This is a genomic window from Sediminihabitans luteus, assembly GCF_002797595.1.
GTDB classification, from domain to species: Bacteria; Actinomycetota; Actinomycetes; order Actinomycetales; family Cellulomonadaceae; genus Paraoerskovia; species Paraoerskovia lutea.
In genome coordinates this window covers 170,295-284,383 of record NZ_PGFE01000002.1, presented here as the reverse complement: position 1 = coordinate 284,383, position 114,089 = coordinate 170,295, and the positions used below count along the sequence as shown (strand labels likewise).

The following is a 114,089-nucleotide window of genomic DNA, read 5'->3' as shown; positions in this document are numbered from 1 at the left end:
GCACGTCGAGCTGGGCGCGCAGCTCGGCGACGGGGTCGAGCTCGGCCGGGACGTCGCGCGGGACGTCGATGTCGAACAGCGCGTCCGGGGCGGGGGTCGCCGGGACGGCGTCGGGCAGCAGGGGCTCGAGCGCGTCCCACGGCCCGGGCTCCTGCGCCGCCCACGCGCTGCGGGCCGTCCAGGCGCTCGCCCGCAGGATGCGTCGCGCCAGGCGCAGGTCGTGGCAGCGCTCGACGCGTACGCCCGCCGCGAGTAGGCGTGGGTACCAGCGGGTCGTGTCGTGCCACACCCAGCGCGGTCGATCGGCCTCCAGGTCGCGGACGACGGCCGCGAGCCTCGCGTCCTGGTCGCCGGGACCCCCGCCGGGGGCCACGAGCACGTCCGGACCTGCCGCGGTGCCGTCGTCCGACAGCAGGACGACGCGCAGCGTGCCCGGGGGCGGGGTCTGCGGGTCGGTGGCCGGGTTGGCAGCGGCGGGGGTGACAGGGGTGAAGGAAGGAACGGCGGGGGTGACAGCGGCGAGGACGGCGAGCACGCCCCAGTCTCCCCCGCCCCACTGACACGGGGCCGGCGCGCCCCGGAGGGCGCGACGCTCAGTGCTGCGTGTACGAGGACAGGAAGTTCCCCAGCCTCTCGATCGCGGTCGTGAGGTCCGACGCCCACGGCAGGGTCACGATGCGCAGGTGGTCCGGGTCGGGCCAGTTGAACCCCGTGCCCTGCGTGAGCAGGATCTTCTCCTGCAGCAGCAGGTCGAGGACGAGCTGCTCGTCGTCCTTGATCGGGTACACCTCGGGGTCCAGCTTCGGGAAGATGTACAGCGCGGCCTTGGGGGTCACGGCCGAGACGCCCGGGATCTTCGCGAGCGCGTCGACCGCGGCGTCGCGCTGCGCGAGCAGCCGGCCGCCGGGCAGGATCAGCTCGTTGATCGACTGGTAGCCGCCGAGCGCGACCTGGATCGCGCTCTGCGCGGGCACGTTGGGGCACAACCGCATCGACGCGAGCAGGTTGAGGCCCTCGACGTAGCTCTGCGCGTGCGCGGTCGGGCCGGTCATGACCATCCAGCCGGCCCGGTACCCGCAGACCCGGTACGCCTTCGACAGGCCCGAGAACGTGAGCGTCAGGACGTCGGCGGCGACCGCCGCCGTCGAGGTGTGCTGCGCGCCGTCGTACAGGATGCGGTCGTAGATCTCGTCCGACATCAGGATCAGGCCGTGCTCGCGCGCGAGCGCCGCGATCTTGCGCAGGTGCTCGGGCGAGTACACCGCGCCCGTCGGGTTGTTCGGGTTGATCACGACGATCGCCTTGGTGCGGTCCGTGATCTTCGAGGCGATGTCCTCGATGTCAGGGTTCCAGCCGTCCGACTCGTCGCACATGTAGTGCACCGGCTCGCCGCCCGCGAGCTTCGTGACCGCCGTCCACAGCGGGTAGTCGGGCGTCGGGACGAGCACCTCGTCGCCGTTGTTCAGCAACGCCTGGAGCGAGAGCTGGATGAGCTCGGAGACCCCGTTGCCGAGCCACACGCGGTCGACGTCGAGGTCCGGGAACCCCGGGCGGTCCTCGTACGCGCTGACGACGGCGCGGCGCGCCGACAGGATGCCCTTGGAGTCCGAGTAGCCCTGCGACGTGGGCAGCGCCGCGATCATGTCCTGCAGGATCGTGTCGGGCGCGTCGAAGCCGAACGGCTGCGGGTTGCCGATGTTGAGCTTGAGGATCTTGTGGCCGTCGCGCTCGAGCTGGGCTGCGCGCGCCGCGACGGGGCCGCGGATGTCGTAGAGGACGCCGCGGAGCTTTGCTGACTGTTCGACGGGTTGGATCATCGACGTATCGTCGCACGGACCCGAGGTGCGCCGCGGCGCACGCGAACGGCGGTGTCGCCCCGCGCGAGCGACTGACATCCTTGGTCGTGCACCTCACCGTGCGACGCACGCCCGCCCCGGTCGTCGACCCCGCCCGCACAAGGAGTCCGTCATGCCGCTCGTCACCGTCCAAGGCCACGCCGTGCGCCACGTCCCTGCGGAACGAGGCACCGTCCACGTCCGGATCAAGGCCACGGCGGACGACACCCGCAGCCCGCGGGAGCGCGCGGACAGCGCCTTCGGTGCCGTCGCGTCGCTCGCCGCGTCCGCGGTCGCCGACGGTGCGGCGACCTGGTGGGGTGCCGACGGCGTCGTCACCTGGTCGGCCACGCAGTGGCACAAGCCCAGCGCGCACGTCGACGGGGTCTACCTCGACCGTCACCACGCAGCCGCGTCGATCGACGTGAAGTTCTCGGACGTCCCGCGCCTGCACGCGTTCGTCCTCGACGTGCACCAGGTGCCCGACGCGCGCGTCCATCGGGTCGAGTGGACCCTCACGGAGGCCACACGTCGCGACGCGCTCCGGGCGACGCGCACAGGTGCGGCGCTCGACGCACGATCCCGGGCCGAGGCGTACGCCGGAGCCCTCGGGCTCTCGGAGGTCGCGATCGTCCACCTGTACGACGAGGGCCTGCGTCCAGGACTCGCGCGCGGTGCCGCCGAGACAGGCGTCGGCGCCCGCAACGGCGTCGGCTCAGGAGGTGACACGGGTGACCTCGCGCTCCACCCCGACCAGATCAGCGTCACCACCGTGGTCACGGCCGACTTCGAGGTGCGGTGACGAGGTTCCGGTCTCCGCGCCCCGGGGCGGCCGACGACTCCCGGAGGCGGTGATGGTGGGCCCGGAGGGACTCGAACCCCCGACATCCACGGTGTAAGCGTGGCGCTCTAACCAGCTGAGCTACAGGCCCTGGCAGCGCGCCATGCTACCGGGTCGCGCGCGGGTGCGGACGCGCCGTCCGCGACGCGTCACAGCGTCGCGAGCGCCTCGCGGTACCCGTCGAGGTCGCGGGCCACCCCGGGTTCGGTGACGACGGACCAGCGCACCACGCCGTCCGACAGCAGGAAGCTGCCGCGGCCGGCACGCCCGCGCGTGGCGTCGAACACGCCGAAGGAGCGCGCGGCGTCGCCGTGCGGCCAGAAGTCCGAGAGCAGCTCGAAGTCGAAGCCCTGCTGCTCCGCCCACGCGCGCAGCGAGAAGACGGGGTCGCACGAGACCCCGAGCAGCGTCACGCCCGCGGCCTCGAAGTCCTCGAGGTTGTCCCGCAGCTCGCACAGCTCGCCCGTGCAGATGCCCGAGAAGGCGAACGGGAAGAAGACGACCATCACGGGTCCCTCGACGTCCGCGAGGCGCACGGGGGTGCCGTGCGTGTCGGGGAGCGTGAGGTCCGGGGCGGGGTCGCCGACGGTCAGGGGTTCGTCGGGGGCGTCAGCGCCCACGCCGCGTCCCGAGCTTGGTCGCGTTCCACTCCGGGGCGATCGAGAACGTGCTCATGGCGTGCAGGCCGGCCGTCGTCGAGGCCTCCTGGACCTCGCCGTGCGGCACGTGGCCGCCGCGGCCGGGCTTGAGCGTGAGGATCCAGATGGCGCCGCCGTCGTCGAGCACGGTCTGCACGTCGACGAGCATGTCGGTGAGGTCGCCGTCCTCCTCGCGCCACCACACGATCACACCGTCGGTGACGTCGCCGTAGTCCTCGTCGACGAGCTCCCCGCCGACGACCTCCTCGATCGCGGCGCGCAGGGCGTCGTCGACGTCGTCGGCCCAGCCGAACTCCTGGATGACCTGCCCCGTCGTGAACCCGAGCCTGCTCGCGTCGCGCGGGTCACCGTCCGTTGCCACAGTGTGCCTCGTCCTCTCCTCGTCCTGGGAGCCCGCGAGACCGCGGTTCCCTTGAGTCGCAAAGGTAGCCCACGGCCCCGTCCGCTGCCTCACCTGACCGGTGTGTCACACAGATCACGCCCTCTTGACCAAGGTTTGGTGTGACTTCCACGTCCGATCGGAACAGAATGGGGAAACCACTGTCGTCATGGTCGACGCGCGGGATCGCCCCGGTGCCCGGTCGTGCACGGTGGTATCCGAGGCGAGCACCGTGGGACACACCGCGTCCTGCACCGTTCCGAACGAGACAAGAGGGTTACTGGTGGCTTCATTCGACGAGACCGGACCGCTGATCAACGGTCTGCTCAGCCAGGTTCCGGACATCGACCCGTCCGAGACGAGCGAGTGGGTCGAGTCGCTCGACGGCCTGATCGACGACCGTGGCGGGCCCCGCGCGCGCTACGTCCTCCTCAACCTGCTCAAGCGTGCCCGGGAGCGCAACGTCGCGATCCCGACGTCCGTCAACACCCCGTACGTCAACACCATCGGCGTGCACGAGGAGCCGTACTTCCCCGGCGACGAGGTGCTCGAGCGCCGCTACCGCAGCTGGAACCGCTGGAACGCCGCCGTCATGGTGACGCGTGCGCAGCGCCCCGGGATCGGGGTCGGCGGGCACATCTCGTCGTACGCGTCGGTCGCGACGCTCTACGAGGTGGGCCTCAACCACTTCTTCCGCGGCAAGGACCACCCGGGTGGCGGCGACCAGGTCTACTTCCAGGGCCACGCCTCCCCCGGCGTGTACTCGCGCGCGTTCCTCGAGGGCCGGCTCAGCGCCGAGCAGCTCGACGGGTTCCGCCAGGAGAAGTCGCACGCCGGCGGCGGCCTGCCGTCGTACCCGCACCCGCGGCTCATGCAGGACTTCTGGGAGTTCCCGACGGTCTCGATGGGCCTGGGCCCCGCGTCCGCGATCTACCAGGCGTGGACCAACAAGTACCTGCACAACCGCGGGATCAAGGACACGAGCCAGCAGAACGTGTGGGCGTTCCTCGGCGACGGCGAGATGGACGAGCCCGAGTCGCGCGGCATGCTCCAGCTCGCGGCGCAGCAGGGCCTGGACAACCTGAACTTCGTCGTCAACTGCAACCTGCAGCGCCTCGACGGCCCCGTGCGCGGCAACGGCAAGATCATCCAGGAGCTCGAGGCGTTCTTCCGCGGCGCGGGCTGGAACGTCATCAAGGTCATCTGGGGCCGCGAGTGGGACACCCTGCTCAACGCCGACAAGGACCGCGCGCTCGTCAACCTGATGAACACGACCCCGGACGGCGACTACCAGACGTACCGGGCCGAGAACGGCGCGTTCATCCGCGAGCACTTCTTCGGTCGCGACCCGCGCACCAAGCAACTCGTCGAGAACATGACCGACGACGACATCTGGAACCTCAAGCGCGGCGGCCACGACTACCGCAAGCTCTACGCGGCGTACGCGGCGGCGACGGCCCACACGGGCCAGCCGACCGTGATCCTGGCGCACACGGTCAAGGGCTACGGCCTCGGGTCGACGTTCGCGGGCCGCAACTCGACGCACCAGATGAAGAAGGTCGGGCTCGAGGACCTCAAGAAGCTCCGCGACTCGCTGCGCATCCCGATCACGGACGCCGAGCTCGAGGCCAACCCGTACGAGCCGCCGTACTACCACCCGGGCATGGACGCGCCCGAGATCAGGTACATGCTCGACCGCCGTCGTCAGCTCGGCGGGTTCGTGCCCGAGCGTCGCTCCGCGCCGAACCAGGTCGCGCTGCCGCCCGCCTCGACGTACGACGTGCTCAAGAAGGGCTCGGGCAAGCAGGAGATCGCCACGACGATGGCGTTCGTCCGGCTGCTCAAGGACCTGATCCGCGACAAGGAGTTCGGCAAGCGCGTCGTGCCGATCATCCCGGACGAGGCCCGCACGTTCGGCCTGGACTCGATCTTCCCGAGCGCGAAGATCTTCAACACCCAGGGCCAGAACTACCTCGCCGTGGACCGTGAGCTCATGCTGAGCTACAAGGAGTCCGAGGCCGGGCAGATCCTGCACACCGGGATCAACGAGGCCGGCTCCGCGGCGGCGTTCCAGGCCGTCGGCACGTCCTACGCCACGCACGGCGAGGTCATGGTGCCGTTCTACATCTTCTACTCGATGTTCGGCTTCCAGCGCACGGGCGACCAGTTCTGGGCCGCGGGCGACCAGCTCACGCGCGGGTTCATCATGGGCGCGACCGCGGGCCGCACGACGCTCACGGGCGAGGGCCTGCAGCACGCCGACGGCCACTCGCCGCTCATCGCCGGCACCAACACCGCGATCGTCCAGTACGACCCGGCCTACGGCTACGAGATCCGGCACATCGTGCGCGACGGCATCGAGCGCATGTACGGCGAGGGCACGGACGGCCGCGACGCGCAGGGCCGCGAGCAGGACGTCATGTACTACCTCACGGTGTACAACGAGCCCATGGTCCAGCCGGCCGAGCCGGAGGACGTCGACGTCGAGGGCATCCTGCGCGGCATCCACCGCGTCTCGGTGTCGGACGTCGAGGGTCCCAAGGCCCAGATCCTGGCCTCGGGCGTGGGTGTCCCGTGGGCGCTCGAGGCGCAGGAGCTCCTCGCGCAGGACTGGGGCGTCTCGGCCGACGTGTGGTCGGTCACGAGCTGGAACGAGCTGCGCCGCGACGGCCTCGCCGCCGAGCGCCAGGCGTTCCTGCACCCCGAGGCCGAGCCGCGCGTGCCGTACCTGACGGCCAAGCTGCAGGGCGCCGAGGGTCCGTTCGTCGCGACGAGCGACTACGACCACCTCGTGCCCGACCAGGTGCGCCAGTGGGTCCCGGGCGACTACGCGGTGCTCGGCGCCGACGGTTTCGGGTTCTCGGACACGCGTGCGGCGGCCCGTCGGTTCTTCAACATCGACGGCCCCTCGACCGCGGTGCGCGTGCTCCAGCAGCTCGTCAAGCAGGGCAAGGTCGACGCGGCCGTCCCGGCGCAGGCGATCGAGAAGTACCGTCTGCACGACGTCAACGCCGGCACGTCGGGCAACGCGGGCGGCGACAGCTGACCCGCGCCTGACGCCGGACGCACGACGGCCCCGCACCCACCAGGGTGCGGGGCCGTCGTCGTCCCGGCTGAAGCTCAGGTGGTGAAGAGCTCAGGCGGTGCAGGGCTCAGGCGGTACCGGGCTCAGGCGGTACCGGGCCTCAGGCGTGCGGTCCGGTCTGCGCGCCGGCCCGCGCGATCGCCTGCTCGAGCTCGGCGCGGATCGGCGCGACCTCGCCCTGGTCGGGGTACAGGTCCAGCGAGCCGAGGTGGTGCTTGGCGTCGAACGGCCGGTCGGCCTCGAGCGCGGCGAGCACGATCTGCCGGCCTGCCTCGGGCACGTGCTCGCGCGCGCGCCAGTGCCCGACCCCGAGCCCGAGCGCCTCGACGGGCTGCCCCGCGTCGCGCAGCACGGCGATCGCGGCGACGAGCGCGCGGCCGGTCGGCTCCCGCTCGGCGGCGGTGGTCAGACGGCGAAGCGCGCCCTCGGGGTCGTCGTGCAGCGAGAGCCGGCCGAGCTCGACGAGCGGGTACCACCCGCGCGGGTTGCCGGCGAGCTCCTCCGCGAGCGACCAGACGGCGAGCTCGGCGGCCCGCTCCTTCTCCTGCTCGTCGACGGGCGCGGCGAGCGGGTCGTCGGACGAGTGGCTCTCGGCCGCGCGCCGGCGCACGATCTCGGCGAGCGCCCCGAAGGCCTCGGCGTTGTTCGGGTCGTCCACGAGCATGGCCCGCAGGGAGTCCTCGTGCACGGTGTCCCCTCTCCGCTCGCCCGTCGTCGGACGGCGGGATCCCACCGTCGACGCCGTCGAGGTGCGTCGTATGAGCTGTCTCAACCGGGGCATCAGGGCCATGCCTGCCACCCTATCCGGGGTGTCCAGGATGGGGTCGGCACCCCGCGCCCGCACGTCGGGGACGCACTGCGCTGCCCGTCGTCCGCCACCGCGGAGTTGTGGACTCCCCACAACCGCGCCCCGGTATGCTCACGCTGTGACGACCACGGGCATCGGCGAGAACCTGCAACGCGTGCGCGACGGCAACGGCATGCTGACGGCGGCCGCGCTGCGCCGCCTCGACGAGGACCTCGCCTGGTACCGGGCGCTGCCCGCGGAGGACCGCTCCTGGATCGGGCTGGTCGCGCAGTCCGGCATCTCGGCGTTCACGTCCTGGTACGCCGACCCGGCGCGCCCGCCGCACGGGGTCAACGAGATCTTCGCGACCGCGCCGTCCGAGCTCACGCGCTCGATCTCGCTGCAGCACACGCTCCAGCTCGTGCGGATCGTGGTCGAGGTCGTCGAGGAGTACAGCGACCGCCTCGCGGCGCCCGGCAACGAGCGCGACCTGCGCGAGGCCGTGCTGCGGTACTCGCGCGAGGTCGCGTTCTCGGCCGCCGAGGTCTACGCGCGCGCCGCCGAGGTGCGTGGCGCGTGGGACGCCCGGCTCGAGGCGCTCGTGGTCGACGCGCTGATCCGCGGCGACGGCGACCACTCGCTGCGCTCGCGCGTCTCGGCGCTCGGCTGGGGCGGGCGCGGGCACACCCTGGTCATGGTCGGCACCACGGAGACGCCGCTCGACGAGCTGCGCACGGCCGAGCTGCGCCGCGCGACGCGCCGCGCGGCGGGCGACGCGCTCGTGGGCATCCACGGCGACCGCGTCGTGCTCGTGCTGGGCGGCGAGGGCGACCTGCAGGCCGCCGCGGCGAGCCTGCTGCCCCGGTTCGGGCCCGGCCCGGTCGTGATCGGCCCGACGGTCGCGGGCCTCGACGAGGCCGCCCGCTCGGCGCAGGCCGCGCTCGCGGGGCTCGCCGCCGCCCCCGCCTGGCCGCAGGCGCCGCGCCCCGTGCTCGCCGACGACCTCCTGCCCGAGCGCGTGCTCACGGGCGACACGACCGCGCGCCGCACGCTCGTCGCGCAGGCCTACCGCCCGCTCGAGGAGTCGACCGGCTCGATCCTCGAGACGCTCTCGGCGTACCTCGGCACGGGGCGCTCGCTCGAGGCGGCCGCACGCACCCTCTACGTGCACCCGAACACGGTGCGCTACCGCCTGCGCAAGGTCTCGGAGATCACCGGGTGGGACCCGCTCGACGCGCGCGAGTCGTTCGTGCTGCAGGTCGCGCTCGCGCTCGGCCAGCTCGCGCACACGCGCTGACGTCGCCGGGCCGCTTGTAGGGTCCGGACAAACGCCCTGCGCAACCTTGGTGGGCGTCGTGACGTCTCAGGATCGGCGCGACGGGGCAGAGTGGACACGTGCTCGCCGTCGTCTGCCCTGGACAGGGCTCCCAGTCCCCCGCCATGTTCGCCCCCTGGCTCGAGCTGCCGGGCGTCCCGGACCAGCTCGCCCGGCTGTCGCAGGCCGCGGAGATCGACCTCGTGGCCCACGGCACGACGTCGGACGCCGACACGATCCGTGACACCGCGGTCGCGCAGCCGCTGCTCGTCGCGGCGTCGCTCGTCGCCGCCGCGCAGCTGTTCGGCGACCGCCCCGCCGCCGACGTGGTCGACGTGACCGCGGGCCACTCGGTCGGCGAGCTCGCCGCCGCCTCGGTCGCGGGCGTGTTCGACGACGCGGGCGCGGTCGCGCTCGTCTCGCACCGGGCCCGCGCGATGGCGCAGGCCGCCGCGGCCGCCGAGTCCGGCATGGCGGCCGTCGTCGGGGGCGACCCCGCCGAGGTGCTCGCCGCGATCGAGGCCGCCGGCCTGTGGCCCGCCAACGTCAACGGCGGCGGCCAGGTCGTCGCCGCCGGCGCGCACGACGGCCTCGCACGTCTCGCCGAGGACCCGCCCGCCCGCGCCCGCGTGATCCCGCTGCAGGTCGCCGGCGCGTTCCACACGCCGTTCATGGACTCCGCGCGCGACGCGTTCACCCCCGTCGCGACCGGCTGGGCCGCGACCGACCCGAGCGTGACCCTGCTGTCGAACGCGGACGGCGCGTCGTACGCCACGATCGCGGGCGACGCCTCGCCCCACGGGCGCGGTGCCGACGTCCTCGCGCGCCTCGCCGCGCAGGTCGTCGCGCCCGTGCGCTGGGACCTGTGCCAGGAGACGCTGCTCGAGCTCGGTGTCACCGGCCTCGTCGAGCTCGCCCCCGGCGGCGTGCTGACCGGGCTCGCGCGCCGCACGCTCAAGGGCGTCGAGACCGTCGCGATCAAGACCCCGGACGACCTCGAGGCCGCGCGCGACCTCGTCGCCCGGCACTCCGGCGTCCGACCGGAGGCCGACGCGTGACCCGCGCGACCATCACCCAGGCCCAGCCCACCCGGTACTCGCGGATCCTCGCGGTCGGCGGGGTGCGCGGCGAGCAGGTCGTGACCAACGACGACGTCGCCGGGCCGATCGACTCGTCCGACGAGTGGATCCGCCAGCGCACCGGCATCGTCACGCGCCGCCGCGCGGGCGACGACGTCGACGTGCTCGACCTCGCCGAGGGCGCCGCGCGCATCGTGCTCGAGCGTGCCGGTCTGACCGGTGCGGACGTCGACACCGTGATCGTCGCGACCTCGACGCACCAGCACCAGACGCCGTCCGCCGCCGCGATCGTCGCCGACCGGGTCGGGGCCAACCCCGCCGCCGCGTACGACGTGTCGGCCGCGTGCGCCGGGTACACGTACGCGATCGCCCAGGCCGACGCGCTCGTGCGCTCGGGCGCCGCGCAGCACGTGCTCGTGATCGGCGCCGAGAAGATGAGCGGGTTCGTCGACCCGACCGACCGCACCATCTCGTTCCTGCTGGGCGACGGCGCGGGCGCGGCCCTCGTCGGCCCGTCCGACACCCCGGGCATCGGCCCGACCGTGTGGGGCTCCGACGGCTCCAAGCACACCGCGATCCGCCAGACCCACGCCTGGGACGCCATCAAGGACGACCCGAGCCTCGGCTACCCCACGCTGCGGCAGGACGGCCCCACGGTCTTCAAGTGGGCCAGCTTCCAGATGGCGCCCGTCGCCGCCAAGGCGCTCGCCGAGGCCGGCGTGAGCGCCGACCAGATCCAGGCGTTCGTCCCGCACCAGGCCAACATGCGGATCATCGACCAGATGATCAAGCAGCTCGGGCTGCCCGAGACCGTCGCGATCGGCCGTGACATCGCCGACACCGGCAACACCTCGGCCGCCTCGATCCCGCTCGCGATGGACCGCCTCGTCGCCGAGGGCCAGGTCGCCAGCGGCGACCTCGCGCTGCAGATCGGCTTCGGGGCGGGCCTCGTGTTCGCAGCGCAGGTCGTGGTGATCCCCTAGCCGCACGACCCGGGCGGCGCGTCCCGACGTTCCGCTCCCCCGCACGACCCCGTACTGTTCCATCCGACCGACCGAAACGCACCGGACCCCCCGGCGCACACCCCGAAGGAGAACCCCATGGCTGCCACCGAGCAGGAAGTCCTCGCCGGCCTCGCCGAGATCGTGTCCGAGGAGACCGGTCTGCCGACCGACGCCGTCCTCCTCGAGAAGTCCTTCACCGACGACCTCGACATCGACTCGCTGTCGATGATGACGATCGTCACGCACTGCGAGGACAAGTTCGACGTCCGCATCCCCGACGAGGACGTCAAGAACCTCACCACGGTCGGCGACGCCGTCAGCTACATCACCAAGGCCCAGGCCTGACCCAGCCGGGCTCGCCCGCACGGTCGGGGCCCGCGTTCGCCCGCGGGCCCCGGCCGACCCCCCACACCTTCCGCACGACCCCTCAGGAGCCGTCATGAGCACCGTCCGCGACGTCGTCGTCACCGGCCTCGGAGCCACCACCCCGCTCGGCGGGGACGTGGACTCGACCTGGGCCGCCGCGCTCGCCGGCGAGTCCGGCGCCCGCACGCTCGAGAACGACTGGGCCGAGAAGTACGGCATCCCCGTGACGTTCGCGGCGCAGATCAAGGTCGCTCCCGACCAGGTGCTCCCCCGGCCCGAGATCAAGCGCATGGACCCCTCCGCGCAGTACGCGATCATCGCGACGCGCGAGGCCTGGGCCGACGCGGGCAGCCCCGAGGTCGACCCCGAGCGCCTCGGCGCGGTCGTGTCGTCCGGCATCGGCGGCATCTGGACCACGCTCGACGCCTGGGACACCCTCCAGGAGCGCGGCGCGCGCCGCGTGCTGCCCATGACCGTCCCCATGCTCATGCCGAACTCGCCGACCGCCTACGTCGAGCTCGAGATCGGCGCGCAGGCCGGCGCCCACGCGCTCGTCTCCGCGTGCGCCTCGGGCGCCGAGGCCATCGGCTACGGCATCGAGATGATCCGCTCGGGCCGTGCCGACGTCGTCGTCGCCGGCGGCACCGAGGCCGCGCTGCACCCCATGCCGCTGGCCGCGTTCGCCGCCTCGCGCACGCTCTCGCTGCGCAACGACGACCCGCAGGGCGCCTCGCGCCCCTACGACTCCGACCGTGACGGGTTCGTGCTCGGCGAGGGCTCGGGCATCGTCGTGCTCGAGAGCGCCGAGCACGCCGCCGCCCGCGGCGCGCGCGTGTACGCCCGCCTGGCGGGCGTGGGCCTGAGCTCCGACGCCTACCACATCACCTCCCCGGACCCCGACGGCCGCGGGCAGATCGCCGCGATGCGCCGGGCCGTCGAGAACGCCGGGATCGGCTACCAGGACGTCGTGCACCTCAACGCGCACGCGACCTCGACCAAGGTCGGCGACCTCACCGAGACGCGCTCGGTGCGCACCCTGCTCGGGAGCGACGCCGACCACGTCGCGCTCTCCGCGACCAAGTCCATGACCGGCCACCTGCTCGGCGGCGCCGGCGCCCTCGAGACCATCTTCACGATCAAGGCGCTCGCGGACCGCAAGGCCCCGCCGACGATCAACGTCGCGAACCCCGACCCGGAGCTCGACCTCGACCTCGTGCGCGACGTGCCCCGCGACCTGCCCGCGGGCGACGTCGCGGCGATCAACAACTCGTTCGGGTTCGGCGGCCACAACGTCGCGCTCGTGGCGACGTCCGTCTGACCCTACCGGCGCACGGCCCGCCGGCCGTGCGCCGGTACGACGAAGCCCGGCGACCGATCACGGTCGCCGGGCTTCGTCGTACCCAGGGAGGTCGCGGGCGCTCAGCCCACGCGGTGCAGCCAGCGCACCGGGGCACCCGCCCCGGCGTAGCGGAACGGCTCGAGCTCGTCGTCCCACGACTTGCCGAGGGCGAGGTGCAGCGCCTCGCGCATGGCCCGCGGGTCGTGCGCGTGCTCGAGCGCCGCCCGCACCCTGTCCTCGGGCACGACGACGTTGCCGTGCACGTCGGTCACGGCGTGGAAGATCCCGAGCTCGGGCGTGTGCGACCAGCGGGCGCCGTCGGCGCCGTGGCTGGCCTCCTCGGTCACCTCGTAGCGCAGGTGGTCCCAGCCGCGCAGGGCGGACGCGAGGCGCGCGCCGGTGCCCTGGGCGCCCTGCCACGAGTGCTCGGCACGGAAGTGTCCGGGCGCGGCAGGCTGCTCCGTCCAGTCGAGCGTGACTCGTGCGCCCAGCACGTTGCCGGCCGCCCACTCCATGTGGGGGCACAGCGCGCGGGGCGCAGAGTGCACGAAAAGTACACCGCGGGTGATCGCAGCAGACATGGTCGTCCTCCCTAGGGTCGAGGTCCGTCTTCCCCAACGTCCTCAGGTCCTGCGGGAGAGCGCCACCGGCCGCTGACCGTACGGTGTGCTCCTGACATGCTGACACGAGCCACCGACATCCCGCACGGCGAACCGTCAGGTCGGACGTCGCGCGGCCGCCTGCGGCAGCTCACGGCGGGTCCCGGCGATGCGGTGGAGGGCGGCTCGGCCCGGTGGGTCAGAGCTGCGAGCGCAGCTCGCGCATGGCCTTTTTGCGCACCGACTTCTCGAGCCGGTCGAGGTAGAGCATGCCGTCGAGGTGGTCGGTCTCGTGCTGCAGGCAGCGCGCCATGAGCTCGGTGCCCTCGACCACGACCTTCCTGCCGTCCAGGTCGGTTCCCTCGACGCGCGCGTACCAGGCGCGGTGCGTGGGGTACCACAGGCCCGGCACGGAGAGGCAGCCCTCCTCGCCGTCCTGGTACTCGTCCTCCGAGAGGTCGACGATGCGCGGATTGAGCACGTACCCGATCTCGTCGTCGATGTTCCAGGAGAACGCGCGCAGGTTCACGCCGATCTGGTTCGCCGCGAGGCCGGCACGGCCGTCGTGGTCGACCGTCTCGAGGAGGTCGTCGACCAGGGAGCGCACGCGGTCGTCGATCACGGTGATCTCTTCGCACGGGGTTCGCAGCACGGGGTCGGGGATCGTCCGGATCTCTCGCATCGCCATGCGCGTATTGTTCCACGACCCGCCGGGCCCCGGGGCGCTGCGTGCACACCCCGGGGACCCGGAGGCGTCACATGCGGGCGAAGCGCGCGCGGGCGAACGAGTAGACGCCGTAGGCGGCGATGCCCACGCCGGTCGCGATGAGCAGGAACTGCCCGAACGGCTGCTCGCCGATCGTGCGCAGCGCGTCGTCGAGACCGCCCGCCTTCTCGGGGTCGGCCGTCACGGCCGCGGCGACGAACAGGCCGCCGAGCACGCCGAGCGCGATGCCCTTGGCGATGTAGCCGACCTGCCCGAGTCGCACGACGGCGGTGCCGACGTGGCGACCGCCCGTGCCCCGCAGGTCCTCGAGGAACTTCTTGCGCCAGCCCTTGACGACGTGGAACACGCCCACGCCCACGATCACGAGGCCGACCACGCCGATCGCGACACGGCCCGCGGTGCTGCCCATGAGGTCGGCCGTGAGGCTCTCCTGCTTCGAGCCACCGCCGCTCGTGCTGCCGCCCGAGGCGTACCGGAACGCGGTCCACGCGAGGAACCCGTACAGCACGGCCTTCGAGATCGCCTTGACCCGGTCCATGGTGCGGTCCTTGGGGTCGGCGGAGCGGCCGCCCGCGATCGCCTCGGTGACCTGCCACACCGCGAGCGCGACGAAGCCGACCACGGCGGCCCACAGCGCCGCGACGCCGCCCGGCGTGCTCGCGATCTCCTGGAACGCCCCGCTCTGGTCCGCGTTCTTGCCGCTCGATCCCATCGCCACCTTGATCGCGATCCACCCGACGAGCAGGTGGACGAGGCCCGAGGCGACGTAGCCCACCCGGGCGAGCGTCGTCAGGGCCTTGCTGTCGTTCGCGCTGCGTGCCGCGCTGCTGGGGGTCGTGCTGGAGCCGGTGGGCACCCTGACATCACTCCTTCGTCCGGTCGGCGTCTCCGACCTGATCCGGAAGTGTGGCAGGGGCGTGCGGGACTGGCATCCTGTGCGGGTGACGTCACACCCCGGGCCGTTCCACGGCCTCCTCGCCTACCCGGTCACGCCCCTGGCCGCGGACGGCGCCCCCGACCTTCGCGCCCTGGCCGACCTCGTCGCGGGCGCGCTGGACGCCGGGGCGGACGCCGTGACCGTGCTCGCGTCATCGGGCGCGGGGACGTCGTTCGACCGGTCCGAGCGGGACCTGGTCGTGCGCGCCGCGGTCGCGGCCGCCGCGTCGGCCCCCGTGCACGTCGCGGTGAGCGCGCCGACGACGCGCGACGTCGTGCGGTTCGGCCGCGACGCGGTCGACGCCGGCGCGGCGGGCCTCCTGATCGCGCCCTTCGCGTACGGGCCGCTGGTGGACGACGAGGTCGAGGCGCACGTGCGGGCGCTGTGCGACGCCACGGCCGCGCCCGTGTGCTTCTACAACAAGCCGCTGCAGACCGGCTACGACCTGACGCCCGAGTTCTTCGCCCGTCTGGTGCGCGAGACCACGGTGCACGCGGTCAAGGACCCGGCGACGCTCCCAGCCCGGCCCCGGGGCAGGGCCGCGGCACTGCGGGCCGCGCTGGCGTCGTCCGACGTCACGGCGTCCGTGGGTCTGAGCATGGACGTCGCCCTGCTCGACGACGCCGAGGCGGCCGATGCGTGGCACACGGGGCTGGCCGCGCTCGCCCCCGTCGAGTACGTCGCGGTCCGGCGGGACCGGGTCGACGGGACCGAGCACGCCGTGGAGGCGCGCCGATGGCTCCTGGCGGTCGCGACCGCGCTCACCGCGATGCGGCCGCTCGGCGGCCTGCACGCCCTCGCGGAGCTGCTGGGCACGCCCGCGGGCGCCCCCCGCGGGCCCGCGCTCGCCGCGACCCGTGCACAGGTCGACGTGCTGCGCGACCTCGTCGCGCAGCGCCCGACCTGAGGCCCAGGCACCCGCTCGGCCGCGGGAGGGGCCCTCAGGACGCCTCGGTGGGCAGGTCCGTCGGGCGCGCGCTCGCGCGCAGCGTGTCCATCACCGCGTGCTCGACGAGCACGGGGACGAAGTCGCGGACGGTCGCGTCCCCGTGGCGGCCCAGCTCGGCCCGCACCTGCTCCCGTACGTCCTGCGGCGACACGTCGGGGAACCGCGCGTGCACCCGCGCGACGACGTCCTCGATCTCCTGCGACTCGTGCTCGGCGTCCATGCCCCGATGATGCGGCACGACGGGTGACGTCACCACACCCGGCAGGTGAACACTCGCCCCGACCGGGACACGGCCCGACGGCCAGGCCGCACCTGCGCCTCCCCTAGGCTGCTCCCCATGACCCGCACGCGCGCTCTCGTCCTCCTGGCCCTGCCCGTCTGCCTCGCGCTCGGTGGGTGCGCCTCCGAGACGCCCGCGGAGGACGGCGGCGCGACCCCGGCACCTCCGGTCGGCGACGTGTACGACGACGTACGGGCGGCGCTCGACTGCGACGACCGCATCCCGATCGACGAGCCGATCGACGGCGTCCTCGACGGGGAGATCTGCATGCCGGAGGGACTGCGGCCCGTCAACGTCTACCAGCTCACCGACGACTCGGACGCGACGCTCGACGCGGCACAGTCCGTTCTCGCCGAGGGTCTCGACCCCGACGACGCCGCGGCGCGCTCGATCGACCTCCCGGACGGCGTCCTGGTGATCCCGCAGGACACCCTGCAGCTCGACGACGTGCGCGCGCTGCTCGCAGGGATCTCGTAGGGCAGGTGGGGCTTGAACCCACGACCGACGGATTATGAGTCCGCTGCTCTGACCGGCTGAGCTACTGCCCCTCGGGCGCCGAGCATACCTGCGTCACCGCCTGCGCAGCGCCATGCGCCGCGCACGCTCTGCGACCTGCGCCCGCAGCGTCGCGAGGTCGTCGAGGAACTCGTCGGCGTGCTGCACGAGCATCATGAGCCGGCCCTCGTCGCGCTCGACCCACTCGACCTCGCGCTCGAGCGTGTACCGGTTCTCGACGACGAACAGCGAGCGTTCGACCCCCGTGACGTGCATCTGCCACTGGAGCTGGTCCCAGTAGCGGCCGCGTGCCGCCCGTAGCGGGAGCACCGACGTCTTGATCTCCGCGACCGCGTCCGGTCCGATCCCGTCGGGCGTCGCGAGGTGCGCCTCGTCGTGGCCGTGGCACAGGAACGCGTTGGGGGCGATGCCGAACTCCGCCTCGACCCACGCGGCGATCACGGGCTCGCGCTCGCGGCCGTGCGCGTAGCCCCAGAACTCCGGGTCCGACGACCCGAAGACCTTCTTCTCGAGCAGGCCCTGACGCTGCGCGCTCGGGACGCCGTCGCGGCGCACGATCTTCGAGCAGTCCGTCGCCGTGACGCCCGCCCGCCGCGCCTCGAGCCAGGCCGGGCGGTCGTGCGAGCCCAGCGGGGCGCCGTCCGCTCCCGTGCGGAACCGGACGGGGCGTGCCGCGACCCGCGCGGGCCCCACCTCGGTCGCTGTCACCCCGCGAGGATAGCCGCGACGTCCGACGACGGCGGGGACGTCCCGCGCTACGGTGACCGCATGTCGATCTTCCGCCGCGCCGCGCTGCCCGACGACGTCCGCCGCGTGGTGCCTCCGGGCGACCGGGCCCTGGCGGCCGCCGCGCTCGACGGGGGCGGCTGGGTCGTCGCGACGCGCGAGCTCCTGTGCGTCGTCCACGACGCGGCCGACCCCGCGGTGCGCCGCGCGTGGTCGGACGTCGACCGGGCGGGCTTCGACCCCCGCGAGGCCGAGCTCACGGTCGAGTGGGTCGACGGCGCGCCGCCACTGACGCTGCGGCTCGCGTCGCCCGTGAGCTCGCGCGTGCCGCAGGTGCTGCGCGAACGGGTGCAGTCGTCCGTCGTGCTCGCCGAGGTGCTGACGCTCGCGCACGGGCGTCGCGTCAAGGTCGCGGTGCGGCGCGGGCGGGGCGGCACGCTGTTCTCCCAGGTCCAGGCCGACCCGGGCGTCGACCTGGACGACCCCGAGGTCCTGGCACGCGTCGACGCGGCCGAGGCGAGGGTGCGCAGCGCGTCCGGACTACCCCGCTGAACCTGATAGAGTTTCCTCCGGTTCGACGCCCACCGGGAACGGTGCCGTGTCGAGTCGTACGGTCCCGCGTAGCTCAGTTGGCAGAGCATCCGACTGTTAATCGGACGGTCGTTGGTTCGAGTCCAACCGCGGGAGCCGCGACAGCCCCGGAACCCCTGGTTCCGGGGCTGTTCTCGTTCCCGGGCGCCCGCCGCGCCCCTAGGATGGGCGGCGTCCCACCCCTCGCCCAGAACGGAACACCGTGATCGACTTCGACAGCACCGCGTTCGTCCGCCTCTCGGAGTGGAAGCTCGACTCCGCCGAGAAGGCGCTCCAGGACGTCCTGATCGACGGCGAGGTCATCGAGCTCGCGTTCAACAGCCAGCGCGACTCGGTCACGTTCACCGACAAGCGCATCGTCGCGCTCAACGTGCAGGGCATGACCGGCACCAAGAAGGCGTACACCTCGCTCCCCTACGCCAAGGTCCAGGCCTTCGCGGTCGAGACGAACGGCACGACCGACCTCGACGCCGAGCTCGTGCTGTGGTTCAGCCACCTGGGCCGTGTCGCGTTCCAGTTCTCGCGCGGCGTGGACATCCACCAGATCAGCGCGCTCATCGCGACGCACGCGCTCTGACCCGCGCACCGGGCGCCGCGCCGGTCAGAACCCCTCGCCGCCCGCGAGGTCGGTCGAGAACCGGCGCGCGCGCCCTTCGCCCAGCACCGACGGCGGCACCGCGCGCGAGCGCACGGGACGCCCGAGGGTCCGGGCGATCGCGGCGTCGAGGCCGGCACGGTCCGCGGAGCCCCCGGCGTCCATGACGACGTCGAGCGCGATCGCGCCGTCCGCGCCCTGGTGCAGCTGCCACGCCGCCGCACCGTAGGACTGCAGGATCTGGGTCGCGTCCACCGCCGCGACCCAGGTCCCGTCCTCACGGGCGTAGCGCACCGCGGCGCGCCCCTCCAGGTCGTGCAGCTCGACGCGCGTCGACCCGTCGACCACCCGCACGACGCGGCGCGCCCGGTCCCCCGTCCGGTAGCGCAGCAGCGGCAGGTACGGGTTCTCGTCGGTCGTGACGACCACCTCGCCGAGGGTCCCGTCGGGGACCGGCCGCCCCGCGTCGTCGAGCACCTCGACCCACACGTGCCCCGGGACGACGACGAACGGACCGTCGTCGGTCCGGGCGGCGACCGAACCGGTCTCGGTGAGCCCGTACAGGTCGACGACGGGCACGCCCCAGGTCCGCTCGACGCGCGCGCGCGCCGCCGGTGTCAGGTGCGCGGCGCCGCTGACCACGGCCACCGGGTGCAGGTCGAGGTCGAGGTCCGCGAGCGCCAGCAGCGCGAGCGGGGTGCTGCTCAGCACCTGGGGGTCGAGCTCGGACAGGTACGTCGCCCGGTCGTCGGGCGAGTCCCAGCCGCTCGGGTCCAGGTTGACGCGGGCCATGGACGGCGCCGGCTGCCCGAGGGCGCGGCGCAGGCCCGTCATCGCCGACGCGTACGTGTAGGCGTGCCGCTGGTCGAGCAGGTTGACCAGGCCGAGCCGTCCGTCGACCGGCGCCCAGCTCACGCCCGCCCGCTCGACGAGGTGCTGCACGAGACGCAGGTCCTGGACGAGGAACACCGGGTGCAGCGGCAGCGTGATCGCCGCACCCGTGCTGCCCGAGCTCGTCCCCTCGAGCACACGGTCGAGCGGCACGTCGACCGGGACGAACGACGCAAGGTCGGTGCGCAGGTCGTCACGCGTCACCGGCACGAGGTCCTGCAGGGCGACGACGTCACCACGGCGCGCGGCCGGGGTGCGCCGGTACCGCGGGACGACGGCGTGCGCACGGGCCACGAGCGCCGTGACCCAGTCCGGCAGCGCGTGCGCCGGTGACGCCTCCTCGTCACGGAGCCGGGCGTCGTACGCGTCCAGCGTCGGGAGGTCGTCGGCCACGAGGCGGTCCCCGGTCGCGTGGCGCCAGCGCGGCGCGGCGCGGTGGCGGCGCACGTCGTCGAGCGCACCGGCCCCCGCGGCGTCGAGCAACGGCCAGCGCTCGGCGTCGTCGAGGGCGATCGAGGCTCCCGGGACGTACTCCGCGAGGGCGGGGTCGAGCCCGAGGGCCGGGTCGAGCACCGGGTCGGGTGAGGGCACCGCGTCGGGTGAGGGCCCGGAGGACGGGCCGGTCGGGACGTCGTCCACCGCGTCGCTCATGGTTCTCCGGTCAGGTCGTCAGTGGTTGGTGTACCGCGCAGCGGCCTCGCGCGCGCGCTGCTCGGCGAGCCGGGCGGCGAGCTCCTCGGCCCGTCGCAGCTCGACGGCGATCTCGCCCGCGAGCCGCGCCCGCTCGGCGGTGCTCACGGCGAGCCAGCGGTCCGCGGACTCGGCGGCGGTCTCACCCTCACCACGCAGACCGAGCACCACGAGGAACGCGCGCGCCACCTCCTCGCGGCCGTCCGGGTCCTGGACCCAGTCGTGCGGGCGTCGTGCCATCGCCGGCCCGGTCAGCATGGCCTCGACCGCGGTGACCACGGGGTCGTCCCCGAGGCGGCCCGGCAGCGCGGCGCGCACCACGACGCTGTCCCGCACCACGGGGGCGGTGACGAGCCAGGCCGCGACGAGGGCCGCGACCCGGGCGACCGGGGGTGCCTGCGGGCCGCACAGCACGTCGACCTGCGAGATCACCCGAGCGTTCCATCGGGGAGGCTGCCCGTCGGCGAGCTCGACGAGGTCGGCGAGCGCGGCCGGGGCGTGCACGCGCGGGTCGAGCAGGTCGACGGGGGTGGCGGCGAGCCGTCGCACGAGGTCGGGGACCGCGGGCCCTTCGACCGGATGCCGGCCGGATGCGGTGTTCACAGGGATCCTCTCGGTCGCGCGCCCCACAGGCGCCGGGCGAAGCTGGACGAGAAGCGCACGAGGTCGGCGTCGGTGATCACGGGGTAGACGTCGTACCCGGGGAGCATCCAGTCGATCTCCGACAGCACGCTCGCACCCGGGTACACCTGCAGCACGAGGCTCCCCCCGCCGTCCGCGGCCGCGAGCGCCCGGGCCGCGACCGAGGTCGACGCGGGGGCGACGAGGACCGGACGGTTCCAGGGGCCGCCGGTCACGTCGTCCGCCATGGACGTGACGCCGTCGTCCGAGATCACCGCGACGTGGCACGGCCCGCGCCGGGTCGGCGGGGCGCCGGTCACGGCGTCCCCCAGGTGCGTGCGGGCGAGCAGCGGCAGCGGGAACGACGTCGAGCCGCCGAAGTGCGCGACGATCGCGTCGAGCACGCGGTTCGCGTCGCGCGTGAACCCGTCGGTGCCGGCGATCTGGTCGGGGCCGCTCCACGTGGTCGCCTGCACGCGTGCGCCGGCGCGCAGCGCGGAGAGCGCGAGCACGGCACCGGCGAGGGCGATGGGTGCGCGCCGGCGCACGGGGTCGGGCATCGACCCGGAGGAGTCGAGGTACAGGTCGAGGTCGACGGGCTGCCGGGCGGTCTCGTCGCCCGGCTGCTCGTCCCAGGTGCGCCGCACCGTGGTCATGCCCGGCACGACGACGGGCGAACGCGCGACCGAGGCGCCCCAGTCGACGTCGGCGAGCTCGTCGCCCACGTCCCAGGTCTCGTGCGCGCCGAGCAGGGGTTCGGTGACCGTGGACGCCGGGCGGTCGGGGAACGGCACGAGGTGACGCGCCGCGTGCTCCTGGTACCAGGTGCGGGCCGCCTCCGCCTCGGTGGTCGCGAGGCCGAGCGCCCGCAGGACGGCGTGCAGGTCGGCGGGCTCGAGCGTGTTGCCGTCGACGTCGGACGCCGACCGGGTCGGGAACGTCCCGTCGTCGGGATCCCCGTCGTCGGACGCCGGGTCGTCGGGCGTCTCGGCCTGCGTGGCGTCGACCCCGACGACCCTCGCGTCGTCCGCGGGGTGCACCGCGGGCGCACCGAGTCCCGTCTCGGTCGCGACGCCGCGCGGCACCGACCCCTCGGGCTCGTGCTGTCGGCACACGAGTCCGCTCCCCAGCCGCAGCGCGGTCCCGGCCTTCTCGTCGCGGTCGAGCGCGGGCAGCAGCGGGGCGACGAGGAGGGCGAACCCCGCCGCTCCGCCCACGGGGTCGTCCGCGTAGCTGCGCACCAGCCGCGCGCACAGCAGCGCCTCGCTCTCGGGCACGTCGACGTCGGGGGCCGTGAGCACGCCGGGACCTGTGCCCCACAGGATCTCGTCGGTTCGCATCACGAGCTGCCAGAGTCCCTCGCGCGGGCGGGGCAGCGCGTGCCACAGCCCGACCATGTCGAGCCCCGCCCGGCGCTGCAGGCGGTCGTTGATCAGCATGTCGGACCAGAGGTTCGACACGAGAGCGACCATCCCGTCGACCTCGGCGGCCTCCTGGAGCCCCACGCGGACGCGGGCCGCGATGCGTGCGGACTGCCGCAGGTCGCCCGGCGAGCACAGGTGGTGGCCGACCTCGTGCGCGAGCACCTCGACGGGATGGTCGTCCACCCCGAGCCGCACGACCTCCGCGAGGTCGATGTGGACCTCGACGTCGGCGGTCGAGAACCAGGCGAACGACCGTTGGCGCTGCGGCGCCTCGTGCAGCACGGGCGCGTGCAGGCGCGTGTACGGGCCCCACGCGGCGAGCGCGCGCGGCCATGCCTCGGCCCACGCCTCGGCGAGCGCGGTCTCGCTCATTCGGGCTGCCGCCAGAGTCCCACGTGGTGGCTGCGCGTCGAGCTGGTGAGCGTGAGGAGCGCCCCCGAGCGCAGGGTGACCCGCGAGCTGCTGCTCGCACCGGCGTCCCGGACGTCGAACGGCGTCGGGGCGCCCCGCCCCGGGCCGTCCTGGTCCCGGACGACCGCCGACCCGTGCACGTCGGCGGCGACCCGCCACCACGACTCGTCGGGGACGTCGGTCCAGACCCACCAGGCGACCGCGGGCAGGTCGTCGTCGGGCGCGGCCACGACGGGAAGGGCGAGCCACGGACCGCCGGCGCCGCGGAACCCCCCGGGACGCGCGATCTCGCCGCGGTCCCGTGCCCCGGGCCAGAGCCACGGGTCGGCCGCGTTGACCGCGACGACGTGCGCGACGTCCGCGGTCCGGTCGAGCGAGAGCGCGGCCCGCGCGACCCGCGGGTCGAGCCGGACCGCGGCCTCGAGCGCGGCGCGCCGGTAGCGCACGAGCCCGCTGCGCCACGCCGCGACGAGCGCGACGGTCCGCACCGTCGCGAGGTCCCACCGCACGGCCTCGACCCGCGCGGCGTCCACGAGGCGGCGCGACCACGCGGCCGCGTCGCCCTGGCGGCCGACGGCGCCCACGGCGTCGACGAGCGCCGCGACCGTCGTCGGGGCGGCGTCGAGCCAGGCCGGGACGAAGCGGAGCACGTCGAGCACGACCCACCGCTCGAGCGAGGTCGCCGACCAGCGCCGGGCCGCGACGAGGCGTGCGACCGCCTGGACCGCCGCGTCGCACGTCGCGGCGAAGGCCTCGACCCCGAGCGTGTCGGCGAGCGGGTCGAGCGCCGCGGGCAGCTCGCGCATCGCGACCGCGAGCGCCGCCGGGTCGGCCCCGCGCGAGCGTGCGCCCGCGAGGACCTCGTTCTGCCGCTCGCGCGTCGCTCGCACGTGCGCGGCGAACGCGCTCACCGGCCGCTCCAGCGCAGCCACGCGAGGTAGTTCGTGTACCGCTGGTGGGCGTACTTGAGCGCGAGCGCGTCCTCGTAGACGTTGCCGTGCAGCTTGGCGCCCGTGAGCGAGTCGAGCAGCGTCTCGACGCGCGCGACGCGCGCGAGCACGTCCGCCTCGGTGAGCTGGTCGAGCCCGGCGCCGAGCTCGGCGAGGACCTCGCCCACCGGGTCGTCCCGGTCGAGGTCGGCGCGGTCGTACTGCGCGCACGCGGTGTCGAACAGGTCGCGCAGCCACGAGACGCGGTCGGTGCGCAGCGGCTCGCGCTCGGGGTCGCCGAACGGCGCCGAGGCGAGGTCCGGCGTGATCTTGTCGTGCAGCACGAACGGCAGGACGGCGCGCAGGTCGTCGAGCTGGACCTCGCGGTTGCCCCGGAAGTACGCCATCGCCTTGGCGTACGCGATGAGCGACTGGAGGGCACGCACGGACAGCCCGTTGAGCGTCTGCGCGCCGATCTCGCCGAGCGCGTCGCGTCCGGTGTCGGTCGCGGCGACCAGGTGCGGGTCGACGCCCGCGACCCGGGCGGTGTCCTTCGTGCGGTACTCGAACTGCCGACCGGCGTTCTCGAGCACCTCGAGCTGGCTCGCGAAGAACTCGAGCCGACGGCGCACGGGGGCCGGGATCGCGACCTGCAGGACCTCGCGGTGCAGGCGCTCGTGCTCGGCGTCGTCGAACACGATCTCGGGCGGCACGTTCTCCTCGGGGCGCAGGCGCTGCTCGGCGCGCGCGACGAGGTCGCCGAAGAACCGGTTGTTGAACGGCAGCGCGTGCACGACGACGTCGATGCGGTCCCGCAGCGCGTCCACGACCTGGTAGGTGCCGCCGCCCGCGTCGTCGTTGGCCGTGAGGTACCACGCGGCGTCCCCGGTCTCGTAGACCTGGTCGTAGCTCTCGACGTACCCGTCCGCCAGGAGCGTGAGCAGCGCGGACTGCGTGCGCGTCGGGATCCGGTTGTACTCGTCGACGATCTTGACGCGCATCGAGAGCCACGAGCGCCACGCGACCTCGACGTCCGCGAGGGAGTCCGCCTCGACGAGGTCCTTGGGCAGCGGGGTGCCGAAGAGGTCGGACACGCTCAGCTGCGGGTGCCCGTGCTGCATGGCGCGCCGCACGTCGCGCACCGGGTACCCGGCGAGCACGCCCATGAGGATCGCCGAGGCCGTCTTGCCCCGCCCGGGGCCGCCGATCATGAGGCAGCGCCCCCGCACCGCGAAGGTCAGCAGCGGCAGCAGCACGAAGCTCGCGTACGACTGGTCGCTCGGCAGGGTGAGCCGCGCGCGCGAGTCGCCCATGCGGTAGACGTCGGCCGGCGCCCCCGCGCGGTCGAACTCGACGTCGTAGAACGGGCTGATGATCGCGTGGTTCACGACCCAGAAGTACGCCTGCCGCAGCTTCTCGTCGAGCGCCGCCCCGGCGGCGTCCGCGGACGCCGCGCCGGCCGACGGCCCGGTCCCGGTCGGGAAGAGGTCGGCGACGTCGAGGTCGAGCGGGTCGCGCCGCCGCGCCTCGACGGGCCGGGTCGGCGCGGACGAGACGTGCTCGAACTCTCCGGGTGCGTTCATGCCTGCGACCCTATGGCCTGCACCCAGTGCTCCGCACCGGCCTGCGGCAGCGGGTCCGCGAGGGGGCGGGGGTGCGCCACGAGCGGCTCGACGAGCGCGAGCGCGGCGGCGAGCCGTTCGGTGCGCGACCCGTGCAGCTCGACCCACGGGACGCCGCGCGCTGCGAGCACCTCGCGGAACCGCTCCTGCATCGCGTGGCGCACGTGCTCGCCGTCGCGCAGGCCGTCCTGGACGAACGGGATCTCGTCGCCCGTGAGCAGGTACAGGTCGGGTGTGCGCCCGGCCGCGAGCGCCTCGACGCCCGGCGAGCGCCGACCCACGTACCGCTCGTGCCACAGGGTCGTGGCGAGCACGTCGGTGTCGCACACGACGAGCGGGAGCGGGGTCCGGCGGGCGGCGTCGTCCTCGCGGCGTGCCTGCTCGCGCGCGACGAGGTCGAACTCGGCGGTGTGCCAGGGAGCGGCGAGCCCGCCGGGGCGGATCTCGGACCACTCGCGACCGAACTCGAGCACGGGCTCGATCCCGTACCGCGCCGCGAGGTCGGCGGCCAGCGTCGTCGTGCCCGTCGACTCGGCCCCCAGCACCACGACGCGCCGGGCGTACCAGGCGCGCACGGCACCGGGCAGCGCCCACCAGTGGGCGACCGGGTCGGCGCGCACCGCGGTCCCGGACACGGGCACCGTGCTGCGGTCCGGGTCGACGCGGGCCCACGTCGCGTCGAAGCGCCGGGCGAGCTCGGTCCCGTACGCGTCCGACGTGAAGACCGCGTCGACCGGGCCGTGCGCGGGGTCGAGCAGGGCGCGCATGACCGCCACGTGCGCGTCCCACGCGGCGGGGTCGGCGTAGTCGACGGGCGCGTCGTCAGGGCCGTGCACGACGTGCGCGTCGGGCAGCTCGTCGCGCACCCACGCGGCGCGGACGTCGCCCGGCACGGACTCGGCGGACGACGTGAGCACCTCGACGGTCACGCGCTCGCACCGCGCGAGCGCGGCCCGCACGAGCTGCGCGTGGCCCGCGTGGAACGGGTAGAGCTTGCCGATCACGAGGCCGTGCGCGAACTCCTTCACGACGCCCCCGCGAGGGCGGGCTTGCCGCGCCCCACGGAGGGGGCGAGCTCGCGGCGCCACGTGACCAGCCCGTGCACGCACAGACCGATGAACCCGACGTACAGCACCGCGGTGAGCCACAGCCCCTGCGACGCGAACAGCGCGACGAGCGCGACGTCGGTCGCGATCCAGACCCACCAGCTGCCCAGCCACTTGCGGTTGAGCATCATCTGCGCGACCAGGCTCGAGGCCGTGGTCGCGGCGTCGGCCACGGGCACCGCGGAGTCGGTCCACGTCGTGAGCACCGCCCACAGCGCGACCGCGAGCAGCGCGAACGACACCAGCGCGACCGGCCACCCCCAGCGGGGCGTGCGGCTCACGGTCAGCGCCCCGCCGTCCGGCCCGCCGCGCACCCACCAGAACCAGCCGAGCGCCCCGAGCGCGAGGTACACGACCTGCAGCCCGGCGTTGGCGTAGATGCCGCGGTCGAAGAACAGCACGACGTACACGAGGTTGTTGGCGATGCCGAGGGGGAACGTCCAGACGTTCTGCCGCACCGCGAGCCACACGCACAGCGCCCCGGTGACGAACCCGATGATCTCCTCGATGGTCACGGCGACACTCTAGGGGGTCCGGGCGGGGCGCCGGTCGGGCTGCTCAGGCGGTCTCGCGCAGCTCGCGGCGCTCGCGCTCGATCGCGAGCAGGTCGGCGAACGCCTGCTGGTAGCCGTCCGGGTCGGCCGACGGGTCCATGCGCTGCAGGCGGCTACGGGCGTCCGCCACGCGGCGGGTCAGGCCCAGGTCCACGAGCCGGCGCACGACGTCGCGCACGTAGTTCGCGAGCGCGTCCGGCCGGTCCTCGGGCATCGGGGCGACCGCGAGCTCGTTGACGACCGGGACGGCGCGCGGCTCGGCGTGGTCGACGACGAGACCGACCCACTGCTTCTCGGGCGCGGCCTGCGCCGCACCGAGACCGCCCGCGGCCCGGATCGCGTCGTGCACCACGCGCCAGGCGGGGGTCGCGAACGCGTCGGTCTCGAGCGCGTCGAACGTGGGTGCGTCCACGGCGTTCGGGTACTGCAGCGCCACGAGCAGCGCCTGCCGCTCGAGCCGCACCGCCGGGTCGCGCGGGTCGGGAGCGGGCAGGGGCGGCAGGGGTGCGGGCGCGCCGTCGGCCCCGCCTTCCGAAGGGCCACCTGCAGGGCCGCCGGCCGGTCCGCCGTCCGACCCGGCACCGCTACCGCCACCGGAACCGCGGGCGTCCACGGCCCGACGGTCGGGCAGGTCGACGGGGCCCGCGAGCCGCGGCGCGTTCTGCACCGCACGGCGCACCGCGCCCTCGTCCATGCCGATCCACCCCGAGAGCATGCGCGCGTACTCGGGCTTGAGCGCCGAGTCGCGGATCCCGGCGACGATCGGCGCGGCCTCGCGCAGCGCCGCGACGCGCCCCTCGGCGGTGTTCAGGTCGTGCTTGTCGAGGGTCGTGCGGATCACGAACTCGAACAGCGGCGTGCGACCGTCCACGAGCGCGCGCACGCCCTCGGGGCCGCGCGCCATCCGCAGCTCGCACGGGTCCATGCCGCTCGGCTCGACCGCGACGAACGTCTGCGCGTAGAACCGCTGGTCCTCGCCGAACGCGCGCACGGCGGCCTTCTGCCCGGCCGCGTCGCCGTCGAACGTGAAGATCACCTCGCCGCCCATCGACGTGCCCGAGCGCAGCTGCAGGCCGCTCGCGGCCGACGTGTCACCCAGCAGGCGGCGCACGATCTTCGCGTGGTCGCTGCCGAACGCGGTGCCGCACGTCGCGACCGCGGTCGTGACCCCCGACAGGTGCGCGGCCATGACGTCGGTGTACCCCTCGACGACCACGACACGCTTGTGCTTGGCGATCTCCCGCTTGGCGAGGTCGATCCCGTACAGCACGTGGGACTTCTTGTAGAGGGTGGTCTCGGGGGTGTTCAGGTACTTGGGCCCCTGGTCCTCCTCGTAGAGCCGGCGCGCGCCGAACCCGACGATCTCGCCCGTCACGTCGCGGATCGGCCACACGAGGCGGCCGCGGAACCGGTCGTAGACGCCGCGCTGGCCCTGGCTCATGAGCCCCGACGCGATCAGCTCGGCCTGCGTGAACCCGCGGCCCTGCAGGTGCCGCTGCAGGCTGTCCCACCCCTGGGGCGCGTACCCGACCCCGAACGTCTCGGCGTCGGCGCGCTCGAAGCTGCGCTCGGCGAGGAACGCGCGCGCGGCACCGGCGCCGGGGCCCAGGAGCTGGTCGGAGAAGTACTCGGCCGCCACGCGGTGCGCCTCGATCAGGCGCTGGCGCCGGCCCGGCTCCTCGGTGCGCCGCTGACCGCCGCCCTCCTCGTACCGCAGCTGGACGCCGACCTTGTCGGCCAGGTACTCGACCGCGTCCGTGAAGGTGAGCCCGTCGATCTTCTGCACGAACGAGATGACGTCGCCGCCCTCGCCGCACCCGAAGCAGTGCCAGCGGCCCACCTGGGGCCGCACGTGGAACGACGGCGAGCGCTCGTCGTGGAAGGGGCACAGGCCCTTCATCGAGCCGACCCCGGCGGACTTGAGCGTCACGTGCGCCGAGACGATCTCGTCGATCCGTGCACGGTCGCGGACGGCGTCGACGTCCTCGCGCTTGATCAGTCCGGCCACGGGGCGAGTCTAGGCGCTCAGCGCGACCCGACGCCCGGGCCCGTGGACGGCGCCGCGGCGTCCGTCCCGGGCCGTGGGCCGACGAGCCTGCGGTGCAGCGCGATCGCGCTCAGGTCGGTCAGCGCCGCAACCTGGTCGACGACGACGCGCATGCGGGCCGCGTCGTCGTCCGCGGCGGCCCAGTCGGCCGCGAACGACCCCTCGAGCGCCGCGGGCGCCTGCTCGCACAGCACCTCGACGAGCTCGCGCACGATGGTGCGCTGGCGCTGGTAGATCGGCTCCTGCTCGCGCGGCGCCATGACGTACGCGACCGCGATGCCCTTGAGCGCGAGGATCTCGGCGTCGGTCTCGTCGGGCACCACGAGGCGCGCGCCGTACCGCGTGAGCGGGCCGTCGCCGTGCTCGGCGCGCGTCGCGTCGTGCGCCGCGCCGCTGAACCGGCCGATGAGCTGGCTCGTGGCGTCCTTGAGCCGCGCCAGGGCGCGCCGCGAGCCGTCGAAGCCGACCACGAGGTCGCCCGTGGCCCGCAGGCGCAGCAGCGCCGCGTCGAGCGCCGCGGCGTCGTGCTTGCGCCCGTACCAGGCGTGCACCGCGGCGGCGATGCGCGCGCGCTCTTCGGCGACGTCGAGCAGGCTCAGGTCGATCCGGCCGCCGACCACGGCGTCCTCGACGTCGTGCACCGAGTACGAGATGTCGTCGGCGAGGTCCATGACCTGCGCCTCCATGCACTTGACGCCCTCGGGGGCGCCCTCGCGCAGCCACGCGAAGACCGGCTGGTCGTCGGCGTAGACCCCGAACTTGTGGGTCGGCCCGCCGTCGGTGCGCACGGGGCCCTGCCCGCGCGCCCACGGGTACTTGACGCTCGCGTCGAGCGAGGCCCGCGTGAGGTTGAGCCCCGCGGGCGTGCCCTCGGTCGTGAACACCTTGGGCTCGAGGCGCGTGAGCAGGCGCAGCGTCTGGGCGTTGCCCTCGAACCCGCCGACGTCGACCGCGACGTCAGCGAGCGCCCGTTCGCCGTTGTGCCCGAACGGCGGGTGCCCGAGGTCGTGCGCGAGGCACGCGGTGTCGACGACGTCGGGGTCGCAGCCCAGCCCCTTGCCGATCTCGCGGCCGACCTGCGCGACCTCGAGGGTGTGCGTGAGCCGGGTGCGCACGAAGTCGTCGCTGCCCGGGCCGAGCACCTGCGTCTTGGCCCCGAGGCGGCGCAGCGCGGACGAGTGGACGATGCGCGCGCGGTCGCGCTCGAAGGGCGTGCGGGCCTTGCTCTTGGGGGGTTCGGCCGACCAGCGCTGCTGGTCGGCGTCGCTGTACCCGCCGCGCGGGGGCGTGCTGGCCGTGGTCACGGCACCCACCCTAGAGGAGCGGGTGCGCCCCCTCCTTCGCTCGACGCCGCACGGGACCGGCTACCGTGTGACGTCGAACTTCTCGCGCGGCGTCCGGGAGCCCGAACGGAACGCCGCGAGGCCTCGCTCGAAGTCCATGGACGACGCGACGTACAGCACCGACCGGTCGTGCGCCACGAAGATCGTGCCGCCTCCGCGGACGGCGTGGACCACGCAGACGCCGAGACCGTCGGGAAGGACCCTGACGGTCAGGTTCGTGTCGTCGGTGAGTCGGCTGAAGAGCGCTCGCCCGTAGGCCTCGAGCCTCACGTGCGGGTCGGGGACCTGCTCCGCAGGCGCGACGGACGCCTGCAGGCCCCGGTAGACGCCCGTGCGCAGCTCGACCTCCCACGGGCCGACCTGCGGCATGCCGAGCGCGTGGGCGACGGCGATCTCGGCCTCGACGTCGTACGGCACGCGCACGACCTGGACCGAGAACGGCCCGCGGTCGGGCGAGTCGGCGACGCCCTCGAGCACGACGTAGGAGGGCACGGGCTCGTCGAGCGGGTTGCCGACGCTGCCGACGTTGATCAGGGTGCGCCCGCGCGAGGTCCGCACGAACGCGTCGTGCACGTCCCCGTAGACGACGACGTCGGGCGTCGGCCCGTCACCCGTGAGCTCGGTCGTGGCGAACATGCCGTCGAAGCCCTCGCGCACGTCCCGGAAGAAGAGCTTGCTGTACACGCTGCGCGCGGAGGCGTGCAGGAGCCGCACGCGCCGACCGCTCAGGAGCAGGTCGTGGCTCAGCGGGAGCGACCGCACCCACACACGCTGGTCGGGCCGCAGGTCGGCGAGCCACCAGGCGAACTCGGGCGACGGGTCCTGCATCACGGGCAGGAAGTCCTCCCAGTTCCCGCGCACGCAGACCTCGCACACCTCCTGGAGACGGTCGACGACCGCGCTCCCCCGCGGCCCCTTGCCGATCGCGTCCCCGAGACCGAGGACCCGGGTGATGCCGCGCGACGCGATGTCGTCGAGCACCGCCTCGAGCGCGGTCAGGTTGCCGTGGACGTCCGAGATCAGCGCGAGCCGGTCGAGGGTCATGACCACGCATCCTTCCTTAGACTCACAGGCATGACCTCCACGGACCACGCCCCGGACACGGACCCGAGCACGACCGAGCTGCGCGCGACGACGCTCGTGCACGCCGCGTCGTCCGACCCCCGCTGGTGGCGCGACGCGGTGATCTACCAGGTGTACCCCCGGTCGTTCGCCGACGCGGACGGCGACGGCATGGGTGACCTGCCGGGGATCACCGCGCGCCTGGACCACCTCGTGGACCTCGGGGTCGACGCGGTGTGGCTCTCCCCGTTCTACCGCTCGCCGCAGAAGGACGCCGGGTACGACGTCGCCGACTACCGCGACGTCGACCCGCTGTTCGGCACGCTCGAGGACGCCGACGCGCTGCTCGCCCGCGCGCACGCGCTCGGGCTGCGCGTGATCGTCGACCTCGTGCCCAACCACACCTCCGACCAGCACGCCTGGTTCCGGGCGGCGCTCGCCGCCGCGCCCGGCAGCCCCGAGCGCGCACGCTACGTGTTCCGCGACGGCAAGGGTGCGACCGGGTCGGTGCCACCCAACAACTGGCAGTCGATCTTCGGGGGTCCCGCCTGGACGCGCCTGCCCGCGTCGGACGACGACGGCCCGCTCGGCCCGCCCTGGTACCTGCACCTGTTCGACTCCTCGCAGCCCGACCTCGACTGGTCGAACCCGCAGGTGCGCAGCGAGTTCGAGGACGTGCTGCGGTTCTGGCTCGACCGGGGCGTCGACGGGTTCCGGGTCGACGTCGCGCACGGTCTCGTCAAGGCCGAGGGCCTGCCCGACTGGGCGGGCAAGGTCTCGATGGTCGAGGGCACGCACCACGACGCCCGCACGGGCACCGCACCCGCGCTGCCCGCCGCGGACGTCCCGCCCGGCACCGACACCTCGGTCAACGGCCCCATGTTCGACCAGGACGGCGTGCACGAGATCTACCGCGACTGGCGCCGCGTCCTCGACGCGTACGCCGGCGACCGCTGCCTCGTCGCCGAGGCCTGGGTCGAGCCGATGGAGCGCCTCGCGCGCTACGTGCGCCCCGACGAGATGCACCAGGCCTTCAACTTCGCGTTCCTGCTCGCCCCGTGGGAGGCCCCCGCGCTGCGCGACGTCGTCGTCGAGTCGCTCGAGACGTCGGACGGCGTGGGCGCCCCCACGACCTGGGTGCTGTCCAACCACGACGTGGTGCGGCACGCGTCGCGCATGGGGTTCGCCGACCCGGCCGACGCCCCCGAGGGCACGGCCGGGATCCGTCCCGACGGCGTGCAGCCCGACCCGGTGCTCGGCCTGCGCCGCGCCCGCGCCGCGACCCTGCTGCTGCTCGGCCTGCCGGGCAGCGCGTACCTCTACCAGGGCGAGGAGCTCGGCCTGCCGGACTTCACGAACATGCCCGACGACGCGCGCCAGGACCCGTCGTTCCACCGCACGGGCGGCGCGGACATCGGCCGCGACGGCTGCCGCGTACCGCTCCCCTGGGTCGCCGACGCACCCGGCTTCGGGTTCGGGCCGAGCGCCGCGACGTGGCTACCCCAGCCCGAGGTCTACGGCACGCTCGCGGCCGACGCGCAGACCGGCGTCCGCGGGTCGACCCTCGAGACGTACCGGGCTGCGCTCGCCGCACGGCGGGAGCACGGGCTCGGGCACGGCGACCTCGCGTGGGTCGACGCGTGGGCCTGCTGGCCCGACGTCGTGGCGTACCGCAACGGGGACGTCGTGGTGCTGACCAACCTCGGCGCCGAGCCCGTCCTGCTGCCGCGCGGCGCGCACGTGCTCGTCGAGTCGGGGCCGACCGTCGCGGACCGGTCGAGCCGCCCGCAGGTGCGGGTGCCGACCGACACGACGGTGTGGTTCCAGGCCTGACGGTGTGGTTCCGGGCCTGACGGTGTGGTTCCGGGCCTGAGGGAGGCTCAGCCGCCCGAGACGCTCAGCTCGGCCTCGCGCAGCGACTCCGCGAACTCGGCGTCGAGCTCGCGCGAGTCGAGCCACCCGTAGGGCAGGTGCGGCTTCTTGGGCGAACCCGCACGCCCGCGCGGACCCTCCGCGTCGTGCCCCGGGTACGGCGCGTCGTGGTCGAGACCGTCGAGCAGCGTGCGCAGCTCGTCGAGCGAGGACACCATCGCGAGCGCGCGCCGCGCGTCACCGCCCACCGCGTAACCCTTGAGGTACCAGGCCATGTGCTTGCGCAGGTCACGGCACCCCTTCGACTCGTCCTCGAAGTACTCGACCATGAGCTCGCCGTGCCGGTAGATCGTCTCGGCGACGTACGCCAGCCCGGGCGTCACCCGGTCCGCGCGCCCTTCGAACGCGGCCTGCAGGTCGGCGAAGAGCCACGGCCTGCCCTGGCAGCCGCGCCCGACGACGACGCCGTCGCAGCCGGTCTCGGTGACCATGCGCACCGCGTCCTCTGCCGACCAGATGTCGCCGTTGCCGAGCACCGGGACGTGCTTGACGGTCTCCTTCAGGCGCGCGATCGACGACCAGTCGGCCGTGCCGCTGTAGTAGTCGGCGGCGGTGCGCGCGTGCAGCGCGACCGCGGCCACCCCGGCGTCCTGCGCGATGAGACCTGCCTCGAGGTACGTCAGGTGGTCGTCGTCGATGCCCTTGCGCATCTTGATCGTCACGGGGACGTCGTACGGCCGGGCCGCGTCGACCGCGGCCTTGACGATCGACGTGAACAGGTCCCGCTTCCAGGGCAGGACGGCGCCCCCGCCCTTGCGCGTGACCTTGGGCACCGGGCAGCCGAAGTTCAGGTCGACGTGGTCGGCGAGGTCCTCGCTCGCGAGGATCTTGACCGCCGCGCCGACGGTCGCCGGGTCCACCCCGTACACCTGCGCCGAGCGGGGCGACTCGTCCTCGTCGAACGAGACGATCCGCAGCGACTCGGTGTTGCGCTCCACGAGCGCGCGCGACGTGACCATCTCGGCGACGAACATGCCGCCGCCGTGCTCGCGGCACAGGCTCCGGAACGCGCGGTTCGTCACGCCGGCCATGGGGGCGAGCTCGACGGGCGTGTCGATCGTGTACTGGCCGATCTGCAGCGGGGGAAGGAGGCTCACGCCCCCATTCTCCCACCCGCGCCGTGGTGGGTCAGAGCCAGCCGTGCTCCTGCGCGATCCGGACCGCCTCGGCCCGCGTGCGCGCGTTCGTCTTGCCGATCGCGGCCGACAGGTAGTTGCGCACCGTGCCCTCCGACAGGAACGTCGCGGCCGCGATGTCCGCGACCGTCCCGCCCGTCGACGCCTCGAGCAGCACCGAGCGCTCGCGGTCCGTCAACGGGCTCGTGCCGACCGCCAGGGACTCGACCGCGAGCTCGGGGTCGACGACCCGCAGGCCCGCGTGCACGCGGCGCACCGCGTCCGCGAGCTGCTCGGCCGGGGTGTCCTTGACCACGAACCCGCTCGCCCCGGCGTCGAGGGCCCGCCGCAGGTAGCCGGGGCGGCCGAACGTCGTGACGATGAGCGCACGGCACGTCGGCACCTCGGCGCGCAGCGCCGCCGCCGCCTCGATGCCGTCCATGCCCGGCATCTCGACGTCGAGCAGCGCCACGTCGCATCGATTCGCGCGGGCGGCGGCCACGACCGCGCTGCCGCTCGCCGCCTGCGCGACGACCTCGAGATCGGGTTCGAGGTCGAGCAGCGCGGCGAGCGCACCGCGCACGAGGCCCTGATCGTCAGCGATCAGGAGCCGGATGGGATCGGTCACGAGGAGCCTTCCAGGAGCACCGGTTCGGTGCGACGGTCATCGGTGGGAGAGGTCTGGCGGGACGTTCCGCGGGTCTTCGACGTCGGGCGCGGGCCGGGGCGCCCCAGGTGCTGGCACGGGTCGAGCGTGACCGCGAGACGGAAACCACCGAGCGGGCTGCGCCCGGTCACGACGGTCGCCCCCGCCGCGCGCGCACGCTCCGAGAGCCCGAGGAGCCCCGATCCCTTCCCGCCGGCCCAGCCGCGGCCGTCGTCCTCGACGACCACGCCGTCCCGGGCGAGGGTCACGCGCACGCGTGAGGCGTGCGCGTGCCGGAGCACGTTCGTGGTGCCCTCGCGCACGACCCACGCGAACAGCTCGCGGTGCTCGTCGGGCACGATGTCGATCGCCCCCGGCAGGTCGGCCTCGACGCCCGCGGAGTCGAGCACGGCCCGGCAGTTCGCGAGCTCCGCCCCGAGGGTGACGTGCCGGGCGTGCGCGATCATGCCGCGCACGTCGGAGAGCGCGGTGCGCGCGAGGGACTGGATCTCGGCGACCTCGGCGGCGCCGCGCTCCGGGTCGGCGCGGAGCATGCGCGTCGCGAGGTCCGCCTTGACCGCGATCACGGTCAGCGAGTGCCCGAGCACGTCGTGCATGTCGCGGGCGAGCCGCTCGCGCTCGTGCGTCGCGGCGAGCGTCGCGACCTCGTCCTGCGCGTCCGCGAGCTGACGGTTCGCCTCGACGAGCCCCATGAACGCGTAGACCGCGGCACTCGTGAAGACGATGATCATGACGATGTTGCCCGCCGAGTCCCAGCCGACGACGAGCGGGACCACGACGGTCACGGTCGCGCTCACGCCCGCGACGACGAGCGCGAGCGGGGACCGGAAGAGGAAGATCGCGCACACGTTGAGGAACACCAGCCCCTCGAACGCGTGCTCCTGCGCACGGATCGAGGTCAGCGCGACGCACAGCGCGAACAGCACGAGGAACACCCACGCGGCCCGCGGGTCGACGTCGTACGTGCGCGTGCCGTAGAGGCACGCGACGTAACCCACGACGGTCAGCGCGACCGCGACGAGACCCACGGTGCGGCCGACGCCCGGCGGCGAGGCCCACACCACGAGCCACGGCTCGAGCATGAACCCGATCCAGATGGCCCCGAGGGTCGGGCCGAGGATGCCGAGCGACTGACGACGCCGTGCGCGCGGGGCGGTCACCCCCGCACGGGACCTGCGACGGGTGATCATCGGCTCACGCGCCGGGCTCTCGACGTTCACGGGCCATACGGTACGGCGCCGACGGCTCCCGGCGCCGCGTCGTCCTCATGCGGGGACGGCGGCGTACAACCGCGTGACCGCGGCGGGCTCGCTCGGGTGCTGGACGATGACGATGTCGCGGGCACGGGCGAAGGCCGCGAGGTAGCGCGCGACCACGTCGGGTCGCTCGGTGTGCCCCGTCAGGCGCGTCCCGCAGAGCTCGACCTCGAGCACCGGGTACTGCTCGACGAGGTTGACCGCGGCACGCTCGGCCGCGCGCTCGGTCTCGAGCACGCCCGAGACCTCCCAGACGGCGCGGTCGCACGCCGTGCGGCTCTCACGTCGCGCGACGTGCGGGGCGTAGTAGTCGAACGTGGGCGTCGCCATGGATAGATCCTGGGGCCGGGCGGCCCCTGAGCCACCCGTGCAACGTCACGCGGGGGCCATGACATCCGTCATGACCCCCGCGCCGGCCGTTCCGATCAGGGCGCGTAGGAGTCGCAGCCCCATCCATCGCCGTCCGCGTCGAGCCTGTGGTAGTCGTTGGCTCCGACCCACACCCGCATGCGGACGTCGGAACAGTCGAGGTCCCGCCCCGGGTAGTTCCACGGGCCCCGCTCGTAGGCTTCGACGTAGTCGCTCGCACGGTCGGACGTGAGGTTCGAGGCGCCCGCGTACTTCACGATCCACGTGCCCGAACGGGACTGCGAGTGCTTGAAGGAGTAGGCACCGCTCGACGTGGTCCGCACCGAGCCGACCCGCACCGCCCCCGCCGAGCCGGCGGGGTCGAAGTAGACCGAGACCGTCTTGGGCGTGGGCGCGATGAGACGACCGTGCTTCGTGTACTTCAGGTGCCCTGCGACGGTCACCGTCCCACCGATCGCGACCGGCTCGGGCGACGCGTTGACGGTCAGTCTCGTGGGGTATCGCGCTGCGACGTAGTCGGTCGCACGGTCAGAGGTGAGGTTCGAGGCGCCCGCGTACTTCACGATCCACGTCCCCGACTGGGACTGCGAGTGCTTGAACGCGTACGCCCCCGTCGACGAGGTCCGCACCGTGCGGATCCTCACGGGCCCCTTCGACCCGGCCGGGTCGAAGTACACGGTGAGGGTCTTCGGCGTCGGCGCGGTGAGCACACCCTGCTTCTTGTACTTCAGGTGCCCTGCGACCGTCACCGTCCCACCCGCCGTGACCGGCTCGGGCGACGCGTTGACGCTGAGGTAGGTGGTGTACCGCGCGGCCGCCGGTGCGGGCGCCGCAAGTCCGACGGACACCGCGAGAGCGGCCGCGCCTGCGACGGCAGCGGTGATGAGCTTGTTCATGGTTTCTCTCGTACTTGGAAGGTGCGGTCAGCAGCCGACGAGGCGCGCGCCCAGGTACTGCGTGACCTGGTCGAGCGCGACGCGCTCCTGCTCCATCGAGTCGCGGTGACGGATCGTCACGGCCTGGTCGTCGAGGGTGTCGAAGTCGACCGTGATGCAGAACGGCGTGCCGATCTCGTCCTGACGGCGGTAGCGGCGACCGATCGCGCCGGCGTCGTCGAAGTCGACGTTCCAGTTCTCGCGCAGCTCGGCCGCGAGCGCCTTGGCCTTGGGCGACAGGCTCTCGTTGCGGCTCAGGGGCAGCACCGCGGCCTTGACGGGCGCGAGGCGCGGGTCGAGGCGCAGCACGGTCCGCTTGTCGACGCCGCCCTTGGTGTTGGGCGCCTCGTCCTCGGTGTACGCCTCGACGAGGAACGCCATGAGCGAGCGCGTGAGGCCCGCGGCGGGCTCGATCACGTACGGGATCCAGCGCTCGTTCTTGGTCTGGTCGAAGTACGACAGGTCCTTGCCCGAGTGCTCCGAGTGCGTCTTGAGGTCGAAGTCGGTGCGGTTCGCGATGCCCTCGAGCTCGCCCCACTCGCTGCCCTGGAAGCCGAAGCGGTACTCGACGTCGACCGTGCGGGTCGAGTAGTGCGAGAGCTTCTCCTTCGGGTGCTCGTACAGGCGCAGGTTCTCGGGCGAGATGCCCAGGCCCGTGTACCAGGCCATGCGCGTGTCGATCCAGTACTGGTGCCACTCCTCGTCCGTGCCGGGCTCGACGAAGAACTCCATCTCCATCTGCTCGAACTCGCGCGTGCGGAAGATGAAGTTGCCGGGCGTGATCTCGTTGCGGAACGACTTGCCGATCTGCGCGATGCCGAACGGCGGCTTCTTGCGTGCCGCCCCCGCGACGTTCGCGAAGTTCACGAAGATGCCCTGCGCGGTCTCGGGCCGCAGGTAGTGCAGGCCGGACTCGTCCTCGACGGGGCCGAGGTACGTCTTGAGCATCATGTTGAAGTCGCGCGGCTCGGTCCACTGGCCGCGGGTGCCACAGTTGGCGCACGCGATCTCGGCGAGGCCGCCCTCGGGCGCGCGGCCCTTCTTCTCCTCGAACTCCTCGATCATCTGGTCCTCGCGGAACCGCTTGTGGCACGAGAGGCACTCGGTGAGCGGGTCCGTGAACACGCCCACGTGGCCCGACGCGTGCCACACCTGGCGCGGCAGGATCACGGACGAGTCGATGCCGACGACGTCCTCACGGCGGGCCATGGCCTTCCACCACTGCCGCTTGATGTTCTCCTTGAGCTCGGTGCCGAGCGGCCCGTAGTCCCACGCGGACCGCGTACCGCCGTAGATCTCACCCGACGGGAACACGAAGCCCCGCCGCTTGGCGAGGGAGACGACGTTGTCGAGACGGGAAGGCGCAGCGGCCACGGTGATCACTCCAGGAGCTCGGGTGTACCCCGCACGTGGCTTCGTGGGGGTGATTTCGGACGACGGACGCCCGGGTCGTCCCGGGCGCCGAGGTACCAGCCTACCGAGTCGGGACGGCGGCCGGTCCGTCACCGTCGCTCACCTCACGAGCGCTACCCGTCGATCGGCCACGCCCACTCGTCCTCCCGCGTGAGCACGTCACGCTCGTCGTACTCCCAGTCGCCCACCGGCAGCGGGTCGAACACCCCGATCGTGAGGTGGTCGCTCTCGCACGGCACGTCAGACCCGATCGTGGTGTCGAGCCGGTAGGTCCCGTCGTCGAGCTTGATCACCATGGCCCGGGCCTTCACAGGATCCGACGGCGGGAGCTCGTGCTGAGACAGCGTCAGGACCCACTTGTCGATCGAACACCCGTGGACGACGGCGCTCCGCCCGTCCTCTGCGACCTCGACCGACAGCGGGTCGAACGGCCAGGGCCCCGGAACCCGCTGAGTACCATCGGGGTCACCACCGTCACCCTCCAACCGGTTGTCGAGCCTCAAGATGGACCGCTCCGAGACCGTGGAGTGCAGCTCCTCCGAGCGTGTGTCCACCGCGTTCACCGCGACTGCGTACGGCACGGCCGCAGCACGCACCGCAGCGACCCACGGATCCGACTCCAGGTCGCTCGTCGGCTCCCCCGCCGACCAGACGATCGTCGGCGTCACCGGCAGCGGCGGCGCCTGCGGCGGACCACACGCCGCGACAAGCGCCACGACCACACCGACACCGCTCGCAGTACCCAGCCACCGCAACACAGACACCCCGCTCAGCCTTCCTCGGTCACAGCGCGCGCGCTGTCGTAGACGTACTTGTATCGGCTCGACTCCGACTCGAACGCCTCGAGCGCACCCTGCGCGGTCGAGTACTTGTCGGGGTCGAGCAGCGCGATGATCTCGGCGGCCTCCGCCTCGATCTCGCCTCGGCGGTCGACGAGCACGCCGTCGGCCGCCGCGCTGATGCGCTCCTCGTTGCCGCCCCATCTGTCGATCGCCTTGGACTCCAGGTAGTCCTTGCCCGCACTGATCGCCTCGTCCTGGAGCTTGTCGACGCCCCACTCGAGGCTCGCGCCGAGTACGCCCGAGGCAAGCTTCGACGCCCCAGGGATCGGGATCTCGTCGATCACGGAGCGGGCCCCGTCGATCACCGCCTGGATCTCGGCGTCGCGCTCGGCGCCCACGCGCACGTCGGTGCCGGCGGTCGCCCCGTCGACGAGCCCCTGGAGGCCGGTGATCCGGGCGAAGAGCCCGTTGCCGTCGGTCACGCTCACACCGTCCTGGATCTCGGCCGTCGGGTCGAGCGCGGCGAGCGCGATCAGGTCGTTCTGATATCGGTCGACCGCCTCCGTCAGCACTCCCGCGCCGGACTCGTGGTGCCCGGCGGCACCGGCGATCTTCGCGAGCGTCTCCATCGTGACGGCTGGGACGGCACGCTCGGAGTCATCCCACGGGAGCACGTCGGTATCGAACCCCCCGTCGAACTCTTGCCCCTGCCTCACGATCGAATATTCCGTCAGCATAGGCAGCTGGATGGCGAGCGCCTTGGCGACGTTCTCTGCGCCCTGGGGCGAGAGCGCGTCGGCCGAGAAGCTCTCGTTCTCGCCGAGCTCGTTCATGATGCGACCGGTGAGCCCCTCGACCCTGTTCCAGGTCGCCTCGTCGTACGCAGTGTCGGCCGGACCGCCCGCGACCCGCTGCGACCCCGCCCACAGCGCGGCAGGTCCGGCGAAGCCGTCCCCCGTCGTCTCGACGCCCCAGTCCCGCTCGCCGTACCAGTACTCGACGCGGGCTTCTCCTGCCGTGCCGCTGCCCCCGACATCGGTCGCATCGCTCGTGAGCCACGTGAGCGCCTCGTCCGGATAGGTGCCGAGCGTCTCGAAGACCCGACCCATGGGGTCGTCGCTCCTGGCGAACCCCTCGGCGTCGAGGTTCTCGAACCACGTGAGATTGCGACCTCCCGAGAAGGGGCTCCGGTCCGTGACCGGACCGAACCCCACCCGGTCCGGCGACCTCTCCCACCCGTCGAGCAGGTCAGCCGTCGCGACGGTGAACGCAGGCCCCATGGGAGCCCCTGCCGGGTCACCGAACAACCATCCGATCGTCGACAGGTCACCGCCGCCCGCCGAGCTCACCCCGTCGAGGAGGTCGGCGGTGAACGCCTCGGCCTGCTCGTCGTCCCAGTCCCGCGAGGCCGTCGAGAGGCCCGAGCGCAGCGCGGCGGCGGCGATGGCAAGCTCTGCCGGGTCGATCGGGTGCCGCGGGTCCGTCATCGCGAGGCCGATCTCGTCGACGAGCTCGCGCGTGCGCGCCGCGCCGAGCGAGCGGAAGTACGCGTCCATGACGCCCGGGTCGTCGCCCCACGCGTCGAAGAAGTCCCGGAGGTAGGTGACGTCCCCCTCGTCCAGGTCGCCGTCGAGAGCCTGGTCGGCGAACCGCACGTATGCCTCGACGAGCTTGTCGCGGTCGAGCGCGTCGACCCCGGTGATCCCCGCGTGCGCGAGCACCTGCTTGCGCCGCTCCCACGCGGCGCCTCCCGGGACCGCGAGCGCGGCCACGAGCGCGTCGTCCGCCGACTGCCGCTCGGCGGCGAGGTCCTCGAGCGCCCGCTCTGCGTAGTAGGCGTCGACCTCCGCCTGCTCGGCGAGCTGCTGCTTGTGCTGGACCATGGCAGGGCCCGCGCCCGGGTCCCAGCCACCGAGCTGGTACTGCCGCCGTCGCGCGTCGTCACGCACCTGCTGCTGGTGCGCGGCCCGCTGCTGGATGCCGACGACCGCGCTCGCATACGCGTCGAGCGCCACCTGGACGGGTTCGATGGCGTTCGTGACGGTCCGCTGGTGGCTGCGGGTCACGCGAAGGCTCGACCGGTAGGCGTCGGCCGCGGCACCGGACCAGACCTCGTCGCCGAGCGAGCCGAGCACGGTGTCCGTGCCCGTCCACACCTGCTCGATGGTCTCCGCCTGGGTCCGGAGCGTCGCCGCGTAACCCATCGGGCCCATCATCACGCCCGCGCCGGGGTCGGTCACGTCCCAGCGCGTCACCCGGCCGCCCTCCCGAGGTCGGCGTCGGCCGCGGACATCTCCTGCACGACGTACCGGGCCTGGTCGGCCGCGGACGCGACCTCGTCCTGCACGCGGAGCAGCTCGGTGGAGTACCAGAAGGCCCACTCGTCGATGGCAGCGGTGACGGCGGGGCTCCCCGTGTCGTCGCACCACGCCCGAGCGCGGTCGGGCAGCTGACCCACGAAGCTCGTGAGCTGTGTCGCTGCGGCGGTCAGCGCGTCGAACGACACGCGCAGGTCTCCGGGCACGGGGCCTCCTCGGTGGCGGAACGGTCGCGCCGGACTCTATCGGGGTCCCGCACCCGGCGGTATGGGGAGAACTCCCCGTGGACGTCGACAGCCACCTGTAGTTGACATTCATTCTCAACTGGGCGAAGATCGACGCATGCCCCTCCCCCGTCGCGCCCTTCTGACCGCCGCCACGGTGTCCGCCGTCGCGCTGACCGCCGCGGCGTGCGGCACGGCGTCCGTCGAGGCCGAGCACCCCGACCGCGTCCAGGTGCTCGCCTCGTTCTACCCGCTGCAATTCGTCGCCGAGCGCATCGGCGGCGAGCACGTCGACGTCTCCAACCTCACGCCGCCCGCCGCGGAGCCGCACGACCTCGAGCTCTCGCCGGCCCAGGTGCGCCGCGTCGGCGACGCGGACCTCGTCATCTACCTCGCCGGGTTCCAGGAGGCCGTCGACGAGGCCGTCGAGGCGCGCGACGCGAACGCCCTCGACGCGGCCGACTCCGCCCGCCTCGAGGCCGAGCCCGACGGCACCGACGCGAGCGAGCACGACGAGGGCCTCGTCGACGAGCACGCGCACGAGAGCGAGGAGGAGCACGCCGAGCACGCGGACGACGGTCACGACCACGGGATCCTGGACCCGCACTTCTGGCTCGACCCGACCCGTCTCGCGGACGTCGCGACCGCGGTCGAGGCGAGCCTCGCCGACGTCGACCCCGAGCACGCCGCGGACTACAGCGCGAACCTCGAGGCGCTGCTCGCCGACCTCGGCGCGCTCGATGACGACTACACGGCCGCGCTCGAACCCTGCACCGGCGCCGCGCTCGTGACCTCGCACGAGGCGTTCGGCTACCTCGCCGAGCGGTACGACCTCGACCAGGTCGGCATCGCGGGCGTCGACCCGCAGAACGAGCCCTCCCCCGCACGCCTGCGCGAGATCCGCGAGGTCGTCGAGGAGCGCGACGTCAGCACCGTCTACACCGAGGTCAGCGCGAGCACCAAGGTCGCCGAGACGTTCGCGCAGGACGTCGGCGTCGACACCGCCGTCCTCGACCCGATCGAGACGCTCACCGACGACTCGACCGACTACCTTGGCATCATGCGGACCAACCTCGACGCCCTCGAGACCGGGCTGACCTGCCCGTGAGCGGCCCCTCCGGCGCCACACCCGTCATCGACGCGCGCGACGTGCGCGTCACCCTCGGCGCCAGCACGATCCTGCGCGGCGTCGACCTCACGGTCGCGACCGGCGAGGTCGTCGCGCTCCTCGGCGCCAACGGCTCCGGCAAGTCGACCCTCGTGCGCTCGCTCGTGGGGATCCTGCCGCTCGCGGGCGGGAGCGTGCGACTGCTCGGCTCACCGCTCGGCAACGGCGTGCCCTGGCAGCGCGTGGGCTACGTGCCCCAGCGCGTCAGCGCACAATCCGGCGTGCCCTCGACCGCGCGCGAGGTCGTCGCGTCCGGGCTGCTGCACGGCCGCCGTCTGCGGCTGCCGCGCGACTGGCGCGAGCAGGCCGACGCCGCGCTCGACATGGTCGGCCTGCGCGACCGCGCCACCGACGCCACGAGCGAGCTCTCGGGCGGGCAGCAGCAGCGCGTCCTCATCGCCCGCGCGCTCGCACGGCGTCCCGACCTGATGATCCTCGACGAGCCCGTCGCCGGCGTGGACCAGCCCAGCCAGGAGGCGTTCGCGGCGACCATGCGCCGTCTCGTCGAGGAGGGCCTGACGGTCCTCGTCGTGCTGCACGAGCTCGGCGCCCTCGCGCCGCTCGTGACGCGCGCGGTCGTCCTGCGGCACGGGAAGGTCGTGCACGACGGCGCCCCGCCCGCGGCGTCCGCCGCCCACGGGCACGCCGAGCACGAGCACCTGCACCCGCACGACCCCGCCTCGACCGGCCCGCTGCCCGTCCAGGACCTCGGCCTCCAGCAAGGTGGTTTCACCGCATGACGCTCCTCGACGAGCTCGGCTACATGCTCACCGACCCGCTCATGCAGCGGGCGCTGGTCGCCGCGCTGCTGGTCGGCCTCACCGCACCGATCGTCGGCACCTACCTCGTGCAGCGCAAGCTCTCGCTGCTCGGCGACGGGATCGGCCACGTCGCGCTCACCGGGGTCGCGCTCGGGTGGCTCGTGGGCGCCGGGATGGGTCTCGTGCCGCAGGACGCCCTCGCGATCCCCGGCGCCGTGATCGCCGCGGTGATCGGGTCCGTCGCGATCGAGCTGGTCCGCGAACGCGGGCAGACCAGCGGCGACGTCGCGCTCGCCCTGCTGTTCTACGGCGGCATCGCGGGCGGCGTGCTCCTGATCGGGATCGCGGGCGGCTCGCAGGCCAACCTCATGACGTACCTGTTCGGCTCGATCTCGACCGTCACGCTCGCCGACCTCGTCCTCACGACCGTGCTCGCCGTGATCGTGCTCGCGGTCGGGCTCGGGCTGCGCGCCGCGCTGTTCACGGTGAGCCAGGACGAGGAGTTCGCGATCGCGTCCGGCCTGCCCGTCCGGTTCCTCAACATCGCGATCGCCGTCGTCGCGGCGCTCACCGTCACGGTCGCGATGCGCGTCGTCGGGCTCCTGCTCGTGAGCGCGCTCATGATCGTGCCAGTCGCCGTCGCCCAGCTCGTGACCCGGTCGTTCAGCCGCACCATGGCCGTCGCGGCGGTCGTCGGGGTCACCGTCTGCGTCGTCGGCCTGTCGATCACCTACTGGTACAACTGGTCCCCCGGCGCGACCATCGTGGTGCTCGCGATCCTCACCTACGGCCTCGTCGCCGCGATCCGCCCCCTGGTCGTGCGACGGCGCACCCCGCACGACCCCCACCCCGACATCCCCGACGACGTCCAGGTCGCCGGGACGCCACGACCGCACGGCACCGCGGCGACGGCGTCCGCGGCCGGAGAGGACGACCCGTGCAGCGCATGACCAAGCAGCGCGCCGCCGTCTCGGCCGCGCTCGACCGCATCGACGACTTCCGCAGCGCCCAGCAGCTCCACGACGTGCTGCGCGCCGCGGGCGACGGGATCGGCCTCGCGACCGTCTACCGGACGCTCCAGGGCCTCGTCGAGTCCGGCGACGTGGACGTGCTGCGCACCGAGGACGGCGAGAACCTCTACCGCCGCTGCGAGCGCACCGAGCACCACCACCACCTCGTGTGCCGCGCCTGCGGACGCACGGTCGAGATCGACGGACCGACCGTCGAGGCGTGGGCCGGCCAGGTCGGCGCCGCGCACGGGTTCGCCGACATCGAGCACACCGTCGAGCTGTTCGGCACCTGCGCCGACTGCGCCGCCGCGACCCGCGCAGGCTGACCGTGCCCTCCTGGCTCGACGGCGGACCCTTCTGGGCGCTCTTCGCGTTCTTCTTCGTCGTCGTGCTCGTGCGCACCCAGGCCACCTACTGGATCGCGCGCATCGTGACCGAGTGGTCGCTCGACCGCACCCGCCCCGTACGGCCCTGGGCCGCCCGCGTGCACACCTGGTTGGCGTCGGACGCCGCCGGGCGGGGTGCCGCCGCGATCGACCGGTGGGGTCTGGTGGCCGTGCCCGCGTCGTTCCTCGCGACCGGCACCAAGACCGTCGTCAACGGCGCCGCCGGGATGCTGCGCATGCCCTTCGGCCGCTACCTCGCCGCGATGCTGCTCGGGTGCGCGATCCACGCGACCATCTACGCGACCGTCGGCTGGGCCGCGTGGACCGCGGCGCTCGCCGCCGCGACCGGTTCGCCGTGGGGGCTCGTGGCCGTCGTCGTGCTGCTCGCGCTCGTCGCGGCGCTCGTGGTCCGGAGCGTGCGGCGGCACGCGACGTCCGACCGGCCCGACCAACGCGGGACCGCGCGATGACCCGCCCGCACACCGTCCAGGGGTACGAGGACTGGCCGGACGCCCTCGCCAACGGGGTGTTCGCCCCCGCCGACCCCGTCGCGGCGCGGGTCGCCGCGCTGCTCGGCGTGCCGCAGCCGACGCCCGTGACGCCGCGGGTCGTGCGCCGGTGGGACGACGGCGGCCCGGGCGACGACCCGCTGGTCGGCACCGAGATCGAGTGGCGCACCGGGTTCGGGCCGCCCACGCGCGCGTGGGTCGTGCGCCCGCGCGAGCAGGGCACGCTCCCGGGCGTGCTCGCGCTGCACTGCCACGGCGGCGTCAAGTCGGTCGGGGGCGAACGTCTGGTCCGCACGGACCGCCCAAGCCCGGGGGCCGAGCGCCGACGCACCGAGCACTACGAGGGCCGGGCGCTCGTCAACGACCTCGCGCGCCGCGGGCACGTGGTGCTCGTGCACGACGCGTTCACATGGGGGTCGCGCCGCGTGCGCCTCGACCCCGAGCCGTGGCGGCTGCGCGCCGTGATGGACGTCCAGCGTGCGGCCTGGGCGGCCGCGGGCCACGTCCCGGACGACGACGAGGCGTACGACGTCGCGGCGGCCCACCACGAGGACGCCGTCGCCAAGGTCGCGGGATGGATCGGCACGTCGTTCGCCGGCACCGTCGCGCACGACGACCTGGTGGCCCTCGACGTGCTCGCGGCGCTGCCCGGGGTCGACGCCGCACGGCTCGGCGTCGTCGGGTTCTCCGGTGGTGGTGGTCGCGCCGCGACCCTCACGGCGCTCGACGAGCGCGTGCGGGCGAGCGCCGTCGTCTGCATGATGGCGACCGCGGCGTCGATGACCCCGGCGCACGTCGACGCGCACTCATGGTTGCTCGCGACGCCGGGGCTCGCGCCCGCACTCGACCTGCCCGACCTCGCGGCCGCACGCGGGACGCACCACCAGCTCGTGCTCTCGGCGCTCGACGACCCGCTGTTCCCGCGCGACGGGATCCTGGCCGCCCACGACCGTCTCGAAGAGCTCTTCACGGGCGCGACCGGGACGTACGAGGGTGCGCTCGTTCCCGGCGGTCACGTCTTCACCCGTGCGATGCAGGAGCACCTCGGGACGTTCCTGCGGGAGACGCTCGGAGCGCCGTCGGCTCGTTGTCAGGAGGAGCGCCGGGCCGCTCAGGAGTAGTCGGTCACGCCCGCGTCACGCGCCCCGACGCAGAACTGGTTGCCCTGCGGGTCGGAGAGCACGACCCAGCGGTAGCCCGGCACCGAGTGCGGGGCGACGAGTCCGGCGCCGGCCGAGACGAGGCGCTCGACCTCCGCGTCGAGGTCGGTCCGCTCGCCGGCGAGCTCGAAGTCGACGTGCAGGCGGTTCTTGCCGGGCGTCGGCGCGTCGACCATCTGGAAGCCGAGCACCGGGGCCGCCACACCCTCCGGCGGGCTCACCGTGAGGAAGAACCCGTCGAACTCGTCGGTCAGCGTCCCGCCCGTCTGCTCGGCCCACCACCGTGCGAGGGGCGTCGGTGCGGTGCTGTCCACGGTCACCATGCTGGGTCGGATCGTCATGGACCGACCCTAGCGACGGCGTCCGACACGCGCGCGAGGGGTGCTCAACGACGTCGATGACGCCTGACCGACGTGCTCGACGCTCTCAGGCGGGCGCGTTCGGGGTGTCGACCGCACCGCCGTAGCGGCGGTCACGACGCGCGTACTCCTCGATCGCTGCCCACAGGGTGCGCCGGTCGACGTCGGGCCACGGCGTGTCCATGAAGACCATCTCCGCGTACGCGGACTGCCAGAGCATGAAGTTCGACGTGCGCTGCTCGCCCGAGGACCGCCAGAACAGGTCGACGTCGGGCAGGTCGGGCTCGTCGAGGTACTTCTGGACCGTCTTCTCGGTGACCCGCCGCGGGTCGAGGCGCCCGGCCGCGACCTCGCGGGCGATCGCCTGCGCGGCGTCCGCGATCTCGGCACGGCCGCCGTAGTTGACGCACATCGTCAACGTGCACACGTCGTTCTCGCGCGTGAGCTCCTCGGCGACCTCGAGCTCCTTGATGACCGAGGCCCACAGGCGCGGACGACGCCCCGCCCAGCGCACCCGCACGCCCCACGAGTGCATCTCGTCGCGGCGGCGCCGGATCACGTCCCGGTTGAACCCCATGAGGAACTTGACCTCGTCGGGCGAGCGCTTCCAGTTCTCGGTCGAGAACGCGTACGCGCTGACGTGCTTGACGCCGATCTCGACCGCGCCCGCGACGACGTCGAGCAGCGACGCCTCCCCCGCCTTGTGGCCCTCGACGCGCGGCAGACCGCGCGCGTTCGCCCACCGGCCGTTGCCGTCCATGACGACGGCCACGTGGTTCGGCACGAGCTCGGCCGGGATCGCGGGGGGCCGCGCGCCCGACGGGTGCGGCGGGGGCGCGACCACGTCCCGACGGCTCATGCGCCCGCCTCCTGCGCTCGCGTGACTGCCTGCTCGTCCGGCGCGGACCCGCGCTCGACCATCCGCAACGATCTCAACGTCCTCTCGAGGTGGAACTGGCTGTAGGCGGCCACGAGGCCGCTCGCCTCACGGCGGTGCCGATCGCCCGAGGCGTTCGCGACCTGCCAGTCGCCCGCGAGCAGCGCCGCGAGGAGCTCGAAGGTCTCGGGTGCGGGTGCGGTCGACCCCGGCGGCCGGCAGCGCCCGCACACCGCGCCGCCCGTGGCGATGCTGAACGACCGGTGCGGGCCCGGCTCGCCGCAGCGCGCGCAGTCGGTGAAGCTCGCGGCCCAGCCCGCGACGGCGAACGCGCGCAGCAGGTACGAGTCGAGCACCAGGCCGGGCGCGTGCGTGCCCTCGGCGAGCGCGCGCACCGCCCCCACGAGCAGCCAGAACTGCTGCACCGACGGCTCGCGCTCGGACGCGACGAGGCGCTCGGCGGTCTCGAGCATCACGGTGCCCGAGGTGTACATCGCGTAGTCCGCGCAGATCGCGCGCGCGTACGGGCCGACCGTCTCTACCTGCGTCACGGTGTCGAGCGAGCGACCCTCGTGCAGCTGGAGGTCGACCATCATGAACGGCTCGAGGCGCGCACCGAACCGCGACGAGGTGCGGCGCACGCCCTTGGCGACCGCGCGCACCTTGCCGTGCTCGCGCGTCAGGAACGTGACGATGCGGTCGGCCTCGCCCAGCTTCTGGGTGCGCAGCACGATGGCGTCGTCTCGGTACGAAGGCACGGGACCATTGTCCGCCATGCCACCCACGCCCGGGGACGCCGTCCGCGGTGCCGAGCACGGGATCAGGCACACGATCCGGCCGTGCCGGTGTGCCTGATCCCGTGCTCGGCGAGCAGTGGCGCTCAGGACGCCGTGCGCTCCGCGCGGTTCACGGCCGAGACGATCGCCTTGAGCGACGCCGTGGTGATCGACGGGTCGATGCCCACGCCCCACAGCACGTCGTCGCCGACCTGGCACTCGACGTACGCGGCCGCGGTCGCGTCGCCGCCCTCGGACAGCGCGTGCTCGGCGTAGTCCAGCACGCGCAGGTCGACGCCGACCTTGCGGATCGCGTCGACGAACGCCGCGACGGGGCCGTTGCCCGTGCCCTCGAGCGTGAGCTCCTGGCCGCGGTCCAGCACGTCGACCGCCAGAGTGTCGGGTCCGTCCTCGGTCGAGACCGCGCGCGTGCCGCGCAGCTTGAGCCGGCCCCACGGCTCGAGGCCCGAGCCCGGGCCGACGGGCAGGTACTCGTCGGAGAAGATCGTCCAGATGTCGTCGCCGGTGACCTCGGTGCCCTCGGCGTCGGTGTGCTCCTGCACGGCGCGCGAGAACTCGATCTGCAGGCGGCGCGGCAGGTCCAGGTGCCGCTCCGACTTGAGCAGGTACGCGATGCCGCCCTTGCCGGACTGGGAGTTGACGCGGATCACGGCCTCGTACGAGCGGCCCACGTCCTTCGGGTCGATCGGCAGGTACGGCACGCCCCACGTGATGTCGTCGACGCCGCGGCCCGCGGCCTCGGCACGCGCGGCCATCGAGTCCAGGCCCTTCTTGATCGCGTCCTGGTGCGAGCCGGAGAACGCGGTGAAGACCAGGTCGCCCGCGTACGGGTGCCGCTCGGGCACCGCGAGCTGGTTGCAGTGCTCGACCGTGCGGCGCACGTGGTCGATGTCCGAGAAGTCGATCTGCGGGTCGACGCCCTGGCTGAACAGGTTCATGCCGAGCGTCACCAGGCACACGTTGCCGGTCCGCTCGCCGTTGCCGAACAGGCACCCCTCGATGCGGTCGGCGCCCGCCTGGTAGCCGAGCTCGGCCGCCGCGACCGCGGTGCCGCGGTCGTTGTGCGGGTGCAGCGACAGCACGACGTTCTCGCGCTGGTGCAGGTGGCGGTTCATCCACTCGATCGAGTCGGCGTACACGTTGGGCGTGGCCATCTCGACGGTCGCGGGCAGGTTGATGATGACCTTGCGCTCGGGCGTGGGCTCGAACACCTCGATCACGGCGTTGCAGATGCGCGCCGCGAACTCGAGCTCGGTGCCGGTGTACGACTCGGGCGAGTACTCGTAGTAGACCGTCGTGCCCGGGATGCTCTCCTCGAACTTCTTGCACAGCCGCGCACCGCTGACAGCGATGTCGACGATGCCGTCCTCGTCGCTGCGGAACACCACCTCGCGCTGGAGCACCGACGTCGAGTTGTACAGGTGGACGATGGCCTGCTTCGCGCCGTCGATCGCCTCGTACGTACGGGCGATGAGGTGCTCGCGTGCCTGGGTCAGCACCTGGATGACGACGTCGTCCGGGATGCGGTCCTCCTCGATGAGCATCCGGACGAAGTCGAAGTCCGTCTGCGACGCCGAGGGGAACCCGACCTCGATCTCCTTGTAGCCCATCTGCACGAGCAGCTCGAACATCTTGAGCTTGCGCTCGGCGTTCATGGGTTCGATCAGCGCCTGGTTGCCGTCGCGCAGGTCGACCGCGCACCAGCGCGGTGCGGTCTCGATGCGCTTGTCGGGCCACGTGCGGTCGGGCAGCGTCACGTCGATCTGCCGGTGGAACGGCAGGTACTTGTGGATCGGCATGCCGGACGGCTGCTGCGCGTTCTTCTCGCCGACGGTCGCTGCCGTGGCGCTGGTCTGCGTGGGGGTGCTCATCGTTCGATCCTTCGGGTTTCGGTTGCGTGGGTGCTGTCAGCCGGCACACCAACCACCGCGACGAGAGACCGGCTAGAGAGCCTCGTCGCGGCACCGAAGGAGAAGCTGGGAAGCAGTACGCACGTCGTCCACTGTAGCGCGTCTCAGCGCGAGCGCAGCGCCCGGTCGACCTCGGGGTCGCCGAGCTGGGCGAGCCAGTCGAGCAGCGCGGGGTACGTCGACGGGTTCGCCGCGACGTACGGACGCAACTCGGGCTGCTCGGCCGTGATCGTCGCCAGCACGTCGAGCGGCGTCGCCGGGTCGGCGGCGTCGGCCGGCGTCCAGCGACCCATCGCGGCGGCCATGACCTGCGTGCTGTCGGCCCCGCCCGTGGCCGGGCCGACGGCCTCGACCGCGGCGGTCGCGGTGTCGTCGTGCACGAGCCCGGGACGCGCCGCGTAGCCCGTGCGCTCGCCCTCGATCGTCACGACCTGCGGGCCGGTCCCGCCCGCCGCACGGTCGGACGCCGCACGGTCCGTCCGCCCCGTGGCGGGGCGCACGGCCTCGCCGACCTCGGTCACGGCGCGGTCCGTCGCGCCCCTGTCGGTCGCGTCCCGCTCGGACGACGCCCGGTGGCCCGCCACCCGGCGTGCCCGCACGGGCCTGGCGGCCGGCTCGGGCGTCGACTCGGCGGCGTCCCGCTCCTCGGGGGCGTCCTCGACGCCCCCGAGGTCAGGTGCGTGCGTCGCGTCGGCACCGGCGTCCGCGACCTCGTCCGTGCTCGGCGAGGCCTGCCACTGGTAGGCGCTTCGGGCGGCGGACCCGGCCCCGCCCGCCGTGAGCTCGCGCAGCTCGCGGGGCGCGGTGAGCGCGACGGCGACGAGCGCGGGCAGGCCGAACGCGAGCAGGAACCGGAACGTGCCGGCGAGCGCCTGGCCGGGCCCGGCGACGATCATGAGGACGGTGCCGAGCACGACCGCGAGCCCCGACAGCACGAGGGAGAGGTTGCGCCCGCGCACGAGGTCGGCGTGCTGCGTACGCCGTGCGGCGAAGGCGCCACCGCCGACCACGATCCCCACGACGAGGCCGAGCACGTCCGCGACGGGCGTCGCCTCGGTGCCGTCGACGAGGCCGAGCAGCCCGTTCGCCGCGACGGCGACGCCCGTCGCGCTCAGGAGCAGCAGGGTGCGCTCGGCGACGCCCGCCCACCGGTCCACGACGTCGACCTGACGGGTCGCCCGCTCGACCGCGGCCGACGCCGCGAGCGCCGCGGCGGCGGGCACGAGCAGCAGGCCGAACCCGACGGTGCCGACCGAGGTCACGGACACGAACGCGAGCTGGCCCGACCCGAGCACGAACGCGACGACGAGCACGATCCCGAGCCCGACGAGCGTCGTGCGCCACGCCTCGTCGCCGCGCGCGGCGAGCACCGCGGGGACGGTCGCGAGCACCACGACGAGCGCGGCGCAGACCACGGCCCACAGCACGCCCGCGGCGCCGGGTCCGTCGATCGCGTCGAGCACGACGCCGAGCGCCGTCGTGGCCGCCGCGGCGACCCCGAGGCCGAGCAGGATGCGCGTCGAGACCGTGGTCGCGCGCGCGTCCTGGTCCACCGGGCCGAGCTCGCAGGCGCGCGGCTGCGCGGCGAGGGCCGCACCGGCGAGGCCGAGCGCGGCGGCGGTGCCGATGCCGAGCCCGTCCTTGCCCTGGACGAGGTCGACGAGCGCGTACACGGCCACGAGCACCACGTAGGGCGCGTTCGCGAGCAGGCGTGCGCGGCGCGTGGTGTGGACGGTCCAGGTCGCGGGCAGCACCCCGGAGCGTGCGAGGTACGGCAGGCCGAGCGAGGCGAGGCTCACGAGCGCGAGCAGCACGACCTCGATGCGGTCGGCGCCGCGGTGCGTCGCGTCCCAGGGCAGGGAGAACGACACGAAGATCAGGATCGCGGCGACGGCGTCGCGCACGTAGTCCGCGGGGGGCACGTCGGCGAACGGGCTGCGCCCGGCCGGGGCCTCGGGGGTGGTGTTCACGGGTCCTCCTGTCCTCGGGCCTCGCACGGCGCCCGGGGCCGCGATGGCCCGGGTCGTTTCTACCGGTCCCCGCGGCGAACCTCAAACCTCGCCCGCCCGGCGAGACGTGCGCCACGGTCCCGAGGCGCGTCCGCCCCACGACGTGCGATCAGATGCCGAGCTGGAACACGCCCCAGTACGCGAGCACGACGAGCAGCAGGACGGCGCCCCCGACGAGCACGACGACGCACGCGTGGCCGAGGACGCCCTGCACGGCCGCGTCGGGGCGCGCACGCCAGGCGGCGACGGGCGTGTCGTCGAGCGTCGCGCGTCGCCGCGACCGGCTCTCGAGCGCCCGGTTGACGAGCACCGCGGCCGCGACGATCGCGACGACGCCCAGCGCCCGGACGGCGAGCCACCCGCCCTCGACGAGCCAGGGATCGCGCGCGTAGCCGAGCGCGAGCCGCGCGACCGTCACCAGGTACGCGATCAGCGCGACGAACGACGCGACGGTCGCGAGGGTCAGCACCACGAGCGGGACCGCGCGCGAGCGCCGCACGACCGTGCGCGGCACGCCGCCGGCGCGGCGCACGGCCCGCGCGCGCAGCACGACGACGACCAGCGCGAGGCTCCCGACGACCATGAGCGCCGCGGCGACAAGGATCAGGGCGAGCATCAGGTCGCCGCTCGCGAGCCAACGCGGCGTGGGCACCGGACCGGCGAGCGACCGCTGGAAGGGCTGCGCCCCCGCGACCTGGGGTGCGGCGTCCGCGACCGCGGGCAGACCCTCGACCCAGGCGCCGACGTCGCGCGGGACCTCGGGCACGACCGTGCCGTCGACCCGCAGGCCGTGGTCGGCGCCGTCGTAGTAGCGCACCGTGACCTGCGCTCCCCCGTCGACCTCGGCCCCGGCCTGCGCGAGCACGATCTGCGCGCCCTGCTCGATCGGCATCGAGGCGTCCGCGGTGCCGTACAGCATGAGCACCGGGCCGCCCGTGCGCCGTAGGGAGGGCTCGACGTCGAAGTCCGCGTACTCGAAGCCGCCGCCGGGCAGCGCCATGCCGACCGCGCGCGGGATCACGCGGTAGAGCTCCTGCGGCACCCCGGTGTTGTGCAGGTAGTTGTCGACCGCGAACGCCGCCTGCTCGCGCGGCGGGACCACGGGCGCCGAGGCGAGCACCAGGAACGCGACCGACGGGTCCGTCGCGGTGATCACGGGCGCGATCCACGCCCCCTCCGACTCGGCGTACAGACCCACCCGACGAGGGTCGACGCCGGGCGCGCCCCGCAGCACCGCGACGGACCGGTCATAGTCGGCGGCCATCGTGACGTAGTCGCGGTGCCGGGTCGAGTACGTGTCGAGCCGCTTGGACGGCACGAGCGTCACGACGCCCGCGCTCGCGAGCGCGGTGGCGGTCGACGCGAACGCCGTGCGCGCGTCGCCCGTCCCGGCCCCGTGCAGGAACACGACGCCCGGGAGCAGGGTCGTCTCGTCGGCGTCCCGCACGGGCTCGCGCAGCACCGCGTCGACGCTCGTGCCGTCGAGCTCGACGGTCAGGACCGTGGTGCGCACGTCGTAGGTGCCGACGTCCGCCCGGGGAGCCGCGTCGCCCGCGTCGACCGGCCCGGTCGCACGGTACGAGGCCGCGTCGCCGATCACGGTCGACGCCGACGCGACCTCGACGTGGTCCGTCATCGGCGCGGGGTCCCACTGCGGGCCCAGCACGGCACCGACGATCGCGAGCAGGATCGCCAGGACCGCCGAGGTCGCCGCCGTGCGGAAGATCACGCCACGATCGTAGGCACCGGCGGCCCGCACGGCAGGGCGGGGACGGCGGGCGCGCCGGCCGGTTCAGGCCAGGCATGTCGGGCCGGGCGCGCCGGCCAGCCGGGTCAGGCGGGCCGGGTCGGGTCCGTCAGAACCCGAGGCGGTTGAGCTGCTTCGGGTCGCGCTGCCAGTCCTTGGCGACCTTGACCCGCATGTCGAGGTAGACCTTGGTGCCCAGCAGCGCCTCGATGCCGCGGCGTGCCTCGGTGCCGACGTGACGCAGCCGGGAGCCGCCCTTGCCGATCACGATGGCCTTCTGCGAGTCGCGCTCGACGAAGATGTTGACGCGCACGTCGACGAGGGGGTTCGCGGGGTCGCGGTCCTCGCGCGGGGTGATCTCGTCGACCACGACCGCGAGCGAGTGCGGCAGCTCGTCGCGCACGCCCTCGAGCGCGGCCTCGCGCACGAGCTCGGCGACCATGACGGACTCGGGCTCGTCGGTCAGCTCGCCGCCGGGGTACAGCTCGGGCCCCTCGGGCAGGTACGAGACGAGCACGTCCGCGAGGGTGTCGACCTGGAACCCCTCGACGCCCGAGACCGGCACGATGTCGGCCCAGTCGCCGAGCGCGTCGACGCTCATGAGGTGGCGCGCGAGGGTGTCGCGGTCAACGAGGTCGGTCTTGGTCACGACCGCGACCACGGGCGTGCCGCGGCGACCCCGCATGACGTCGGCGAGCTGCTGCGCGATGAACCTGTCCCCCGGCCCGACCTTCTGGTCGGCCGGCAGGCAGAACGCGACCACGTCGACCTCGGAGAGCGTGTCGCGCACGAGCAGGTTCAGACGCTCCCCGAGCAGCGTGCGCGGGCGGTGCAGGCCGGGCGTGTCGACGAGGATCAGCTGGGCGTCGTCGCGGTGCACGATCCCGCGGATGGTGTGGCGCGTCGTCTGCGGGCGGCCCGACGTGATCGCGACCTTCTGCCCGACGAGCGCGTTGGTGAGCGTGGACTTGCCCGCGTTGGGGCGGCCCACGAAGCAGGCGAAGCCCGAGCGGTGCTCGGGCGCAGGGGTGGTCACCGGTGGCGCTCCTTCAGGTCGTGCTCGGCCGGACGTCCCGCACCCGAGCTCTCGTGCTCGGGGGGTTCGGGCGCGCGGTGCACGAGCACGGTCGCGAGCTGCTTGCGCCGCCCCTCGATGCGCTCGGCGGCGAGCACGAGCCCGTGCGCCTCGGCCGTGGCTCCCGCGAGGGGGACCTTGCCGAGCGACTTGGCGAGCAGGCCGCCCACCGAGTCGACGTCGTCCTCGTCGATGTGCAGGCCGAACAGCTCCCCGAGCTCGCCGATGGGCCACCGCGCGGGCACCCGGTAGGTGTCGTCGTCGAGCGCCTCGACCTCGGGCTCGGGCTGGTCGTGCTCGTCGGTCAGCTCGCCGACGAGCTCCTCGAGCGCGTCCTCGATCGTCACGAGACCTGCGACGCCGCCGTACTCGTCGACCACGAGCGCGATGTGCGACGACGCGGCCTGCATCTCGCGCATGAGCTCGTCGACCGGCTTGGACTCGGGCACGAACATCGCGGGGCGCACGACGTCGCCCACGGTGAGCGCCTCGTCGGCGCGCGCGTGCAGCGCGGCCACGACGTCCTTGAAGAACGCGACGCCCACGAGGTCGTCGGTGTCGGTGCCCGTGACGGGGATCCGCGAGAAGCCGGAGCGCTGGAACAGCGTGAGGGTCTTGGCGAGCGGCGTCGTCGCGCGCGTGGTGATCATGTCGGTGCGCGGCACCATGATCTCGCGCGTGAGCGTCTGCCCGAGCTCGATCACGGACCGGATGAGCTCGCGCTCGTCGTCCTCGATCTCCTCGGACTCGCTCATGCGGTCGGCGACCTCGCGCGCCTCGCGGTCGGTGCGCTCGGGCGCGGGCAGCGACTCCTCGGGCACGGGCAGCGCCCAGCGCGTGAGCGCCGCCACGCCGCCGAGCAGGCTCGCGAGCGCCACGACCACGCCGACGGGGTTGGCCCGCCCGACCGTCGCCGGGCTCACCCGCACGAGCGCGACCGCGACGAGCACCGCGACGCCCGTGGTCACGAGGAGCACGAGCCACCACGCGTCGAACCAGCCGTCGAGCACGACGACGACCGCGGCGACCGCGACCCACTGCGCCACGACCCGGGCCACGGCCACGGCCTGGGCGGTCGCGGCGTCGTCCTCCACGAGCACCTGGGCGCGTTCGACGCGCTGCAGGCGCGCGGCGCTGCCGCTCGCACGCGCCTCGGACTCGGCGTCGACGAGGCCCGAGCGCGTCGCCCGGGCGAGGGCGACCTCGCCCGCGGCCAGGACCGCGGCGAGCGCGGCCGCGAGGACGGCGACCGCGAGGGCCAGGCCCAGGGCGGCGCCGCTCATCGGCTCGCGAGGAAGGTCAGCAGGAGCTTGCGCTGCAGCGCGAACATCTCCTTCTCCTCCTCGGGCTCGGCGTGGTCGTAGCCGAGCAGGTGCAGGATCCCGTGGGTCGTCAGGAGCAGGAGCTCCTCGACGGTCGAGTGCCCCGCGACCGCGGCCTGCTGCGCGGCGACCTCGGGGCACAGCACGATGTCGCCGAGCAGGCCCGCGGGCGTCACGTCGCCCTCGCGACCCGGGCGCAGCTCGTCCATGGGGAACGACAGCACGTCGGTCGGGCCGGGCTCGTCCATCCACTTCACGTGCAGCTCGGCCATGACGTCGGACTCGACGAACAGCACCGCGAGGTCCGTCTGCGGGTGCACGTACAGCGCGTCGAGCACGTACCGGGCGAGGGCCGCGAACTCGGCCTCGTCGACCACGGTCTCCGACTCGTTGTTGACCTCGATGCTCATCGGGCGTCCTTCGTGGTGGGGCGCACGTCCCAGCGGGCGTACGCGTCGATGATGTCGGTCACGAGGCGGTGCCGGACGACGTCGGACGACGTGAGCCGGCAGAACTCGACGTCGTCGACGCCCGTCAGCACGTCCTGGACCACGCGCAGGCCGGACGCCGTGGCCCCGGGCAGGTCGACCTGCGTCTGGTCACCCGTGACGACCATGCGCGAGCCGAACCCGAGTCGCGTGAGGAACATCCGCATCTGCTCGCTCGTCGTGTTCTGCGCCTCGTCGAGGATCACGAACGCGTTGTTCAGGGTGCGCCCGCGCATGTACGCGAGCGGCGCGACCTCGATCGTGCCGGACTCGAGCAGCCGCGGGATCGTGTCGGGGTCGACCATGTCGTGCAGCGCGTCGTAGAGCGGGCGCATGTACGGGTCGATCTTGTCGGACAACGACCCGGGCAGGTAGCCGAGCCGCTCGCCCGCCTCGACCACGGGCCGGGTGAGCACGATCTTGGAGACCTGGTGCGCCTGGAGGGCCTGCACGGCCTTGGCCATCGCGAGGTACGTCTTGCCGGTGCCCGCCGGGCCGAGCCCGAACGTCACGGTGTTGACGTCGATCGCGTCGACGTACGCCTTCTGCCCGACCGTCTTGGGGCGGATCGTGCGCCCGCGGTTCGACAGGATGTTGAGCGTGAGCACCTCGGCCGGTCGCGAGGCGGTCGCGGCGGTCAGCATCGCGATCGAGCGCGTGACGACGTCCGGGGTCAGCGTCGTGCCGCCCTCGACGACCTCGACGAGCTCGTCGAGCAGCCGGGACGCGAGCGCGACGTCCCCGGGCGGGCCCGAGACCGCGATCTCGTTACCGCGCGCGTGCACGTCGACCGCGGGGAACCCCGCCTCGACCGCGCGCAGCACCGCGTCGCCGCTGCCGAGCAGGGCGACCATCGGCACGTGCGTCGGGACCACGATGCGGTGCTCGACGTGCGGGGCTGACGCCGCCTGCGACCGGGACTGCGAGGACCGGGACTGCGAGGTGGGGGATGTCATGGGCCGGCTCTCGCCGCTGCGCTCCTTCGATGGTCCGTCCCTCCCGGCGGGAGGTTCGGGACCATCCTACCGAGGGCGGACGACGTCGGTCGCGCGCTTTGCCCCGACGCGCCCCGGTCTCAGGCGGGCTGCCAGCCGAGCTGCGTGCCGCCCAAGACGTGGCCGTGCACGTGGAACACGCTCTGCCCGGCGCGCGGGCCCGAGTTGAACACGAGGCGGAACTGGCCGTCCGCGAGCGTCCCGGCGACCTCGTCGGCGAGCGCGACGACGTCGGCCAGGAGCGCCGGGTCGGCGGCCGCGAGCTGCGCGATGTCGCCGTGGTGGTCGCGCGGGACGACGAGCACGTGCATGGGTGCCTGGGGGTCGATGTCCTTGAACGCGACGACGCGGTCGTTCGACGCGACGGTCTCGGACGGGACCTCGCCCGCGACGATCTTGCAGAACAGGCAGTCGGTGCTCTCGGTGCTCATGCCGCCACGCTAGCGCGTCGCCGCGCGGCTCGCGTTGCCCGCTGGGCCGTCGAAGCCTGCACAGCCGTCGAAGCCCGCGCGGCCGGCGCGGCTCAGACCCCGGCCCAGCGGCCGAGGCGCTCCGAGATCAGCGCGATCGCGACCGGGCCTGCGGTCGAGGTGCGCAGCACGTGCGGGCCGAGGCGGGCGAGGCTCGCGCCCGCCTCGCGCAGCGCGTCGACCTCGCCCGCACCGATCCCGCCCTCGGGGCCGACCACGACGAGCAGCTCGGGCCCGCGGCCCGCGGCGGCGGGCTCGGGCAGCACGACGTCCGCGAGCGCGGTCGTCGCCTCCTCGTGCAGCACGACCGCCGCGCCGCCCGCCGCGACGACGTCGCGCACGCGCGCGGCCAGCGCCCTGGTCGCGACGACGCCGCCGACCTCGGGCACGCGCGCGCGGCGGGCCTGCTTGGTCGCGGCGCGCACGGTCGAGACCCAGCGCGCCCGGGACTTCTCGGCGCGGTCGCCGCGCCAGACCACGATCGACCGCTCGGCCTGCCACGGCAGGATCGCGTCGGCGCCGACCTCGGTCGCCGCCTCGATCGCGAGCTCGTCGCGGTCGCCCTTGGCGAGCGCCTGCACGAGGGTCACCACGACGTCGGGCTCGGGCTCGGCCACGACCTCGTCGACGTCGAGCAGCACGCGCGCGCCGTCGACCTCGGCGACCGTGCAGCGCAGGCGGGTGCCCGCGCCGTCCGCGACGTCGATGCGCTCCCCCGGCGACCGGCGCTGCACGACCCCGGCGTGACGGCCCTCGGGCCCGTCGAGGACGTACCGCGACCCGGCCGCGTGGGCGGCGACGTCCGCGGGCTCGGCGAAGAACACGGGTGCGCTCATGGTGACCCTCTCGCGTGGTTGACCGGTCGGCGGGCTAGCGGCCCGAGAACTTGTCGCGCAGGCGCGAGAACACGCCCGGGTGCGCGGCGGAGAGCCGCGGCTCGGGGCGCTCCTCGCCGCGCGCGCGGGCGAGCTGACGCAGCAGCTCCTCCTGCGCCTCGTCGAGTCCCGTGGGGACCTGGATCTCGACGTGCACGTTGAGGTCGCCACGGCCCGAGGCGTGCAGGTGCCCCACGCCGAGGCCCTTGAGCGTGATGATCTGCCCGGGCTGCGTGCCGGGGCGCAGGTCGACCTCCTGCATGCCGTCGAGCGTGTCGACCTCGAGCACCGTGCCGAGCGCCGCCGCCGTCATCGGGACCTGGAGCGTGCAGTGCAGGTCGTCCCCACGGCGCAGGAACGTCTCGTGGTTGCGCTCGCGGATCTCGACGTACAGGTCGCCGGCCGAGCCGCCGCCGGGGCCGACCTCGCCCTGCGCGGTGAGCTTGATGCGCGTGCCCGTGTCGACGCCCGCGGGCACGTTCACGGTGATGGTGCGGCGGCTGCGCACGCGTCCCTCGCCCGCGCACTCGACGCACGGCTCGGGGATCACGGTGCCGAAGCCCTGGCACGCGGCGCACGGCTGGGTCGTCATGACCTGGCCGAGGAACGAGCGCGCGACGCGCTGGACCGTGCCGCGGCCGTGGCACACCTCGCACGTGCGCGGCGAGGTGCCAGGTGCGCAGCACGAGCCCGAGCACGTGCCGCACACGACCGCGGTGTCGACCTGGATCTCGCGCTTGGCGCCGAACGTCGCCTCGGCGAGGTCGATGTCGAGCCGCACGAGGGCGTCCTGGCCGCGCCGGGCGCGCGGGATCGGGCCACTCTGCTGGCCGCCGCCGAAGAACGTCTCGAAGATGTCCTGGAACCCGAAGCCGCCGCCCTGGCCGCCGCCCGGCGCCGACGGGTCGGAGCCCAGGTCGTACTGCTGGCGCTTGTCCGGGTGCGAGAGCACCTCGTAGGCGCGCGAGACGTCCTTGAAGCGGTCCTCCGCCTCGGGGCCGGCCACGTCGGGGTGCAGCTCGCGCGCGAGCTTGCGGTACGCCTTCTTGATCTGGTCCTGGCTCGCGTCGCGGGCCACGCCCAAGGTCTCGTAGTAGTCGCTCACAGGTCCTTCTCTGCTCCAGCGGTGCTCTGTCGGTCGGAACGTTCGTGTGGTGCGGGGGCGTGCGGTGCGGTGCTGCTCACGAGGCGAGGATCCGCGACAGGTAGCGCGCGACCGCGCGCACCGTCGCGATCGTCGCCGGGTAGTCCATGCGGGTCGGGCCGATCGACCCGACGAGGGCCACCGCGTCGTCGTCCGACCCGGTGCCGTACCCGCTCGTGACGACGGACGCGTCGACGAGGCCGGCGAGCTGGGTCTCGTGGCCGATGCGCACCGCGACGCCCGAGGTGCCGTCGGCCGCCATCTCGGTCAGCAGGTTGAGCAGCACGACCTGCTCCTCGAGGGCCTCGAGGACGGGCCGCAGCGCGTGCTCGAACCGCATGCCGGCCTGCGCGAGGTTCGCGGTGCCCGAGAGCAGGATCCGCTCCTCGGACTCCTCGCCGAGGGTCTCCACGACGAGCGCGCCGACCTGGCGCACGAGGCCCTGGTCGTCGGGCCGGACCTGCGCGGCGAGACCGTCGAACGCGGTCGCGAGCTCGCTCAGCCGCTTGCCCGCGGCGGCTACGTTGAGGCGCACGCGCAGCTCGGCGAGCGACACCTCGTCGCATGCCGCGTCGAGCTCGAGCACACGCTGCTCGACGCGCCCGGTGTCGGTGATGATGACGACGAGCAGCCGGGTGGGCGCGAGCGGGACGAGCTCGAGGTGCCGCAGCCCCGAGCGGCGCAGCGACGGGTACTGCACGACCGCGACCTGGCCCGTGAGCTGCGCGAGCAGCCGGCCGGCGCGCGCCACGACGTCGTCGAGGTCGACCGCGTCGGACAGGAACGTCTCGATCGCACGCTTCTCGGGGCTCGAGAGCGACTTGATGGTCGAGAGCCGGTCCACGAACACGCGGTAGCCCTTGTCGGTCGGGATGCGCCCGGCCGACGTGTGCGGCTGCGTGATGTACCCGGCGTCCTCGAGCACGGCCATGTCGTTGCGGATCGTCGCGGACGACACGCCCAGGCCGTGCCGCTCGGCGATCATGCGCGAGCCCACGGGCTCGCGCGTGGTCACGTAGTCCTCGACGATCGCGCGCAGCACGTCGAGGCGTCGTTCGTCGCTCACGGCACCTCCTGCGTCGATCGTCGTCGTGGACCGGCGCCCCGTGGGCGCCCGGCGGGCGTGCTTGCACTCGCCCGGCCCGAGTGCCAATCCTACGGTGCCGGACGACGCGTGCGGGAGGTTTCGCGGCGAGCGTGACCCCGGCGGGTCGCTGCGTGGCCCCACGAGGCCCCCGGCCTAAGGTCTCGTGCGTGAGCATCGACCGGTACGGACCAGACGTCCTCGCCGCGGGCCCCGGCGGCACCGCGCACCACCGCACGCGCCCGCAGGCCACGCAGCGCGCCGCCGAGACGGGCCTCGTGGTCGAGGACGTCGAGACCGGCTGGGTCGGGGCGGTCGTGCGCGTCGAGAAGTCGGGCGGCATGCACGTCGTCGTGCTCGAGGACCGCCACGGCCGCACGCGCACGTTCCGGCTCGGCCCGGGGTTCTGGGTCGACGGCGCGCCCGTCGTCCTCGTCCCGCCGGTCCCCCGTCGCGTCAACGCGAAGGTCGCGCGCACCGCGTCGGGCTCGCGCGCCGTCGTCGGTGCCCGCGCCCGCGTCGCGCGCGGCAGCCGGATCTGGGTCGAGGGCAAGCACGACGCCGAGCTCGTCGAGAAGGTCTGGGGCGACGACCTGCGCGTCGAGGGGGTCGTGGTCGAGATGCTCGACGGCGTCGACAACCTGGCCGAGCGGCTCGCCGAGTTCGGGCCGAGCCGTGAGCGCCGCGTGGGGGTGCTGGTCGACCACCTGGTGCGCGGGAGCAAGGAGCAGCGCATCACTGACGACGTGCTGCGGGGCGTCCCGCAGGGCACGGTCATGGTGCTCGGGCACCCGTACGTGGACGTGTGGCAGGCGGTCAAGCCTGCCCGCGTCGGTCTCGACGCGTGGCCCACGATCGAGCGCGGCACCGAGTGGAAGCACGGGATCCTGCGCGAGCTGGGGTGGCCGCACGACTCGCAGGCCGACGTGGCGCGCGCGTGGCAGCGGATCCTGGGTGCGGTGCGCGGGTTCGCGGACCTCGAGCCGTCCCTGCTCGGCCGTGTCGAGGAGCTCATCGACTTCGTGACGGCCGAGCAGGGGTAGCGCTCAGCCGCCGAGCAGCGACTCGAACGACGGCGCCGAGGCGAACGGGTCGTCCGCCTCGCCGCGCGGCTCGCGCGCGGCGACGGTGCGCGCGAGTTCCCGACCGGCGCGCGTGATGCGCTCGCCGAGCGCGGCCTCGCCCCCGGTCGCGTGGCCGGACGCGGCCCAGTCGTCGGTCGCGGCGAAGACCGCGGTCGTGGCGACGTCCGCCCGCAGGTAGGCGAACAGCGGGCGCAGGGCGTGGTCGAGCGCGAGCGAGTGCCGCGCGGTGCCGCCCGTGGCGCCCAGGAGCACGGGGGTGCCCGCGAGCGCGTCCTTGTCGAGCACGTCGACGAACGACTTGAACAGGCCCGCGTAGGACGCGGTGAACACCGGGGTCACCGCGACCACGGCGTCGGCGTTCGTGACCTTCTCGATCACGTCCGCGAGCTCGCCCGTCGCGAATCCGGTGAGCATCGCGTCGACGACGGGGTGGGCGACGTCGCGCAGTTCGACGACCTCGAGCTCGGCGTCGACGCCCTGGTCGCCGAGCGCGGCCACCGCCGCCTGCCCGAGCCGCTCGGCGAGCATCCGGGTCGACGACGGCCGGCTGAGGCCCGCCGAGAGGGCGACGATCCTGCGTGCGGTCACGGCGTGCTCCTTCGTCATCGGGTCACGGCGTCGGCGGCGTCGACGTCGTCCTCGGCCGTGCGGCCGGTCCAGTGGTCGGCCGCGGCCACGACCTGCTCCGCGATCCGGCCCTCGGCGCGGGCCGCCGCGACACGCTGGGCGTGGCTCGGCGGGTCGGACGGCACGTGCGCGGGACGCGCGGCCTCGGCCTCGCGGCGCAGCACGGGCACGACGTCCTCGGCGAGGATGTCGATCTGCTCGAGCACGGTCTTGAGCGGCAGGCCCGCGTGGTCCATGAGGAACAGCTGGCGCTGGTAGTGCCCGACGTCCTCGCGCATCTTCCCGTAGCGGTCGATGACCTGCTGCGGGCTGCCGACCGTGAGCGGCGTCTGCGCCGAGAAGTCCTCGAGCGACGGACCGTGGCCGTACACGGGCGCCTCGTCGAAGTACGGGCGGAACTCGCGCACCGCGTCCTGGCTGTTGCGGCGCATGAACACCTGCCCGCCGAGGCCGACGATCGCGGTGTCGGCCGGCCCGTGCCCGTGGTGCTCGTAGCGCTGGCGGTAGTACCGCACCATCTGCCGGGTGTGGGACATCGGCCAGAAGATGTTGTTGTGGAAGAACCCGTCGCCGTAGTAGGCGGCCTGCTCCGCGATCTCCGGGCTGCGGATCGACCCGTGCCACACGAACGGCGGGACGCCGTCGAGCGGGCGCGGGGTCGAGGTGAAGCCCTGCAAGGGCGTGCGGAACCGCCCCTCCCAGTCGACGACGTCCTCGGTCCACAGGCGGCGCAGCAGCGCGTAGTTCTCGACCGCGAGGTTGATGCCCTCGCGGATGTCCTTGCCGAACCAGGGGTAGACGGGGCCCGTGTTGCCGCGGCCCATCATGAGGTCCATGCGCCCGTCGCTGATGACCTGGAGCATCGCGTAGTCCTCGGCGATCTTCACCGGGTCGTTCGTGGTGATGAGCGTCGTCGAGGTCGAGAGCGTGATGTTCTTCGTGACGCCCGCGAGGTAGCCGAGCATCGTGGTCGGCGACGAGGGCACGAAGGGCGGGTTGTGGTGCTCGCCCGTGGCGAAGACGTCGAGGCCGGCCTCGTCCGCGTGCCTCGCGATCGTGAGCATCGAGCGCACGCGCTCGGTGTCGTTCGGCGTGGTGCCGTTCGTGGGGTCCGTGGTGACGTCCCCGACCGTGAAGATCCCGAACTGCATGGTTGCTCCCGTGCCCCTCGTGCTGCGCTCAGATCGATACGTTTGCATCGACATGGGCGCCAACAGCGAGGGGCACGGGGTTGTTCCCGCGTCGACGGGAGGACCTCGTGCGCCGCCTCGCGCCCGACGACGACGGGCGGGTCAGTGGATCTGGTCGCGGTGGGCGTACTTCTGGATCGTCTCGGCCGTCTGCACGATCGCGACGTAGAACTCCAGCAGGATCCGGAACATGATCAGGTACAGCAGCGCGAAGACCGGGCCGAAGATCAGCACGAAGAGACCGCCCCAGACGCTCTGCGTGAACGCCGCGATCATCGCCACGAACCACCCGAGCACGATCAGGGCGATCCCGATCACGTAGACGATCCGGACGACCTTGGGCGTCACGTAGTTCGTGAACGAGAAGTCGAACAACGACCCGAACAGACCCTTGGCGTCGCCCTGGAGCTCGGTGCCGAGGCGCCCCGCGTCGAACCCGGGCCGCGCGTGGTCCTGCCCCGGAGGCGGGCCCTGCGGAGGCGGGCCCTGCGGCGGCGGGCCCTGCGGCGGCGGAGGTCCGTAGCCTCCGGACGCCCCCGGCGCAGGCGCGGCGTACCCGCCCGGAGGCGGCGCGGCACCCGGGACCGGCTCGGTCGGCGGGACCGGACGTGTCGGGTCCTGCGGGTTCTCGGACGACGGGTTCTCGGACGTCGGGTTGTCGGACACGATGCCTCCCTGGTGCGGCGGACGTTGTCCCTGCGAACGTAGCCACCTGGACGCACCGACGCCCGCGCAGGGGACGAGTTCATCCCCCGCGCGGGCGTCCGTGGGCCACCCTGCGGGCGGCGGCGACGTCAGACCGGCTGCTCGCCGATCAGCCGCCGGTAGACGAACGCGACCGCGATCGACGCGATCGGGAACGTCACGAGCAGGCCGACGAAGCACAGCACGAAGCCGAGGATCGTGAGGCCGATGACCGCGAGGATCGTCAGGATCACGACGCCCGGGCTGTCCGCGACGAGCCGGAAGCTCGACCCGATCGCCGTGAGCGCGTTCTCGCCCTTGTCGATCACGAACATGAGCGCGAACGTGAGGAAGAAGTTGATCACGAGGATCGCCAGCGCACCGAAGAAGGGCACGAACGCCAGCACCAGGTTGATCAGGCCGATCACGACGCCGAGCAGCACGATCCCGCCGAGGTTGCGCACCGCGAAGAAGTCGCCGAGCGACACGCGGGCCTTGCGCGTCTGGGCGAGGGCACCGTGCGAGGCGAGCGACTGCACGACGAACGAGATCACCGCTCCGATCGCGCCGAGGAGAGCCGAGCCGAACGTGAGCGCGGGCACCTCGATCGACTCGGGGTCCGACCAGTCGACGTCCTGCAGCGCCCGGACCTGCGGGCTGAAGATCCCCGAGACGATGCCGGAGATGACACCGATCACGATGACCGCGAGGATCCAGACGCCGGCGTTCGACTTGAACTTGTCCCAGCCGTAGCCGACCGCCTGACCCACGCGCACGGGGCCGCCGTACGACGCCGGAGCGCCCCACGGCTCCTGGGGCGGCGGTGCGGACGGGAAGCCGCCCGGGGGCGGGTAGCCACCACCCGGCGGCGGGTAACCACCGGCCGGCGGGTAGCCGCCCTGCGACGGCGGGACGGGCGGCTTCTGCTGCCCGTACGGGTTCTCGTTCTCCGGCGGCTGCCCGACGGGCGGATTCTCACTCATGCCCCTACTGTCCCCGACGCGGCGCGCTGCGTCCCGCCGAACCGCCGCGTCCCCCCGAACCGCCGCGGACGCCGGCTCACGTCCGCGGACGCCCGCACCCGTCCGTGCCCCGTTCCGCTACCTTCGCCCCGACCTCTCCCGACGAGACGCCAGGAGCTCCCGTGAGCACACCCCCGAACGACCCCTACGGCCCGCAGCCCGGGCAGCCCGGCGAGAAGGGCGACCGACCGGAGGGCCAGCCGTACGGCCCGCCCGGCGGCGGCCCCGAGGGCCAGCACCGGCCCACGTACGCCCAGGGCGCGTACTCGCAGCCGTCGGCGCCGCTGTCCCCGCAGGACGAGAAGACGTGGGCCGTCGTCGCTCACATCGGCCCCGTCGTGGTGTCGTTCCTCGCGCCGCTGCTCGTCTTCCTGATCTTCCGCGGCCGCGGCCCCTACCTCGAGGACCAGTCGAAGGAGGCGCTGAACTTCCAGATCACGGTCGCGATCGCGTACGCCGCGAGCGGGGTGCTCGCGGCGCTCACGTTCGGGCTGCTGGCCTTCCTGCCCGCCCTCGTGTGGGTCGCCGCCCTGGTGTTCGAGATCCTCGCCGCGCTCGCCGCGAGCCGGTTCGAGTACTACCGCTACCCGCTCACGCTGCGCCTCGTGAAGTAGCCGGCCGTGCGGGGCCTCAGTCCGTGAGGTCCCGCACCACCGCGTCGGCGAGCAGACGCCCGCGCAGGGTCAGCAGCGCGCGTCCCGTGACGGCGGCCCGCCCGTCCAGGAGCCCCTGCGCCACGAGCCCGGCGACCGCGCGGCGTCCGCCCGGCGACAGGACCGCGAGGTCGAGCCCTTCGCGCAGACGCACCCCGAGCATGACCCGCTCGAGCTGGGCCGAGGCGGCCGACAGGGCCTCCTGGCCGGCGGCCGGGCTCTGCCCGGCCTCGAGGAGCGCGGCGTACCGCCGCGGGTGCTTGACGTTCCACCAGCGCAGACCCGCAGGACCTTCGCTCGGCTCCCCCGTGCCGGACGTCGCGTCGGGAGCCGCGAGGTACGAGTGCGCTCCCGGCCCGATCCCCCACCAGTCGTCGCCCCGCCAGTAGGCCAGGTTGTGCCGGCACGCCTGCTCCGGCGTCCGCGACCAGTTCGAGACCTCGTACCAGCCGAGGCCGGCCTCGCGAAGGACGGCGTCCGCGACCTCGTACTTCGCGGCCTGGTCGTCCTCGGTCGGCAGCGCGACCTCGCCGCGGCGCACCTGTGCGGCCATCTTGGTGCCGGGCTCGACCACGAGCGCGTACGCCGAGACGTGGTCGACACCGGTCGCGAGCACGGTGTCGAGGCTCGCGCGCCAGTCGTCGAGGCTCTCGCCCGGGGTGCCGTAGATGAGGTCGAGCGAGACCGCGAGCCCCGCGTCGCGCGCCCAGCGCACCACGTCGGGGATCCGCGCGGGGTCGTGCGTGCGCTCGAGGGTCGCGAGCACGTGCGGCACGGCCGACTGCATGCCGAACGACACGCGCGTGAAACCGGCCGCGGCGAAGGTCGCGAGGGACCCGGGCGTGACCGAGTCGGGGTTGGCCTCGGTCGTGACCTCCGCGTCGGGCGCCAGGCCCCAGGTGCCGCGCACGCCGTCGAGCATGCGCGCGAGGTCGCCCGGCGGGAGCATCGTGGGCGTCCCGCCGCCGACGAACACGGTCGAGGCCTCGCGCGCGCACACGCCCGCGGCGTCGAGCACACGACCCGCGAGGTCGATCTCGCGCAGCGCCGTGTCGGCGTACGCGGCCTGGCTCGCCCCGCCGCCGAGCTCGGACGCGGTGTACGTGTTGAAGTCGCAGTACCCGCAGCGCACCGTGCAGAACGGCACGTGCAGGTACACCCCGAACCGCGACGAGCGCGGCCCGCCCACCCAGTCCGGCAGCGCGCCGTCGGCCGGGGCGGGATTGCCGTCGGGCAGGGCGGGGCTCACTTCTTGGACTTGTCCTTGGTCTCCTTGCCGCCGCCGCCGTCGGACGACAGCGCCGCGATGAACGCGTTCGGGGGCACCTCGACGCGACCGATGGTCTTCATGCGCTTCTTGCCCTCCTTCTGCTTCTCGAGGAGCTTGCGCTTGCGGGAGATGTCGCCGCCGTAGCACTTGGCGAGCACGTCCTTGCGCATCGCGCGGACCGTCTCGCGGGCGATCACGCGCGCACCGACGGCGGCCTGGATCGGCACCTCGAACTGCTGGCGCGGGATCAGGTCCTTGAGCTTGCCGGCCATCATCGTGCCGTACGAGTACGCGGCGTCCTTGTGCACGATCGCGCTGAACGCGTCGACCTGCTCGCCCTGCAGGAGGATGTCGACCTTGACGAGGTCGGCGACCTGCTCGCCCGTGGGCTCGTAGTCGAACGACGCGTAGCCGCGCGTGCGGGACTTGAGGTGGTCGAAGAAGTCGAACACGATCTCCGCCATCGGGAGCGTGTACCGCATCTCGACGCGGTCCTCCGAGAGGTAGTCCATGCCGTGCAGCTCGCCGCGGCGCTGCTGGCACAGCTCCATGACGGTGCCGATGAACTCGCTCGGGGTCAGGACCGTGGCGCGCACGACCGGCTCGTGCACGGCCTTGATCTTGCCGCCCGGGAACTCGCTCGGGTTCGTGACGACGACCTCGGTGCCGTCGTCCGTGATCGCCCGGTAGACGACGTTGGGCGCGGTCGAGATCAGGGCGAGGTCGAACTCGCGCTCGAGGCGCTCGCGCACGATCTCCAGGTGCAGCAGGCCCAGGAACCCGACGCGGAACCCGAAGCCGAGCGCGACCGACGTCTCGGGCTCGTAGTTGAGCGCCGCGTCGTTGAGCTTGAGCTTGTCGAGCGCGTCGCGCAGCACCGGGTAGTCGGAGCCGTCGATCGGGTACAGGCCCGAGAACACCATCGGCTTGGGGTCGGAGTAGCCGCCGAGCGCCTCGGCCGCGGGCTTGGCCGAGTTCGTGACCGTGTCGCCGACCTTCGACTGCCGCACGTCCTTGACGCCCGTGATCAGGTAGCCGACCTCGCCCACGCCGAGGCCCTTGGTCGGGGTCGGCTCGGGCGAGCTCACCCCGATCTCGAGGAGCTCGTGCACGGCCTTGGTCGACATCATCGCGATGCGCTCGCGCGGGCTCAGGTTGCCGTCGACCACGCGCACGTACGTCACGACGCCGCGGTAGGTGTCGTACACCGAGTCGAAGATCATGGCGCGCGCCGGGGCGTCCGCGTCGCCCACGGGCGCCGGGATCGTCTGCACGATCTTGTCGAGCAGCGCCTCGACGCCCATGCCGGTCTTGCCCGAGACGCGCAGCACGTCGTCCGGGTCGCCGCCCACGAGGCCCGCGATCTCCTCCGCGTACTTCTCGGGCTGCGCGGCCGGCAGGTCGATCTTGTTGAGCACCGGGATGATCGTGAGGTCGTTCTCCATCGCGAGGTACAGGTTCGCGAGGGTCTGCGCCTCGATGCCCTGGGCCGCGTCGACCAGCAGCACCGCGCCCTCGCACGCGGCGAGCGAGCGCGAGACCTCGTACGTGAAGTCGACGTGCCCGGGGGTGTCGATCATGTTGAGCGCGTGCGGCTGCCCGTCGACCGCCCACGGCATGCGCACGGCCTGCGACTTGATCGTGATGCCGCGCTCGCGCTCGATGTCCATGCGGTCGAGGTACTGCGCCCGCATGGCCCGCTGCTCGACCACGCCCGTGAGCTGCAGCATGCGGTCGGCGAGCGTCGACTTGCCGTGGTCGATGTGCGCGATGATGCAGAAGTTGCGCAGCAGCTCGGGCGCGGTGGCCGCGGGCTGGATGAGCTCGTCCTGGGCAGCGGTGGGGATCGGTGACAACGCGGGTGCGCTCCATGTCCGGGTGGCGGGCGGTGGTCCACCATTGTCCCATGACGCAGCACGCCGCCGGTTCCCCCGCGCTCGACCACCTCGCGGAGCTCGCGCGCGTCCAGGACCTGTTCGCGGACGCCGTCCGCCGGGCCTCCCCCGACGCGCCCGTCCCGGGGTGCTCGCCCTGGACCGTGACCGACCTCGTCGAGCACGTCGCCGGGGTCCACCGCTGGGCCGCGGGGCACGTGCGGGCGGGCCTGCCGGACGGCGCGCCCGCCGCGCTGCGCTCCCCCGCCGACGCCGACCCCGGGGCCGGGTCGCTCGCCGAGCGGTACGCGCCGGCCGCGGACGAGCTGCGTGCCGTGCTCGCCGCCGCGCCGCCCTCGGCGGTCGTGCCGACGCTCGTGGGCGACGCCCCGTCGACGTTCTGGCGGCGGCGCCAGCTCCACGAGGTGCTCGTGCACCTGGTCGACGTCGAGGCCGCGCTCGCCGCGGGCGACCTCCCGGGCAAGGGCCACGCCCGGTCGCTCGGCGTGGGCCCTGCGGTCTGGGCCGACGCGGTCGACGAGATCGTGCACGTGATGGCGCCGCGCCAGGTCGCGCTCGGCCGCCTCGACGCGCTCCCGTCGGTGCGGCTCGTGGCGGACGACGTCCCCGGGCCCGGTCCAGACGCCCCGCACCGGGTCTGGGAGCTGGGGTCGGAGCCCGACGCGGTCGAGGTGCGCGGTCCCGCGCGCGAGCTCGCGCTGCGGCTGTGGCGGCGCGAGGGCGACGACGCGCCCACGCTGACCGTCGCGGGCGAACCTCGCGCGTGGCAGGCGGTGCTGGCCTCCGCGCTCACGCCCTGAGTGCGCCGGAGTGCCGGACGCCCGCGCGAACGGTGCCTGACGGCCCGAGAGTCAGCGTCGGATGTGCCGCACGCTGGTCACGACCCTCCGCAGCCCTCCCACGAGCCGACCGTCCGTGCTCGGCCGGAGCGCGAGGCCCCACAGGCGTGCGATCTCGTCGGCGACCTCGGGCACCGTGCGGTCGTCGGTCACCACGTGCTCGGCGAACACGGGGGCGGACAACGCGTCGAGCCCACGGTCGAGCTGCTCGAGCGCCCACGCCTCGCGACGCAGCCCCACGCGCGTCATCCCGACGCGCGCGGCGATCGCCCCCACCCCCGCACCACGCCCCGCGAGTCGCCGCACGACGGTCTCGCGCCGGGCAAGGAGGGCGACGTGCCCGACGTCGTGCCCGAGCTCCCGCAGCCGCCCGACGGTCTCGTCGAGGTAGCGCGGACTCGTCACGGTCATCGGCACGACCACGTCTCCGCCCGCGCCGCGCAGGGCGAGGTCGAGCACCTCGACGACCCCGGCACGCCACGCGGCGAAGTCCTGGAAGTCGGGGCGGAGCGCGGGCGGGGTGCTGCGCTGCAGGCCGAACCCGATGTGCTCGGGGTCGCAGACCACGCTGCCCGGGAGCCTGCGCGCGATCTCGTGGACCGTCTGCGTCTTGCCGACCTCGAACGGCCCGTTCACCCAGATCAGCATGCGCGCACGGTACCGGACGGCGCGGGGTAGTGACCGGTAGATTGCCTCGGTGAGCAACCGCAGCCTGACCCGCTTCCTGACCGACCTCGTGCGCTCGCTGACGCGCCCGTCGAGCCGCACGTCACGTCCGGCACGCACCCCCCGCCCGTCGGCCGGCCCACGGCCGGGGCCACGCGCGGGGCGGGGCGGGGCTGCGTCGTCCGGCACCGTGGACGCCCGGGGCGCCTACCCGGGAGACTTCACCGGGCGCGTGACGCCCGAGTACGCCCCGGACCTCGACGGCAACGCCGATCCCGGCGAGGTCGTGTGGACGTGGGTGCCGTACGAGGACGACCCCAGCCAGGGCAAGGACCGGCCGGTGCTGATCGTCGGGCACGACGGCGCGTGGCTCCTCGCGCTCATGCTCACGAGCAAGGACCACGACCTCGACGCCGCGCAGGAGGCCCGCTGGGGCCGCTATTGGCTCGACATCGGCGCCGGGCCGTGGGACCGCCAGGGCCGGCCGAGCGAGGTGCGGCTCGACCGCGTGATCCGGGTCGACGCGACGCAGGTGCGGCGCGAGGGCGCGGTCATGCCGCGCGGCACGTTCGACGCGGTGGTGCGCGGGATCCAGCAGCACGGTCACTGACCGCGCACGGACGGCGAGCCCGAACGAGGGCTCCTGGATTCGGCTCGCCGATGCTGGTATCGTTGAAACTCGCGTGTCCGCCCAGGTCGGCGGGCACAGTTCCAGCTCCTCACCACGGGTTCCCCACCCCAGTCCCGGCGCTGGAACCGCCCTCTACGACCTATCCGCTCGCTTCGGCGAACACACCAGGAAGTCCCAGACGTGGCAAACATCAAGTCTCAGATCAAGCGCATCAAGACGAACGAGAAGGCGCGCCTGCGCAACAAGGCCGTCAAGTCGGAGCTCAAGACGCACATCCGTCGCGTCCGCGAGACCGTCGCCGCCGGTGACAAGGACGCAGCGAACGCTGCCCTCGTCGTCGCCTCGAAGAAGCTCGACAAGGCCGTCTCCAAGGGTGTCATCCACCAGAACCAGGCTGCCAACAAGAAGTCGGCTCTCGCGAAGGCCGTCAACGCGCTCTGATCAGCACGTTCTCTCCCGGCACCGCCGGGAACCGAGAGGCGCCACCCGCACGGCGGGTGGCGCCTCTCGCGCGTTCGGGTCCGTGAGCGCGACGGTCCCGCGACCCGCGCTACCGCGAGGCCGCGCGGGCGACCGTGAGCACCGCCCGCTCGACGGCGAACACGGGGTCCCGGCCGCCACCCTTGACGTCGGCGTCGGCCTGCGCGACGGCCGTGATCGCGGCGGCCAGACCGTCCGGGGTCCAGCGCGTGAGCTCCTTGCGGGCGCGGTCGACCTGCCACGGCGCGAGACCGAGCTCCTTGGCCCCGAGCCCGCCGCCGCGCATCGCGGCGACCTTGGCCAGCGCGCGCAGCTTCATGGCGAGAGCCGCCACGAGCGGCACCGGGTCGGCGCCGGTCGCCAGCGCGTGCCGCAGCAGGGCGACCGCCTCGCCCGCGTCGCCCGCGGCGGCGGCGTCGGCGACGCGGAAGCCCGTCGCCTCGACCCGGCCGCCGTAGTAGCGGTCCACGACCGCGGTCGTGATGGTGCCCGTCGTGTCGGACGCGAGCTGCGAGCACGCCGCCGCGAGCTCGCGCAGGTCGTTGCCGAGTCCCTCGACGAGCGACCGCACCGCGGCGGCGTCGACCTTGCGCCGCAGGGACCGGAACTCGGACGAGACGAACGCGGCCCGGTCGGCGTCCTTCTTGATCGGGTCGCACGCGACCACGGGGGCGCCCGACGCCCGGATCGCGTCGAGCATGCGTTTGCCGCGCTGCCCTCCCCCGTGCACGACGACGACCGTCGTCGCCGGGTCGGGCGCGGCGGCGTAGGCGGTCATGTCGGTCACGAACGCGTCGCTGCACGCCTCGGCGCCGCGCACGACCACGACCTTCGCCTCGTCGAACAGCGAGGGGCTCGTGGCGACCGCGAGCATCCCCGCGTCGTACGTCGCGGCCTCGAGGTCGACCCGCTCGAGCTCGGGGTCGCCGACCAGGCCGAGCTCCTCGTCACCCTCGCGCGCGACCGCGAGCACGCGCGCGACGGCCCGCTCCGCGAGCAGCCCCTCGGTGCCCTGCACGAGCACGAGCGGCGCGGGGACCACGGTGCGCCAGTCGGCCGACCCGCCCTTCGCGGCGGACGACCGGGCGGACGAGCGAGCAGGTGCGGGCATGGCACTAGGGTGCCACGGCCCGCCCACGCTCCTGGCGCAGACGTCGGACGACGGCGCCCGCGGCGTCGCCCAGCACGGACCCCTCGCGCGGGTCGGGCACCGGCACGAGGACCCGGACCGCGACCCCGGCCACGACGGTCAGCACGGCGAGCAGCGCCGCCCCGGGCAGGCCGCCGGGCCACGGCGCCGCGGCCCCCGGGACCGCGGCGAAGAGCGCGGCCACACCCGCGATCCAGCCGGTCGCGAGCCCCGCGACCCACGCGATCCCTGTCGCGGCCGGCGCCCAGAGCGGCGCGACGAGCGCTGCGACGAGGCCCAGGACGGTCGCCGGTGCGAGCGCGAGACCGGCGACGAGGTTCGCGGGCACCCCGTACGTCGCGATGCTCGGGGAGAGCAGCACCAGCACCGGCCCGCACGCCGCCTGCGCCGCGACCGGGACGGCCAGCGCGAACGCGACCGGGCTGCCCGTCCACGGCTCGAGGCGCCGCACGATCGGCGTCGTGAGCGTCACGAGGCCCGCGGTCGCGACGGTCGAGAGCACGAACCCGTACGAGCGCGCGAGCCACGGGTCGACCACGAGCAGCACGATCACGGTCGCCGCGAGCGCGGGGACCGCGCGGGCGGGTCTCCCGAGCCCGAGCGCGACGATCCCGACGGCGCCGGTCGCGGCGGCCCGCAGCACGCTCGGGTCGGGCCGCACGAGCACCACGAATGCGACCGTCGCCAGCGCGGTCGCCACGATGCGGCCCCAGCGCGGCACGCGCGACGCCGAGCAGCACCACGCGAGCGTCGCGACCACGATCGCGAAGTGACCGCCCGAGACCGCGGTGACGTGCGTGAGGGACGTCGCGAGCATCGCCGCGTCGACGTCGTCGGGCACGCGCGTCGTGTCGCCGACCGCGACGCCCGGCACCAGGCCCCGCGCCTGGGGGCTGAGCCCCTCGGTCGCCCGCAGGAGCGCCGTGCGGATCGTCGCGGCGGCCGAGAGGCCCGGACCCGCCGCGGCGAGATCCTGTGGCGGCCCGTCGACCACGAGCCGCGCGACGGCGTCGCTCACGCCCGTCGCCTCCCGCAGGCGGCCGCCGGCGAGCACCGTCGAGCCGACCACGACCGTGGACCAGGTCGCGTCGCCCTCGACGTCGAGCACCGCACCGCCGCGCGTCGTGACCGCCCGGGCGTCGAGCTCGACGACCCGGACCTGCAGGCGGACCGTCTGCTCCCGCGACCACGGGCTCGCGCGCGGCCGCGGGTCGGTGAGCACGACGGCGACGACCCGTGCGCTCGTCCCGGTCGTGGCGAGATCGGCGACGTCTCCCGTGCCGGACGCCGCGACGTGCCCCGCCCCCGAGGCCAGGACCGCGGCGGTCGCCGCCGCGACGAGCACGAGCTGCCCCACCGCACCCGTCCAGCGGGAGCCGGTGCCCTCCACGCCGTGGGGGGTGCGAGAGTCGTGGAGCATGCGGGAGTCGTGGAGCATGCGGGAGTCGTGGAGCATGCGGGAGTCGTGGAGCCCGGTCGCGACGTCGAGCACGCGCACGACGAGAAGCAGCAGCGCGACCGCGGCGATCGCGCCGAGCGCGAGGCCCGTCGCGCGCTCCGCCGCGAGCCCGGGGACGCACCACGCGACGGCCCAGGCCACGCACGCCGCGGGCACGAGACGCAGGTCGTGCCCGCTCACGTGCGCACGAGGTCGCGGATCTTGGCGAGCACCGCAGGCCCGATCCCGCTGACGTCGGCGAGCTCGTCGACCGTCGCGAACGGCCCGTTCTGGGCGCGATGGTCGACGATCCGCTGCGCGAGCACCGGCCCGACGCCCGGGAGCGTATCGAGGGCTGCCACGTCCGCGGTGTTGACGTCGACGACGGCGCCGACGCCGGTCGCGCCCGCTCCCCCCGCCTCAGCACCGCCCTCCGAGCCGCCGCCCGTCGAGGTGCCACCGCCCGAGCCGCCGGTGTCCACGGGCGGGTCGCCGGGCGCGGGCACCCGGATCTGCTCGCCGTCGACGACGAGCCGCGCGAGGTTGAGCGCACCGAGGTCGGCCTCGCCGTCCGCACCGCCGGCCGCCGTGATCGCGTCCGCGACGCGGCTGCCCGCCGCGAGGGTCACCAGACCCGGCGTGCGCACGTGGCCCGCGACGTGCACGACCACGCTCCCGGCGTCCGGACCGGCGGTCCCCGCGGTGGCGGCGCTGCCGCCCGAACCGGAGCCAGTGCCCCCGTCAGCTACCCCTCCCGCGGTGCCCGCCGGGGCGGGGGATCCGTCGCTGTCGCCGCTCGCGTCCGCCACCGGCGCGTCGCTCGCCGCGACCGCCGGCCGCACGTCGTCGAGCGGCACGACGGGACCGCCCGCGCGCGTGAGCGCGAGCCACACGACGACCGCGCTCAGGGCGAGCAGCACGACGGTCCCGACGGTTGCCGTGCGCAGGTCGACACCGACGCGCACGCGGGGACCGTCGCGCTCCCCCGCGCGCTCCGGCTCGTCGTCGAACCCGACGAGCGGCACGCCGTGCGCCGCCCGGTACGCGGCGACGGCTCCTGCGGCGCTCGGGCGCCGGGGCTGCGTGACCTCGTCAGGACCGTCGTCCGGTCCCGCGTCCGACCCGCTGCTGGAACCGCTGCTGGATCCGCTGCTGAAACCGCTGCTGGAACCGCCGCCGGGCCCGCCGTCGAGCCGCCCCGGCGGCCCGTCGTCGGTGGCGCCGTCGAACGCCTCGACGCGGCGGCTCGGCGGCCGAGCGGCGAGGGCGTCGAGCCGGCGGGCACGGGCGTGGTCGGGCGCTGAGGTCGGCACGCGCGCGACGCTACGGCGCGCCGGACCACCGCGGCTCAGGCCGGGACGACACCTGTGGGGCGGGCGCTCTCAGCGCACCCTGTGGACGACGTTCCCGCCCTCGCACGCCGCACGGCAGCGCGGCGTCGGGGCGAAATCGGCGGGTCAGCGCGTCACAGCAGCGCGGCGTCGTGGCAGCGCGACGTCGTGGCAGCGCGGAGTGGTGGCAGCGCGGCGTCGTGGCAGCGCGGCGTCCGGGCAGGAATCGGCGGGTCAACGCCCGGCGTCGTCGTCCGCGACGATGACCGCGAGCACGCCCTCGCCCACGTGCGCACCGACGACGGCGCTCACGGGCGACGTGAGCGTGGGTACGTCGACGCGCGACCGCAGGCGCCACGCGACGTCCTCGGCGAGCCCCGGGTCACCGAGGTGATGCACCGCGAGCACCGGCGAGCGACGTCGCCCGGCCGCCTCGACCGCGACGTCGATCATCCGGTCGACGGCGGCGACGCGCGTGCGGACCTTCTGCACCACGACGATCGACCCGTCGCGCACCGAGAGCAGCGGGCGCACACCGAGAGCGGTGCCGATCGCCGCGGCGGTCGCGCTCAGCCGCCCCCCGCGTCGCAGGTGGTCGAGCGACTCGACCATGAACACGGCACGGCTCGAGTCGGCCACGGCGATCGCGCGGCGCGCGACCTCCTCGAGCGGCGCGCCGTCCTGCGCCGCGCGCGCCGCCGCGAGGGCCGCGAAGCCCAGCCCCATGCCGACCGTGCGCGAGTCGAGCACGCGCACGGGCACGGGCGCGCGGCTCGCGGCGAGCGCTGCGGCGTGCACCGTCCCGCTCAGCGCACCGGACAGGTGCACGGAGACGACCGACCCGGCCCCGGCGCGCGCGGCCGCGGCGTACGCGGCCGCGAACGCCGCGGGCGACGGCTGCGACGTCGTCACGCGCGCACCGGCCCGCAGCCGCAATGCGAGGTCCTCGTCGCTCATCTCGACGCCCTCGAGGAACGAGTCCTCCCCGACCAGCACGTGCAGCGGCACGACCCGCAGACCCTCGGGGTCGATCCCGTCGGGCAGGTGCGCCGGGAGGGACGCCGTGGAGTCCGTCACGACGGCGACGTGCCGCCCCGATCCTGCGACGTGCCCCCGCGTCGCTGCCACGATCAGGCCGGGACGACGTTCACGAGCTTGGGCGCCCGCACGATCACGGTGCGGATGCCCCGGCCGTCGAGCGCACGCACGACGTTCGGCTCGGCGAGCGCCGCCTCGCGCAGCGCGTCCTCACCGATCGAGGGCGGCACCTCGAGGCGTGCACGCACCTTGCCCTGCACCTGGACGACGCACGTGACCGTGTCCTCGACCAGCAGGGCAGGGTCGGCCACGGGGAACGGCTCGTGGGCGAGCGACTCGTCGTGGCCCAGGCGCGACCACAGCTCCTCCGCGATGTGCGGGGCGACGGGCGCGGTCATGAGCACGAGCGGCTCGACGGCCTCGCGCGGCACGGTGCCGAGCGACGTCAGGTGGTTGTTGAGCGTGATGAGCTTGGCGATCGCCGTGTTGGGTCGCATGTGCTGCATCTCGTCACGCACCTCGGCGATCGCGCGGTGCACGACGCGCAGCGTCGCGGCGGCGGCGGGCTCCTCGCTCACGGTCAGCGCGCCGGTCTCCTCGTCGACGACGTTGCGCCACAGGCGCTGCAGGAACCGCTGCGCACCGACGACGGCGCGCGTCTCCCACGGCCGCGACAGGTCGAGCGGGCCCATCGACATCTCGTAGACGCGGAACGTGTCGGCCCCGTACGCCTCGTACATGTCGTCGGGCGTCACGACGTTCTTGAGCGACTTGCCCATCTTCCCGTACTCGCGCGTGACGGGCTTGCCCTGCCACGTGTAGACGGTCTCGCCGTCCGGCCCCGGGGTCTCCTCGACCTCGGCCGCGGGCACGGGCTGCTCGCGCTCGTCGCGGAACGCGTACGCCTGGACGTACCCCTGGTTGAACAGCGTGCCGAACGGCTCGAGCGAGCTCACGTGCCCGAGGTCGAACAGCACCTTGTGCCAGAACCGCGCGTACAGCAGGTGCAGCACCGCGTGCTCGACGCCGCCGACGTACAGGTCGACGCCGCCCGCGGGGCCGGACGTCGCGTTGTGCCGCGGGCCCATCCAGTACGCGTCGAGCGCGGGGTCGACCATGTGCGACTCGTCGGTCGGGTCGAGGTAGCGCAGGTAGTACCAGCAGGACCCGGCCCAGTTGGGCATGGTGTTGGTGTCGCGGCGGTACTTCTTGGGCCCGTCGCCGAGGTCGAGCGTGACGTGGACCCACTCGTCGTTGCGGCCCAGCGGCGGCTCGGGCGACGAGTCCGCGTCGTCGGGCTCGTATGTGCGCGGCGCGTAGTCGGGCACGTCGGGCAGGTCGACGGGCAGCATCGAGTCCGGGATCGCGACGGGGCGGTCGTCCTCGTCGTAGACGATCGGGAACGGCTCGCCCCAGTAGCGCTGACGGCTGAACAGCCAGTCGCGCAGGCGGTAGGTGACCGTGCCCTCGCCGACCCCCTCGGCCTCGAGCCAGTCGATCATCGCGCGCTTGGCGCTCGCGACGTCGAGGCCGTTCAGGTCGAGCCCCTCGCGGGACGAGCCCACGACCACCCCGTCGCCCGTGTACGCGGCGTCGGTGTCGATCGCGGCGACGTCGCCGCCCGGCGCGACGGTGTAGACCACGGGCAGCTCGAAGGCCTGCGCGAACGCGAAGTCGCGCTCGTCGCCGCCCGGGACGGCCATGATGGCGCCCGTGCCGTAGCCCATGAGCACGTAGTCGGCGGTGAAGACGGGCACGAGGGTGCCGTCGACCGGGTTGACCGCGAGGTGGCCCGTGAACACGCCGGTCTTGCGCCCGGCGTCGATCTGCCGCTCGACCGCGGTCTTCGCGGCGGCCTCGGCCCGGTAGGCGGCCACGGCCGCGGACGGCGTGGCGTGGCCCTGCGTCCACACCTCGCGCGTGCCGTCGGGCCAGGCGGCGGGGACCTCGTCGAGCAGCGGGTGCTCAGGGGCCACGACCATGAACGTCGCGCCGAACAGCGTGTCCGGGCGCGTGGTGAAGACCTCGACCGACGCGGTGCCCGGGCCTGCGTCGAGCGCGTCGGTCGCGGCGACGCGGAACCGCACGCGGGCGCCCTTGCTGCGGCCGATCCAGTTGCGCTGCATGGCCTTGACCTTGTCGGGCCAATCGATGTGGTCGAGGTCGTCGGCCAGGCGGTCGGCGTACGCCGTGATGCGCATGTTCCACTGGCGCAGGCTGCGCTGGAACACCGGGTAGTTGCCGCGCTCGGAGCGGCCGTCGGCCGTGACCTCCTCGTTCGCGAGCACGGTGCCCAGGCCCGGGCACCAGTTCACGGGCGCCTCGGAGACGTACGCGAGCCGCTGCGGGTCGATCACGTCGCGCCGTTCGCCCGGGCTCAGCTCGGCCCACGCGGCGCCGCCCGGCACCTCGCGCGTGCCCGCGGCGTACTCGGCCTCGAGCTCGGCGATCGGGCGGGCGCGTCCCGTGCCACCGTCCGGGCGCACCGCGGACTCGTCGTACCAGGAGTCGAAGACCTGCAGGAAGATCCACTGGGTCCAGCGCACGTACTCGGGGTCGATCGTCGCGAACGAGCGGCGCGGGTCGTGGCCGAGGCCGAGGCGGCGCAGCTGGCGCCGCATGTTCTCCATGTTGGCCTCGGTCGTGGTGCGCGGGTGCTGGCCCGTCTGCACCGCGTACTGCTCGGCCGGCAGCCCGAACGCGTCGTACCCGAGCGCGTGCAGCACGTTGTCGCCGCACATGCGCCGGAACCGGCCGACGACGTCGGTCGCGATGTACCCGAGCGGGTGGCCGACGTGCAGTCCCGCGCCCGAGGGGTACGGGAACATGTCCATGATGAAGAACGGGTCGCCCGTGGCACCCTCGTCGCCCGCGTGCCGGCCCCGGCCGTCGGTGAGCGGACCCGTCGGGTTGGCGGCGTGGAACGTGCCGCGCTCCTCCCAGCGGTCCTGCCAGCGCAGCTCGATCTGCTCGGCGAGCGCGGGCGTGTAACGGAAGGGGGTGGTGCCGGCGGCGCCGACCGTCTCGGTCACGGTCGCGGGAGTGGTGACGTTCTCGGGAGTGCTCACACGCTCCAGTTTACCGGTCAGAACAGGTCGACGATCGAGGTCGTCAGGTCGCTGCCCATGACCGCGAAGATCCACACGACGACCCCCGCGTAGATGACCGCGAGGCCGATCCACCGGTGGTCCACGACGAGTCGGCGCAGCGCGTCGGGCGCAGGCAGGATGCGCTCCTGGAGGGCGTGCACGAGCTGGAGCCAGTAGATCGGGATCATCACGGCCCACACGAGCATGCACCACGGGCACAGCGCGTTGAGCGCGTACAGGCTCGTCCACATCGCGAAGCCGATGAACCCGATCGCGACGGTGCTCACGGCGAGCAGCGAACGCCAGAACCAGGGCGCGGGCCGGAACCCTGCGAGCACGACGACCCCGATCGTGACGACCACGGGGAACGCCGCGACGCCGACCACCGGGTTGGGGAAGCCCAGCAGCGACCCCTGCCACGAGCCCATGGCCGCGCCGCACTGGATGAACACGCTGAGGTTGCACCCGAGCTGCGCGTCCGGGTCCTCGAGCGTGAGCAGGTAGTCGAGCAGCAGGCGCAGAGCGGCCCAGAACCCGACCAGGCCGCCGACGGCGAGCACGCCGCCGAGCACGCGCACCGAGAACGCCGGGCGCTCGGCCGCGGCGCGCAGCCGGGCGAGCTCGGCCTCGAGCTCGTCGTCGGTCGCCGCGTCGTCCGGCGCACCCGGGTCGGTGGAGTCCTTCAGGTGGGGGGTGTCGCTCACGCGGCGCTCCTCGGGACGAGGGCCGTGGCCCTGGGTCGGGTGCGCGCTGCTGCGCGCGCGGTCAGGGTAGCGGCGCAGTCTGGAGGTCTGCTGGGTCTTCCACGGCCCGGTCGGCGACGTCCTTGCCCGGTTCGCGGACGGCAGGTGCCCCGCGGCGTCCGAGGGCGACGAGCACGACGAGGCCGACGACGGTCAGCGCGGCCCCGGCCCACGCGGTCGCCGGGTACCCCCAGCCCGCCGCGATCACGAGACCGCCGACGAACGCGCCGTTCGCGTTGCCGACGTTGAGCGCCGAGTGGCACAGCGCCGCGCCGAGCGACGGCGCGGCGGGCGACAGGTCCATGAGTCTCGCCTGGAGCGCGATGCCGAGCACCTGCGAGGTCGCCCCGAGCAGGAACAGCGCGACGAGCGTGGGCACGAGCGACTCCGCGACGAGCGCGAGGGCGACGAGCACGACGAGCGTCGAGACGAGCCCGAGCACGACCGTGCGGTACACGTCGCGGTCCACGAGCCGACCGCCGCCGAGCGTGCCGACCGTCATGCCGACGCCGAACAGCGCGAGGACGAGCGGGACGGCCCCCGTGCTCGCGCCCGAGACCTTGGTGACCGTCTCGGCGACGTAGGTGTAGACCGCGAACATCCCGCCGAACCCGATCGCGGCACCGCCGAACGCGACCCAGAGCCGGGTGTTGCGCAGCGCGCCGAGCTCGCGACGCACGCTCGAGTCCTGGTCCCCCGCGCCGGCGGGCACCCACAGCCACAGGGCCGCGACGGTCACGACGCCGAGCGCCCCGATCACGACGAACGCGGCGCGCCAGCCGAGCTGCTGGCCCACGAACGTGGACAGCGGCACGCCGACGACGTTGGCGACCGTGAGCCCGGCCATCATGATCGCGACCGCGTGCCCTCGACGCGCCGCACCCACGACCGCGGTGCCGACCACCGCCCCGACGCCGAAGAACGCGCCGTGCGGGAGCCCCGCGAGGAACCGGCCCGCGACGAGCCACCCGAGCGAGGGCGCGGCGGCCGAGAGCACGTTGCCGATCGTGTAGGCGACCATGAGCCACACCAGGAGCCGCTTGCGCGGCACGCGCGCGGCGAGCACGGTCAGGAGCGGCGCGCCGACGACGACGCCGAGTGCGTACGCGGAGATCGTGTGGCCCGCCGCGGGCACGGACACGCCGAGGCCGGACGCGACGTCGGGCAGCAGACCCATGGTCGCGAACTCGGTCGTGCCGATCGTGAAGCCACCGATCGCGAGTGCGAGCAGCGCGGTCGTGGCCGAGGTGCGGGTGCGCATGCGCCACCTTGTCGAATCGTTTCGAGGGTTCGGTCGGCAGCACCGGCGACAGAACGAGGAACATCGCCGATCCTAGCCCGGGCGGGCGGACCTGTCAGGGCGCGGGCGCGGGTACGGGAACGACCCAGATGACCGACGCCGCGCGCAGCCCGAGCTCGACGGGCCCGCCGGCCCCCGTGGTGCCACCGCCCCACGTCACGGTCATGGTGCCCGCGAAGTCGCGGCGCTCGACGACTTCGACCACGACGTCGAGGTCGATGCCGAGCTCGGCGAGGTAGCGCAGCATCTCGGGGTCGGCGTCCGAGATCCGGGCGACCGCCCCGCGCGATCTCGCGGGGGCGTCCGCGAGCAGGCTCGCGTCGAGGCGCCGGACCGTGCCGTCGGGCGCGGGGATCGGGTCGCCGTGCGGGTCGCGCGTGGGGTGCCCGAGCACCGCGTCGACCCGCTCGACCCAGAGGTCCGAGACCGCGTGCTCGAGCACCTCGGCCTCGTCGTGCACCTCGTCCCACGAGTACCCGAGCTGCGAGACCAGGAACGTCTCGATGAGCCGGTGCCGGCGCACCATCGACACCGCGTGCGCGCGCCCGAGGTCGGTCAGGCTGATCGCGCCGTAGCGCGCGTGGTCGAGCAGACCCTGCGCACCGAGGCGCCGCACGGTCTCGGAGACCGTGGAGGCCCCGACCCCGAGCCGCTCGGCGAGGAGCTTGGTCGTGACGGGCTCGTCGGACCACTCCTGCGCCGACCACACGACCTTGAGGTAGTCCTGGGCGACGGGCGTCAGATCGGCGGGCTCGAGCACGGCGGCCACCCTAGTCCACCGGGGTGGCGGACGGCGCGGGCGACGTCCGCCCGGACCGTGAGGTGGTCCCGGACGGGCTCACGGTCGATCCGCTCGCCTGCGCGGTCGGTCCGTCGGTCGGGGTGAGGGCGTACGGCGGCGTCGTCGGGACGACGGCGGGGACCGCGATCCGCTCCCCCACCGTCGCGGTGCCGCCCGGGTCGACAGACACCACCTGGTAGTCGACGATCTCGCGCGCCTCGGTGTCGAACCGCAGCACGGTCATCTCCGCGGTCCCGTGCAGCGGCCCGACCGTCGGCTCGTTGAGCGTCGCGCCGGCCGTCGACGAGCTCACGTACTGGATCCCGTCGCCCACCTGCACCGGGTCGACGCGCCGGTGGTAGTGCCCGGAGACCTGGAACGGCACGCAGCCCGACTCGAGCGCCGCGTCACCCACGCGCGGGTTGTGCACCAGGAGCAGGTCCACGCCGTCGCGCGCGTCGCACGCCGTGGTCGCCAGGCGCGCGGCCTGCTCGTCCGGCGTCTCCGTGTCGGCGACCTTCGACCCCTGCGCGACGCGCGTCTCGAGCGCGTCCCGGTCCCCGAGGATCCGCACGCCCTCGACCTCGACGACCTCGCCGTCGAGCACCGTGTCGCCAGCCTTGCGCTCCTGCTCGGACGTCGTGACCGAGTCGTGGTTGCCGTCCGCGACGACGGTCGTCACGCCGTCGGGCGCGGCCCCCGCGAAGGCGGTCACGCACGCGTCCTCGACCGACGTGCCGTTCATGGTCGTGTCGCCCGCGTTGAGCACCACGCTCGCCCCCGAGCGCTCGACCGTCGTGGTGATCAGCGGCGCCATGCTCATGTTGCAGTGCAGGTCCGAGATCACGACCATCGTCACGATCTCGCCGCGGTAGAGCGCGTCCTGCAGCGCCGCGGGCCCCTCGAGGCCGACCGACGCGCGCAGGTCGAACGACTCCTGCTGCGCGAGCCGCTCGCTCCAGGCCTCGTCGAGCGACGCGTCCGCGTCGGCGTAGAAGTCCTCGTTGTCGCGGTACGTGTCGAGCAGCTTGCCGCCGTAGGTGTCGATGACCCCCGCGAGACGCCCCGTGATCCGGGCGCCCTCGAGCGCCGTCCCGGCGAACACGGCGGACGGCTCGCCGTCCGGGTCGTGCCGCACGACGCCCGACGTCAGCGTTCCCGTGACCAGGCCCAGCACGACGACGCCGGCCGTGACCTCCCAGGTACGCGGCGCCAGGACCGCCGAGACCTCGCGCCGGCGCGCGCTCCCCATGAGCAGGGCGACGCCCGCGACGGCGCCCGCGACGACCACGAGCGCGACGAGCGTGCGCACGAGCGCGTCCTTGACCAGCGCCCGCACCGCCCGCTCGATCGTGCTCTCGGGCGTGCTGAAGAACTGCAGGTAGCTCTGCGCGTCGCCCTGCAGCGCGTCGAGGGTCGCCGACTCGTCGACCTCGCGCAGCTCGGCGGGGATCTCCTTGACGGTCACGTCGGCACCGAGCCCGAACGGCACGGGCGAGTCGATCTGCAGGGTCCCGAGCGGGCCGAAGTCCACCGTGACGAGGTCGTCGGTCGTGACCTCGTAGCGCGCCTCGTGCGGGCCGAGGCTCAGCTCGGCGTTCGCCGTGGTCAGGCCGAAGGCGCCGCACACGACGAGGGCGGCGACGGACGCCAGGGTCCAGCGGACCCAGCGGCTCGGGATGCGGCGGGTTCTGGTCACCCGCCCACCCTTGTGCACCGCGCCGGGCCACGCGAGCGCGACACGACGAGCGAGGCCGACCTCACACGGCAGGCCTCGCCCGCCGGCCCGCGCGTCGGTGCGGCGTCACGCGTCAGTGCGGCGTCACGCGTCAGTGCGGCGTCACGCGTCGGCGCGGCGCAGCAGCACGAGCGCCATGACCGCGGCGCCGATCATGGTGACGACCCCGATGCTCGCGGTGAAGACGACGCCGCTGCCGAACGCCGCGTGCGCGGAGTCCAGGAGCGCCTGCGCCTGCGTCGGCGGCAGGGACTCGGCGACGCGCGCGGCCCCGCCGAGGGTCTCGGTCGCGGTCACGGCGTCGGCCGCGGGGACGGCGTCCGGCACCACGAGGTTCGCCGCGTACGACGCCGTGAGGATGCTGCCCAGGACTGCCGTGCCGAGTACCGCGCCCACCTCGTAGGCGGTCTCGGAGATCGCGGACGCCGCCCCGGCCTGCCGCGGCGGGGCCGAGGAGACGACGAGGTCGTTCGAGAGGGTCTCGGCCGCGCCGATCCCGGCCGAGAGCACCACGAACGCGGCGACGAGCGACCACAGGCCGCCCGACCCGCCCGTCAGCGCGACCACGGCGTAGGCCGTCGCCGAGAGCAGGAGCGCGACCGCGACGACGCGCGACGGCGGCACGACCCGCACGACGCGGACCACGAGCAGTCCCGCGACGATCATGACCACGAGGCCCGGCAGCAGCGCCAGACCCGCCTGGCTCGGGCTGAGCCCGATCACGAGCTGGAGGTCCTGCGAGGCGAAGAACAGGAAGCCGACGTAGCTGAGGATCGACAGCAGGTTGATCAGCACGCTGCCGGTGAACGCGGGGATCCGGAAGAGCCGGACGTCGAGCATGGGCTTGGCGCGGTGCAGCTGGCGACGCACGAACCAGGTGCCGGCGAGCACGCCGACGGCCATGGCGCCGAGGCACGCGACCAGGGGCTCGCCCTTGGCGATCGCCTTGATGCCGAACACCACGGGCGCCATGGTCGCGACGGCCAGCAGGATCGAGACGACGTCGACCGGGCCGGGCTCGGGGTCGCGCGACTCGGGCACGAACACCGGGGCGAGCACGAGCAGCGCGAGCAGCACGGGCACCGCGAGCAGGAACACCGAGCCCCACCAGAAGTGCTCGAGCAGCAGGCCGCCGACGATCGGGCCGAGCGCGGCCCCCGCCGCGAACCCGGACGCCCAGATCGCGATCGCGAGCCGGCGCTCGTCGCGGTCCGTGAAGATGTTGCGCAGCAGCGAGAGCGTCGAGGGCATGAGCATCGCGCCGAACACGCCCAGACCGACGCGGGCGGCGATCAGGGCCTCGGCGCTCGTGGACATCGCGGCGACCACGCTCATGACGCCGAACCCGACCGCGCCGACCAGGAGCAGACGGCGGCGCCCCAGGCGGTCCGCGAGCGAGCCCATGGGCACGAGCAGCGCGGCGAGCACGAGCGGGTAGACGTCGACGATCCAGAGCAGCTGCGTGCTCGTCGGGGCGAGGTCGCGCGAGATCTGCGGCAGCGCGAACGTCAGGACGGTGTTGTCGATCGACGCGAGCAGGACGGGAAGCATGAGCACCCCGAGCGCGATCCAGCGTCGGGCGGCGGACGTCCCGGAGGGCGCCTGCGGAGTCGTGGTCTCGTTCACGGGCATGAACGTGGTCATGGGGTCACCCTCTCTCGGGATCGGACCGTCTGGTCGGTACAGTAACGATTTGGTACTGTACACCGTCCAGTCGGTACAGTGACAGGGATCGGCGGCCGTCGTGGCGAGCATCACCCCGCGGTCCGCGAACGGATAGGGTCGGTGCCGTGCCTCCTGCTCCCGTCGCCCGCGACAAGGTCCTCGACGCCTTCGCGACGATCCTCGTGACCCAGGGCGAGCGCGCCGCGACCATCGAGGCCGTCGCCGCGCAGGCCGGCGTCTCCAAGGGCGGGCTGCTCTACCACTTCGCGTCCAAGCAGGCGCTCGTCGACGGCCTGCTCGAACGACTCGTCGAGCTCGCCGCGGCCGACGTGCTCGACATGCACGCCGCACCCGAAGGCCCGGTCGACCACTTCCTTCGAACCTCCGCGCAGTCCGACACCGACTTCGACCGCGTCTACGTCGCGGTGACCCGGCTGCCGCAGGACACCTACCCGCAGGCGCGCGCCGCGCTCGACACCGCGCACGAGGGGTGGCACCGCGAGGTGCTCGACGCCGTGGGCGACCCCGTCGTCGCCCGCGCGGTCGTGCTCATGGGCGACGGCCTCTACCTCGAGGCGTCGCGCACCGGCGACTGGGACGCGGACTCGCGCTCACGCCGCCGCAAGGACGCCCGCGTCGACGAGCTGCTCGTGCTCGTCGAGGAGATGCGCGCCGCACGCGCGGCCGAGCGCGGCCCCTGACGCACGGACGAGCCCGGCCCGACGAGCCCGGCCCGACGCGCGCGTCACGACATGAGGAGGGCGTCGGCCGCTCCCACAGCGACCGACGCCCTCCGTACCTCCCGCATCAGATGCGGTCCCCGCCCGAGCGGCCCCCAGTGAAAAAGCCCCTCGCACGGTGGTCCTGGCAGCACGACGTCATGCTGACGACTTCTTCCTCCCGGATCCGGCCGTGGTGCCGCTCCCAGCCTTGCCCGACCGGCCTGCCTTTCCCGCCGCGCCAGCCTTGCCGGCCTTGCCGGACCCGCCGGTCTTTCCAGCCTTGCCGGCCTTGCGGGACCCGCCGGACTTGCCGGACCCGCCGGCGCCCCCCGACCGCGACGACTCGACGCTCCGGCGCAGCGCCTCCATGAGGTCGACGACCTCGGCCCCCTCCTCGCTCCCCGCCGGCTCGCCGAAGGTCGCCGCGGTGTCGAGCGCGTCGCCCTGCTCGATCTTCGCGGCGATGAGCTCGCGCAACTGCACCTGGTAGTCGTCGGCGAACTCGTCGGGCGTGAAGTCCGACTCGTAGGTCGACACCAGCTGGGCGGACATCGCAAGCTCCTTGTCGGTAACCTTCGCCGGTTCGTCAAGCGCGGGAAAAGAAGCATCCCGGACTTCGTCACCCCACAGTAGTGTCTGGAGCACGAGGACGTCGTCGCGCACGCGCAGCGCGGCGAGTCGCGTCCGCTGCCGCAGCGCGAACCGGACGATCGCGGTCCGCTCGGTCTCCTCGAGCGTGCGGCGCATGAGCACGTACGCCTTGTTCGACGCCGAGTCGGGCTCGAGGTAATAGGCGCGGTCGAGGAGCAGCACGTCGATCTGCTCGCTGGGCACGAACTCCACGACCTCGATCTCGCGGTTGCGCTCCGCGGGGAGCGCCCCGAGGTCGTCCTTGGTCAGCACGACCGTGCGGTCGCCGTCGTCGAACGCCTTGTCGATGTGCTCGAACGGGACGACCTCGCCGCACACCTCGCAGCGACGCTGGTACCGGATGCGCCCGCCGTCCGCGTCGTGGACCTGGTGCAGCGGGACGTCGTGGTCCTCGGTCGCGCTGTAGACCTTGACGGGCACGTTGACGAGCCCGAACGTGATCGCGCCCTTCCAGATCGCCCTCATTCCGCCATGGTGACCCCAAAGCCTGGTTCCGGCCAGAGGGGACGGTGTGTCCCGGCTGTGCGGCGGCTATCCCTCGGTCGCGTGGTCCTGCGCCGCGACGGTCGAGCGCAGCAGCGCCTCGAGCACCGTGGGCGGCAGCGCGGACGTCACCGGCGCCGTCACGCCGTGCGCGAGGTCGTCGAGCCTCGCGTGCTCGACGACCTCGTCGTGGATGCGCTCCATCGACCGGTCGAGCTGCGAGGCGACGTCCGCCGCGAGACGCAGCTCGGTCACGAGGCGGTCCGGCACCTCGTGGTCGAACTTGTACTGGATCTTGTGCTCGAGGCTGGCCCAGAAGTCCATCGCGATCGTCCGGATCTGGATCTCGACCGTGACGTCCTCCACGCGGTCCGAGAGGAACACGGGGACCTGGACGATCAGGTGCAACGACTTGTAGCCGTTCTCCTTGGGGTGCGCGATGTAGTCACGCTCCTCGAGCACCGTCAGGTCGGCCTGCCCGACGAGCATCTCGCGCACCTTGCGGATGTCCGAGACGAACCCGCACGTGATGCGCACGCCCGCGATGTCGAACATCTGCGCGCGCAGCGCGCCCGGGGTGAGCGCGATGCCCTTGCGCTGGGCCTTGGCCACGATCGACTCGAGGGACTTCAGGCGCGAGCCGATGTGCTCGATCGGGCTGTCGTCGTGGATGGCCCGGAACTCGTCGCGCAGCACCGTGATCTTGGTCATGAGCTCGTCCATGCCGAACCGGTACGTCATGAGCATGCGGCGCATCTCGTGGACCACGCGGGCCGTCTCGGCCGCGTCGTGCGGGGCGGCCGGTCGTTCGTCTCTCACCCGTCCAGGGTACGGGGCGCCCCTGGACGAACCCTGCCCTGCTGCGCCGCGCCCCGGCACGACGCACCATGGCACCATGGCCGCCGCCCCCGCTCAGACCGTCCTGGTGGACGGCCGGCGCGTGCGCGTCTCGCACCTCGACAAGGTGCTGTACCCGGCGACAGGCACGACCAAGGCCGACGTGATCGCCTACCTGACCGCGGTCGCCCCGGCGCTGCTCGTGCACGCGACCGAACGGCCCGTGACGCGCAAGCGCTGGCCCGACGGGGTCGAGGGGCAGGTGTTCTTCCAGAAGAACCTCGACGCGGGCACGCCCGACTGGGTGCGCCGCCGCCCGATCGAGCACCGCAGCCGCACGACCGAGTACGCGATCGTCGGCGACCTGCCGACGCTCGTGTGGCTCGGGCAGACCGCCTCGCTCGAGATCCACGTGCCGCAGTGGCGGTTCGGCCGCACCGGGGTGCACCTCGCGCCGGACCGCCTCGTGCTCGACCTCGACCCCGGCCCGGGGGTCGGCCTGCCGGAGTGCGCCGAGGTCGCGCGCTGGGCGCGCACGCTGCTGACGGGCATGGGCCTCGACCCGCTGCCCGTCACGAGCGGGTCCAAGGGGCTGCACCTGTACGCCCCGCTCGACGGCGCGCACGACGCCGGCACGGTCGCGGACGTCGCGCACGAGCTCGCCCGCGCGCTCGAGGCCGACCACCCCGACCTCGTCGTGAGCGACATGAAGAAGTCCCTGCGCACGGGCAAGGTGCTCGTCGACTGGTCGCAGAACAACGGCGCCAAGACCACGATCGCGCCGTACTCGCCGCGCGGCCGCGAGCGCCCGTGGGTCGCGGCGCCCCGGACCTGGGACGAGCTCGACTCCCCCGGTCTGGCGCAGCTCGAGATGGCGGACGTCGTCGCGCGCCTCGAGGCGGACGGCGACCTCCTGGCGCCGCTGGCCCGGGGTCACCTGGCCGCGCTCGAGCCGACGCCCGCCCGGATGGCGACGTTCGAGGCCGCGCCGGGCACGGACCGGCTCGCGACGTACCGGTCGATGCGCGACCCGGGCAGGACCCCCGAGCCGGTGCCCGCCGAGCCCGCGGCGACGTCGTCCGGCACGAGCTTCGTGATCCAGGAGCACCACGCCCGGCGGCTGCACTGGGACTTCCGGCTCGAGCACGACGGCGTGCTGGTGAGCTGGGCGCTGCCGCGTGGCGAGCCGACCGACCCGGGGCGCAACCACCTCGCGGTGCAGACCGAGGACCACCCGCTCGCGTACGGAGCGTTCGAGGGGACGATCCCTGCGGGCGAGTACGGCGCGGGCGAGGTGAGCATCTGGGACGCGGGCACGTACGAGCTCGAGAAGTGGCGCGAGGGCGAGGAGGTCATCGTGGTGCTGCACGGCGAGCAGCACGGCGACCGGCGGCTCGCGCTGATCCGCACGCACGGGCAGGACGAGGGCTCGTGGCTGATCCACCGGATGAAGGACCAGCCCGGCGGTGTCGAGACCGCCCCCGCGCCCGACCCACCGCCGCCCGCGCCGATCGAGAGCCCCCGGACGTGGCGGCCGATGCTCGCGCACCCCGCGAGCGAGACCCTCGCGCGGTCGTCCACCGACGACGGCCGGTGGGCGTTCGAGATGAAGTGGGACGGGGTCCGCACGATCGCGCGGGTCACGCCCGAGGGCGTGCGCGTGCAGGGTCGCTCGGGGGCGGACACGACCGCGACGTACCCCGAGCTCGCGGCGCTGGCCGGGCTCGCGCCGTCCGACCCCGTGGTGCTCGACGGCGAGGTCGTCGCGCTCGACACGCAGGGCCGGCCGAGCTTCCGGCGCCTGCAGGAGCGCATGCACCTGAGCGGCACGCGCGACGTCGCGGCCGCGCGCGAGCGCGTGCCCGTGGTCTACATGGTGTTCGACCTGCTCGAGGCCGACGGGCGGTCGCTCGCGCACGAGCCGTACGAGGTGCGTCGTGCGCGGCTCGCCGAGGTGCTGGCCGACCCGCCGGCGGGCGTCGAGGTGCCGCCCGCGCTCGACGCGTTCGACGACGCCCTGGGCCTGAGCCGCCGGTTCCGGCTCGAGGGGGTCGTGGCCAAGCGCCTCGACTCGACGTACGTCGCGGGCCGCCGGTCGCGCTCGTGGCTCAAGGTCAAGCACGTGCGCGCGCAGGAGGCGGTCGTGGTCGGGTGGCGGCCGGGGCACGGCGCACGCTCCCACCTGCTGGGCTCGCTCCTGCTCGCGGTGCCGGACGACGGCGGGCTGCGGTACGTCGGTCGCGTGGGCTCGGGCTTCACGGACCGCGAGCGCACCGACGTCGTCGCACGGCTGGGCTCGATCGAGCGCAGGACCTCGCCCGCGGACGGCGTCCCCGCGGCCGACGCCGCCGACGCCCGGTGGGTCACCCCGAAGCACGTCGTCGAGGTGCTGCACTCGGACTGGACGGGCGGCGAGCCGGGCGTCGGGAGCCTGCGGCACGCGGTGTGGCGGGGGTGGCGGCCGGACAAGTCGCCGGCCGAGGTGCGCGTCGAGTGAGCGGACTTCGCCCGGTGATATATAGTCGCCTATATATCACCGGAGGTGAGACACCATGGCGATCACCAGCATCTCGATCGACCCCGAACGCCTTGCGCGTGCCCGCGCGCTGACTCACGCACGATCCAACAAGGACGTCGTGGATCTCGCGCTTCGCCGCCTGATCGCTCACGAGAGCAAGACCGCGATGGTCGACGCCATCGCTGCACTGTCCGACCTGCCCGAGGGCCTCGGGTCGGCGACCGTCGGCCACCCCCATGAGCCGAAGGCTCCCGGAGCTGCACCGACACCCTGATGACTGCGTACCTCGTCGACAACTCCGTGTGGGCACGCGTCGTGCTGCGGTCGCCGCTGGCCACCGCCCGCATCGAGCAGATCCGTCGAAGTCCCGCCGACTACTTCGTGACCTGTCCCCCGCAGGTCCTGGAGTTCTGCCACTCCGCGCCCGCCGGACGCTACGCGGCGTACCGGGAGGCCATCGGGCTCGGGTTCCCCCTCGACCACCACCCGGACGAGGCACTCGTCCTCGACATCCAGCAGGGCCTGTGGGAAGGCGGGCTGTTCCGCGCAGCCGGTGCGATCGACATCCTCATCGCCGCCTACGCGCTGCTGAACGACGCGACGGTCCTGACCGCGGACCGGGACTTCGGACACATCGCCTCCGTCACGCACGACCTGCGCTACGAGTACGTCCCCCCTGACGGTGACGGGGGCGACGGCTCCTGAGTCGGCGAAGCCACCGCTGCCCGATCGCTGATCAGCTCAGGTGCGCGAACACGACCGTGTTGTCGCGGTAGTGACCGACGGACGGGTCCCACGACCCGCCGCAGGTGATGACCCTCAGCTCGGGGCCGTCGGTGTTGCCGTACACGGCGAGCGTCGGGAACTCGTCCTTGGGGTACGACTCGACGCGGTCGACGACGAACTCGGCCGTGCTGCCGTCAGCCCGCTCGACCGTGACGCGTGCGCCCGGCTCGACGGCCGCGAGGTCGTAGAACACCGACTCGCCGTTCGGGCTGTCGACGTGCCCCTCGATCACCGCGGGCCCGACGGCGCCTGGGCGTGGCGAGCCGTCGAACCATGCCGCCCGGTCGATGTCGGCGCCGGCCGGCACCTCGACCGTGCCGTCGTCGTTCAGGCCCAGGTGGAGCAGCTCCGACGAGACCCCGATCGACGGGATCTCGACGCGGACGGGCAGCGGCTCGGGCGCGGGCGCCACCGGCTCGGGGGTCTCGCTGGGCGCCGGGTTCGTACCGGGCGACGAGGTCATGCCAGGCACAGGGGTCATGCCGGGCACCGGGGTGACCCCTGGTGACGAGGTCACGCCCGGCCCGGCGGACCGACCCGACCCCGCGGCGTCCGACACCTGCGGCGGTGCGGGCTCCTGGCCCGCGACCGCGACCGTGACCGCGGTCCCCCCGCCCAGGAGCAGGGCGACCGCGGTCACGAGCACGACCGGACGACGACGCCAGGCCCGCCGGCCCGGTGCGGTACCGGCCTCGGCGGGCCGGGCGTCGTCCGACATCAGGCGTCCGTGCGGTGCGTGCGACGACGGCTCACGACGCCGGCGCCGAGGAGCCCGCCACCCACGGCGAGCGCGGCCCCACCGGCGACCAGGAGGCCGAGGTTCTCGGTGCCCTGCGTGCCACCGCTGCCGGTCTGGACGCCGCCGGTCGGCATGTCGGTCATCTGCGAGGCCGTGACGATCCCGCACAGCGCGGGGTCGGTCGCCTCGGCGGGCAGCGACGGGTCGAGGTCGGACTTCGCGTCCCCGTCGTAGGCGCCCGAGCCGTCGTAGTCGACGCCGTGCACGACGACGGCCGCGTCACCCGCGAGGATGTCGTCGGCGAGGTCCTGGGAGACCTCGATCTCGCCACGCTCGTAGGTGATCTTCCCGCCCTCCGCGGTGTCGAACCGGTCGACCGCGAGCGCCGAGTCGGGCGACGTGTCGCCCGACGTCGTGAGCGAGACCTGGACGGTGCCGTACGAGGGCACGCCCTCGGACGTCGTGATGGTGCCCGAGCCGTCGGCGTCGTCGGCGGCCGTCGGGCACTGGTTGCGCGCGTCGGCGCCGTAGTGGATGTGCGCGGCGTGCGGGCTGCCCGCCAGCAGTCCGGTCGCCTCGACCTGGACCGTGAGGGTCGTGCCGTCGACCCAGACCATCGCGGTGCCGGATCCGTCGACCCCGTTGAGCGGGACGGGCGTGAGGTCGCCCTGGGCGGTGCCGGTGTCGGCCGCGGCAGGGCCGGCGACGGCGAACATCGCCGCGAGCGTCAGTGCGGGTGCCGCGAGCGCGGCGCGGGTGCGTGCCTTCATGGTCGTTCCCCTCCTTCGGTGGCGTCCCGAATCTCGGTGCCACGTCCAGGGTTCGGAGTGCTCGGGGCAACGGATGGGTCGGATCCCGACCGATGAGTTCGGCCCGCGCGAGGCGTCTGAACCCGTGAACGCGCTCCGCGACCTCGCCGCGGCGCACCGACGACCGGAGGACGTCATGGCCCTGCAGATCTTCGTCAACCTTCCCGTGCGGGACCTCGACGCGTCGAAGGCCTTCTACGAGGCGCTCGGGTTCACGATCAACCCGCAGTTCACGGACGAGAACGCGGCGTGCGTCGTGCTCTCGGACACGGTCTACGCGATGCTGCTCACGCACGACTTCTTCGCGTCGTTCACCCCCGCGCCGCGCCCGGCCGAGGGGACCGTCGGGGCGCTGTACGCGCTCTCGTTCGACTCGACCGACGAGGTCGACGCGATCGTCGCGAAGGCGCTCGCCGCCGGGGGCACCGCGACCAAGGAGACCGGTCTGGACGGGCCGATGTACGAGGGCGGGTTCGCCGACCCGGACGGCCACCACTGGGAACCGTTCTTCATGGACGTGTCGCAGTTCTGAGCGTCGTGCGGGACGCCGCGGCGGATCGGTGCGCCGGAATGCAGGGCAACCCGTCGGGGTTGCCGCTGACATGCGAGCAATCACCTACTCCCGCTACGGCGGCCCCGACGTCCTCGAGCTCACCGACCAGCCGATGCCCAAGGTCGGTCCCGACTCCGTGCTGGTCCGCGTGCGCGCGACGAGCGTCAACCCGGTCGACTGGAAGGTCCAGGCGGGGTACCTCGACCCGGTGCTCGACATCCGGTTCCCCGCGATCCCCGGCTGGGACGTCGCGGGCGTCGTCGAGCAGGTGGGCTTCGACACCCCCGAGCTCTCGGTCGGCGACGAGGTCTACGGGTACGTGCGCAAGGACCTGCTGCAGGGCGGCACGTTCGCCGAGTACGTCGCGGCGCCCGTGCGGACGCTCGCCGCGAAGCCTGCGTCGTTGACGTTCGAGGAGGCCGCGGCCGTCCCGCTGACGGGCCTCACGGCCTACCAGACCATCGAGCGCTCGGGGCTGCGCGAGGGCCAGACGGTCCTGGTGCACGCCGCGGCCGGCGGGGTCGGGTCGTTCGCGGTGCAGATCGCCGCGGCACGCGGCGCCCGCGTGATCGGGACCGCCTCGGAGTCGAACCACGAGTTCGTGCGCTCGCTCGGCGCCGAGCCCGTCACGTACGGCGAGGGCCTGGCCGGGCGGGTGCGCGCGATCGCCCCCGACGGCGTGGACGTCGTCCTCGACTACGTGGGCGGGGACGCGCTCGCCTCGACGCCCGACGTGCTGGCGGACGGCGGCACCGCGGTCTCGATCGCCGACCCGGCCGTGCGCGAGCTCGGCGGGATCTACGCGTGGGTGCGCCCGTCGTCCGAGGACCTCACGGCGCTCGGCACGCTGATCGACGACGGCAAGGTCGCGGTCCACGTCGCCGAGGTCTTCGACCTGGCCGACGCGGCCAGGGCGCAGGAGCTCAGCGCGACCGGTCACGTGCGCGGCAAGGTCGTCGTGCGGGTCTGACGGTCACCGTCCGGTATTCAGGTACCGGGCGGCCGTCCGCGTCGGGGATCATTGCCCGCATGGGTCACATCGACATCAGCGAGATCGGCTACGAGCTCTCCGACGGGCGCACGCTCCTGGACGGCGTCTCGCTGCGCGTCCCCACGGGCACGCGCACGGCCCTGATCGGCCCCAACGGCGCGGGCAAGACGACGCTGCTGCGCATCGTCACGGGCGACCTCGCACCGCACCGCGGCGCGGTGACCGTCACGGGCGGCCTCGGCGTCATGCGCCAGGTCGTGGTGCGCGCCGACGACCCGACGACCGTGCGCGAGGCCCTCGTGGAGGTCTCCTCGCCCACGATCCGGGCCGCCGCGAAGGAGCTCGCCGAGGCCGAGCACGACATCATGGAGGTCGACGACGAGCCCGCGCAGATGCGCTACGCGCAGGCGATCGTCGACTGGGCCGACGTCGGCGGGTACGACGCCGAGCTCGCGTGGGACAAGGTCACGACCGAGGTGCTCGGCATCGAGTTCGAGCAGGCGCAGTGGCGCGAGATGCGCACGCTCTCGGGCGGCGAGCGCAAGCGGCTCATCCTCACCTCGCTGCTGCGCGGTCCCGACGAGGTGCTGCTGCTCGACGAGCCCGACAACGCGCTCGACGTGCCGACCAAGCGGTGGCTCGAGGCCGAGCTCGTCGCCTCCCCCAAGACCGTGCTCTACGTCTCGCACGACCGCGAGCTGCTCGCGAACACCGCGACGCACGTCGCGACGCTCGAGCCCGGCGCGAACGGCGCGAGCATCTGGGTGCACGGCGGCGGGTTCGCGAGCTACGCCGACGCGCGCGAGAAGCGGCGCGAACGGCAGGAGGAGATGCTGCGGCGCTGGGACGAGGAGCACGCCAAGCTCAAGGACCTCGTCAACACGCTCAAGAACAAGGCCGCGTTCAACGACGGGCTCTCGAGCCGGTACTCGGCCGCGCAGACGCGCCTGCGCAAGTTCGAGGAGGTCGGGCCGCCGCCGCAGTTCTCGCACGAGCAGAACGTGCGCGTACGGCTCGCGGGCGGTCGCACCGCCAAGCGGGCGGTCACGTGCGACGGGCTGGGCCTCACGGGCCTCATGCAGCCGTTCGACCTCGAGCTGTTCTACGGCGAGCGCGTCGCGGTGCTCGGCTCGAACGGGTCGGGCAAGAGCCACTTCATGCGCCTGCTGGCGCGCGGCGGCTCCGACCCGGACCGCGAGCACGAGCCCGCCGAGGGGTCGCCCGAGATCGCGCCCGTCGAGCACACCGGGCGGGCCGCGCTCGGCTCGCGCGTGCGCCCCGGCTGGTTCGCGCAGAACCACGGGCACGCCGAGCTCGAGGGCCGCACGCTGCTCGACATCCTGCACCGCGGCGAGGGGCACCGCTCCGGCATGGGACGCGAGCAGGCCTCCAAGGCCCTCGACCGCTACGGCCTCGTGTCGCAGGCCGAGCAGCGGTACGAGACGCTCTCGGGCGGGCAGCAGGCGCGCATGCAGATCCTGCTGCTCGAGCTCGGCGGCGCGACCCTGCTGCTGCTCGACGAGCCGACCGACAACCTCGACCTGCACTCCGCCGAGGCGCTCGAGGACGGGCTCGCGGGCTTCGACGGCACCGTCGTGACGGTCACCCACGACCGCTGGTTCGCCCGCGGGTTCGACCGGTTCTTCGTGTTCGGCGCCGACGGCCACGTCGTCGAGACCCCCGAGCCCGTGTGGGACGTCGAGAAGGTGGCCCGGGCCCGCTGACCGGCGTCCGCGGCCCGGGCCTGACCACAGGTCCGGGCCCGTCGTCAGGTGTCGGACGCCGCGGCGGACGTCGCGTCGTCGACCTGGGCGTCGCTGATCCCGACGCAGCTCACGAGGCCGCCCACGACCAGGAGCGCGGCCGTGAGCCAGAGCCCCCGGTGGAACCCGTCGACGTCGAGCGTCGACCCCATGACGATGCCCGCGAGGGCGACGGTCACGAGGCCGGCGATGCGCGAGACGGCGTTGTTCACGGCCGAGCCGATGCCCGCGTCGCCGCTCGGGATCGACCCGAGGATCGCGGCGGTCAGCGGCGCGACGGTCGCGGACAGCCCGAGCCCGAACACGACGACGCCCGGCAGGAGCTGCGTCCAGTAGTCGGCGTCGGCCGTGGTGCCGAGCATGAGCAGGTACCCGACACCGGCCACGATCGGGCCGATCCCCATGAACCAGCGGGGGCCGTGCGTGCCGGCGAGCGCCCCGAACCGGCCCGAGAGCAGCAGCATGAGGACCGTCACGGGCAGCAGCGCGAGGCCGGCCGCGGTCGCGGAGTAGCCCGCGACCTGCTGGACGAACAGCGTGACCGCGAACGACCCGAACGCGAGCGCTCCGTAGACCGCGGCGGTCGCGACGTTGCCGACCGCGAAGTTGCGCACCGCGAACAGGCGCAGCGGGAGCATCGGGTCGGGTGCGCGCCGCTCCCACGCGACGAACGCGACCGAGGCGGCGATCCCGACCACGAGCGGCGCGAGCACGACCGGGCTCCCCCACCCCCACCGCTCGCTCTCGATGAGCGCGAACACGGGCCCCGCGAGCCCGACGGCGGCGAGCACGGCGCCGCGCACGTCGATGCGGCGGCCCGCGCCGGCGCCGTCGGGCGCGACGCCCCGCAGCAACCAGAGGGTCAGCGCGATCGGCGCGACGTTGATGCCGAACACCCAGCGCCACCCGACCGTGTCGACCAGGAGGCCTCCGACGAGCGGGCCGACGATCATCGCGGTGCCGGTCCACGCCGTCCACGTCCCGATGGCCCGGCCCTGCCGGGGTCCGGTGAACGTCGAGATGATCATCGCGAGCGAGCTCGGGACGAGCAGCGCGCCCGCGACGCCCTGCAGGCCGCGCGCGACGACGAGCACGATGCCCGTCGGAGCGAGCGCGCACAGCACCGACGCGAGCCCGAACCCGACGAGGCCCCACCACAGCACGCGGCGGCGTCCGTGGACGTCCGAGACCGACCCGGCGACGAGGATGAGCGCGCCGAGCGTGATCAGGTAGGCGTCGACGACCCACTGCTGCAGCGCGAGGGCGTCGCCCGTGCCGGCGAGCTCGTCGGCGATCGCGGGCAGCGCGACGTTGACGACGGTGCCGTCGAGGAACGACACGAACGACGCGAGGATCGCGACGACGAGCACGCGTCGCTGGACGGGAGTCACGTGCTCACGGTAGGTCGTGGCCGCGATCCTCGCGCCGCACGCACGCCCCGGCCGCCCGCACGGACGATCTTGGGAGGCCGGCGCATCACCCGATAAGGTGCGCTCCAGGGGCGGCGACGCCCGCACGCCTCACGAGTGGGAGTCTGATCATCAGCGACATCACGGGTCCGCCCGTTCCTTCCCCTGCCCTGGTCGTCGGCCTGACGCACGACGCCGCCGGAGACCCGGTGGCCCTCGTCTCGTGCGACGCCGAGACGTTCGGGAACCTGACCCTGCACGCCGCGGCGGCCCCCGACGGCGCGCGTCACGCCCCGCGTCACCTGCCGACGCTGCGCGTGGGCGTGGCCCTCCACGAGGTGCGGCTCCCCCGCCCGACCGGCAAGAAGCTCGAGCTCCGCCTCTTCGCGCGCGAGGGCGAGACCGACACGATCCTGCCGCTCGACCAGATCGCCACGATCGACGTCCGGGCCGGGTCGAGCCGGGCGCGCTGCGACGGCATCGCGATCCTGCTCTCGACGACGTCGAGCCCGACGCCGCCCCGCCGCAGGCTCGACTGGCTGCCCGAGCCGGTGCGCCGCCCGCTCGCGGGCCTCGCGCGCCGTCTCCGTGCCGCCCGAGGGGACAGCGCCCGTGGCTGACCGCAAGGCTCCGGTCGACCTCTACTGGTGGCGCTGGAAGTACCCCCACCGCCTCAACTTCGGCGACGAGATCTCGGGGCCGATCATCGAGGCGCTCACGGGTCGGCGCGTCCGCTGGGCGAGCGCGGAGACCTGCGAGCTCGTGGCCGCCGGGTCCGTGATCCAGCAGCTCACCCGGACCAAGCGCAAGCAGATGCCCGTGTTCTGGGGATCCGGCCTGATCAACCCGCCGCGCGAGAACGCGCGTCCGCTCACGCTCCCGGCCGTCGCGGTGCGCGGGCAGCTCACGCGCACCCGGGTCCGCTCGACCCTCGCGGACGACGTCGCGCTCGGCGACCCCGGCATCCTCGCCGACCAGCTGCTGCGACGTCCGCCGCGCAAGCGCTTCACGGTCGGCGTGCTGCCGCACTACCAGGACGCGGCCGACCCGAACGTCGACGCCCTGATCGCGCTGGGTTCGCAGGTGCGACGCATCGAGGTCACGTGGACGCCCGAGGAGGTCGTCAACGAGATCGCGAGCTGCGACGTGCTGCTCTCGTCGAGCCTGCACGGGATCATCGTCGCCGACTCCGTCGGCGTGCCGAGCGTCCACCTCAAGTTCTCGGACCGCCTCATGGGCGGCGAGTACAAGTTCCGGGACTACAACTCGATCTACTCCCCGGGGCGTCAGCAGTCCTTCGCGATGTCGTCGATCCCGACGAGATCGGCGACCGCGATCGCCGACTTCGTCAACAGCCGGTGGGTCCCCCCGACCGGCATCGAGCGGCACCGCGAGCGGCTCGCCAAGGTGCTCCCGCTGTGAGCGCGTCATTGCGGCGGGTCGCCGCACGGGTGACGCGCCCGCTGCGGCACCGCGCCGACGACACCGCCCCCGCGCAGCGTCGCCCGCGTCAGCCGGACCCGGACCTGGGCGTGGCCGTGACGGTCGTCGTCCCGGTGTACAACGCCGGGGAGTACCTGGAGCCGCTGCTCGACTCGCTCCGGGACCAGGACATCGACCCTGACCTCTACGAGGTCATCGCGATCGACGACGGCTCGACGGACGGCAGCGGCGCAGTGCTCGACGAGTACGCGAAGCGCTTCCCGGCGCTGCGCGTCGTGCACCAGGAGAACTGCGGCTGGCCCGGGATCCCGCGCAACCGCGGGACCGAGCTCGCGACGGGTCGGTACGTCTTCTACTGCGACGCCGACGACGTCGTCGCCCCCGAGGCCATGCGCCGCCTCGTGCTCTTCGCGGACGACCACGGCTCCGACGTGGTCGTCCCGCGCATGGTCAGCCTCAACGGGCGCTTCGTCCCGGACGTGTACCGCTCGAACCAGGTCGACGCCGATCTCGAGAAGTGCTTCCGCACGCTCTCGCCCTGCAAGCTCTTCCGGCGCGAGTTCCTGCGCGCGCACAAGATCGGGTTCCCGCTCGAGAAGGTGCGCCTCGAGGACGGGATGATGGTCGCGCGGTCGTACTACCTCGCCCGACGCGTCTCGTTCCGCGCCGACTACGACTTCTACTTCGTCCGTAGCCGCGAGGACGCCGGGAACATCACGCAGAGCCGCCTCGAGCCCGCGGGCTACGCGTGGTCGATCGGCGAGATGTCCCGGATCATCCGCGCCCTCGACCCCGACCCGGACCGTGCGGATCGCATCGTGACGGACCTCTACCGTCGCAAGGGGCTCAAGATCTACGGTCCCGCACGGTGGGCGCGCTACTCGACGCGATCGCGCGAGCAGTGGATCACGGCCCATCACGACTTCGTCCTCCCGCACGTGCGGCCGGAGCTCGACGCGTTGCTTCCCCCGCGCGGGCAGGCCCGCTCGCGCGCGTTGCGCGAGGGCACGATCGAGGCGATCGACCGCAACTGCGAGGTCGAGGCACGGGTCGACGCGATCGCGACGGCGACGACCGTGACCGGTGAGCGTTCGGGATCGACGACGCTGGTTCTCGAGCTGCCCGACGACGCGGAGTTCGACCGCAGCGAGCTCGTCCTCGCGGTCCGTGGTGGCACGGAAGCCGTCTCGACGCCTTTCGCGCTCGACGGCCGATCCGCGACGGTCGAGATCGACCCGACCGCGCTCGCGACCTTGCCCGCGGGCGAGGTCGTCGACGTCTACACCGTGTACACCGTGGGCGAGCACCTCGGTGACCGGCGTCGCGTCCGCGCCGGGGACGACCTGGCGCAGTCGCTGTCCCCCCACGACTCCGCACGCGACAGCTGGTACGTGACCGCTCAGGGCAACCTGAGCCTGCGCACGAGGAAGGCCTCCCGATGAACGCCCCGCTCCCGACCGACGACGCCGAGGTCGAGCCGTCGACCCTGCAGGTGATGACCACGCGCGCGCGCAAGGCGACGGGTGACGCCCTCATGCGGGGCGGGTCCTCGGTCAAGAAGCTGATCCGCCGCCGCCTGCTGGGCATCGAGCCCGTGCCTCCGTTCTCCCCGGCGCCCGACGAGTTGGCGCGCGGTGCGTTCCCGATCGTCGCGTACTTCGCCGAGCCTCCCGTCCGCGGCTACCAGCTGCGGCAGTGGCTGCCCGTGCTGGAGCAGGTCGCCGAGACGTTGCCCGTCCTCGTCGTGACGCGCAGCTGGGCCATGACGAAGCGGCTGCGCGCGGTCACGCCTCTTCCCGTCGCCTTCGTCAAGACCCTCGACTCGCTCATGGGCGTGTACGAGCAGGTCGACCCCAAGGCGATCGTGTACGTCAACAACGGGATGAAGAACTTCCAGTCGCTGATCTACCGCCAGGCGACGCACATCCACGTGAACCACGGCGAGTCCGACAAGATCTCGATGGTCTCGAACCAGGCGAAGGCGTACGACCACGTGGTCGTCGCGGGACGCGCGGCGATCGACCGGCACGCGTCGGCCCTCGTCGACTTCGACCTGACGCGGCTCGTCGAGTGCGGTCGCCCCCAGCTCGACCTCGACCTGCAGCCGCTGCTGCCCGCGTGCCCCGCACCGTGCCGCACCGTCCTGTACGCACCCACCTGGTCGGGTGAGAACGACGCGAACAACTACACGTCGGTCGACGTGCTCGGGGTCGACATCGTCCGCGCGATCCTGGCGCGTCCCGACACCCGACTGGTCTACAAGCCGCACCCCCGCGTCCTGACCGCGACCGACGAGGAGATCGTCTCGGCTCACACGGCGATCCTCGAGATGATCGCCCGCGCCAACGCCGAGGGGCCCCACCGGCACGAGACCCCGCTCGAGGAGGACATCCTCGCGCTCTTCGAGTCCACCGACCTCCTCGTGACGGACATCTCGTCGGTCGGGCTGGACTTCCTGTACCTGCGCGCAGAGGTCCCGATCCTGCTGACCGACCGCAGGTCGGACCGCGAGCGCCTGCTCGCCGAGGCGCCGATCGCGCGAGCCGTCGACGTCGTCGACGCGTCGACCGCCGGCTCGCTCGCGCAGACGCTCGAGCTCAACCTCACGCGTGACCCGCGCGTCGAGGAGCGGGCGAGCATCCGGGACTACTACTTCGGGTTCGCCCGCGGCGAGAGCAGCACCCGGTTCATGGCCTTCCTCGAGGGGGTCGTCGCACGGCGCGACGTGATGGTCGACGCGACGTCCCGCACGGAGGTCCAGTCGGGCGAGGCGTCGGACGACGCCGAGGACGGCATGCTCGGGGCGTGACCCGACAGGTCGCTGACCAGCGAGGACGTTGGGTGTGACGCACTCGTGTGATCCACCGGCGTGAGGCGAATCACAAAAGTGCATAGTTTCACAAGCGTACGATAGGGGGATGCCTACTACGCCGAACGAAGAGACCGTGGACGTCGCTCTCGTGGGTGGCGGCATCATGTCGGCGACGCTCGGCGCGATGCTCAAGATCCTCGAACCGTCCTGGAAGATCGCGATCTTCGAGCGCCTCGACGCGGTCGCGCTCGAGTCCTCGAACCCGTGGAACAACGCCGGGACCGGCCACGCCGCGCTGTGCGAGCTCAACTACACGCCCGAGCTCGCGGACGGCACGATCGACACGTCCAAGGCGATCAAGATCAACGAGCAGTTCGAGGCCTCGCGCGAGTTCTGGCACCACCTGGTCGCGGCCGGGCACCTCGACGCCGGGCAGTCGTTCCTCTCGCGCACCCCGCACATGACGTTCGTGCGCGGCGCCGAGAACGTCGACTACCTGCGCCGCCGGCACGCGGCGCTCGTGCAGCACCCCCTGTTCAGCGAGCTCGAGTTCTCGGACGACCCCGAGGTCATCCGCGGCTGGGCCCCGCTCCTGGTCGAGGGTCGCGACGCCGACGAGCCGATCGCCGCGACGCGCGCCGAGTCGGGCACCGACGTCGACTTCGGGTCGCTCACGCGTCAGCTCGTGCAGTTCCTCACCACCGAGGGCGCCGAGCTCGCGCTGCAGCACGAGGTGCGCAGCATCTCCAAGCGCAAGGACGGCCGCTGGCGCCTCAAGGTCAAGGACGTCTCGTGGAACGCGGGCGAGGCGGCCCGCACGATCGACGCGAAGTTCGTCTTCGTGGGAGCGGGCGGCGGCGCGCTGCCGCTGCTGCAGAAGGCCGGCATCCCCGAGATCAAGGGCTACGGCGGCTTCCCGATCTCGGGCGAGTTCCTGCGCACCTCGAACCCTGAGCTCGTCGCGCAGCACCAGGCCAAGGTGTACGGCAAGGCCGACGTCGGCTCGCCGCCCATGTCGGTGCCGCACCTCGACACGCGCGTCGTCGACGGCAAGACGTACCTGATGTTCGGCCCCTACGCGGGGTTCAACTCCAAGTACCTCAAGAAGGGGTCGTTCCTCGACCTGTTCACGTCGATCAAGCCGGGCAACATCGGCTCGATGCTCGGCGCCGGTCTCAAGAACATCCCCCTGACCCAGTACCTCGTGGGGCAGCTCGTCGCGCGGCCCGAGACCAAGTTCACGGCCCTGCAGGCGTTCTTCCCCGAGGCGCACCCCAAGGACTGGGAGAAGATCATCGCGGGCCAGCGCGTCCAGGTGATCAAGAAGGACCCGGTCAAGGGCGGCGTGCTGGAGTTCGGCACCGAGGTCATCACCGCGGCGGACGGCTCGATCGCCGGCCTCCTCGGCGCCTCGCCGGGGGCCTCGACCGCGGTCTCCGCGATGGTCGGCCTGCTCGAGCGCTGCTTCCCGACCGACTTCGAGGGCTGGCGCCCGCAGCTCGGCCAGATGGTCCCGAGCCTCGGCGTGGCGCCCTGGTCGGCCGACGACGAGGCGCAGCAGCTCGCGGGCTCCGACGGCGAGGTCGGCGCGAGCGCCTGACCCTGCACCCCGCTCCACCGCCGAACGCGTCGTTCGTCACGCAAAAACCCCGCAGGGGCGTGACGGACGGCGCGTTCGGCGTTCGCGCGGACGTCGCCTGGTGGCGGGCACCCGCCCGGGGCGAGACTGGGGCGTGAGCCCGTACGAGTACCCCGTCGAGATCCTGCACCTGGTCGTCTCGCCCGAGCACGCCTACTTCGGGCGTCCCCGCGACGGCGCCGCGACCGTGCCGACCACGGACGCCGACAGCGTCGAGGTCGTCGCGGGCAAGGGAGTGGTCGGCGACCGCTTCTACGGCAAGGCCGCGCACATGGACGCTGCCGTGACCCTGTTCGCCACCGAGTCGCTCGAGTCGATCGCCGCCAAGCTCGGCACCGGCCCGCTCGACCCGCTGCTCACCCGCCGCACGGTCGTGCTGCGCGGCGCCGAGCTCACCCCGCTCATCGGCCACGAGATCGTGCTGCGCTCCGGCCCCGGCGACGAGGTGCGCCTGCGCCCGGGACGCCACGCCGCGCCGTGCGCCTGGATGGACCGCGTGCTCGCGCCCGGCGCGCACGCCGCGATGCGGGGTCGGGGCGGTCTGCGCTGCATGCCGCTCACGGACGGCCTCCTGCACCGCGGCCCCGCGACGCTCCTGAGCCCCGTGCCCCTCGACCCGTCCCGGGCCGGGGAGGCGGTGCGTCGTCCGCGGCTGCCATAGCGACCACGCCCGCGCGGGGCGACGATGGGTTCCCACCCGCACGACGACGGAGCCGGACCCATGAAGTACCTGATCTCGTTCCCGAGCGGCGCGATGACGTTCCCCGCCGAGGAGCTCCCCGCGGTGTCGGACGCCGCGCACGCCGTGGTCGCCGACGCGAAGGCCGCGGGCGTGTGGGTGTTCGGCGGCGGCATCGACGAGTCCGTGCCGCCCGTCCTGGTCGACGCCGACGGCACCGTGACCGAGGGCACGTACCCGCAGACGCGCCAGATCGAGGGCGGCTACGCGGTGCTCGAGGTCCCCGACGCCGCCGAGGCCCACCGCTGGGCCGCGAGGATCGCGGCGGCGTGCCGGTGCGCGCAGGAGGTGCGGGCCTTCCAGCACGACCCCGAGAGCTAGTCCTGCTCGCCGGCCATGTGGATGCGCATCGCCTCGACCACGAGCGCGTGGTCCTCCTCCTGCCGCAGGCCCGAGACCGTCACGACGCCGACCGGGCCCACGCCCTCGACGACGACCGGCACCGCGCCGCCCGCGGCCGCGTACTCCTGCCACGGCAGCTGCTGCCACTCGGTGAACGACACGCCCCGCGCCTGCGCGCGCAGGTTCATGACGTACGACGCCGCACCGAACCTCTCCACGACCCGGACCTTGCGCACGATCCACGAGTCGTTGTCGGGCGTCGATCCCTCGAGCGCCGCGTGGAACACCTGCTGGTGCCCGCGCCGCACGTCGATCGCGACCGGGTGCTCGCGCTCGGTCGCCATCTCGACGAGCAGGCAGCCGAGCCGCCACGCGTCCTCGTGCGTGAACGTGGTGAAGGTGAGCTCGCGCAGCTCGTTCTCGACGTGCTCGAGCGTCTGGGGTTCGGGTGCGGGCATGCGTCCATCCTGGCACGCGATGTGACCCGGGCGGTCCCCGCGCGAGAGGATGCTCGCGTGGACATCCCTCTCGGCTGGTCGATCCTGCTCATCGTGACCGCACTCTGGAACCTGCTCATCTGGCCGCGCCTCTGGCAGCGCATCGCCAAGGACCCGCGCTCGCGCGACGACGCGGGCCGCGCGACCCGGTTCCTCACGGTGCACGCCGTGCTGATCGGCGTCTCCCTCGTGCTCGGCGTCGCGGTCGGCGTGCTCGGGGTCCTGACCCTCGTGTGACGTACCGTCGAGGACATGAGCAACGACCTCGACCCCGCCGCGATCCCGCTGCGCCGCGCCGGACGCTCCGGCCTCGACCTGCCCGCGATCTCCCTCGGGCTGTGGCAGAACTTCGGCGCGACGACGGCCCGCGACGCCCAGCGCTCCGTGCTCCTGCACGCGGTCGAGCGCGGCGTCGTGCAGCTCGACATGGCGAACAACTACGGCCCGCCGCCGTTCGCGGCCGAGTCGTTCGTCGGCGACCTGCTGCGCCGTGAGCTGCGCGGACGCCGCGACGAGCTCGTCCTGACGACCAAGGCCGGGTACCACGCGTGGTCCGGCCCGTACGGCGAGGGCGGGTCGCGCAAGTACCTGCTCGCGTCGCTCGACCGCTCGCTCGCGAGCCTCGGCGTCGACACCGTCGACGTGTTCTACAGCCACCGGTACGACCCGACGACGCCGCTGACCGAGACCATCGGGGCGCTCGCGACCGCCGTCACGAGCGGGCGCGCGCACTACGTCGGCATCTCGTCGTACTCCGCGACCCGCACGCGCGAGGCGCTCGCCGTCGCGCGTGACCTGGGCGTGCCGCTGACCGTGCACCAGCCCTCGTACTCGCTGCTCAACCGGTGGGTCGAGCAGCCCGACGCGTCGGGCGAGTCCGTGCTCGAGGTGGCGGACGACGCCGGGCTGGGCGTCGTCGCGTTCTCCCCCCTGGCGCAGGGCATGCTCACCGACAAGTACCTCGACGGGGTCCCGCAGGACTCGCGCGCCGCGACCGGCACGTCGCTGCGACCCGAGTACCTGAGCGAGGCGAACCTCGCGCGCGTGCGCGCCCTGCACGAGGTCGCCCGGGCGCGCGGCACGACGCTCGCACGACTCGCGATCGCGTGGGTGCTGCGCGAGCCGCGCGTGACGACCGTGCTCGTCGGGGCGCGCACGGTCGACCAGCTCGACGACTCGCTCGCCGCGCTCGACGAGGCACCGCTCGGGGCCGACGAGCTCGCCGCGGTCGAGGCCGCGCTGGCCTCCGTGCCGGGCGAGCCGGACGTCAACCTGTGGGCGTCGCGGTCGAGCGACCTCTGACCCGACCGGCCGCGCCATCCCGGCACCCGACACCGTGCGGGTGTCGGGTCCCGGCGCGTGACGACTCAGGTCGCCGCGTGCCCGTGCCGCCAGTACCCGGCGAAGTCGACGTGCGCCTTGGGCACGCCGTGCTCGTTGACGAGGTACCGCCGGCCGCCGGTCGCGAGCGACGACTCGCCGAGGATCGACGCGTGCAGCGTCCCGACGGGCAGGGTCGCGGCGCGCAGCGCGGCGAGCGCCGCGACGCCCGGCACCGCGCCGGGCCCTCCCCCGGGCTCGGTCTTTGCGAGCTCGTCGCGCACGATCCAGCGCACGTCGACGCCCGCGGGCGCGCGCACGTCCTGCCGGTCGGCCGCGGTGGGCACCTCGACGATCACGAGGCCGCGTGCGTCGTCCGGCAGGGAGCCGCAGATGCCGAGGGCCGCGGGCATGCCGGTCTCGTCGGCGACGACGAGCACGGCGTCCTGCCCGTGGTCGGGGTCGAACCCGAGACCCTGGTCGAGGATCCCGACCTGGTCGCCGGGCCGCGCGGTGAGCGCGAACGCGGCCGCCGGGCCGGCGTTCCCGTCGGCGTCGAGGTGCACGACCATGTCGACGTCGATCTCGCCGACCTCGGGACGCGCGGCACGCACGGTGTAGGCGCGCACCCAGGGCCGCTTGGCGCGCGGCGTCGCGAGGTACTGCGCGTACCAGAGGCTCGACGTGCGGGTCGGCAGGCGCAGGTGCTCCTGCCCCTCGCGCGCGAGGAACATCCGGAACCACTGGTCGTGGCCCAGCGGCGTGAGCTGCTCGAGCCCGCTGAAGGTCACGCGCACGACGTTCGGGCTGATCCTCGCCGTGCCGACCACGTCGGCGACGAGCACGTGCGGGTCGACCGCGCGGCGGTGGCGGGGCGCGCTCACGGGGCTGTCGTCGTCGTGGCGGTCGTCGCGGCAGGGCGGCGCACGGGCGCGAGGCCACGCGTCACACCGGTCGCGGCCAGGCGTCGGGCGAGCAGCAGCCCGAGCCACGCGGCACCGACCATGCTGACGAACAGGGTCAGCACGAACATGACCTGGGCGAGGGTCGACGCGCTGCCCATCTCGTACGCGGGGAACACCATCGTGAGGTAGACCGCGGCGATCACGGCCGTGCTCACGTAGAACAGCCACGGGCTCCACACCCGGTACAGCGTGACGGCGAACCCGAGCTCGAGAGCGACGCCGACCATGGCCATGGTCAGCACCGCGGTCAGACCGGCCGGGGTCGGGATCGCGAAGATGCCGGAGATGACTGACGTGATGAGCGCGGCACCGGGGCGCTGCAGCAGCGCCAGCGCGATCACGCCACCGACGAGCCAGAAGCCGACGAGCGCGGCCACGAGCGTCGGGGCCGCGGCGAGCGCGCCGAACGCGACGAGGTTGACGGGGATCAGGAGCACGCCCGTCGCGGCGCCGATCGCCCCGCACGTCATGAGGTAGCGGGTCGTCAGCGGCCGCGGACGTCGCGCGGCGGGCGTGGCGGCGGCGTCCGGGGTGGTCCCGGGTGCGGTCGTGGGGGTCGTCTCGGGCGTGCTCATCGTGGCTCCGGTGGTCGGCCGCGCGTGTCGGCGGTGGGGTCGGGCGTCGTGGTGCGTGGTGCGAGGTGCGTGGTGCGGGGTACGTGCTTGAGGTTGCTGGCTCGTGGTGCTCGTTCGAGGTGCGTGTTGGGCGTACGTGCTCAGGGTCGACGTTCGGTGGTTTCCTGGGTGCGGGTCGTGGGTGCGGGTCGATGGCCCGGCTCGCGGCGCGCGCTCAGCCGTGCACGAGCGCGGGCACCGCCCAGCACGCGGACCAGAAGGCGAGGAGCACGACGCCGTCGCGCACGCGCAGCGGCACGGGGTGCCGCTCGGTGCGGGTGGGTGCGGCGCCGAACGCGCGCGACTCCATGGACAGCGACACGCGTTCGGCGTGCCGGATCCCGCTCGCCAGGAGCGGCACGGCGTACCCGCCGGCGCGCCGCGCGCCCGCGACGGGTCCACGGCCGCCCGCGACGCCGCGCACCCGGTGGGCGCTGCGGATCACCTCGAGCTCACGCCCGAACCGTGGCACGAACCGCATCGACGCGAGCGCCGCGTAGCCCACGCGGTACGGCACGCGCAGGTGCTGCACGCTCGCGCGCACGAACTCCGGGCCCGTGGTCGTCAGGCCGCTGACCATCGCGAGCAGCACGAGCGCGGCGAGCCGCAGCCCGGTGACGAGACCGACCGCGAGTCCGCCGCGCGTGAGCTCGACGGGCCCGAACGCGAGCACGGTGCGCGTGTCGGCGACCGCGGCGGGGTCGACCCACAGCCCGAAGCTCACGGCCACCACGGCGACGCCCACGGGCACGCCGAGCACGAGCGCGAGCGACGTGCGCCAGCCGGGCAACGCGCCGACGAGCAGCAGCACGAGCGTGCCGAGCGTGAACGCCGCAAGCACGCGCAGGTCCTCGGTCAGGAACACGGCCGCCATGACGGGCAGCGGGCCGAACATCTTCGCGAGCGGGTTGACGCCGCGCAGGAACCCGGTCATGCGGGCACCAGCGCCCCGGGCAGGTCGGCGAGGCGGGTCACCGCGCGCCACGCCGGGTCGTCGAGGTGCGCGGTCGCGCGCGCGAGCGGCGGTCGCCGCAGCCCGGCCGACCGCAGGAGGACGTCGTCGCCGAGCACGACCGCGGGGGCGCCGTCCGCCACCACGCGGCCGTGGGCGACGACGACCACGCGCGTCGCGTGCTCGCTCACGAGCTGCATGTCGTGGGTCGCGACGACGACGGTCGTGCCCTCGGCGTGCAGGGCCGTGAGCAGGCCGAGGAGCTCGTCGGCGCGGGCGCGGTCCTGCCCGAAGGTCGGCTCGTCGAGCACGAGCACGCCGGGGCGGCAGACCGTCGCGGTGCCGACCGACAGGCGGCGCTTCTGCCCGCCCGAGAGCAGGAACGGGTGCAGGTCGCGCTGGCGCACCAGGTCGAACCGCACGAGCAGGTCCTCGACGCGGGCAGCGACCTCGGCCTCGTCGACACCGCGGATCCGCAGCCCGTGCGCGAGCTCGTCGGCCACGGAGCCGGTCACGAGCTGGTGCTCGGGGTTCTGGAACACGTAGCCCACGCGCTCGCTCAGGGTGCGGGCGTCGGCGCGGGCCGGGTCGAGGCCCGCGACCCGCACGCGCCCGCGCGGGGGGCGGACGACGCCCGCGACCGCCTGCAGCAGCGTGGACTTCCCGGCGCCGTTGGCTCCCACGACGGCGACGAGCTCGCCGGGCGCGACGCGCAGCGAGAGGTCGTGCAGCACCGTGGTCCGGCCGCGCTTGAGCGTGAGGCGGTCGACGGTGATGCAGTCGACGGTGGTGCGGTCAGGTGCGCCGTCGGGTGCGCCGTCGCGTGCCAGATCGCGTGCCCGGTCGGGCCGGCTCGCCGGCGCGGCGTCCTGGTCCGTGCGCGGGTAGGCCTGAGATCCCTCCGGGCGTGCCGAGAGCCCCTCCGGGCGTGCCGGCGGCAGGACGCCCGCGTCGGCCTGCGCGCGCAGGGCGTGGCCGAGCTCGTCGGGCGTGAGCGGCAGCGGGTCGATCGGCGTGCCCGTCGCGCGCAGGCGCAGCGCGGCGACGAGCGCGACGGGCAGGCACACGCCGAGGGCCACGAGCGCGTCGGCGTGCTGGGTGAGCACCTCGCGCACCGGACCGTCGAACGCGACCCGGCCTGCGGCGTCGAGCACCACGACCCGGTCGAGCAGCTCGACCGCGGCGTCGAGGTCGTGCTCGACGAGCAGCACGGCCCGGTCGCCCGCGGCGAGCACGTCGCGCAGCACGTCGTAGAGCTCCTCGGTCCCGGCGGGGTCGAGATTCGCGGTGGGCTCGTCGAGCACGAGCAGGGGCGCGTGCATCGCGAGCGCGCAGGCGACCGCGAGGCGCTGCCGCCCTCCGCCCGAGAGGCGGCCCGGGTCGTCGGCGCGACGCTCCCAGAGCCCGACGCGGCGCAGCGCGTCCTCGGCGCGCGCCTCGACCTCGGCGACGGGCACGCCGAGGTTCTCGGGGCCGAAGCAGACCTCGTCGAGCACGCTGCCCGTGACGACCTGCGCGTCCGGGTCCTGGAACACCATCGCGACGTGCCGGGCGAGGTGCGGCACGTCGTGCGCGCGCGTGTCGAGGCCGCCGACGCGCACCGTGCCGTCGAGCGTCGCCGGCACGACGTGGGGCACGAGACCGTTGGTCGCGAGCGCGAGGGTCGACTTGCCCGAGCCCGACGGCCCGAGCAGCAGCACGGCCTCGCCGCGGGCGACCTCGAAGGTCGTCCCCGCGGGGGACGCGGTCGCGACCGGCAGACCGTCGTGCCCGTGGTGGCGCACGCCGACGTCGTCGACGCTCAGCACCGGGGTCGCCGGAGCCAGCACGCTCGCGGGCGGCGCGGGCGCTGCCATGTCGGAGTTGTCAGGAACGGGCACAACACCGAGGATAGGCTAACCTCACCCCCTGGTGTCCAGCGCTCGGCCGTCCTGTCTCGCGGGTCAGGACGACGGCGTGACCGACGACGGCGTGAACCGCACCGGCGTCCCCGGGGTCGCCTGCGCCACCGCCGCGAGCGCCGCGGCGGGCACGACCCCGACGACGGGGTAACCGCCGGTGACGGGGTGGTCGGCGAGGAACACGATCGGCCGCCCCTCGGGCGGCACCTGGATCGCGCCGAGCACCATGCCCTCGCTCGCGAGCTCGTCGGTGCGCGCACGCTCGAGCGCGGGACCGTCGAGGCGCAGACCGACGCGGTTGCTCGCCGACGACACGGTCCACGTGCCCCGCCAGAGCGTGGTGAGCGCGGCGGGCGTGAACCAGTCGGCCCGCGGCCCGAGCACCACGGGCAGCGCGAGCTCCTCGGGCGGTCCCGGGAGCGGGACGCCGACCGGGCCGCCGACCGGCGCCGCGCCGGGGGCGCCGACGGCCAGGAGGTCACCGTCGCGCAGAGGCGCCGGGCCGAGCCCCGAGAGAAGGTCGGTCGACCGGCTGCCGAGCACCGGCGCGGCGTCCACTCCCCCGGCCACCGCGACGTGGCTGCGCACGCCCGCGACCGCGGTGCCGACGTCGAGCACCTGGCCGACGGCGAGGCTCACGGGCGCGCCCCAGGGCGCGGGGGCGCCGTCGACCCGCACGGGGGCGGGGGCGCCCGTGACCGCGACGACGACCGGGGCGAGGGCGCGCAGCGCGCAGCCGGTGAGGGTCGTCTCGAGGGTCGCGCACGCGTCCGGGTTGCCCACGAGCCGGTTCGCGGCGCGGTGCGCGGGCAGGTCGAGTGCG

At 73.7% G+C, this 114,089-nt stretch carries 110 protein-coding genes and 3 tRNA genes (2 of these 113 cut by a window edge); 40 read left to right on the top strand and 73 right to left on the bottom strand.

Going from position 1 to position 114,089, the window contains the following annotated elements; translation table 11 throughout:
• Nucleotides 1-379, bottom strand: partial view of a bifunctional 3'-5' exonuclease/DNA polymerase gene (locus tag CLV28_RS07345; protein ID WP_373314240.1) — the beginning only. 1,286 nt of this gene lie to the left of the window's left edge; the window shows 379 of its 1,665 coding nt (coding positions 1-379); the start codon lies at nt 377-379; the stop codon falls past the left edge of the window.
• A 214-nt stretch (nt 380-593) separates the two neighbouring features.
• Nucleotides 594-1,817, bottom strand: a complete 1,224-nt coding sequence (locus CLV28_RS07340; RefSeq protein WP_100422668.1) for a pyridoxal phosphate-dependent aminotransferase — start codon at nt 1,815-1,817, stop codon at nt 594-596.
• A 151-nt stretch (nt 1,818-1,968) separates the two neighbouring features.
• Here CLV28_RS07340 and CLV28_RS07335 point away from each other — a divergent pair, with 151 nt between their 5' ends.
• Nucleotides 1,969-2,637: an SIMPL domain-containing protein gene (locus CLV28_RS07335; RefSeq protein ID WP_100422667.1), complete on the top strand. Its 669-nt coding sequence runs from the start codon at nt 1,969-1,971 to the stop codon at nt 2,635-2,637.
• 53 nt (nt 2,638-2,690) lie between these two features.
• Here CLV28_RS07335 and CLV28_RS07330 read toward each other — a convergent pair.
• From CLV28_RS07330 to CLV28_RS07320, 3 genes are all read right to left on the bottom strand, one after another.
• Nucleotides 2,691-2,767, bottom strand: a tRNA-Val gene (locus CLV28_RS07330).
• Between the two features lie 58 nt (nt 2,768-2,825).
• Nucleotides 2,826-3,296 carry a peroxiredoxin gene (locus CLV28_RS07325; RefSeq protein ID WP_100422666.1) on the bottom strand — a complete coding sequence of 157 codons (471 nt, stop codon included), beginning with the start codon at nt 3,294-3,296 and terminating at the stop codon, nt 2,826-2,828.
• A complete protein-coding gene (locus tag CLV28_RS07320) occupies nt 3,286-3,696 on the bottom strand; it encodes a DUF3052 domain-containing protein (protein ID WP_100422665.1) in 411 nt (136 codons plus the stop codon). Before CLV28_RS07320 ends, CLV28_RS07325 begins: the two co-directional genes overlap by 11 nt.
• A 301-nt stretch (nt 3,697-3,997) precedes the next feature.
• On the opposite strand from CLV28_RS07320, the gene aceE reads away from it, so the two are divergent.
• Nucleotides 3,998-6,760: a pyruvate dehydrogenase (acetyl-transferring), homodimeric type gene (aceE, locus tag CLV28_RS07315; RefSeq protein WP_100422664.1), complete on the top strand. Its 2,763-nt coding sequence runs from the start codon at nt 3,998-4,000 to the stop codon at nt 6,758-6,760.
• Nucleotides 6,761-6,899: 139 nt separating this feature from the next.
• Here the strand turns inward: aceE and CLV28_RS07310 are convergent, their stop codons facing one another.
• Nucleotides 6,900-7,589 (bottom strand): hypothetical protein, encoded by a 690-nt coding sequence (locus CLV28_RS07310; protein WP_100422663.1) that lies wholly within the window; start codon nt 7,587-7,589, stop codon nt 6,900-6,902.
• A 190-nt stretch (nt 7,590-7,779) separates the two neighbouring features.
• Here CLV28_RS07310 and CLV28_RS07305 point away from each other — a divergent pair, with 190 nt between their 5' ends.
• From CLV28_RS07305 to CLV28_RS07285, 5 genes are all read left to right on the top strand, one after another.
• On the top strand, nt 7,780-8,883 hold the full coding sequence (locus CLV28_RS07305) for a PucR family transcriptional regulator (RefSeq protein WP_239073108.1): 1,104 nt from the start codon (nt 7,780-7,782) through the stop codon (nt 8,881-8,883).
• Nucleotides 8,884-8,981: 98 nt separating this feature from the next.
• Nucleotides 8,982-9,959, top strand: coding sequence for an ACP S-malonyltransferase (locus CLV28_RS07300; protein ID WP_100422661.1), 978 nt, complete (start codon nt 8,982-8,984; stop codon nt 9,957-9,959).
• Complete coding sequence (locus CLV28_RS07295; protein ID WP_100422660.1) at nt 9,956-10,963, top strand: beta-ketoacyl-ACP synthase III; 1,008 nt, start codon at nt 9,956-9,958, stop codon at nt 10,961-10,963. The genes CLV28_RS07300 and CLV28_RS07295 overlap by 4 nt, the downstream gene beginning before the upstream one ends.
• A gap of 117 nt (nt 10,964-11,080) precedes the next feature.
• A complete protein-coding gene (locus CLV28_RS07290; protein WP_100422659.1) occupies nt 11,081-11,329 on the top strand; it encodes an acyl carrier protein in 249 nt (82 codons plus the stop codon).
• Between the two features lie 94 nt (nt 11,330-11,423).
• On the top strand, nt 11,424-12,668 hold the full coding sequence (locus tag CLV28_RS07285; RefSeq protein ID WP_100422658.1) for a beta-ketoacyl-[acyl-carrier-protein] synthase family protein: 1,245 nt from the start codon (nt 11,424-11,426) through the stop codon (nt 12,666-12,668).
• Nucleotides 12,669-12,769: 101 nt separating this feature from the next.
• On the opposite strand, the gene CLV28_RS07280 is transcribed toward CLV28_RS07285, so the two are convergent.
• From CLV28_RS07280 to CLV28_RS07270, 3 genes are all read right to left on the bottom strand, one after another.
• Nucleotides 12,770-13,270, bottom strand: a complete 501-nt coding sequence (locus CLV28_RS07280; RefSeq protein ID WP_100422657.1) for a DUF3145 domain-containing protein — start codon at nt 13,268-13,270, stop codon at nt 12,770-12,772.
• Between the two features lie 217 nt (nt 13,271-13,487).
• Nucleotides 13,488-13,976, bottom strand: a complete 489-nt coding sequence (gene def, locus CLV28_RS07275; protein ID WP_100422656.1) for a peptide deformylase — start codon at nt 13,974-13,976, stop codon at nt 13,488-13,490.
• A gap of 67 nt (nt 13,977-14,043) precedes the next feature.
• The gene (locus CLV28_RS07270) at nt 14,044-14,871 is read right to left on the bottom strand and encodes a DUF1206 domain-containing protein (RefSeq protein WP_100422655.1); all 828 of its coding nucleotides are present in this window, start codon (nt 14,869-14,871) and stop codon (nt 14,044-14,046) included.
• 85 nt (nt 14,872-14,956) lie between these two features.
• On the opposite strand from CLV28_RS07270, the gene CLV28_RS07265 reads away from it, so the two are divergent.
• A complete protein-coding gene (locus CLV28_RS07265) occupies nt 14,957-15,859 on the top strand; it encodes a dihydrodipicolinate synthase family protein (protein WP_157802559.1) in 903 nt (300 codons plus the stop codon).
• A gap of 34 nt (nt 15,860-15,893) precedes the next feature.
• Here the strand turns inward: CLV28_RS07265 and CLV28_RS07260 are convergent, their stop codons facing one another.
• A complete protein-coding gene (locus tag CLV28_RS07260) occupies nt 15,894-16,121 on the bottom strand; it encodes a three-helix bundle dimerization domain-containing protein (protein ID WP_100422654.1) in 228 nt (75 codons plus the stop codon).
• Nucleotides 16,122-16,238: 117 nt separating this feature from the next.
• Between CLV28_RS07260 and CLV28_RS07255 the strand changes: the two genes are divergently transcribed.
• Entirely contained in the window at nt 16,239-16,658 is a 420-nt protein-coding gene (locus tag CLV28_RS07255) for a hypothetical protein (protein ID WP_100422653.1), read from the top strand.
• Here the strand turns inward: CLV28_RS07255 and CLV28_RS07250 are convergent.
• Both CLV28_RS07250 and CLV28_RS15490 read right to left on the bottom strand, forming a co-directional pair.
• Nucleotides 16,656-16,729: transfer RNA gene (locus tag CLV28_RS07250), tRNA-Ile, on the bottom strand. The genes CLV28_RS07255 and CLV28_RS07250 overlap by 3 nt on opposite strands.
• A gap of 22 nt (nt 16,730-16,751) precedes the next feature.
• Nucleotides 16,752-17,405 carry a YqaJ viral recombinase family protein gene (locus CLV28_RS15490; RefSeq protein ID WP_157802558.1) on the bottom strand — a complete coding sequence of 218 codons (654 nt, stop codon included), beginning with the start codon at nt 17,403-17,405 and terminating at the stop codon, nt 16,752-16,754.
• Nucleotides 17,406-17,465: 60 nt separating this feature from the next.
• Between CLV28_RS15490 and CLV28_RS15485 the strand changes: the two genes are divergently transcribed.
• From CLV28_RS15485 to CLV28_RS07235, 3 genes are all read left to right on the top strand, one after another.
• On the top strand, nt 17,466-17,975 hold the full coding sequence (locus tag CLV28_RS15485; protein ID WP_157802557.1) for a hypothetical protein: 510 nt from the start codon (nt 17,466-17,468) through the stop codon (nt 17,973-17,975).
• Between the two features lie 62 nt (nt 17,976-18,037).
• Nucleotides 18,038-18,110 (top strand) — tRNA-Asn (locus CLV28_RS07240).
• 106 nt (nt 18,111-18,216) lie between these two features.
• Nucleotides 18,217-18,591, top strand: coding sequence for a PH domain-containing protein (locus tag CLV28_RS07235; protein ID WP_100422651.1), 375 nt, complete (start codon nt 18,217-18,219; stop codon nt 18,589-18,591).
• 24 nt (nt 18,592-18,615) lie between these two features.
• Here CLV28_RS07235 and CLV28_RS07230 read toward each other — a convergent pair whose 3' ends face one another.
• The 10 genes from CLV28_RS07230 to CLV28_RS07185 are packed head-to-tail and all read right to left on the bottom strand — an operon-like array spanning nt 18,616 to nt 31,291.
• Nucleotides 18,616-20,151 carry an AMP-binding protein gene (locus CLV28_RS07230; RefSeq protein ID WP_100422650.1) on the bottom strand — a complete coding sequence of 512 codons (1,536 nt, stop codon included), beginning with the start codon at nt 20,149-20,151 and terminating at the stop codon, nt 18,616-18,618.
• 18 nt (nt 20,152-20,169) lie between these two features.
• A complete protein-coding gene (locus CLV28_RS07225) occupies nt 20,170-20,793 on the bottom strand; it encodes a hypothetical protein (RefSeq protein ID WP_100422649.1) in 624 nt (207 codons plus the stop codon).
• Nucleotides 20,790-22,607 carry a hypothetical protein gene (locus tag CLV28_RS07220; RefSeq protein WP_100422648.1) on the bottom strand — a complete coding sequence of 606 codons (1,818 nt, stop codon included), beginning with the start codon at nt 22,605-22,607 and terminating at the stop codon, nt 20,790-20,792. The genes CLV28_RS07225 and CLV28_RS07220 overlap by 4 nt, the downstream gene beginning before the upstream one ends.
• Nucleotides 22,604-23,557: a hypothetical protein gene (locus CLV28_RS07215; RefSeq protein WP_157802556.1), complete on the bottom strand. Its 954-nt coding sequence runs from the start codon at nt 23,555-23,557 to the stop codon at nt 22,604-22,606. The genes CLV28_RS07220 and CLV28_RS07215 overlap by 4 nt, the downstream gene beginning before the upstream one ends.
• A complete protein-coding gene (locus tag CLV28_RS07210) occupies nt 23,554-25,158 on the bottom strand; it encodes a MoxR family ATPase (RefSeq protein WP_100422646.1) in 1,605 nt (534 codons plus the stop codon). Before CLV28_RS07210 ends, CLV28_RS07215 begins: the two co-directional genes overlap by 4 nt.
• Nucleotides 25,155-26,225, bottom strand: a complete 1,071-nt coding sequence (locus CLV28_RS07205) for an AAA family ATPase (RefSeq protein WP_100422645.1) — start codon at nt 26,223-26,225, stop codon at nt 25,155-25,157. The genes CLV28_RS07210 and CLV28_RS07205 overlap by 4 nt, the downstream gene beginning before the upstream one ends.
• A complete protein-coding gene (gene pnuC, locus CLV28_RS07200) occupies nt 26,222-26,818 on the bottom strand; it encodes a nicotinamide riboside transporter PnuC (RefSeq protein ID WP_100422644.1) in 597 nt (198 codons plus the stop codon). Before pnuC ends, CLV28_RS07205 begins: the two co-directional genes overlap by 4 nt.
• Nucleotides 26,819-26,861: 43 nt before the next feature.
• Nucleotides 26,862-28,865 carry a DNA primase gene (gene dnaG / locus CLV28_RS07195; protein ID WP_100422643.1) on the bottom strand — a complete coding sequence of 668 codons (2,004 nt, stop codon included), beginning with the start codon at nt 28,863-28,865 and terminating at the stop codon, nt 26,862-26,864.
• A gap of 17 nt (nt 28,866-28,882) precedes the next feature.
• Nucleotides 28,883-30,208: a deoxyguanosinetriphosphate triphosphohydrolase gene (locus CLV28_RS07190; protein WP_100423066.1), complete on the bottom strand. Its 1,326-nt coding sequence runs from the start codon at nt 30,206-30,208 to the stop codon at nt 28,883-28,885.
• Nucleotides 30,209-30,268: 60 nt separating this feature from the next.
• Complete coding sequence (locus tag CLV28_RS07185) at nt 30,269-31,291, bottom strand: metallophosphoesterase family protein (RefSeq protein WP_100422642.1); 1,023 nt, start codon at nt 31,289-31,291, stop codon at nt 30,269-30,271.
• A gap of 30 nt (nt 31,292-31,321) precedes the next feature.
• Between CLV28_RS07185 and CLV28_RS07180 the strand changes: the two genes are divergently transcribed.
• Complete coding sequence (locus CLV28_RS07180; protein ID WP_100422641.1) at nt 31,322-33,142, top strand: glycoside hydrolase family 13 protein; 1,821 nt, start codon at nt 31,322-31,324, stop codon at nt 33,140-33,142.
• 47 nt (nt 33,143-33,189) lie between these two features.
• Here the strand turns inward: CLV28_RS07180 and dusB are convergent, their stop codons facing one another.
• The 9 genes from dusB to CLV28_RS07135 all read right to left on the bottom strand — a co-directional run bounded on the left by dusB (nt 33,190) and on the right by CLV28_RS07135 (nt 42,302).
• Nucleotides 33,190-34,338: a tRNA dihydrouridine synthase DusB gene (dusB, locus tag CLV28_RS07175; protein ID WP_100422640.1), complete on the bottom strand. Its 1,149-nt coding sequence runs from the start codon at nt 34,336-34,338 to the stop codon at nt 33,190-33,192.
• A 31-nt stretch (nt 34,339-34,369) separates the two neighbouring features.
• A complete protein-coding gene (locus CLV28_RS07170; RefSeq protein ID WP_100422639.1) occupies nt 34,370-34,984 on the bottom strand; it encodes a response regulator transcription factor in 615 nt (204 codons plus the stop codon).
• Nucleotides 34,981-36,243, bottom strand: coding sequence for a sensor histidine kinase (locus tag CLV28_RS07165; protein ID WP_100422638.1), 1,263 nt, complete (start codon nt 36,241-36,243; stop codon nt 34,981-34,983). The genes CLV28_RS07170 and CLV28_RS07165 overlap by 4 nt, the downstream gene beginning before the upstream one ends.
• 45 nt (nt 36,244-36,288) lie before the next feature.
• The gene (locus CLV28_RS07160; protein ID WP_100422637.1) at nt 36,289-36,609 is read right to left on the bottom strand and encodes a hypothetical protein; all 321 of its coding nucleotides are present in this window, start codon (nt 36,607-36,609) and stop codon (nt 36,289-36,291) included.
• A gap of 95 nt (nt 36,610-36,704) precedes the next feature.
• Nucleotides 36,705-37,544 carry a hypothetical protein gene (locus CLV28_RS07155; RefSeq protein WP_100422636.1) on the bottom strand — a complete coding sequence of 280 codons (840 nt, stop codon included), beginning with the start codon at nt 37,542-37,544 and terminating at the stop codon, nt 36,705-36,707.
• A gap of 27 nt (nt 37,545-37,571) precedes the next feature.
• Nucleotides 37,572-38,957 (bottom strand): glycine--tRNA ligase, encoded by a 1,386-nt coding sequence (locus CLV28_RS07150; protein WP_100423065.1) that lies wholly within the window; start codon nt 38,955-38,957, stop codon nt 37,572-37,574.
• Nucleotides 38,958-39,109: 152 nt separating this feature from the next.
• The gene (locus CLV28_RS07145; RefSeq protein WP_170062639.1) at nt 39,110-39,664 is read right to left on the bottom strand and encodes a hypothetical protein; all 555 of its coding nucleotides are present in this window, start codon (nt 39,662-39,664) and stop codon (nt 39,110-39,112) included.
• A gap of 101 nt (nt 39,665-39,765) precedes the next feature.
• Nucleotides 39,766-42,033, bottom strand: coding sequence for a DUF6571 family protein (locus CLV28_RS07140; protein ID WP_100422634.1), 2,268 nt, complete (start codon nt 42,031-42,033; stop codon nt 39,766-39,768).
• Nucleotides 42,030-42,302: a hypothetical protein gene (locus CLV28_RS07135; RefSeq protein WP_100422633.1), complete on the bottom strand. Its 273-nt coding sequence runs from the start codon at nt 42,300-42,302 to the stop codon at nt 42,030-42,032. Before CLV28_RS07135 ends, CLV28_RS07140 begins: the two co-directional genes overlap by 4 nt.
• A gap of 136 nt (nt 42,303-42,438) precedes the next feature.
• On the opposite strand from CLV28_RS07135, the gene CLV28_RS07130 reads away from it, so the two are divergent.
• The 6 genes from CLV28_RS07130 to CLV28_RS07105 are packed head-to-tail and all read left to right on the top strand — an operon-like array spanning nt 42,439 to nt 47,275.
• Complete coding sequence (locus tag CLV28_RS07130) at nt 42,439-43,428, top strand: metal ABC transporter substrate-binding protein (protein ID WP_100422632.1); 990 nt, start codon at nt 42,439-42,441, stop codon at nt 43,426-43,428.
• Nucleotides 43,425-44,228: a metal ABC transporter ATP-binding protein gene (locus CLV28_RS07125; protein WP_100422631.1), complete on the top strand. Its 804-nt coding sequence runs from the start codon at nt 43,425-43,427 to the stop codon at nt 44,226-44,228. Before CLV28_RS07130 ends, CLV28_RS07125 begins: the two co-directional genes overlap by 4 nt.
• Complete coding sequence (locus CLV28_RS07120) at nt 44,225-45,199, top strand: metal ABC transporter permease (protein ID WP_100422630.1); 975 nt, start codon at nt 44,225-44,227, stop codon at nt 45,197-45,199. Before CLV28_RS07125 ends, CLV28_RS07120 begins: the two co-directional genes overlap by 4 nt.
• On the top strand, nt 45,196-45,585 hold the full coding sequence (locus tag CLV28_RS07115) for a Fur family transcriptional regulator (RefSeq protein WP_100423064.1): 390 nt from the start codon (nt 45,196-45,198) through the stop codon (nt 45,583-45,585). The genes CLV28_RS07120 and CLV28_RS07115 overlap by 4 nt, the downstream gene beginning before the upstream one ends.
• A 2-nt stretch (nt 45,586-45,587) precedes the next feature.
• Entirely contained in the window at nt 45,588-46,115 is a 528-nt protein-coding gene (locus CLV28_RS07110) for an SNARE-associated domain-containing protein (protein WP_100422629.1), read from the top strand.
• Nucleotides 46,112-47,275: a dienelactone hydrolase family protein gene (locus CLV28_RS07105; RefSeq protein WP_100422628.1), complete on the top strand. Its 1,164-nt coding sequence runs from the start codon at nt 46,112-46,114 to the stop codon at nt 47,273-47,275. The genes CLV28_RS07110 and CLV28_RS07105 overlap by 4 nt, the downstream gene beginning before the upstream one ends.
• Here CLV28_RS07105 and CLV28_RS07100 read toward each other — a convergent pair.
• The 14 genes from CLV28_RS07100 to hrcA all read right to left on the bottom strand — a co-directional run bounded on the left by CLV28_RS07100 (nt 47,266) and on the right by hrcA (nt 62,448).
• Nucleotides 47,266-47,655 (bottom strand): VOC family protein, encoded by a 390-nt coding sequence (locus CLV28_RS07100; RefSeq protein WP_100422627.1) that lies wholly within the window; start codon nt 47,653-47,655, stop codon nt 47,266-47,268. The two genes, CLV28_RS07105 and CLV28_RS07100, sit on opposite strands and share 10 nt — an antisense overlap.
• An 85-nt stretch (nt 47,656-47,740) precedes the next feature.
• A complete protein-coding gene (locus tag CLV28_RS07095) occupies nt 47,741-48,532 on the bottom strand; it encodes an isoprenyl transferase (protein WP_100422626.1) in 792 nt (263 codons plus the stop codon).
• Nucleotides 48,529-49,308, bottom strand: coding sequence for a DNA repair protein RecO (recO, locus tag CLV28_RS07090; RefSeq protein WP_100422625.1), 780 nt, complete (start codon nt 49,306-49,308; stop codon nt 48,529-48,531). The genes CLV28_RS07095 and recO overlap by 4 nt, the downstream gene beginning before the upstream one ends.
• A 122-nt stretch (nt 49,309-49,430) precedes the next feature.
• Complete coding sequence (gene leuA, locus CLV28_RS07085; protein WP_100422624.1) at nt 49,431-51,218, bottom strand: 2-isopropylmalate synthase; 1,788 nt, start codon at nt 51,216-51,218, stop codon at nt 49,431-49,433.
• A 143-nt stretch (nt 51,219-51,361) separates the two neighbouring features.
• Complete coding sequence (locus CLV28_RS07080) at nt 51,362-53,227, bottom strand: DUF7937 domain-containing protein (RefSeq protein WP_100422623.1); 1,866 nt, start codon at nt 53,225-53,227, stop codon at nt 51,362-51,364.
• A 148-nt stretch (nt 53,228-53,375) separates the two neighbouring features.
• Complete coding sequence (locus CLV28_RS07075) at nt 53,376-54,995, bottom strand: alpha/beta hydrolase family protein (RefSeq protein ID WP_100422622.1); 1,620 nt, start codon at nt 54,993-54,995, stop codon at nt 53,376-53,378.
• 127 nt (nt 54,996-55,122) lie between these two features.
• Nucleotides 55,123-56,049 (bottom strand): GTPase Era, encoded by a 927-nt coding sequence (era, locus tag CLV28_RS07070; RefSeq protein ID WP_100422621.1) that lies wholly within the window; start codon nt 56,047-56,049, stop codon nt 55,123-55,125.
• Complete coding sequence (locus CLV28_RS07065; protein ID WP_100422620.1) at nt 56,046-57,371, bottom strand: hemolysin family protein; 1,326 nt, start codon at nt 57,369-57,371, stop codon at nt 56,046-56,048. The genes era and CLV28_RS07065 overlap by 4 nt, the downstream gene beginning before the upstream one ends.
• The gene (gene ybeY, locus CLV28_RS07060; RefSeq protein WP_100422619.1) at nt 57,368-57,820 is read right to left on the bottom strand and encodes an rRNA maturation RNase YbeY; all 453 of its coding nucleotides are present in this window, start codon (nt 57,818-57,820) and stop codon (nt 57,368-57,370) included. The genes CLV28_RS07065 and ybeY overlap by 4 nt, the downstream gene beginning before the upstream one ends.
• On the bottom strand, nt 57,817-58,854 hold the full coding sequence (locus CLV28_RS07055) for a PhoH family protein (protein WP_100422618.1): 1,038 nt from the start codon (nt 58,852-58,854) through the stop codon (nt 57,817-57,819). The genes ybeY and CLV28_RS07055 overlap by 4 nt, the downstream gene beginning before the upstream one ends.
• 119 nt (nt 58,855-58,973) lie before the next feature.
• On the bottom strand, nt 58,974-59,324 hold the full coding sequence (locus tag CLV28_RS07050) for an HIT domain-containing protein (protein ID WP_100422617.1): 351 nt from the start codon (nt 59,322-59,324) through the stop codon (nt 58,974-58,976).
• A gap of 92 nt (nt 59,325-59,416) precedes the next feature.
• Nucleotides 59,417-60,199 (bottom strand): 16S rRNA (uracil(1498)-N(3))-methyltransferase, encoded by a 783-nt coding sequence (locus CLV28_RS07045; protein ID WP_100422616.1) that lies wholly within the window; start codon nt 60,197-60,199, stop codon nt 59,417-59,419.
• Between the two features lie 34 nt (nt 60,200-60,233).
• The gene (gene dnaJ, locus CLV28_RS07040; RefSeq protein WP_100422615.1) at nt 60,234-61,343 is read right to left on the bottom strand and encodes a molecular chaperone DnaJ; all 1,110 of its coding nucleotides are present in this window, start codon (nt 61,341-61,343) and stop codon (nt 60,234-60,236) included.
• A 76-nt stretch (nt 61,344-61,419) separates the two neighbouring features.
• On the bottom strand, nt 61,420-62,448 hold the full coding sequence (gene hrcA, locus CLV28_RS07035) for a heat-inducible transcriptional repressor HrcA (RefSeq protein WP_100422614.1): 1,029 nt from the start codon (nt 62,446-62,448) through the stop codon (nt 61,420-61,422).
• A 188-nt stretch (nt 62,449-62,636) separates the two neighbouring features.
• Between hrcA and CLV28_RS07030 the strand changes: the two genes are divergently transcribed.
• Nucleotides 62,637-63,509: a DUF3097 domain-containing protein gene (locus tag CLV28_RS07030; protein ID WP_100422613.1), complete on the top strand. Its 873-nt coding sequence runs from the start codon at nt 62,637-62,639 to the stop codon at nt 63,507-63,509.
• A gap of 3 nt (nt 63,510-63,512) precedes the next feature.
• Here CLV28_RS07030 and CLV28_RS07025 read toward each other — a convergent pair whose 3' ends face one another.
• The 4 genes from CLV28_RS07025 to CLV28_RS07010 all read right to left on the bottom strand — a co-directional run bounded on the left by CLV28_RS07025 (nt 63,513) and on the right by CLV28_RS07010 (nt 67,035).
• Complete coding sequence (locus CLV28_RS07025; protein ID WP_308440372.1) at nt 63,513-64,139, bottom strand: FMN reductase; 627 nt, start codon at nt 64,137-64,139, stop codon at nt 63,513-63,515.
• Between the two features lie 14 nt (nt 64,140-64,153).
• Nucleotides 64,154-65,329 carry an LLM class flavin-dependent oxidoreductase gene (locus tag CLV28_RS07020; RefSeq protein WP_100422611.1) on the bottom strand — a complete coding sequence of 392 codons (1,176 nt, stop codon included), beginning with the start codon at nt 65,327-65,329 and terminating at the stop codon, nt 64,154-64,156.
• 141 nt (nt 65,330-65,470) lie between these two features.
• Nucleotides 65,471-66,034 (bottom strand): DUF4282 domain-containing protein, encoded by a 564-nt coding sequence (locus CLV28_RS07015; RefSeq protein ID WP_100422610.1) that lies wholly within the window; start codon nt 66,032-66,034, stop codon nt 65,471-65,473.
• Nucleotides 66,035-66,162: 128 nt separating this feature from the next.
• Nucleotides 66,163-67,035: a DUF2189 domain-containing protein gene (locus CLV28_RS07010; RefSeq protein WP_157802555.1), complete on the bottom strand. Its 873-nt coding sequence runs from the start codon at nt 67,033-67,035 to the stop codon at nt 66,163-66,165.
• Between the two features lie 161 nt (nt 67,036-67,196).
• On the opposite strand from CLV28_RS07010, the gene CLV28_RS07005 reads away from it, so the two are divergent.
• Entirely contained in the window at nt 67,197-67,688 is a 492-nt protein-coding gene (locus CLV28_RS07005) for a DUF4870 domain-containing protein (protein ID WP_100422608.1), read from the top strand.
• A 16-nt stretch (nt 67,689-67,704) separates the two neighbouring features.
• On the opposite strand, the gene hemW is transcribed toward CLV28_RS07005, so the two are convergent.
• Nucleotides 67,705-68,976, bottom strand: a complete 1,272-nt coding sequence (hemW, locus tag CLV28_RS07000) for a radical SAM family heme chaperone HemW (protein WP_100422607.1) — start codon at nt 68,974-68,976, stop codon at nt 67,705-67,707.
• Nucleotides 68,973-70,853, bottom strand: coding sequence for a translation elongation factor 4 (gene lepA / locus CLV28_RS06995; RefSeq protein ID WP_100422606.1), 1,881 nt, complete (start codon nt 70,851-70,853; stop codon nt 68,973-68,975). Before lepA ends, hemW begins: the two co-directional genes overlap by 4 nt.
• Nucleotides 70,854-70,903: 50 nt before the next feature.
• Between lepA and CLV28_RS06990 the strand changes: the two genes are divergently transcribed.
• The gene (locus CLV28_RS06990; protein ID WP_157802554.1) at nt 70,904-71,692 is read left to right on the top strand and encodes a maleylpyruvate isomerase N-terminal domain-containing protein; all 789 of its coding nucleotides are present in this window, start codon (nt 70,904-70,906) and stop codon (nt 71,690-71,692) included.
• A 51-nt stretch (nt 71,693-71,743) separates the two neighbouring features.
• On the opposite strand, the gene CLV28_RS06985 is transcribed toward CLV28_RS06990, so the two are convergent.
• Nucleotides 71,744-72,379, bottom strand: a complete 636-nt coding sequence (locus tag CLV28_RS06985) for an AAA family ATPase (protein WP_100422604.1) — start codon at nt 72,377-72,379, stop codon at nt 71,744-71,746.
• Nucleotides 72,380-72,428: 49 nt separating this feature from the next.
• On the opposite strand from CLV28_RS06985, the gene CLV28_RS06980 reads away from it, so the two are divergent.
• Both CLV28_RS06980 and rpsT read left to right on the top strand, forming a co-directional pair.
• Entirely contained in the window at nt 72,429-73,007 is a 579-nt protein-coding gene (locus CLV28_RS06980; RefSeq protein WP_239073094.1) for a type II toxin-antitoxin system PemK/MazF family toxin, read from the top strand.
• A gap of 201 nt (nt 73,008-73,208) precedes the next feature.
• Nucleotides 73,209-73,469 carry a 30S ribosomal protein S20 gene (gene rpsT, locus CLV28_RS06975; protein ID WP_100422603.1) on the top strand — a complete coding sequence of 87 codons (261 nt, stop codon included), beginning with the start codon at nt 73,209-73,211 and terminating at the stop codon, nt 73,467-73,469.
• Nucleotides 73,470-73,578: 109 nt separating this feature from the next.
• Here the strand turns inward: rpsT and holA are convergent, their stop codons facing one another.
• From holA to CLV28_RS06925, 10 genes are all read right to left on the bottom strand, one after another.
• A complete protein-coding gene (gene holA, locus CLV28_RS06970; protein WP_100422602.1) occupies nt 73,579-74,619 on the bottom strand; it encodes a DNA polymerase III subunit delta in 1,041 nt (346 codons plus the stop codon).
• A gap of 4 nt (nt 74,620-74,623) precedes the next feature.
• Nucleotides 74,624-76,297 carry a ComEC/Rec2 family competence protein gene (locus CLV28_RS06965; RefSeq protein ID WP_100422601.1) on the bottom strand — a complete coding sequence of 558 codons (1,674 nt, stop codon included), beginning with the start codon at nt 76,295-76,297 and terminating at the stop codon, nt 74,624-74,626.
• Complete coding sequence (locus CLV28_RS16000) at nt 76,294-77,409, bottom strand: ComEA family DNA-binding protein (RefSeq protein WP_100422600.1); 1,116 nt, start codon at nt 77,407-77,409, stop codon at nt 76,294-76,296. Before CLV28_RS16000 ends, CLV28_RS06965 begins: the two co-directional genes overlap by 4 nt.
• Before the next feature lie 252 nt (nt 77,410-77,661).
• Nucleotides 77,662-78,504, bottom strand: a complete 843-nt coding sequence (locus CLV28_RS06955) for a DegV family protein (RefSeq protein ID WP_239073095.1) — start codon at nt 78,502-78,504, stop codon at nt 77,662-77,664.
• 53 nt (nt 78,505-78,557) lie between these two features.
• Complete coding sequence (gene leuS / locus CLV28_RS06950; RefSeq protein ID WP_100423062.1) at nt 78,558-81,497, bottom strand: leucine--tRNA ligase; 2,940 nt, start codon at nt 81,495-81,497, stop codon at nt 78,558-78,560.
• Between the two features lie 53 nt (nt 81,498-81,550).
• Nucleotides 81,551-82,258 carry a vitamin K epoxide reductase family protein gene (locus CLV28_RS06945; protein WP_170062638.1) on the bottom strand — a complete coding sequence of 236 codons (708 nt, stop codon included), beginning with the start codon at nt 82,256-82,258 and terminating at the stop codon, nt 81,551-81,553.
• Nucleotides 82,259-82,319: 61 nt separating this feature from the next.
• Nucleotides 82,320-83,558, bottom strand: coding sequence for an MFS transporter (locus CLV28_RS06940; RefSeq protein WP_100422597.1), 1,239 nt, complete (start codon nt 83,556-83,558; stop codon nt 82,320-82,322).
• A gap of 94 nt (nt 83,559-83,652) precedes the next feature.
• Nucleotides 83,653-84,357 (bottom strand): metal-dependent transcriptional regulator, encoded by a 705-nt coding sequence (locus CLV28_RS06935; RefSeq protein ID WP_275405026.1) that lies wholly within the window; start codon nt 84,355-84,357, stop codon nt 83,653-83,655.
• A 10-nt stretch (nt 84,358-84,367) separates the two neighbouring features.
• A complete protein-coding gene (locus tag CLV28_RS06930; protein WP_157802552.1) occupies nt 84,368-86,077 on the bottom strand; it encodes a metallophosphoesterase family protein in 1,710 nt (569 codons plus the stop codon).
• Nucleotides 86,078-86,218: 141 nt separating this feature from the next.
• On the bottom strand, nt 86,219-87,760 hold the full coding sequence (locus tag CLV28_RS06925) for an MFS transporter (protein ID WP_373314237.1): 1,542 nt from the start codon (nt 87,758-87,760) through the stop codon (nt 86,219-86,221).
• Nucleotides 87,761-87,906: 146 nt separating this feature from the next.
• Between CLV28_RS06925 and CLV28_RS06920 the strand changes: the two genes are divergently transcribed.
• On the top strand, nt 87,907-88,482 hold the full coding sequence (locus tag CLV28_RS06920; RefSeq protein ID WP_100422595.1) for a TetR/AcrR family transcriptional regulator: 576 nt from the start codon (nt 87,907-87,909) through the stop codon (nt 88,480-88,482).
• 177 nt (nt 88,483-88,659) lie between these two features.
• On the opposite strand, the gene ku is transcribed toward CLV28_RS06920, so the two are convergent.
• The gene (gene ku / locus CLV28_RS06915; protein WP_100422594.1) at nt 88,660-89,619 is read right to left on the bottom strand and encodes a non-homologous end joining protein Ku; all 960 of its coding nucleotides are present in this window, start codon (nt 89,617-89,619) and stop codon (nt 88,660-88,662) included.
• 66 nt (nt 89,620-89,685) lie between these two features.
• Nucleotides 89,686-90,456 carry a GTP pyrophosphokinase gene (locus CLV28_RS06910; RefSeq protein ID WP_239073096.1) on the bottom strand — a complete coding sequence of 257 codons (771 nt, stop codon included), beginning with the start codon at nt 90,454-90,456 and terminating at the stop codon, nt 89,686-89,688.
• A gap of 76 nt (nt 90,457-90,532) precedes the next feature.
• On the opposite strand from CLV28_RS06910, the gene CLV28_RS06905 reads away from it, so the two are divergent.
• The 3 genes from CLV28_RS06905 to CLV28_RS06895 are packed head-to-tail and all read left to right on the top strand — an operon-like array spanning nt 90,533 to nt 93,697.
• On the top strand, nt 90,533-92,971 hold the full coding sequence (locus CLV28_RS06905; protein ID WP_100422593.1) for an ATP-dependent DNA ligase: 2,439 nt from the start codon (nt 90,533-90,535) through the stop codon (nt 92,969-92,971).
• A 55-nt stretch (nt 92,972-93,026) separates the two neighbouring features.
• Nucleotides 93,027-93,266: a type II toxin-antitoxin system VapB family antitoxin gene (locus CLV28_RS06900; protein ID WP_100422592.1), complete on the top strand. Its 240-nt coding sequence runs from the start codon at nt 93,027-93,029 to the stop codon at nt 93,264-93,266.
• Complete coding sequence (locus CLV28_RS06895) at nt 93,266-93,697, top strand: PIN domain-containing protein (RefSeq protein WP_100422591.1); 432 nt, start codon at nt 93,266-93,268, stop codon at nt 93,695-93,697. The genes CLV28_RS06900 and CLV28_RS06895 overlap by 1 nt, the downstream gene beginning before the upstream one ends.
• 31 nt (nt 93,698-93,728) lie before the next feature.
• Here CLV28_RS06895 and CLV28_RS06890 read toward each other — a convergent pair whose 3' ends face one another.
• Both CLV28_RS06890 and CLV28_RS15480 read right to left on the bottom strand, forming a co-directional pair.
• Nucleotides 93,729-94,496 (bottom strand): class F sortase, encoded by a 768-nt coding sequence (locus tag CLV28_RS06890; protein WP_100423058.1) that lies wholly within the window; start codon nt 94,494-94,496, stop codon nt 93,729-93,731.
• On the bottom strand, nt 94,496-95,287 hold the full coding sequence (locus tag CLV28_RS15480) for a CHRD domain-containing protein (RefSeq protein ID WP_157802551.1): 792 nt from the start codon (nt 95,285-95,287) through the stop codon (nt 94,496-94,498). The genes CLV28_RS06890 and CLV28_RS15480 overlap by 1 nt, the downstream gene beginning before the upstream one ends.
• Before the next feature lie 124 nt (nt 95,288-95,411).
• On the opposite strand from CLV28_RS15480, the gene CLV28_RS06880 reads away from it, so the two are divergent.
• The 3 genes from CLV28_RS06880 to CLV28_RS06870 all read left to right on the top strand — a co-directional run bounded on the left by CLV28_RS06880 (nt 95,412) and on the right by CLV28_RS06870 (nt 98,594).
• Nucleotides 95,412-95,858 (top strand): VOC family protein, encoded by a 447-nt coding sequence (locus CLV28_RS06880; RefSeq protein ID WP_239073097.1) that lies wholly within the window; start codon nt 95,412-95,414, stop codon nt 95,856-95,858.
• A gap of 70 nt (nt 95,859-95,928) precedes the next feature.
• On the top strand, nt 95,929-96,849 hold the full coding sequence (locus CLV28_RS06875; protein ID WP_100422589.1) for an NADP-dependent oxidoreductase: 921 nt from the start codon (nt 95,929-95,931) through the stop codon (nt 96,847-96,849).
• A gap of 59 nt (nt 96,850-96,908) precedes the next feature.
• Nucleotides 96,909-98,594, top strand: a complete 1,686-nt coding sequence (locus CLV28_RS06870; protein WP_100422588.1) for an ABC-F family ATP-binding cassette domain-containing protein — start codon at nt 96,909-96,911, stop codon at nt 98,592-98,594.
• 44 nt (nt 98,595-98,638) lie between these two features.
• Here the strand turns inward: CLV28_RS06870 and CLV28_RS06865 are convergent, their stop codons facing one another.
• On the bottom strand, nt 98,639-100,024 hold the full coding sequence (locus CLV28_RS06865) for an MFS transporter (protein WP_100422587.1): 1,386 nt from the start codon (nt 100,022-100,024) through the stop codon (nt 98,639-98,641).
• 227 nt (nt 100,025-100,251) lie between these two features.
• Between CLV28_RS06865 and CLV28_RS06860 the strand changes: the two genes are divergently transcribed.
• From CLV28_RS06860 to CLV28_RS06830, 7 genes are all read left to right on the top strand, one after another.
• A complete protein-coding gene (locus tag CLV28_RS06860; protein WP_100422586.1) occupies nt 100,252-100,662 on the top strand; it encodes a hypothetical protein in 411 nt (136 codons plus the stop codon).
• The gene (locus CLV28_RS06855; protein WP_100422585.1) at nt 100,655-101,464 is read left to right on the top strand and encodes a polysaccharide pyruvyl transferase family protein; all 810 of its coding nucleotides are present in this window, start codon (nt 100,655-100,657) and stop codon (nt 101,462-101,464) included. The genes CLV28_RS06860 and CLV28_RS06855 overlap by 8 nt, the downstream gene beginning before the upstream one ends.
• Nucleotides 101,461-102,927: a glycosyltransferase family 2 protein gene (locus CLV28_RS06850; protein WP_157802550.1), complete on the top strand. Its 1,467-nt coding sequence runs from the start codon at nt 101,461-101,463 to the stop codon at nt 102,925-102,927. The genes CLV28_RS06855 and CLV28_RS06850 overlap by 4 nt, the downstream gene beginning before the upstream one ends.
• Nucleotides 102,924-104,294, top strand: coding sequence for a CDP-glycerol glycerophosphotransferase family protein (locus CLV28_RS06845; protein WP_100422583.1), 1,371 nt, complete (start codon nt 102,924-102,926; stop codon nt 104,292-104,294). The genes CLV28_RS06850 and CLV28_RS06845 overlap by 4 nt, the downstream gene beginning before the upstream one ends.
• Nucleotides 104,295-104,403: 109 nt before the next feature.
• The gene (mqo, locus tag CLV28_RS06840) at nt 104,404-105,897 is read left to right on the top strand and encodes a malate dehydrogenase (quinone) (RefSeq protein WP_100422582.1); all 1,494 of its coding nucleotides are present in this window, start codon (nt 104,404-104,406) and stop codon (nt 105,895-105,897) included.
• Between the two features lie 133 nt (nt 105,898-106,030).
• A complete protein-coding gene (locus CLV28_RS06835) occupies nt 106,031-106,597 on the top strand; it encodes a molybdenum cofactor biosysynthesis protein (protein WP_100423056.1) in 567 nt (188 codons plus the stop codon).
• Nucleotides 106,598-106,657: 60 nt separating this feature from the next.
• A complete protein-coding gene (locus CLV28_RS06830) occupies nt 106,658-106,996 on the top strand; it encodes a YciI family protein (RefSeq protein WP_100422581.1) in 339 nt (112 codons plus the stop codon).
• On the opposite strand, the gene CLV28_RS06825 is transcribed toward CLV28_RS06830, so the two are convergent.
• Nucleotides 106,993-107,475 (bottom strand): heme-degrading domain-containing protein, encoded by a 483-nt coding sequence (locus tag CLV28_RS06825; protein ID WP_100422580.1) that lies wholly within the window; start codon nt 107,473-107,475, stop codon nt 106,993-106,995. The two genes, CLV28_RS06830 and CLV28_RS06825, sit on opposite strands and share 4 nt — an antisense overlap.
• A 57-nt stretch (nt 107,476-107,532) precedes the next feature.
• Between CLV28_RS06825 and CLV28_RS06820 the strand changes: the two genes are divergently transcribed.
• Nucleotides 107,533-107,751 carry an SCO4848 family membrane protein gene (locus CLV28_RS06820; protein ID WP_100422579.1) on the top strand — a complete coding sequence of 73 codons (219 nt, stop codon included), beginning with the start codon at nt 107,533-107,535 and terminating at the stop codon, nt 107,749-107,751.
• A 15-nt stretch (nt 107,752-107,766) separates the two neighbouring features.
• Nucleotides 107,767-108,816: an aldo/keto reductase gene (locus CLV28_RS06815; protein ID WP_100422578.1), complete on the top strand. Its 1,050-nt coding sequence runs from the start codon at nt 107,767-107,769 to the stop codon at nt 108,814-108,816.
• Nucleotides 108,817-108,881: 65 nt separating this feature from the next.
• Here CLV28_RS06815 and CLV28_RS06810 read toward each other — a convergent pair whose 3' ends face one another.
• The 5 genes from CLV28_RS06810 to CLV28_RS06790 form a co-directional block, all read right to left on the bottom strand.
• Entirely contained in the window at nt 108,882-109,718 is an 837-nt protein-coding gene (locus CLV28_RS06810) for a siderophore-interacting protein (protein ID WP_100422577.1), read from the bottom strand.
• Nucleotides 109,715-110,374 (bottom strand): ECF transporter S component, encoded by a 660-nt coding sequence (locus CLV28_RS06805; protein ID WP_100422576.1) that lies wholly within the window; start codon nt 110,372-110,374, stop codon nt 109,715-109,717. The genes CLV28_RS06810 and CLV28_RS06805 overlap by 4 nt, the downstream gene beginning before the upstream one ends.
• Nucleotides 110,375-110,588: 214 nt before the next feature.
• Nucleotides 110,589-111,347, bottom strand: coding sequence for an energy-coupling factor transporter transmembrane component T family protein (locus tag CLV28_RS06800; RefSeq protein ID WP_100422575.1), 759 nt, complete (start codon nt 111,345-111,347; stop codon nt 110,589-110,591).
• Nucleotides 111,344-113,221, bottom strand: a complete 1,878-nt coding sequence (locus CLV28_RS06795) for an ABC transporter ATP-binding protein (RefSeq protein WP_100422574.1) — start codon at nt 113,219-113,221, stop codon at nt 111,344-111,346. The genes CLV28_RS06800 and CLV28_RS06795 overlap by 4 nt, the downstream gene beginning before the upstream one ends.
• A gap of 87 nt (nt 113,222-113,308) precedes the next feature.
• Nucleotides 113,309-114,089: the 3' portion of a 5-oxoprolinase subunit C family protein gene (locus CLV28_RS06790; protein ID WP_100422573.1), read on the bottom strand. 104 nt of this gene lie beyond the right edge of the window; 781 of the gene's 885 nt are visible here — the last part of the coding sequence; its start codon lies beyond the right edge, outside the window; the stop codon is at nt 113,309-113,311.

Bases quoted from the DNA above. Each gene is read 5' to 3' on its own strand.
- CLV28_RS06940 (WP_100422597.1), bottom strand. From the start codon at position 83,558: ATGCGCACCCGCACCTCGGCCACGACCGCGCTGCTCGCACTCGCGATC.
- CLV28_RS06870 (WP_100422588.1), top strand. From the start codon at position 96,909: ATGGGTCACATCGACATCAGCGAGATCGGCTACGAGCTCTCCGACGGG.
- CLV28_RS07255 (WP_100422653.1), top strand. From the start codon at position 16,239: ATGACCCGCACGCGCGCTCTCGTCCTCCTGGCCCTGCCCGTCTGCCTC.
- CLV28_RS06830 (WP_100422581.1), top strand. From the start codon at position 106,658: ATGAAGTACCTGATCTCGTTCCCGAGCGGCGCGATGACGTTCCCCGCC.
- CLV28_RS06815 (WP_100422578.1), top strand. From the start codon at position 107,767: ATGAGCAACGACCTCGACCCCGCCGCGATCCCGCTGCGCCGCGCCGGA.
- CLV28_RS07230 (WP_100422650.1), bottom strand. From the start codon at position 20,151: ATGAGCGACGCGGTGGACGACGTCCCGACCGGCCCGTCCTCCGGGCCC.
- CLV28_RS06845 (WP_100422583.1), top strand. From the start codon at position 102,924: ATGAACGCCCCGCTCCCGACCGACGACGCCGAGGTCGAGCCGTCGACC.
- CLV28_RS06890 (WP_100423058.1), bottom strand. From the start codon at position 94,496: ATGTCGGACGACGCCCGGCCCGCCGAGGCCGGTACCGCACCGGGCCGG.
- CLV28_RS07010 (WP_157802555.1), bottom strand. From the start codon at position 67,035: ATGAGTGAGAATCCGCCCGTCGGGCAGCCGCCGGAGAACGAGAACCCG.
- CLV28_RS07260 (WP_100422654.1), bottom strand. From the start codon at position 16,121: ATGGACGCCGAGCACGAGTCGCAGGAGATCGAGGACGTCGTCGCGCGG.
- CLV28_RS07285 (WP_100422658.1), top strand. From the start codon at position 11,424: ATGAGCACCGTCCGCGACGTCGTCGTCACCGGCCTCGGAGCCACCACC.
- CLV28_RS07130 (WP_100422632.1), top strand. From the start codon at position 42,439: ATGCCCCTCCCCCGTCGCGCCCTTCTGACCGCCGCCACGGTGTCCGCC.
- leuA (WP_100422624.1), bottom strand. From the start codon at position 51,218: ATGAGCACCCCCACGCAGACCAGCGCCACGGCAGCGACCGTCGGCGAG.
- CLV28_RS07220 (WP_100422648.1), bottom strand. From the start codon at position 22,607: ATGAGCGAGACCGCGCTCGCCGAGGCGTGGGCCGAGGCATGGCCGCGC.
- CLV28_RS06990 (WP_157802554.1), top strand. From the start codon at position 70,904: ATGACGCAGCACGCCGCCGGTTCCCCCGCGCTCGACCACCTCGCGGAG.
- holA (WP_100422602.1), bottom strand. From the start codon at position 74,619: ATGCCCGCACCTGCTCGCTCGTCCGCCCGGTCGTCCGCCGCGAAGGGC.
- CLV28_RS15480 (WP_157802551.1), bottom strand. From the start codon at position 95,287: ATGAAGGCACGCACCCGCGCCGCGCTCGCGGCACCCGCACTGACGCTC.
- def (WP_100422656.1), bottom strand. From the start codon at position 13,976: ATGGCGATGCGAGAGATCCGGACGATCCCCGACCCCGTGCTGCGAACC.
- CLV28_RS07210 (WP_100422646.1), bottom strand. From the start codon at position 25,158: ATGAACGCACCCGGAGAGTTCGAGCACGTCTCGTCCGCGCCGACCCGG.
- CLV28_RS07155 (WP_100422636.1), bottom strand. From the start codon at position 37,544: ATGAACAAGCTCATCACCGCTGCCGTCGCAGGCGCGGCCGCTCTCGCG.
- CLV28_RS07115 (WP_100423064.1), top strand. From the start codon at position 45,196: ATGACCAAGCAGCGCGCCGCCGTCTCGGCCGCGCTCGACCGCATCGAC.
- CLV28_RS06875 (WP_100422589.1), top strand. From the start codon at position 95,929: ATGCGAGCAATCACCTACTCCCGCTACGGCGGCCCCGACGTCCTCGAG.
- CLV28_RS07280 (WP_100422657.1), bottom strand. From the start codon at position 13,270: ATGTCTGCTGCGATCACCCGCGGTGTACTTTTCGTGCACTCTGCGCCC.
- CLV28_RS07340 (WP_100422668.1), bottom strand. From the start codon at position 1,817: ATGATCCAACCCGTCGAACAGTCAGCAAAGCTCCGCGGCGTCCTCTAC.
- CLV28_RS07305 (WP_239073108.1), top strand. From the start codon at position 7,780: ATGCTGACGGCGGCCGCGCTGCGCCGCCTCGACGAGGACCTCGCCTGG.
- CLV28_RS06925 (WP_373314237.1), bottom strand. From the start codon at position 87,760: ATGACCACGTTCATGCCCGTGAACGAGACCACGACTCCGCAGGCGCCC.
- mqo (WP_100422582.1), top strand. From the start codon at position 104,404: ATGCCTACTACGCCGAACGAAGAGACCGTGGACGTCGCTCTCGTGGGT.
- ku (WP_100422594.1), bottom strand. From the start codon at position 89,619: ATGAGGGCGATCTGGAAGGGCGCGATCACGTTCGGGCTCGTCAACGTG.
- CLV28_RS06800 (WP_100422575.1), bottom strand. From the start codon at position 111,347: ATGACCGGGTTCCTGCGCGGCGTCAACCCGCTCGCGAAGATGTTCGGC.
- CLV28_RS06905 (WP_100422593.1), top strand. From the start codon at position 90,533: ATGGCCGCCGCCCCCGCTCAGACCGTCCTGGTGGACGGCCGGCGCGTG.
- CLV28_RS15485 (WP_157802557.1), top strand. From the start codon at position 17,466: ATGTCGATCTTCCGCCGCGCCGCGCTGCCCGACGACGTCCGCCGCGTG.
- CLV28_RS07055 (WP_100422618.1), bottom strand. From the start codon at position 58,854: ATGACATCCCCCACCTCGCAGTCCCGGTCCTCGCAGTCCCGGTCGCAG.
- CLV28_RS06985 (WP_100422604.1), bottom strand. From the start codon at position 72,379: ATGCTGATCTGGGTGAACGGGCCGTTCGAGGTCGGCAAGACGCAGACG.
- CLV28_RS07120 (WP_100422630.1), top strand. From the start codon at position 44,225: ATGACGCTCCTCGACGAGCTCGGCTACATGCTCACCGACCCGCTCATG.
- CLV28_RS06795 (WP_100422574.1), bottom strand. From the start codon at position 113,221: ATGGCAGCGCCCGCGCCGCCCGCGAGCGTGCTGGCTCCGGCGACCCCG.
- CLV28_RS07160 (WP_100422637.1), bottom strand. From the start codon at position 36,609: ATGGCGACGCCCACGTTCGACTACTACGCCCCGCACGTCGCGCGACGT.
- CLV28_RS06805 (WP_100422576.1), bottom strand. From the start codon at position 110,374: ATGAGCACGCCCGAGACGACCCCCACGACCGCACCCGGGACCACCCCG.
- CLV28_RS07045 (WP_100422616.1), bottom strand. From the start codon at position 60,199: ATGAGCGCACCCGTGTTCTTCGCCGAGCCCGCGGACGTCGCCGCCCAC.
- CLV28_RS07095 (WP_100422626.1), bottom strand. From the start codon at position 48,532: ATGAGCCGTCGGGACGTGGTCGCGCCCCCGCCGCACCCGTCGGGCGCG.
- CLV28_RS06825 (WP_100422580.1), bottom strand. From the start codon at position 107,475: ATGCCCGCACCCGAACCCCAGACGCTCGAGCACGTCGAGAACGAGCTG.
- CLV28_RS06895 (WP_100422591.1), top strand. From the start codon at position 93,266: ATGACTGCGTACCTCGTCGACAACTCCGTGTGGGCACGCGTCGTGCTG.
- CLV28_RS07180 (WP_100422641.1), top strand. From the start codon at position 31,322: ATGACCTCCACGGACCACGCCCCGGACACGGACCCGAGCACGACCGAG.
- CLV28_RS07185 (WP_100422642.1), bottom strand. From the start codon at position 31,291: ATGACCCTCGACCGGCTCGCGCTGATCTCGGACGTCCACGGCAACCTG.
- CLV28_RS07100 (WP_100422627.1), bottom strand. From the start codon at position 47,655: ATGACGATCCGACCCAGCATGGTGACCGTGGACAGCACCGCACCGACG.
- CLV28_RS07105 (WP_100422628.1), top strand. From the start codon at position 46,112: ATGACCCGCCCGCACACCGTCCAGGGGTACGAGGACTGGCCGGACGCC.
- CLV28_RS07020 (WP_100422611.1), bottom strand. From the start codon at position 65,329: ATGCAGTTCGGGATCTTCACGGTCGGGGACGTCACCACGGACCCCACG.
- CLV28_RS07065 (WP_100422620.1), bottom strand. From the start codon at position 57,371: ATGAGCGGCGCCGCCCTGGGCCTGGCCCTCGCGGTCGCCGTCCTCGCG.
- ybeY (WP_100422619.1), bottom strand. From the start codon at position 57,820: ATGAGCATCGAGGTCAACAACGAGTCGGAGACCGTGGTCGACGAGGCC.
- CLV28_RS07050 (WP_100422617.1), bottom strand. From the start codon at position 59,324: ATGAGCACCGAGAGCACCGACTGCCTGTTCTGCAAGATCGTCGCGGGC.
- CLV28_RS07335 (WP_100422667.1), top strand. From the start codon at position 1,969: ATGCCGCTCGTCACCGTCCAAGGCCACGCCGTGCGCCACGTCCCTGCG.
- CLV28_RS07290 (WP_100422659.1), top strand. From the start codon at position 11,081: ATGGCTGCCACCGAGCAGGAAGTCCTCGCCGGCCTCGCCGAGATCGTG.
- CLV28_RS06900 (WP_100422592.1), top strand. From the start codon at position 93,027: ATGGCGATCACCAGCATCTCGATCGACCCCGAACGCCTTGCGCGTGCC.
- CLV28_RS07310 (WP_100422663.1), bottom strand. From the start codon at position 7,589: ATGGCCCTGATGCCCCGGTTGAGACAGCTCATACGACGCACCTCGACG.